General features: G+C 43.6%; 75 protein-coding genes, 8 tRNA genes and 2 pseudogenes. 30 read left to right on the top strand and 55 right to left on the bottom strand.

Going from position 1 to position 89,269, the window contains the following annotated elements:
- Nucleotides 1-141: 141 nt before the first annotated feature.
- From cysG to rplU, 6 genes are all read right to left on the bottom strand, one after another.
- Nucleotides 142-1,524, bottom strand: coding sequence for a siroheme synthase CysG (cysG, locus tag NI469_RS02885; RefSeq protein WP_213687559.1), 1,383 nt, complete (start codon nucleotides 1,522-1,524; stop codon nucleotides 142-144).
- Between the two features lie 73 nt (nucleotides 1,525-1,597).
- The gene (gene serS / locus NI469_RS02880) at nucleotides 1,598-2,869 is read right to left on the bottom strand and encodes a serine--tRNA ligase (protein ID WP_253174396.1); all 1,272 of its coding nucleotides are present in this window, start codon (nucleotides 2,867-2,869) and stop codon (nucleotides 1,598-1,600) included.
- 100 nt (nucleotides 2,870-2,969) lie between these two features.
- The gene (locus NI469_RS02875) at nucleotides 2,970-3,731 is read right to left on the bottom strand and encodes an RsiV family protein (protein ID WP_253174395.1); all 762 of its coding nucleotides are present in this window, start codon (nucleotides 3,729-3,731) and stop codon (nucleotides 2,970-2,972) included.
- 170 nt (nucleotides 3,732-3,901) lie between these two features.
- The gene (gene lolA / locus NI469_RS02870) at nucleotides 3,902-4,597 is read right to left on the bottom strand and encodes an outer membrane lipoprotein periplasmic chaperone LolA (RefSeq protein WP_004280638.1); all 696 of its coding nucleotides are present in this window, start codon (nucleotides 4,595-4,597) and stop codon (nucleotides 3,902-3,904) included.
- A gap of 246 nt (nucleotides 4,598-4,843) precedes the next feature.
- A complete protein-coding gene (rpmA, locus tag NI469_RS02865) occupies nucleotides 4,844-5,098 on the bottom strand; it encodes a 50S ribosomal protein L27 (protein WP_004280639.1) in 255 nt (84 codons plus the stop codon).
- 19 nt (nucleotides 5,099-5,117) lie between these two features.
- On the bottom strand, nucleotides 5,118-5,429 hold the full coding sequence (rplU, locus tag NI469_RS02860) for a 50S ribosomal protein L21 (protein WP_004280640.1): 312 nt from the start codon (nucleotides 5,427-5,429) through the stop codon (nucleotides 5,118-5,120).
- A gap of 445 nt (nucleotides 5,430-5,874) precedes the next feature.
- Between rplU and sdsA the strand changes: the two genes are divergently transcribed.
- From sdsA to NI469_RS02815, 9 genes are all read left to right on the top strand, one after another.
- Nucleotides 5,875-6,852, top strand: coding sequence for an All-trans-nonaprenyl-diphosphate synthase (gene sdsA, locus NI469_RS02855; RefSeq protein ID WP_004280641.1), 978 nt, complete (start codon nucleotides 5,875-5,877; stop codon nucleotides 6,850-6,852).
- Between the two features lie 15 nt (nucleotides 6,853-6,867).
- Nucleotides 6,868-8,916, top strand: a complete 2,049-nt coding sequence (locus tag NI469_RS02850; protein WP_253174394.1) for a site-specific recombinase — start codon at nucleotides 6,868-6,870, stop codon at nucleotides 8,914-8,916.
- Between the two features lie 151 nt (nucleotides 8,917-9,067).
- Complete coding sequence (locus NI469_RS02845; protein ID WP_004645802.1) at nucleotides 9,068-9,670, top strand: phosphatase PAP2 family protein; 603 nt, start codon at nucleotides 9,068-9,070, stop codon at nucleotides 9,668-9,670.
- A gap of 36 nt (nucleotides 9,671-9,706) precedes the next feature.
- Entirely contained in the window at nucleotides 9,707-10,954 is a 1,248-nt protein-coding gene (locus NI469_RS02840; protein WP_253174393.1) for an efflux RND transporter periplasmic adaptor subunit, read from the top strand.
- Nucleotides 10,955-10,967: 13 nt separating this feature from the next.
- Nucleotides 10,968-14,144 carry an efflux RND transporter permease subunit gene (locus NI469_RS02835; RefSeq protein ID WP_253174392.1) on the top strand — a complete coding sequence of 1,059 codons (3,177 nt, stop codon included), beginning with the start codon at nucleotides 10,968-10,970 and terminating at the stop codon, nucleotides 14,142-14,144.
- Entirely contained in the window at nucleotides 14,144-15,610 is a 1,467-nt protein-coding gene (gene adeK / locus NI469_RS02830; RefSeq protein WP_253174391.1) for a multidrug efflux RND transporter AdeIJK outer membrane channel subunit AdeK, read from the top strand. The genes NI469_RS02835 and adeK overlap by 1 nt, the downstream gene beginning before the upstream one ends.
- A 108-nt stretch (nucleotides 15,611-15,718) precedes the next feature.
- Nucleotides 15,719-16,075 (top strand): YbjQ family protein, encoded by a 357-nt coding sequence (locus NI469_RS02825; RefSeq protein WP_005104015.1) that lies wholly within the window; start codon nucleotides 15,719-15,721, stop codon nucleotides 16,073-16,075.
- A 3-nt stretch (nucleotides 16,076-16,078) separates the two neighbouring features.
- Nucleotides 16,079-16,528: a YbjQ family protein gene (locus tag NI469_RS02820; RefSeq protein ID WP_253174390.1), complete on the top strand. Its 450-nt coding sequence runs from the start codon at nucleotides 16,079-16,081 to the stop codon at nucleotides 16,526-16,528.
- 196 nt (nucleotides 16,529-16,724) lie between these two features.
- Nucleotides 16,725-17,399 (top strand): DUF1345 domain-containing protein, encoded by a 675-nt coding sequence (locus NI469_RS02815; RefSeq protein ID WP_138743321.1) that lies wholly within the window; start codon nucleotides 16,725-16,727, stop codon nucleotides 17,397-17,399.
- Nucleotides 17,400-17,519: 120 nt separating this feature from the next.
- On the opposite strand, the gene NI469_RS02810 is transcribed toward NI469_RS02815, so the two are convergent.
- The 3 genes from NI469_RS02810 to NI469_RS02800 all read right to left on the bottom strand — a co-directional run bounded on the left by NI469_RS02810 (nucleotide 17,520) and on the right by NI469_RS02800 (nucleotide 19,187).
- The gene (locus tag NI469_RS02810; RefSeq protein WP_004280652.1) at nucleotides 17,520-18,017 is read right to left on the bottom strand and encodes a DUF2505 family protein; all 498 of its coding nucleotides are present in this window, start codon (nucleotides 18,015-18,017) and stop codon (nucleotides 17,520-17,522) included.
- Between the two features lie 149 nt (nucleotides 18,018-18,166).
- Nucleotides 18,167-18,442, bottom strand: a complete 276-nt coding sequence (locus tag NI469_RS02805; protein ID WP_004280654.1) for a hypothetical protein — start codon at nucleotides 18,440-18,442, stop codon at nucleotides 18,167-18,169.
- A gap of 259 nt (nucleotides 18,443-18,701) precedes the next feature.
- Nucleotides 18,702-19,187, bottom strand: a complete 486-nt coding sequence (locus tag NI469_RS02800) for a hypothetical protein (RefSeq protein WP_219308713.1) — start codon at nucleotides 19,185-19,187, stop codon at nucleotides 18,702-18,704.
- 371 nt (nucleotides 19,188-19,558) lie between these two features.
- On the opposite strand from NI469_RS02800, the gene NI469_RS02795 reads away from it, so the two are divergent.
- Entirely contained in the window at nucleotides 19,559-20,026 is a 468-nt protein-coding gene (locus tag NI469_RS02795; protein ID WP_004280657.1) for a GNAT family N-acetyltransferase, read from the top strand.
- On the opposite strand, the gene NI469_RS02790 is transcribed toward NI469_RS02795, so the two are convergent.
- From NI469_RS02790 to NI469_RS02770, 5 genes are all read right to left on the bottom strand, one after another.
- Nucleotides 20,023-21,834, bottom strand: a complete 1,812-nt coding sequence (locus tag NI469_RS02790; RefSeq protein WP_253174389.1) for a sensor domain-containing diguanylate cyclase — start codon at nucleotides 21,832-21,834, stop codon at nucleotides 20,023-20,025. The genes NI469_RS02795 and NI469_RS02790 overlap by 4 nt on opposite strands.
- 241 nt (nucleotides 21,835-22,075) lie before the next feature.
- Nucleotides 22,076-22,414 (bottom strand): FKBP-type peptidyl-prolyl cis-trans isomerase, encoded by a 339-nt coding sequence (locus tag NI469_RS02785; protein ID WP_004731933.1) that lies wholly within the window; start codon nucleotides 22,412-22,414, stop codon nucleotides 22,076-22,078.
- Between the two features lie 85 nt (nucleotides 22,415-22,499).
- Nucleotides 22,500-23,123: an MgtC/SapB family protein gene (locus tag NI469_RS02780; RefSeq protein WP_224215651.1), complete on the bottom strand. Its 624-nt coding sequence runs from the start codon at nucleotides 23,121-23,123 to the stop codon at nucleotides 22,500-22,502.
- Between the two features lie 85 nt (nucleotides 23,124-23,208).
- Nucleotides 23,209-23,739 carry a YaeQ family protein gene (locus NI469_RS02775; protein ID WP_026055736.1) on the bottom strand — a complete coding sequence of 177 codons (531 nt, stop codon included), beginning with the start codon at nucleotides 23,737-23,739 and terminating at the stop codon, nucleotides 23,209-23,211.
- A 101-nt stretch (nucleotides 23,740-23,840) separates the two neighbouring features.
- A complete protein-coding gene (locus NI469_RS02770) occupies nucleotides 23,841-24,848 on the bottom strand; it encodes a CobW family GTP-binding protein (protein ID WP_253174388.1) in 1,008 nt (335 codons plus the stop codon).
- Nucleotides 24,849-25,244: 396 nt separating this feature from the next.
- Between NI469_RS02770 and NI469_RS02765 the strand changes: the two genes are divergently transcribed.
- Together NI469_RS02765 and NI469_RS02760 are read left to right on the top strand one after the other, a co-directional pair.
- The gene (locus NI469_RS02765; protein ID WP_219308707.1) at nucleotides 25,245-25,478 is read left to right on the top strand and encodes a hypothetical protein; all 234 of its coding nucleotides are present in this window, start codon (nucleotides 25,245-25,247) and stop codon (nucleotides 25,476-25,478) included.
- A gap of 353 nt (nucleotides 25,479-25,831) precedes the next feature.
- A complete protein-coding gene (locus tag NI469_RS02760; protein ID WP_253174387.1) occupies nucleotides 25,832-27,436 on the top strand; it encodes a bifunctional 3-(3-hydroxy-phenyl)propionate/3-hydroxycinnamic acid hydroxylase in 1,605 nt (534 codons plus the stop codon).
- Between the two features lie 81 nt (nucleotides 27,437-27,517).
- Here NI469_RS02760 and NI469_RS02755 read toward each other — a convergent pair whose 3' ends face one another.
- From NI469_RS02755 to NI469_RS02725, 7 genes are all read right to left on the bottom strand, one after another.
- A complete protein-coding gene (locus NI469_RS02755; RefSeq protein ID WP_253174386.1) occupies nucleotides 27,518-28,132 on the bottom strand; it encodes a glutathione S-transferase family protein in 615 nt (204 codons plus the stop codon).
- 131 nt (nucleotides 28,133-28,263) lie between these two features.
- Nucleotides 28,264-29,157 (bottom strand): LysR substrate-binding domain-containing protein, encoded by an 894-nt coding sequence (locus tag NI469_RS02750; RefSeq protein ID WP_191112525.1) that lies wholly within the window; start codon nucleotides 29,155-29,157, stop codon nucleotides 28,264-28,266.
- 26 nt (nucleotides 29,158-29,183) lie between these two features.
- Entirely contained in the window at nucleotides 29,184-30,359 is a 1,176-nt protein-coding gene (locus NI469_RS02745; RefSeq protein ID WP_253174385.1) for an MFS transporter, read from the bottom strand.
- Nucleotides 30,360-30,399: 40 nt separating this feature from the next.
- Entirely contained in the window at nucleotides 30,400-30,963 is a 564-nt protein-coding gene (locus NI469_RS02740) for a TetR/AcrR family transcriptional regulator (RefSeq protein WP_253174384.1), read from the bottom strand.
- 150 nt (nucleotides 30,964-31,113) lie between these two features.
- On the bottom strand, nucleotides 31,114-31,635 hold the full coding sequence (locus tag NI469_RS02735; RefSeq protein WP_004280680.1) for an acyl-CoA thioesterase: 522 nt from the start codon (nucleotides 31,633-31,635) through the stop codon (nucleotides 31,114-31,116).
- Nucleotides 31,636-31,922: 287 nt separating this feature from the next.
- Entirely contained in the window at nucleotides 31,923-32,099 is a 177-nt protein-coding gene (locus NI469_RS02730; RefSeq protein ID WP_005263564.1) for a hypothetical protein, read from the bottom strand.
- Between the two features lie 339 nt (nucleotides 32,100-32,438).
- A complete protein-coding gene (locus NI469_RS02725; RefSeq protein ID WP_005247818.1) occupies nucleotides 32,439-33,443 on the bottom strand; it encodes a patatin-like phospholipase family protein in 1,005 nt (334 codons plus the stop codon).
- 124 nt (nucleotides 33,444-33,567) lie between these two features.
- Between NI469_RS02725 and chrA the strand changes: the two genes are divergently transcribed.
- Nucleotides 33,568-34,773 carry a chromate efflux transporter gene (gene chrA, locus NI469_RS02720; RefSeq protein ID WP_253174383.1) on the top strand — a complete coding sequence of 402 codons (1,206 nt, stop codon included), beginning with the start codon at nucleotides 33,568-33,570 and terminating at the stop codon, nucleotides 34,771-34,773.
- Nucleotides 34,774-34,828: 55 nt separating this feature from the next.
- Here the strand turns inward: chrA and NI469_RS02715 are convergent, their stop codons facing one another.
- A complete protein-coding gene (locus tag NI469_RS02715) occupies nucleotides 34,829-36,304 on the bottom strand; it encodes an alanine/glycine:cation symporter family protein (protein ID WP_004731963.1) in 1,476 nt (491 codons plus the stop codon).
- A gap of 45 nt (nucleotides 36,305-36,349) precedes the next feature.
- Entirely contained in the window at nucleotides 36,350-37,588 is a 1,239-nt protein-coding gene (gene gltS, locus NI469_RS02710) for a sodium/glutamate symporter (RefSeq protein ID WP_253174382.1), read from the bottom strand.
- A 902-nt stretch (nucleotides 37,589-38,490) separates the two neighbouring features.
- Here gltS and NI469_RS02705 point away from each other — a divergent pair.
- On the top strand, nucleotides 38,491-39,198 hold the full coding sequence (locus tag NI469_RS02705) for a nitroreductase (RefSeq protein WP_253174381.1): 708 nt from the start codon (nucleotides 38,491-38,493) through the stop codon (nucleotides 39,196-39,198).
- 76 nt (nucleotides 39,199-39,274) lie between these two features.
- Here the strand turns inward: NI469_RS02705 and NI469_RS02700 are convergent, their stop codons facing one another.
- Nucleotides 39,275-40,492, bottom strand: a complete 1,218-nt coding sequence (locus NI469_RS02700) for a multidrug effflux MFS transporter (RefSeq protein WP_253174380.1) — start codon at nucleotides 40,490-40,492, stop codon at nucleotides 39,275-39,277.
- 138 nt (nucleotides 40,493-40,630) lie between these two features.
- On the opposite strand from NI469_RS02700, the gene yccS reads away from it, so the two are divergent.
- The 4 genes from yccS to NI469_RS02680 all read left to right on the top strand — a co-directional run bounded on the left by yccS (nucleotide 40,631) and on the right by NI469_RS02680 (nucleotide 47,151).
- Nucleotides 40,631-42,805: a YccS family putative transporter gene (yccS, locus tag NI469_RS02695; RefSeq protein WP_253174379.1), complete on the top strand. Its 2,175-nt coding sequence runs from the start codon at nucleotides 40,631-40,633 to the stop codon at nucleotides 42,803-42,805.
- 85 nt (nucleotides 42,806-42,890) lie between these two features.
- Nucleotides 42,891-43,451 (top strand): YcxB family protein, encoded by a 561-nt coding sequence (locus tag NI469_RS02690; protein WP_004280696.1) that lies wholly within the window; start codon nucleotides 42,891-42,893, stop codon nucleotides 43,449-43,451.
- 170 nt (nucleotides 43,452-43,621) lie between these two features.
- Nucleotides 43,622-46,252 (top strand): PepSY domain-containing protein, encoded by a 2,631-nt coding sequence (locus NI469_RS02685; RefSeq protein WP_253174378.1) that lies wholly within the window; start codon nucleotides 43,622-43,624, stop codon nucleotides 46,250-46,252.
- Between the two features lie 104 nt (nucleotides 46,253-46,356).
- On the top strand, nucleotides 46,357-47,151 hold the full coding sequence (locus tag NI469_RS02680) for a YdcF family protein (RefSeq protein WP_253174377.1): 795 nt from the start codon (nucleotides 46,357-46,359) through the stop codon (nucleotides 47,149-47,151).
- Nucleotides 47,152-47,174: 23 nt separating this feature from the next.
- Here NI469_RS02680 and NI469_RS02675 read toward each other — a convergent pair whose 3' ends face one another.
- From NI469_RS02675 to NI469_RS02625, 11 genes and pseudogenes are all read right to left on the bottom strand, one after another.
- A complete protein-coding gene (locus NI469_RS02675) occupies nucleotides 47,175-47,636 on the bottom strand; it encodes a DUF2750 domain-containing protein (RefSeq protein ID WP_195725681.1) in 462 nt (153 codons plus the stop codon).
- Nucleotides 47,637-47,708: 72 nt separating this feature from the next.
- Nucleotides 47,709-47,784, bottom strand: a tRNA-Val gene (locus NI469_RS02670).
- Between the two features lie 105 nt (nucleotides 47,785-47,889).
- Nucleotides 47,890-47,966, bottom strand: a tRNA-Asp gene (locus tag NI469_RS02665).
- Nucleotides 47,967-47,978: 12 nt separating this feature from the next.
- A tRNA-Val gene (locus NI469_RS02660) sits at nucleotides 47,979-48,054 on the bottom strand.
- A gap of 69 nt (nucleotides 48,055-48,123) precedes the next feature.
- Nucleotides 48,124-48,200: transfer RNA gene (locus NI469_RS02655), tRNA-Asp, on the bottom strand.
- A 14-nt stretch (nucleotides 48,201-48,214) separates the two neighbouring features.
- A tRNA-Val gene (locus NI469_RS02650) sits at nucleotides 48,215-48,290 on the bottom strand.
- A 21-nt stretch (nucleotides 48,291-48,311) separates the two neighbouring features.
- Nucleotides 48,312-48,388, bottom strand: a tRNA-Asp gene (locus tag NI469_RS02645).
- Nucleotides 48,389-48,436: 48 nt separating this feature from the next.
- Nucleotides 48,437-48,513, bottom strand: a tRNA-Asp gene (locus NI469_RS02640).
- A 28-nt stretch (nucleotides 48,514-48,541) separates the two neighbouring features.
- Nucleotides 48,542-48,617 (bottom strand) — tRNA-Val (locus NI469_RS02635).
- A 493-nt stretch (nucleotides 48,618-49,110) separates the two neighbouring features.
- Nucleotides 49,111-49,644, bottom strand: a complete 534-nt coding sequence (elsL, locus tag NI469_RS02630) for a cell wall-recycling L,D-carboxypeptidase ElsL (RefSeq protein WP_004731981.1) — start codon at nucleotides 49,642-49,644, stop codon at nucleotides 49,111-49,113.
- Between the two features lie 125 nt (nucleotides 49,645-49,769).
- Nucleotides 49,770-50,123 (bottom strand): annotated as a pseudogene (locus NI469_RS02625) (YbaN family protein); the annotation flags it as partial.
- 87 nt (nucleotides 50,124-50,210) lie between these two features.
- Between NI469_RS02625 and NI469_RS02620 the strand changes: the two are divergent.
- The 3 genes from NI469_RS02620 (at nucleotide 50,211) to dapE (ending at nucleotide 52,609) form a co-directional block, all read left to right on the top strand.
- Nucleotides 50,211-51,086 carry a DUF1853 family protein gene (locus NI469_RS02620; protein WP_044111493.1) on the top strand — a complete coding sequence of 292 codons (876 nt, stop codon included), beginning with the start codon at nucleotides 50,211-50,213 and terminating at the stop codon, nucleotides 51,084-51,086.
- A 112-nt stretch (nucleotides 51,087-51,198) separates the two neighbouring features.
- Nucleotides 51,199-51,351: an entericidin A/B family lipoprotein gene (locus NI469_RS02615; protein WP_004280704.1), complete on the top strand. Its 153-nt coding sequence runs from the start codon at nucleotides 51,199-51,201 to the stop codon at nucleotides 51,349-51,351.
- 121 nt (nucleotides 51,352-51,472) lie between these two features.
- A complete protein-coding gene (gene dapE / locus NI469_RS02610) occupies nucleotides 51,473-52,609 on the top strand; it encodes a succinyl-diaminopimelate desuccinylase (RefSeq protein ID WP_044111491.1) in 1,137 nt (378 codons plus the stop codon).
- A 65-nt stretch (nucleotides 52,610-52,674) separates the two neighbouring features.
- Here dapE and NI469_RS02605 read toward each other — a convergent pair whose 3' ends face one another.
- The 6 genes from NI469_RS02605 to pilG form a co-directional block, all read right to left on the bottom strand.
- Nucleotides 52,675-53,133, bottom strand: coding sequence for a hypothetical protein (locus NI469_RS02605; RefSeq protein ID WP_044111490.1), 459 nt, complete (start codon nucleotides 53,131-53,133; stop codon nucleotides 52,675-52,677).
- 3 nt (nucleotides 53,134-53,136) lie between these two features.
- Complete coding sequence (locus NI469_RS02600) at nucleotides 53,137-57,588, bottom strand: hybrid sensor histidine kinase/response regulator (RefSeq protein ID WP_253174376.1); 4,452 nt, start codon at nucleotides 57,586-57,588, stop codon at nucleotides 53,137-53,139.
- A 167-nt stretch (nucleotides 57,589-57,755) separates the two neighbouring features.
- On the bottom strand, nucleotides 57,756-59,828 hold the full coding sequence (locus NI469_RS02595) for a methyl-accepting chemotaxis protein (protein WP_005106253.1): 2,073 nt from the start codon (nucleotides 59,826-59,828) through the stop codon (nucleotides 57,756-57,758).
- A gap of 46 nt (nucleotides 59,829-59,874) precedes the next feature.
- Nucleotides 59,875-60,411: a chemotaxis protein CheW gene (locus NI469_RS02590; protein WP_004280709.1), complete on the bottom strand. Its 537-nt coding sequence runs from the start codon at nucleotides 60,409-60,411 to the stop codon at nucleotides 59,875-59,877.
- Between the two features lie 5 nt (nucleotides 60,412-60,416).
- The gene (locus NI469_RS02585) at nucleotides 60,417-60,785 is read right to left on the bottom strand and encodes a response regulator (protein WP_004280710.1); all 369 of its coding nucleotides are present in this window, start codon (nucleotides 60,783-60,785) and stop codon (nucleotides 60,417-60,419) included.
- 25 nt (nucleotides 60,786-60,810) lie between these two features.
- Nucleotides 60,811-61,194 carry a twitching motility response regulator PilG gene (pilG, locus tag NI469_RS02580; protein WP_004280711.1) on the bottom strand — a complete coding sequence of 128 codons (384 nt, stop codon included), beginning with the start codon at nucleotides 61,192-61,194 and terminating at the stop codon, nucleotides 60,811-60,813.
- A gap of 286 nt (nucleotides 61,195-61,480) precedes the next feature.
- On the opposite strand from pilG, the gene NI469_RS02575 reads away from it, so the two are divergent.
- The 4 genes from NI469_RS02575 to NI469_RS02560 all read left to right on the top strand — a co-directional run bounded on the left by NI469_RS02575 (nucleotide 61,481) and on the right by NI469_RS02560 (nucleotide 68,254).
- On the top strand, nucleotides 61,481-62,128 hold the full coding sequence (locus NI469_RS02575) for a hypothetical protein (protein ID WP_004645843.1): 648 nt from the start codon (nucleotides 61,481-61,483) through the stop codon (nucleotides 62,126-62,128).
- Nucleotides 62,129-62,179: 51 nt separating this feature from the next.
- The gene (locus tag NI469_RS02570) at nucleotides 62,180-63,307 is read left to right on the top strand and encodes an efflux RND transporter periplasmic adaptor subunit (RefSeq protein WP_253174375.1); all 1,128 of its coding nucleotides are present in this window, start codon (nucleotides 62,180-62,182) and stop codon (nucleotides 63,305-63,307) included.
- A gap of 24 nt (nucleotides 63,308-63,331) precedes the next feature.
- Nucleotides 63,332-66,439, top strand: coding sequence for an efflux RND transporter permease subunit (locus NI469_RS02565; RefSeq protein ID WP_253174374.1), 3,108 nt, complete (start codon nucleotides 63,332-63,334; stop codon nucleotides 66,437-66,439).
- Nucleotides 66,440-66,535: 96 nt separating this feature from the next.
- Nucleotides 66,536-68,254: a proline--tRNA ligase gene (locus NI469_RS02560; RefSeq protein WP_253148393.1), complete on the top strand. Its 1,719-nt coding sequence runs from the start codon at nucleotides 66,536-66,538 to the stop codon at nucleotides 68,252-68,254.
- Between the two features lie 54 nt (nucleotides 68,255-68,308).
- On the opposite strand, the gene NI469_RS02555 is transcribed toward NI469_RS02560, so the two are convergent.
- The 10 genes from NI469_RS02555 to NI469_RS02510 all read right to left on the bottom strand — a co-directional run bounded on the left by NI469_RS02555 (nucleotide 68,309) and on the right by NI469_RS02510 (nucleotide 81,072).
- The gene (locus NI469_RS02555) at nucleotides 68,309-69,712 is read right to left on the bottom strand and encodes a hypothetical protein (RefSeq protein ID WP_004645847.1); all 1,404 of its coding nucleotides are present in this window, start codon (nucleotides 69,710-69,712) and stop codon (nucleotides 68,309-68,311) included.
- A gap of 21 nt (nucleotides 69,713-69,733) precedes the next feature.
- Nucleotides 69,734-72,016, bottom strand: coding sequence for a hypothetical protein (locus NI469_RS02550; RefSeq protein WP_253174373.1), 2,283 nt, complete (start codon nucleotides 72,014-72,016; stop codon nucleotides 69,734-69,736).
- A gap of 33 nt (nucleotides 72,017-72,049) precedes the next feature.
- Entirely contained in the window at nucleotides 72,050-72,772 is a 723-nt protein-coding gene (locus NI469_RS02545; RefSeq protein ID WP_253174372.1) for a hypothetical protein, read from the bottom strand.
- A gap of 12 nt (nucleotides 72,773-72,784) precedes the next feature.
- On the bottom strand, nucleotides 72,785-75,064 hold the full coding sequence (locus NI469_RS02540; RefSeq protein ID WP_253174371.1) for a hypothetical protein: 2,280 nt from the start codon (nucleotides 75,062-75,064) through the stop codon (nucleotides 72,785-72,787).
- A 235-nt stretch (nucleotides 75,065-75,299) separates the two neighbouring features.
- Complete coding sequence (dcd, locus tag NI469_RS02535) at nucleotides 75,300-75,869, bottom strand: dCTP deaminase (protein ID WP_004280726.1); 570 nt, start codon at nucleotides 75,867-75,869, stop codon at nucleotides 75,300-75,302.
- A 123-nt stretch (nucleotides 75,870-75,992) separates the two neighbouring features.
- Nucleotides 75,993-76,586, bottom strand: coding sequence for a LysE family translocator (locus tag NI469_RS02530; RefSeq protein WP_004732019.1), 594 nt, complete (start codon nucleotides 76,584-76,586; stop codon nucleotides 75,993-75,995).
- A gap of 257 nt (nucleotides 76,587-76,843) precedes the next feature.
- Entirely contained in the window at nucleotides 76,844-78,100 is a 1,257-nt protein-coding gene (gene apbC / locus NI469_RS02525) for an iron-sulfur cluster carrier protein ApbC (protein WP_253174370.1), read from the bottom strand.
- A 289-nt stretch (nucleotides 78,101-78,389) separates the two neighbouring features.
- Nucleotides 78,390-79,187 (bottom strand): putative sodium/potassium/calcium exchanger, encoded by a 798-nt coding sequence (locus NI469_RS02520; RefSeq protein WP_253174369.1) that lies wholly within the window; start codon nucleotides 79,185-79,187, stop codon nucleotides 78,390-78,392.
- Between the two features lie 380 nt (nucleotides 79,188-79,567).
- Nucleotides 79,568-80,371, bottom strand: coding sequence for a hypothetical protein (locus NI469_RS02515; RefSeq protein ID WP_253174368.1), 804 nt, complete (start codon nucleotides 80,369-80,371; stop codon nucleotides 79,568-79,570).
- Between the two features lie 116 nt (nucleotides 80,372-80,487).
- Nucleotides 80,488-81,072: a hypothetical protein gene (locus NI469_RS02510; protein WP_253174367.1), complete on the bottom strand. Its 585-nt coding sequence runs from the start codon at nucleotides 81,070-81,072 to the stop codon at nucleotides 80,488-80,490.
- A 174-nt stretch (nucleotides 81,073-81,246) separates the two neighbouring features.
- Here NI469_RS02510 and metG point away from each other — a divergent pair, with 174 nt between their 5' ends.
- Both metG and NI469_RS02500 read left to right on the top strand, forming a co-directional pair.
- Complete coding sequence (gene metG, locus NI469_RS02505; RefSeq protein ID WP_253174366.1) at nucleotides 81,247-83,307, top strand: methionine--tRNA ligase; 2,061 nt, start codon at nucleotides 81,247-81,249, stop codon at nucleotides 83,305-83,307.
- A 142-nt stretch (nucleotides 83,308-83,449) separates the two neighbouring features.
- Complete coding sequence (locus NI469_RS02500) at nucleotides 83,450-83,806, top strand: hypothetical protein (protein ID WP_004280734.1); 357 nt, start codon at nucleotides 83,450-83,452, stop codon at nucleotides 83,804-83,806.
- A gap of 54 nt (nucleotides 83,807-83,860) precedes the next feature.
- Here NI469_RS02500 and NI469_RS02495 read toward each other — a convergent pair whose 3' ends face one another.
- Entirely contained in the window at nucleotides 83,861-83,977 is a 117-nt protein-coding gene (locus NI469_RS02495) for a hypothetical protein (RefSeq protein WP_086044934.1), read from the bottom strand.
- A gap of 269 nt (nucleotides 83,978-84,246) precedes the next feature.
- Between NI469_RS02495 and NI469_RS02490 the strand changes: the two are divergent.
- Nucleotides 84,247-85,227: pseudogene (locus tag NI469_RS02490) on the top strand (MBL fold metallo-hydrolase).
- 448 nt (nucleotides 85,228-85,675) lie between these two features.
- A complete protein-coding gene (locus tag NI469_RS02485; protein ID WP_253174365.1) occupies nucleotides 85,676-86,863 on the top strand; it encodes an ammonium transporter in 1,188 nt (395 codons plus the stop codon).
- A gap of 69 nt (nucleotides 86,864-86,932) precedes the next feature.
- On the opposite strand, the gene NI469_RS02480 is transcribed toward NI469_RS02485, so the two are convergent.
- Both NI469_RS02480 and NI469_RS02475 read right to left on the bottom strand, forming a co-directional pair.
- Nucleotides 86,933-87,556 carry a LysE family translocator gene (locus NI469_RS02480; RefSeq protein WP_004645862.1) on the bottom strand — a complete coding sequence of 208 codons (624 nt, stop codon included), beginning with the start codon at nucleotides 87,554-87,556 and terminating at the stop codon, nucleotides 86,933-86,935.
- A gap of 103 nt (nucleotides 87,557-87,659) precedes the next feature.
- Nucleotides 87,660-87,842, bottom strand: a complete 183-nt coding sequence (locus NI469_RS02475; protein WP_253174364.1) for an NF038215 family lipoprotein — start codon at nucleotides 87,840-87,842, stop codon at nucleotides 87,660-87,662.
- Between the two features lie 180 nt (nucleotides 87,843-88,022).
- Here NI469_RS02475 and NI469_RS02470 point away from each other — a divergent pair, with 180 nt between their 5' ends.
- On the top strand, nucleotides 88,023-88,904 hold the full coding sequence (locus NI469_RS02470) for a 1-aminocyclopropane-1-carboxylate deaminase/D-cysteine desulfhydrase (RefSeq protein WP_253174363.1): 882 nt from the start codon (nucleotides 88,023-88,025) through the stop codon (nucleotides 88,902-88,904).
- On the opposite strand, the gene NI469_RS02465 is transcribed toward NI469_RS02470, so the two are convergent.
- Entirely contained in the window at nucleotides 88,901-89,179 is a 279-nt protein-coding gene (locus NI469_RS02465; RefSeq protein WP_253174397.1) for a hypothetical protein, read from the bottom strand. The two genes, NI469_RS02470 and NI469_RS02465, sit on opposite strands and share 4 nt — an antisense overlap.
- Nucleotides 89,180-89,269: the final 90 nt, after the last annotated feature.

The raw sequence follows: 89,269 nt of genomic DNA, 5'->3' as shown, positions 1-89,269 counted from the left end.
GCGCTCGGGCAAAGCAGTGCTTTGCTTATCCTCTTACTTCAGGCACAGCCTTCGTCTTGCGCTCGGGCAAAGCAGTGCTTTGCTTATCCTCTTACTTCAGGCACAGCCTTCGTCTTGCGCTCGGGCAAAGCAGTGCTTTGCTTATCCTCGCTCATGCCATTGCAATTGTTCACGTAAGCGTACAACTTCACCAATAATGGTCAAAGTCGGGGCTTGAATCTGATGTTCGGACACTTTGGATGCAATATCAGCAAGCGTTCCTACTACAACTTTCTGTTCAGGCGTCGTACCTTTAGAAACCAAGGCCACTGGCATGTCGGCTCGTTGACCATGAGCGATTAATTCTGCACAGATTTTCTCCAGTCCCACCAACCCCATATAAAGCACTAAGGTCTGGTTTTCATAGACCAACTCACTCCAAGGCAATTCTGGCGAACCTTCTTTTAAGTGACCGGTCAGGAAACGCACACTTTGCGCATAATCACGATGGGTTAATGGAATACCGGCATAGGCTGAACATCCTGAAGCTGCGGTAATCCCTGGAACCACCTGGAAAGTAATCCCAGCAGCAAATAGCTCTTCAATCTCTTCACCGCCACGCCCGAAGATAAATGGATCTCCGCCTTTCAGACGACAAACCCGCTTTCCTTCACTGGCATATTTGACCAATAGAGCATTAATCCCATCTTGCGGAACCGCATGATTGGAACGTGCCTTACCCACATAGATCTTTTCCGCATCACGGCGGCATAGCTCCATAATTGGTGCAGATACCAGTCGGTCGTAAATCACCACATCGGCTTGCTGCATCAAACGTAAGGCTTTTAAGGTCAACAATTCTGGATCACCCGGACCCGCACCGACCAAGTAGACTTCACCTTTTGGCTTTTGCCACTCTTGTAATGCTTGCTCGATCAGGCGATCTGCTTCCGCGATATTGTCATTGAACACCTGTTCTTTTAGCGGACTGGCATATAAATCTTCCCAGAAAATACGGCGTTCATCCGGATTGACTATTTTAGCCTTAACCGCACTGCGCCATTTTCCTGAAAACTCAGCCAGCTTGCCCATTCCATGCGGAATAGTGGTTTCTAGCTGGGTACGAATCTGGCGGGATAGCACCGGTGAAGTACCGTTACTGGCTACAGAAATAACTAACGGTGAACGGTCGATAATCGCAGGAACCATAAAGCGGCAATGCGGTGGATCATCGACGCTATTGACCAGGACATTTTCCGCTTCACACAGTTCAAAGACCTGACGATTGGTCTCTGCATCGTCAGTTGCCGCAATTACCAGTCGATATGGACGTAATGCAACTTCAGGATGAAAAGCTGCCTGCACATAGTGTCCTTGGCTATTTTGCACAATTCGCAGCAGACTCTCTTCAATTTCAGGCGCAATGACATGAATAATCGCACCTGCTTTTTGAAGTAAAAGTGCTTTACGGTATGCAATATGTCCACCACCGACAATCAGACAAGGTTGCTGTTGCAACTTTAACGAGATTGGAAAAATATCCACGAACTACCTCAAAATTTTAAATCTGACTGTCTATGCAATTTTCATGCACATTTAGGGATGCTGAGATCGACAATTAGTCGATATAAGTCGCACCACCCATATATGGACGTAATACTTCAGGAATCTCAATCGAGCCATCGGCGCGCTGATAGTTTTCCATCACTGCAAGTAAAGTACGACCCACTGCCAGACCTGAACCATTCAAGGTATGTACAAATTCAGTTTTCTTCTGATCAGCACGGTAACGCGCTTTCATACGACGCGCCTGGAAATCACCCATGTTTGAACAAGATGAAATTTCACGGTAAGTATTTTGGCTTGGTACCCAAACTTCCAAGTCATAAGTCTTGGTCGCACCAAAGCCCATGTCACCACCACAAAGTAAAATTTTACGATATGGAAGTCCAAGTGCCTGCAAGATGCCTTCAGCATGGCCAGTCAATTCTTCAAGCACTTGCATCGAAGTTTCAGGCTTCACAATTTGAACCATTTCGACTTTGTCGAATTGGTGCTGACGGATCAAACCGCGGGTATCACGACCATAAGAACCTGCTTCGCTACGGAAACATGGCGTGTGCGCTGCATATTTCAGTGGCAGACGGTCTGCATCAATAATTTCATCACGTACGAAATTCGTCACTGGCACTTCAGCAGTTGGAATCAGATAAAACTCTTTTTCGCCCTGCAGCTTAAACAGATCTTCTTCAAATTTAGGCAGCTGACCTGTACCGCGCAATGAGTCTGCATTGACCAGATAAGGCACATAGGCTTCAGTATAACCATTTTGGTCTGTGTGCGTATTCAGCATGAACTGGGTAATGGCACGTTGTAAACGTGCTAATGGACCTTTTAGTACACTAAAACGTGAACCGGTTAATTTGGTCGCAGTTTCAAATTCCAGACCGCCCATCATTTCGCCCAGATCCGTATGGTCTTTGATTTCGAAATCAAATTCACGTGGTGTACCCCATTTCAGGATTTCCACGTTATCGCTTTCGTCTTTACCTTCAGGCACAGCTTCATCTGGCAAGTTTGGAATAGACAGTAATTTTTCTTCAAGCTCAGCTTGCAGTTCAGCCAGTGCTGCTTCAGCCGCTTTGATTTCATCACCAATCGCAGACATGCGCGTCATGATTTCAGATGCGTCGCCACCTGCTTTTTTAATTTGACCGACTTGTTTGGCACCGGCATTACGTTCAGCTTGCAAGGTTTCTGTCTTGGACTGAATCTCTTTACGGCGTACTTCTAGGGATGCCCACTCCTCAACATTGAGTTGAACACCACGTTTTGCCAAGGCTACATTTACAGCCTCAATATTATTTCTGAGTAATTTCGGGTCGATCATAATCAATCTTTGCAGAAGAAAAAAACTGGCTATAGTGTAAGCTCTTAACGTCAAAAAATACAGTGACCAAGACCACGGCTGCGTCCTATTAGCACAATATTTAGGAAGCTGTCTGCTGCAAAATGGCTAAATATTCAGGGCGAATCACTTCATTTAAATCCGCATAGGACACTTTTAATTCAGGCATTCCTGTTGCTGCGGGAGCTAGTTCGCCTGCCGGATACACCATCACCAGACCTGTTGTATCAAAATAATAGTTATCACTCAGTTTTAACTGCTGTTGTTGAATCCCTTGCGTATTCAGCCATTGAGTATTGGCCTGATACATTGCATTCAGCAGTTTCTGCTCACCGCCATTTAATAATAGTTGAGAGAGGGCCAAACGTTTTTTCTGTTTTAGATCAAAATTGATATATTCCACATGTTTCAGAGAAGCATTTTTATTCCTTGCCAGATTGGAACTTTTTAAGGCAAAAGTCGCCAGATAAGCACGCTGATCAACAAATTCCACCTTGATAAAGCGCTGATCCAGATAATGCGGCTCATCGGCTTTTTTAGGATTTTTCTGGGTGACTTTGGTGAATGCAACAGGTTCAGTATGCTTAATACGCTCAATAAAATATTGATTAATCCAGTCAATATTGCTGTCCACCGTCTGTAGATCAAAGCGCACACAACCCTCTATTTCACACACCACTTTGGCTGCCCCTTTAATTGGAACGGTTTTGGCTTCAATTTGCACAACCCGATCTGTTTGCGCAAGCTTTGCCACTGAGCTGGATTGAGGCTGACAACCCAACATACTTACAGTGAGTAATAAAACAGCGTAAATTTCAGTAGTTTTAAATAGATTAATCTTCATCCTGAGCTCCAAAATTTTTGCAATTTCATTGACTCGACTTTTATTTATTCTAAGATGCTCTCGTGTTTAGATATAGCTGAACCTTGTAGTCTGTCCAAAACAATCCTGATGATCGGCAATAAAAAAGCAACCTCGAAAGGTTGCTTTTTTTATCTGGTTCATATTGATGCTTATTGATCAATGATGTCCGTACCTTTTGGTGGGGTAAAGTTAAAGGTAGAGGCTGGAATACTGCTATTTACTTTTACATTGCTAAATTTGATATTGGTGGTTTGTCCCAATGAATCCTGCAAGATCATCAAGCTTGGTGCTTTGTTTGCGCCAAAGCTAATGGTTAGGCTTTCAAACACACCATCGGTATTTTTAGGATACAGCGTGTAATAGGTTTTGCCTTTATTTGGCTGAGTCACCCGGTAAGACTGCATAATCTGACTGGTGTTTCCTGACAGCAATAACGCCGGCGTATTGGCAACTTGCTCATCTAAGCTTTGACGAACGGCTTGCTGCAAGTCCGGATCATAAATCCATACGGTTTTACCCGTTGTTGCAATGACTTGCTTCGACGGTGCGGTCGTTTCCCAATAGAATTTACCCGGACGCGCGACTTTCATCACCCCTTTAAAGGTTTGGTTCATATGTTGTGCAGTCAAACCTTTTTTCTGGGTTGCTCTCGGATTGGTTACCTTGGTGCTTTGCTCGAAATTTGCAGTCATGCTACGCACATGATTGAGCTGTTTGACCAGACTGGCTGTTGCCTGTTGCTCCGAAGCTGCCACAGGTGCAGCAAACACGGTTGTACTCATCACCGGTGCTAAAGTCACTGCACCCAGAGCCATAGCACAGACGGTTTTACGAAGCATATTCATAATTTCACCTTTATATTTAGCGTGATCGCAATTTATTTGATAGCTCATCTTAAACGAAAATTAAAAGCTAAAATGATAGAAAATAAGAACTTTTGTATTGTTATTAATTCGAAATCGGTTTTTTTGTTCATCATCATGAAGATTTCAGGACAATTTTTACATGATTGAATGTCGATTAATCTAAACATTAATTTTCAGGCATAAAAAAACCCACAGTAACCGTGGGCTTTTTTCTATCTTAGCGGATTACGCGTCAACAGATACGTAGCGACGGCCAAATTGACCTTTCACTTCGAATTTTACTACGCCATCAGCAGTAGCAAATAATGTATGGTCACGACCCATACCAACGTTTTGACCAGCGTGGAATTCAGTACCACGTTGACGAACGATGATGTTACCTGCAGTTACAGTTTGACCACCGTAAACTTTAACACCTAACATCTTAGGATTCGAATCACGACCGTTCTTAGTCGAACCACCGGCTTTTTTAGTTGCCATGTCTATTTACTCCTCGTAATTAGCCTGAAATAGCTGTAATTTTCAACTCAGTGAACCATTGACGGTGACCTTGTTGTTTACGGTAGTGTTTACGACGACGCATTTTGATGATGCGGATTTTGTCGTGACGACCATGGCTAACTACTTCAGCAGTTACAGTAGCACCAGCAACAACTGGAGCACCGATTTGAATGCTTTCACCGTTAACAAGCATCAATACGTCATCAAACGTAATAGTCGCGCCAGTTTCAGCTTTCAATAATTCTACTTTAAGGGTTTCACCCTCAACTACACGGTGCTGTTTACCACCGCTTTGGATTACTGCGTACATAATGTACTCCAAACAAGCCCGTGTCGTCGTGCCGATAAAGGAATATATCGAACTTAAGACGTACGCCACTGGGGGGATATCTAAGGGCGAGGATTTTAAGGGATATTCAAAAAAACAACAAGCCATTTTACTGAAATAATAATGAGCAGGATGCGCTAATTATTTAACTATTAAATAATTTCTATCAAATCAAATACTCAAGATATATTCAGCAACAAAATAATACAGCAGAAATCCGGCCAGTTTGATTAATATACTCAGCCTGACGAATAGGGCGACGCCCCTGACCTTTCCTGATTTTTATGGCTCGAAATATGGATCGAATCTACATAAGATCTATAAAAAGCTGATTTTTAGTGGAGTTTATGCATTTCTTAGGTTTCACTCATGTTATAAATTGTTAAACTACGCCCAGCGATTTACCAGACTAGAGGTTTTCTTTCACATGACCATCGACTTTAAGCAAGATATTCTCGCTCCTGTTGCTAACGACTTTGCTGCGATGGACACATTCATTAATGAAGGAATTACCTCAAAAGTTGCATTAGTGATGGCCGTCAGCAAACATGTGGTAGAAGCGGGTGGCAAACGTATGCGCCCGATTATGTGCCTTTTGGCCGCCAAGGCGTGTGGTGCTGAAAATTTAGAACCGCACCGCAAACTGGCTGCAATCATTGAGATGCTGCATACCGCAACACTGGTGCATGATGATGTAGTAGATGAATCCGGTCTGCGTCGCGGCCGCCCGACGGCCAATGCGACCTGGAATAACCAGACTGCGGTTTTGGTGGGTGACTTTCTGATTTCACGTGCTTTTGATTTGCTGGTCGATCTGAACAACATGGTGTTGCTCAAAGATTTTTCGACCGGTACCTGTGAAATTGCTGAAGGTGAAGTGCTGCAACTGCAATCCCAGCATCAGCCGGAAACCACTGAAGCGACTTATTTGAATATTATTCATGGCAAAACCTCGCGCCTGTTTGAACTGGCCACCGAAGGTGCTGCTATTTTGTCGGATAAAGATGAATTCCGTCAGCCTTTAAAAACCTTTGCCGGACATTTCGGCAATGCTTTCCAGATTATTGATGACATTTTAGATTACACCTCCGATGCGGACACGCTCGGCAAAAATATTGGTGATGATCTCATGGAAGGTAAACCGACCCTGCCATTGATTGCGGCACTGAAAAACACCACCGGTGAGCAACATGAAATCATCCGTCGCAGTATTGCGACTGGCGGTACGGAACATCTGGAACAGGTCATTCAAATTGTCAATGAATCTGGTGCGCTGGATTATTGCCGTCAACGTGCTACAGAAGAAACTGAAATTGCAATTGATGCCTTACAGGCATTACCTGACTCCGAATATCGTCAGGCCCTGATTAATCTGGCCAAACTGGCCCTACACCGAATTCAGTAACTTTTAAACTCGCCTATGCATATTAATTTTCTAGATCTTTTTCAAAACATGCAACACCAGCTTGAACAACCTCGGGCGGTGCTGGATGAAAATCTTCTGATTGAACTGGTTGAAAGAATCAGACCTGAAGACAGCAGAAATACCGAAGAGATCAAAGCGAAATTCAATGCATTTATCCGGGCTTTATTACTCACCCCGAATGCGGTTGCCACGCTTCAAACCTTTACCCTGCGGATCATTAACCGCTATAAACAGACCGGTCTGTTTTCCGATACCGGCATTTTGTCTCTAGATGGATTCTGGAACCAGCTAAACCAGCGCCTTGGTGCACATGTCTTGCCGCTGATTCCCGACCATCAGCAACTCCAGGAATTATTCCGCAAGGTTTTTTATCAGCGTACCGATAAATACTGGCTGGATTATTTTGATGAAGATGACTGGCAACGTTTATTTTCAGTCCTGAATCAGGGACATTCCAATCAGCCTGAAAAAACCCGAATTAAAGACCAACTGATCAAGGCATTGACCATTTTGTCTTACCGGATCAGTGGTATTGGTCTGCACCCTGAATTTATTAATGCCCAGCCTGAACTGATGGAATATGAATCTCCTTTTCTGGTACAGAATCGTGAGATTAACGAGTTTATTCAGGAATATAAAAAACGTTACAACACAGTCACCCTAGTCGATTCGATTACCCCACCGGATGCCTCACAAGCACTGGTGATGCTGGAACAATGTCATGATGTCGTGGCCAAGATTCGCCGTTCTACCAAGCGGACTGGCGTCAGTGTCAGCCTGACCTATATGCTGGCACTGCTAGAACAGTGTCTGGAACGCGTTGAAATCCTGCTCAATATGGTCATGGATGACGATGATCTGCGTTATCAATCCATTGGCCTGTTTATGGCGGACATTACTGAAGCAATTTATAGCGAACGCAGTGTGCGGGCCCTGTTGGCCACCAATAGTGAACTTTTGGCTTTACAGGTAACTGAAAATGCCAGCAAGACCGGTGAGCATTATGTGAGTACCGACAAGCAAGGCTTTCTGGCCATGTATAAATCAGCTGCAGGTGCTGGTGCCATCATCGCAACGATGGCCACCTTAAAAGTTCTGATGACACGCCTCACCATGGCCCCTTTGATGCAGGCCTTTAGCTATAGCATGAACTATTCGCTAGGCTTTATGCTAATTCATGTGCTGCATTTTACCGTGGCAACCAAACAGCCGGCGATGACTGCTGCCGCACTGGCTGCTACCGTACAGCAGCGTAAAGGCTCGAAAATGGCTCAGATTGCCGAGCTGGCTGCGCTGATTGTAAATATCATCCGCACCCAGTTTGTCGCCATTCTGGGCAATATTTCGATTGCGATTCCAGTAGCAGCATTGATTACCCTGCTGTGGGATTTTGCGCTGCATGAACCTTTAATGAATCATGCCAAGGCTGCCAAAACCCTGCATGACCTGAATCCGTTTACTTCGTTGGCAATTCCGCATGCAGCGATTGCCGGGGTATGTCTGTTCCTGTCCGGATTATTGGCCGGTTATTTTGACAATATGGCCGTTTACCGCAAAGTTGGTCCGCGCCTGAAAGCCCATGTGCGGTTATCTCAGCTGATGGGGCAAGAACGTCTTTACCGTTTTGCTGATTATATCGAACGCAATCTGGGTGCACTGGCGGGTAATTTTATTTTCGGGATCATGCTCGGCAGTATGGGTACCCTTGGTTTTATTCTCGGTCTGCCACTGGATATTCGCCATATCGCCTTTGCCTCTGCCAACTTTATTCAGGGTCTAATTACGATCAATGGTCCCGATATCGGCTTGATCGTAGTGTCTTTTCTGGGTGTGTTACTCATTGGCCTGACCAACTTGTTTGTCAGTTTCACTCTGACGATTATTGTAGCCTTACGCGCACGCCGGGTGCGTTTTGAACAGTGGAAACCTTTGGCAAAACTGGTCATGACGCACTTCCTGACCCGACCTAGTGATTTCTTCTGGCCACCCAAGCAAAGCATTGAAATTGACGAAAATCATACATCGACAAAAACTCAAAACTGAGATAATTACACTATATTTAGCAACAAATTCCTTACGAAAAAAATGGAATTCGCATAAAATACGCACACTTGAAAAAAAGTGTACTGACAAGTACACTTTGGTCAGACAATTGACCGATCTGCGAACGGTTAAAAGGACAAGGATTTTTGGCATGCATTACTTGTTACTTTTTGTCGGTATTTTATTTTTAATTTTCAGTGTGTTCATCCTGAATATTCCCGCTTTAAACGAGCTCGACTTGCAAGCTGTGGAATGGATGAGTCTGTATCGCACCGAGTTTTGGAATCAAATTACTCAGTCCTTATCCTTAATAGGTGGCATGCCATTTGTATTATTTTTATCCACGCTATGGTGTATTGCATTGCTGTGGTATAAAAAGTATACAAACGCAATTTTTATATGTATCGGAATTATCGGAGGAATTCTCCTAGCTTGGCTGTTGAAATTTGCAATTGCCCGACCCCGACCACCAGAATCCTTGCATCTGGTTGAAAGCTTTGGAAGTTCCTTTCCAAGTGCCCATAGTCTATATGCGGCCTGTCTGGCTTGTCTGGCAATTTACATCCATCGGCAACATTCCCGTTATACCCTCATCGTGATCGGTGCAGTGGTATGGATGCTGATGATGGGGATCTCAAGAGTTTATCTGGGCGTACATTTTCCTTCAGATGTCATATCCGGCTGGAGTATCAGTTTTATTTGGATTTCGTTGTGGTATATGGTCTGGATCAGATATTGCGCGGCTCACAAATAAGAAAATTTAGATATAAATCTAATTAGAGGTGGAATAATGATGTCTGCAAAGCTTTGGGCACCTGCCCTGACTGCTTGCGCATTGGCAACAAGTCTTGCACTTGTTGGTTGTAGCAAAGATCCTAAAGAGGGCCAGCAAGCTGGTGCTCAACAACAAATGCCACCGACTGAAGTCGGTGTTCTTGTTGCACAACCGCAAAGTGTAGAGCAGTCTGTAGAGCTCTCAGGTCGTACAACAGCATTTGAAATTTCAGACGTACGTCCACAAGCCAGTGGCGTGGTGCTTAAACGCTTGTTCACGGAAGGCAGCTATGTGCGTGAAGGTCAGGCCTTGTATGAAATCGATTCAAGTACCAACCGCACTACAGTAGACAATGCCCGTGCAGCGATTGCCCGTGCTGAAGCCAATCTGGGCGTATTGCGTGTGAAGGAAGGCCGTTACCGTCAACTGGTCGGTACCAATGCCATTTCCAAACAGGAATATGATGACATCGCGGCACAGGTCAAACTGGCTGAAGCTGATTTGAATGCCAATCGCGCAACTTTGCGTAATGCAGAAATCAACCTAGGCTATTCGACTGTACGTGCTCCGATTTCGGGCCAGACCAACCGTTCGTCTGTGACGGCGGGTGCTTTGGTGACAGCAAATCAGCCAGAGCCATTGGTGACGATTCAACGTCTAGATCCAATCTATGTAGATATTAACCAGTCAAGTGCCGAGCTTTTACGTTTACGTCAACAGCTTAACCAAGGCAGCTTGAACAGCTCGAACAACACCAAAGTCAAGTTGAAGCTTGAAGATGGCAGTATCTACCCGGTTGAAGGCCGTCTTGCATTCTCTGATGTCAGCGTGAATCCTGAAACAGGTACTGTGACTTTACGTGCGGTATTCCCGAACAAAAATCACCTGCTTCTGCCAGGTATGTTTGCCACTGCGCAAATCGTACAGGGTGAAGTACCGAATGCTTTCCTGATTCCGCAAGCAGCTTTGACCCGTACCCCAACAGGTCAGGCAATGGCGATGCTGGTCGGTGCTGACAATAAAGTGACGCCACGTCCAGTGACCACCGTTGGTTCTCAAGGCAGCAACTGGATTGTGACTGAAGGTCTGAATCCAGGCGATAAAGTGATTGTAGACGGTATTGCGAAAGTAAAACCTGAACAGCAAGTTGTACCAAAACCTTATCAACCTCAAGGTGCTGCACCGCAACAGCCTGCAGCGAGCGAGAAAAAGGCAGATGATGCTAAAGAGAAACCTGAACAAAAACCTGCTGCAAATGCATAAGGAGTAATGGTTCATGGCTCAATTCTTTATTCATCGCCCGATTTTCGCTTGGGTGATTGCATTGGTGATTATGCTGGCGGGTATTTTAACCATCAGCAAAATGCCGATTGCACAATATCCGACCATCGCGCCACCAACTGTAACCATTTCTGCGACTTATCCTGGTGCATCTGCTGAAACTGTTGAAAATACAGTGACCCAGATCATCGAGCAGCAGATGAACGGTATGGATGGCTTACGCTATATCTCGTCTAACAGTGCGGGTAATGGTTCTTCGTCTATTTCCTTGAACTTTGACCAGGGTGTCGATCCTGATATCGCACAGGTTCAGGTTCAAAACAAATTACAGTCTGCGACTGCCCTGCTGCCTGAAGATGTACAGCGTCAGGGTGTGCGGGTGACTAAATCGGGTGCAAGCTTCTTGCAAGTTTTGGCATTCTATTCACCTGATAGCAGCCTGACCGCAGATGACATCAAAGACTATGTTAACTCGAATATTGCTGAACCTTTAAGCCGTGTGGCCGGGGTCGGTGAAGTTCAGGTCTTTGGTGGTTCTTATGCGATGCGTATCTGGCTGGATCCAGCCAAGATGGCCAGCCTGCAAGTAACGCCAAGTGATATTGCTACTGCAATCCGTACCCAGAATGCACAGGTTGCCGTAGGTCAGTTGGGTGGTGCGCCTGCAGTTCAAGGACAAGTGTTAAATGCGACGGTAACGGCTCAAAGTCTGTTACAAACGCCGGAGCAGTTCAGCAATATCTTCCTGAAAAATGCCACTTCTGGTGCGCAGGTTCGCTTAGGTGATGTTGCACGAGTTGAACTCGGTGCAGATAACTATCAGTTCGATTCTAAATTTAATGGCAAACCGGCTGGTGGTGTAGCAATTAAACTTGCGACTGGCGCCAATGCCCTAGATACCGCACAAGCAGTTGAAGAGCGTTTAAAACAGTTACGTCCGAACTATCCACAAGGCATGGTCGACCAACTGGCGTTTGACACCACACCATTTATTGAACTGTCGATTAAGAGTGTAGTTAAAACCCTGATCGAAGCGATTATTCTGGTGTTCCTGGTGATGTTCCTGTTCCTGCAGAACTGGCGTGCCACCATCATTCCAACCATGGCGGTTCCAGTCGTCGTATTGGGTACTTTTGCCGTCATTAACATCTTTGGCTTCTCGATTAATACCCTGACCATGTTTGCCATGGTGTTGGCGATTGGTCTTCTGGTCGATGACGCGATTGTTGTAGTCGAGAACGTCGAACGGGTCATGGTGGAAGAACATCTTGATCCGGTTGCTGCAACTGAAAAATCGATGAAACAGATTTCTGGCGCATTGATTGGTATTACCTCGGTGCTGTCGGCAGTATTCGTTCCAATGGCTTTCTTCGGTGGAACCACCGGGGTCATTTATCGCCAGTTCTCGATTACGCTGGTCACAGCGATGGTCTTGTCACTGGTGGTTGCCTTAACCTTTACCCCTGCCCTGTGTGCGACTCTGCTGAAACAGCATGATCCGAACAAGCCGGAAAGTAATGGTATTTTTGCACGTTTCTTCCGCTGGTTTAATAGCAGTTTTGACAAGGTTTCTGTGAAATATCAGGGCGGCGTCAACCGCATGACTCACAGCAAGATTTTCTCAGGCGTGGTGTATGCCGTGGTACTGGGTATTATTGTGCTGTTGTTCCAGAAACTGCCTTCTTCGTTCCTACCGGATGAAGACCAGGGCGTGGTCATGACGCTGGTTCAGTTACCGCCAAATGCAACCTTGGAACGTACCGACAAAGTGGTCAGCACCATGACCAACTATTTCCTGGAAAACGAGAAAGAGCATGTCGAATCCGTCTTTAGTGTGGCAGGTTTCTCCTTCACGGGTGTGGGACAAAATGCAGGTCTGGCTTTCATTAAGTTGAAAGACTGGTCAGAGCGTCACAGTCCGGAATCTCAAATCGGTGCCATTATTCAACGTGGTATGGCGCTGAACATGATTGTCAAAGATGCGTCTTACATCATGCCACTGCAATTACCTGCAATGCCTGAACTGGGTGTGTCGGCTGGCTTTAACTTACAGCTCAAAGCTGCAAGTGGTCAAAGTCATGATCAGCTCCTGGCAGCACGTAATACGATTCTCGGTCTAGCAGCACAAGACTCGCGTCTGGCTGGTGTACGTCCGAATGGTCAGGAAGATACTCCACAGTACCGTGTCATTGTCGATCATGCACAAGCCGGTGCATTGGGCGTGAGTGTTGCTGAAATTAACAGCACCATGGGTATTGCTTGGGGCGGTTCGTATATCAATGACTTCATTGATCGTGGTCGTGTCAAGAAAGTCTATGTTCAGGGTGAAGCTGGCTCGCGGATGATGCCGGAAGATCTGGACCAATGGTATGTGCGTAATAACCGCGGTGAAATGGTGCCATTCTCGGCATTTGCCACAGGCGAATGGACCTACGGTTCACCACGTCTTGAGCGTTATAACGGCGTATCGTCCATGAACATTCAGGGTACACCTGCTCCGGGTATCAGCTCGGGTGATGCAATGGTGGCCATGGAAGAAATTGTAGCGAAGCTACCAGAAATGGGCTTGCAAGGTTTCGACTTCGAATGGACAGGTCTGTCTTTAGAAGAGCGTGAATCTGGTGCACAGGCTCCGTTCCTGTATGCCTTGTCATTACTGATCGTCTTCCTGTGTCTGGCAGCCCTGTATGAAAGCTGGTCGATTCCGTTCTCGGTTCTACTGGTGGTGCCATTGGGTATTGTGGGTGCATTATTACTCACCTTTGGTGGAATGGTGCTGCTGCAAAACCCGAACCTGTCGAATAACATTTACTTCCAGGTGGCGATTATTGCCGTAATTGGTCTTTCTGCAAAAAACGCGATCTTGATTGTCGAGTTTGCGAAAGAATTGCAGGAACAAGGTGAAGAGTTATTTGAAGCGACCTTGCATGCGGCAAAAATGCGTTTACGTCCAATTATCATGACCACATTGGCCTTTGGTTTTGGTGTATTACCTCTTGCTCTGGCTTCAGGTGCGGGTGCAGGTAGCCAGCACTCAGTCGGTTATGGTGTACTCGGCGGCGTGATCAGCTCGACCTTGTTAGGTATCTTCTTTATCCCGGTATTCTACGTGTGGATTCGAAGTGTCTTTAAATACAAACCAAAACAACAAAATCAGGAGTATAAGTCGTAATGCAAAATGTATGGTCTATTACAGGTCGTAGCATTGCGGTATCTGCCCTTGCGCTTGCTTTGACAGCCTGTCAAAGTATGCGCAGTCCAGAGCCGGTTGCGCAGGCAGATATCCCGAGCAGCTATACCAATGCGTCTGGTACTTCTGTAGCAGAACAGGGTTATAAAAACTTTTTTGCCGATCAGCGCCTGTTACAGGTGCTGGATCTGGCATTAAACAATAACCGTGATTTGCGTATTGCTGCCCTCAATATTCAACGAGCTCAGCAACAGTATCAGATTACTGAAAACAACCAGTTACCGACGATTGGTGCCAGTGGTAGCGTATTGCGCCAGGACACCATGAATTCCCAGAATCGTGGTGCAGTGACGACTTATAATGTCGGACTGGGTGTAACTGCGTATGAACTGGATTTCTGGGGGCGTGTCCGCAGCTTGCGTGACAATGCGCTGGATAGTTTCCTGGCGACCCAAAGTGCGCGAGATGCGACGCAAATTGCCTTGATTGGTCAGGTGTCTCAGGCTTGGCTCAGCTACTCGTTTGCCAATGCCAATCTGGCTTTGGCTGAACAAACGCTGAAAGCCCAGCTTGAATCTTTCAATCTGAACAAAAAACGTTTTGATGTCGGGATTGATAGCGAGCTTCCAGTACGTCAGGCACAGATCTCGGTTGAAACCGCACGTAATGATGTTGCGAATTACCGCACTCAGGTAGCACAGGCACAAAACCTGTTAAACCTGCTGGTCGGTCAGCAAGTGCCTGCGAATTTATTACCAGCACAACGCGTGACCCGCATCACCTCAAATACTGCATTGGGTTCAGGCTTGCCAAGTGATCTGCTGATTAACCGTCCAGATGTTCGTGCAGCAGAATACCGCCTGTCTGCGGCAGGTGCCAATATTGCAGCAGCACGTGCACGTCTGTTCCCGACGATTAGTCTGACTGGTTCAGCAGGTTATGCCTCTACTGATTTAGGCGACCTGTTTAAATCAGGTAGTTTTGCCTGGTCATTTGGTCCAAGTCTGGATATTCCAATTTTTGATTGGGGTACCCGTCAGGCCAATATCCGTATTTCTGAAACCGATCAGCAAATTGCCTTGTCAGATTACGAAAAGTCGATTCAGACTGCTTTCCGTGAAGTGAATGATGCCTTGGCGGTACGTCAGAATATTGGTGATCGTCTTGCAGCTCAGCGCCGCCTGGTCGAAGCAACCAACACCACCTATCGCTTGTCGCAAGCACGTTTCCGTGCCGGGATTGATAGCTATCTGACGGTACTGGATGCACAGCGTGCGTCTTATGCAGCAGAACAAGGTTTGTTATTGCTTGAACAGGCCAATCTGAACAATCAGGTTGAAGTCTACAAAACCCTGGGGGGCGGCTTGAAAGTCAATACGACGGATACCTTGCCGAATACACCGCCTGTAACTGAACAGCGCCGTGCAGCAGAACAACCAGCGCAATAAATTCCAGACAGATCAGGAAAAGCTCACTTCGGTGGGCTTTTTTTTATTGCATTTTCGAGGCAGTTTTCCTATTGTCATAGACCAGCGATTTATTTAGAAAACATGCACATGTTACTTAGCAATCTGGAATCTGTACCGGGACATACCATTCGCCAGCAAATTGATGTGGTGTATGGCAGTACCGTACGCAGCAAACATGTCGGACGTGACTTATTGGCCGGCCTGAAAAATATTGTCGGTGGTGAGCTTACCGCCTATACCGAACTGCTGGAAGAATCCCGTCAGGAAGCCATGAACCGCATGATTGAAAAAGCCCGTAGTATGGGTGCCAATGCGATTGTCGGCATTCGTTTCTCGACCTCTAATATTGCCCAAGGTGCTTCTGAACTCTTTGTTTATGGGACAGCCGTAGTCGTTGATCCGATCATGCCAAAATTGCCCGATCCTTTTCCGCAGGCAGATTAAAGCATGGATGGTTTAATTCTCCAGATCATCATTTTTGCCATTCTGTTTAGTGTCGGTTTCGGCTTTGGTCGTTATAACGAACGTAAACATTTTCGTTATCTGGATGAACAGGAACAACGCCTGGCATATATCCGGATGAGCAATAGCCGCTTCGCTGTGTCTGAATATTCTGGACAGATGATCAGCAGCAATGTGGTCATTTCTCATGATTATTTTAAATATGCGATTGCCAATGTACAGAATATGCTGGGTGGCCGTCTGACCAGCTATGAAAGTGTAGTAGAACGCGCACGACGTGAAGCGATTGTACGTTTAAAACTGGAAGCCGAAAAAATCGGGGCGACTCAGATTATGGGCATTCGGCTCAGCACGACTGAACTCGGTATGCAAGGTGGCATGGTGGAAGTCTTTGCTTATGGCACTGCAATCCAACAACCGGCTCAATCCATCTAAACATCGGTTCAGAAAAAATTTATTAAGATGATAACGCCTGCTGCGCGATCCGCGCAGTCAAATTAGTTCGACACCTTTAGGAAGAAATGTCGTAGAGGAAATAACTGAGGCTGATACTCAGGCCGGTGCAATCTTCTTTATTGCAAACGGTTCTGTGCTAGGATCTTGAGAAGTCAGCAAAACAAATATAAATGGCATGATGCAGCTTCTTCAATCTATAAAAACGGCACTTCAATCCCGTCTGTATTTCTTTATTATTTTCCCAGCCATCATTGGATTTTATCTGGTTTTACAGACAGTCACCCCTTTGAGCTGGTCAAGCTGCCTCTTGATCAGCTGGAATATCGCGATTTACGCTTATTTATTATTGACCATAAAAAAACTCTGGCGTATTGATCATGCTCATATTCTGCAACGCGCCATGCAACAGGATGCCAGCAAATGGATCATTCTGTTTCTGGTGATCATCACCCTGATCATGTGTTTTATAGCGATTATTATTGAAATTAATCACTTACCCAAAGATACCACCATCCGAACCGGTCATTTAATCTTGTCAGTTCTGACCATTATTTCAGCCTGGTTCTTGATGCATACGATTTTTGCAATTCATTATGCACATGACTTTTATTTGGCGCTCGACAAACAGCAACAAGGTGGACTGGATTTCCCCAATACCACCAGACCGACTTATCCGGACTTTCTATATTTTAGTTATATTATCGGGACTTCTGCGCAAACTGCAGATGTATCCATTACTTGCCAATCCATGCGGGTTCTCAATACCCTACATTTGCTTTTGGCCTACGGATTCAATACCACCATTCTGGCCATCAGCATTAATGTGACGGCAAACTTTATCAGCACTTAAAAAAGTTTTTTGGATAGTGGTAGTGCCCTGAAAATGGTGATCTACCGCCCAATTAGCTACCACTACCCAGCGTCTACCTAATCAGTTTTTAAATTAGGTCGATCACACTATTTGATTGCTTCAAGCGGTGAGACCTTTACGCAATTCATCTTCGACGATGCTGAGTTCAATTTCACTAAATTTACGAATCTCACCTTCCGCATGCTTTTCTAGCATGCCACCGAGCAAAGGCACTTTGACTTTGACTGTCCAGTTTAATTGAAACTGGATCTGGTCTTCATCTCCGGTAACTGCACGCTGACAGATGGCTTCGATCGGCAAGTTCGCACCGAGTTGTACCGTTGACGTCATTTCATTCAGATCGCTGACATCGGTACGCTGCAAACGGAAGGCATCTTTGAGTAATTTTTTTGCGATATCCGGAATATTAACATCTAGATTATAAGCGCGTTTCAGGGTATACATATGCCCCTGCTTTTCCGAAACCAGGATTTCCAAGTTTTGCGCAGGAATTCGATGGCAAACTGCCTCATGCAAACGAATATCATTGGCCAAACGCTTAAATTCATCAATAGACACGCCATTGATAATTGCTTTCACGGTGAACTGATGTGCCATGCTATTTTTTCCTTATTTTTATTACGATATTCGCCTATGCCACTCTCGGCTGATGCGAATAAAAATCAGATACAGAGATGACTCTGCAATTTATATCAACTTTATAGCGGATGTCATTATTCTTTTATCGGGAAATTCCGGCAGCCCGGTCAATGTTTGCAACATAGTTTTACTGAAAGCTGTGCCTGTCCACAGCTGATCTGTAGCTGCGCTTCGCCATAATAAATCACGGCATGAAACTCATCGGCACCATCATCTAGACCGGAAACATAGTATTCAGTTCCAGCTGGGAAAGCCTGCAGCCAGTCAGCCTTATAAAAATCAGACACAGAATCAAACTGCAAATACAGTTCAGGCTCAGCTTCGATCTTCATCGCCAGTGCAATAAACTTCTGTAATTGTGCTTGATGAAAATCAATGATCATAGTATTTCTGCCTTTTTAGTCCGGATCATTGCTCGCCAGACTTCGTACATTTTAAATGACTATTTCAAGGATACGACTCTCGAGTTTTGAGGTTTTTCTAGCACAAGATTATGGCTTAAAGGAGATAAATTATATGGGCTATTTCCGCCAAGTGGCAGAAAAAATCTGAGCTAAGGCATGAGATACCTTTTCTGAATTGCAATGGCTTAAGTACGTAGTCTGAGATCTTCAATCGTACAGAATGACTGAAAGTGGTGTTCTAAGCACAGTCAGAATGCAAAAGCTCCCTACGAATTTCATGCCGGTGCTCTTCTCCAAAACGGTCGACATGTGCATAGAATACGCCATAGCGACCGACATAATATTCCAGTGACTGATCATAAAAATTCCAGAAAATAGACCATTCGCCTAAATCCATCTGACGAATCTGGGTACCACTGTGCATCGGCATTTTTTGTAATAGTTCTTGCTGTAACTGTTCGGCCTGTGCCCGACTCTCAATATGCACCTGCCGTTGAAAGAATAGCTGTGCCACATCGTCAAACAATTCCAGTTCATAAGCATCCACCAGATGTACTTGCTGCTCTTGCTCGATGACCTCTTGCTCTGTCATGCTAGAAATCTGTGCCGGTTTTTCTGGACGCTGACACACCAGATGGCGCTGAGCTTTATAGATCTTTCTGCCGACGATCCAGGCAGCATTCAACATGAATAAAACACATAACAACAGCAGTAATTTCAGCATGGTTGATGATCTCATGTGACTAATTTTATTTTTATGGTTATAGGATCAAGATTCATTTGAATAGTCCCTTTTGACTCAGCATACGTCTATTTTTTATACAGTGCAAACTTGAGGCTTATTTTTACTATTTATCTTCTCTGCTTGCTCATTTGTGCCCAGATTCGAACTTCGATTTATTTAAAAATTGATTTACTTTGATTTTTTATTTTTAACTCCCTAATGAGATTCAAGAACTTGAGATAAACAAACAGGACAAATCAGCAACAGAACAGATCTTCACATGGATAAATCACGGAAAATATTCTCAAAAAACTACAATATTGTTCTGTTTTTTACCCTCTTCTTTTTTATCAAATAAACCTTCCCTATAAATGTTCGAGAAAATGAATAATATTATGATTCGTGAAGGGAGGGTCGAAGATATACCTCAAATTATTCAGGTCATTCATGACAGCATTCAGTCCTGTGTACTGGATCATCAGCGTGAAGAAAGCAAAATTCAAACCTGGCTAGAAAAGTTTGATCATGCCAGCCTGATTGTCGATATGCTGTATAACGATTGCTGGGTTTATCTCATATATGACAAGGTCGTCGGATTCTTATTGGTCAGTGATGCTGGAGAAATCCGGATGCATTATGTGGCCCAACACTGCCAAAGACTGGGGTTCGGCACCGAGTTATTTCAACAAATGCATCGCACTTTATTAAAGAAAAAAATTCATCAGATTGAAATACAATCTACCCAAACTGCCTTAAGTTATTATCAGCACTGCGGCTTTCATCCACATTCTGCCGAGTCAGAAGATGAATCGCGCTATCTGTATAAATATGTTTTTTAATCGACCTCTTTTTCAATTTTTAACTGATCACGTCCTGCCTGTTTAGCGGCGTAGAGCTGCACATCTGCCGCTTTCATCAATTCATGAATATCTGCATAGCCATGGTTTTGTTCAACCCAGGCCGCGCCCATACTGACCGTAACATAATCTTTTGCATCTGGCCGATTCAGATGTTCCATACGCTGTTCCCGAATCTGGTTTAATACATTTTCCAGATTTTTTAGGGCAGTTTGAACTGGCATTCCAGTGAGCAGAATCGCAAACTCTTCACCACCATAACGTGCCAGATAGCCAGACGGTGGTAAAGCAGCTTGAATAATCCTAACCAGATTTTTCAGGATTTCATCCCCTTTTAAGTGGCCATAATAGTCATTATAGTTTTTAAAAAAATCGACATCGAGCATGGCAAAAATCAAGGTATGTTGCGGCTGCTGTTGGGTCTGCAAAAACTGCTGCTGGATTTCATGATTTAAGGCACGCCGGTTAAAAGCTCCAGTCAGCGCATCAATATTCATTTGCTGTTCCAGTTTGGCATTCACTTCACGCAGTTGCTGGGTCCGTTCTTTAACTTTTTGATCGAGCGAATTATTGAGGGCGATCAGGTTCAGGTTTAGCTGTTCAGTCTCATAAGTTTGATGTGCATAATGTCTGGACTGCTGAAACATAATTAATAAGGCATAAACACTGGTAGAGATAAAAAACAGATACGTGGTTTTAATTGCATTGATCAGCAACAGATAATCATTCAAAAAGGTGACACAAAGAAAAATAATCGCAATCAGATTTAAACGCGAATAATGCTCTTTATAACGTAAGGTCTGATAAAAGCCGTAAATAAAATTAACGATGATGACCAAGGCAAAAATCGCACTAAATAGGGCCAGACGTTCAAATATCTCAGGAGGTGAAAATAGGGTGAAAGTAATGTTAAAGACCAGTAAGGCCACTGCGATATAATAAATCACCGGATTTAGATAGCGCCGGTTAAACAGATGCATATAGCTGAGAAAAAAGAAGGCAGCAATAAAAGTAAACAGATACTCTAAGCGGGTTCCCCACAGCCAGTTGATATTGCTAAATAACGTATAGGCATAAGGTGCAGAAAACAGGTTATGCAGGGCTAAAAAGACAATAAACCAGCCAAAAACAAAGATACTTTTACTGTTACGTTCTCGTGATCCCCTGAATACCGAAAATAGAATGGTAAACACCCCCACCCCAAGTACCGCGCCGCACACCATGGCAATACTCATCATGAGCTGCTGGAATTGGCGATTGATGGTACCTGCAACGCCAATCTGCATCGGTCGCTCGAGACCGCCATGCAAGTGGGTATAATTTGAGGCCTGAATGCTTAAGGTAATATATTCAGTATCTGGAACAAAATAGCCAATACGCGGTGCTTTTTCAGTCACCTGTTTTTCAGGTGTAGTACTGATTTCCCCGAGCCGGACAATAAACTGTCCGTTGACATATACCCGATAGGCGCCGTATTGGGTCGGAATCCGAATTGCGATGCGTCGCCCGAGAAATTCTTTCGGAATTTTAAAATAGCCAATAAAGGTACCATAGCCAGAATTTGAACCCGCCAGAGTTTTAAAAGAGGCTGGCAATTCAACTGTTTTTGACTGCAGTACAGGACTGGGCTGAATAATAAACTGGCTCGGATAAAACAGCCATTTTCCCTGCAAAGGACTCGTACTATGTTCGGTAAAATGGACTTCAGTAATATGGTCGTGAGATTGCTGCTGAAATGACGGCGAAGGGAGTTCATCCTGAGCGATTGCTGAACTTACGATGCAAGTCATCCAGCTCAAGACACAGACAAATACGAAAAAACAGACATTCCTTATCAAGTTATGCAAATACGTTATATCTCAAAATAATTCTTTATTATTCTTATAATCTACAAGGAATATTTTTGATTTCAAATCTTTTTAGATGTTTTTTGTAGCGTCTCCGGCACAGTCTATTTTGAAGCGACTGTACCAGAACCATCATACATTTTTGAATAAAAAGTATATTTTATATTCAGCCAGTTAAATCATTTTAATCACGTGTTTTTACGTCAAACAATTCAATTTCAAAAATCAGGTTGGAATTGGCCGGAATGACTTTACCCATTTTGCGTTCGCCATAGGCCAAATGTGCAGGCACCATCAGTTTACGCTTACCGCCAATTTTCATTCCTAGAATACCCTGATCCCAACCTTTGATCACACGACCGGTACCAATGACAGTTTCAAAATAATTACCACGGTCAATAGAAGAATCAAACTTGGTTCCATCTTCCAGCCAGCCGGTATAGTGCGTGGTAATTAAGGCACCTTTTACCGCTTCTTTACCTTCGCCTACTTTTAAATCAATAATTTCAAGTTCGTTGATCATGGTTATTTACCTGAGAGGAGCATAAAATTCAAAGCTCAGTATAAACTGGAATGCTCTATATTTTTAAGTCTGGGCCATTGATGGGTTAAAAGCTGAGTTCCTGAATATTCTTATCATTGAGTAAATACTGGGTTAATTCTTGATGATTCTTGGCCGATCCCATCAGAATCCAGCGTCCGACAATCTGTTGATCAATTTTTTTTTGTGAGGAATGCACCACTTTTAACTGATAACGTTTAAATAACATTTCGTAGTGATCAGAATCATTCTGATCGAATGGGCAGACGATTTCATAGCTGCGTTCCTGATTCAGAGATTCAATGCCGCGCTGGACATACATCAATAGAACCAGCACCGCCATGACAATAAAAGTAGCCCAAATACTTAAGAGTTCATAGCCTGCACCGACCGCCATGCCGAGTGCTGCCGTCATCCAGATCGTGGTTGCGGTGGTAATTCCAGAAATACGGTTATCATCTTTCAGGATAACACCGGCACCCAGAAAACCCAGTCCAGTCAAGACATTGGCGGCCAGCCGGTCAGGATTGGCCACGCCTATTTTCAGGGAGATAATGGTAAATAAACAGGAACTCAGACTGACCATAATCATGGTACGCAATCCAGCAGATTTACTATGATACTCACGCTCTGCACCAATAATTGCGCCAATCGCGACAGCCAGCAGTAAATCATAAAGTTCATGGTACATGGTGCAACCCTGCGTATTCTTATTCCTCAGATATACGCAATTTGAGCTACAGGATACAAGTCCAGACTTGCATCCTTATTTGGCCTTATTGTAACTGTTCCCACTCCACCAGCACCTGGCCCTGATCGCCAATCAAGGTCCATTCACCATCCATCACATTGAGCTGTAACTGCATGGTGCGTTCGCATAACTGTGGCAATGCGTCGGTGGTTGCGGTAGATAACTTCCACACTTCCACATTTTTTAAGATTTTTAATTTGCTGCTGCGCTTATACCATTCATCCACCGCAGAACCATAGGTGACGACTGCGACCTGCTTGCAACGCGCACTCGCCTTTTTGACTTTATCTTCGTCCGGGCTACCGACTTCAATCCATTTGACCAGTTGCCCGGTCAGATCCTTTTCCCAGAGTGCCGGTTCATCGGTTTCAAACAGATCCTTGGTAAATTCCAGTGCTTCATCGGCATAGCGTGCATAGGCCAGAATACGCACCATCAAGCGTTCAATGGTTTCTGAAGGATGCAGCGCCATCGTCAGCTGATAATCCTCATAACGATGCGTATCCATGTCCGCAATATTCAAATCAACCTTATAAATCGTCGCTTTTAACGCCATCACATAATCCTCAAATTTGGCGCCTAGCATATAAGATTTAGCGCTATTTTGCTGAACAGATTTAGGCCAATAATTCATTCAGCGCACTAGAAACAGTACCATTATTTCTCTGGATCCATACGACATTGCATCAGGGCAGTTTCAAAGGCCAGCCAATCCCGTGACTGTTGATAAATCACTTCTACCCGGTTATCAATGCCTTCATCTGCCGACTGATAATTAAACTGCTCAGGATTAAAATTAAAGCTTTTCCAGCCTTGATCCGTATTAAAAATTCCCTTGATTCTGAGCCAGTCTTTTTGTTCACAGAGCAGATCCAGCAGATCATAAAAATTGAATTGCCAGCGTTTTGGCAATTTCCAGCCCGCAACCTGATAACCCTGCGCGCTTTCTACATAATGATAAGGCATTTGCTGAATCACTAAGGGCGTATCTGCTGAACGGGTGATCTGTTGCTGTTTTAACAAAGGCTGAATCTGACGGGCGGAACCCCGATAGCCCTGCTTGATCAGTTCGATATCGAGTTGTCCATGCTCGGTGAACAACCACTGTTGGGCATAAGGTTGATATTCTGTCTGAAGTTGCGTGAGTGCTGCGTGGTCTGCGGTTGTCATCAAGTCAGTATGTGAAATCACCACAATATGCGCTGCCTTGAGTTGGTCTGCGTACAGGTTTTGCTGAGTCCAGTCTCGATCATGCAAACGTGAACCATCTACCACTGTGACCAATGCCTGCATGTTTAAATGACTCTGCCAGTGCGGTTCGGTCAGCTGTTCCAGTAATTGGCCAGGATGCCCCAGTCCGGTAGGTTCGATAAACAGACGATCCGGTTTCACTTCTGACAGCAGGCGTGACAAGGCAATCTGCATCGGCAATTGGCTACTGCAACATAGACAACCACCCAACAGCTCTTTGACCGCATAACCCTGATCTTGCGGCAATAACTGCTGGTCTACCCCAATCTGGCCGAATTCATTCATTAGCACAGCCCAGATTTCCTGTTCCGGTTTTTGCTGTAGTAAATGTTTGAGTAGTGTGGTTTTACCTGCCCCCAAAAATCCGGAAATGATATGGACAGGAATAGCCTGCGACGCTGACAGAATTTTCAAAATCGACTCTCAAGAGATTGAATAGAAATAGCAATGCCCTGCATTATAAAGCACAGTGTGACTTTAAAATGCGTGTTCTTCGCAAACACAGCGTGAAAATCACAGAGATAAAAATTAATAGAATGATCCAAAATTATCAGTTTTCTATGTTAACTTTTATTTCGAATTTGATTTTTGAAATATTCATACACACTTTCATTAAATAAAACTCTGCATAATTAACAGAAATAAAACAACTTTCTCAGTTTTGTATCTACAAGGTTATTCCCTGCGTGTCGCTTTTGTTAATTGATTTGCTCAGTAAATTTTCAGTGCTTAGGATGGGCATCTGTCGAATTGATGTGATGGTCAGTTCGGCAGATTACATTACATGACATGAATAAAAGGATGCCAAAAATGAAATATGCACAAATCTTACTTGCCACTACGCTTACTGCTGCTGCAGCCACCAGTTTTGCTGACAGCAAAACCACAGATGCGAAAACCACCACTGCAGAAGAAAAAGTGATTGTGACTACACAAGAATTACCTGAATCGAATGCTCCTGTTGCAGGTGCATCTGCAGAGCAGCCTGCTGCCTCTGAAGCTGCTATAGAAAGCACGCCCCCTGCAAAACCTGCTGCACGTTAATTAATTGAACGACTCGTTTAATCCTTCAATGAAAATATCAGGGACAGTAATTCTCCAGTAGGCTTTGTCCTATACTGCCCCCGATATTATTCGATGCTGAATCATGCTTGATGCTGGTTCAGCATTTTTATTGCACAAAATCTATTTATCACCATAGTCAAAACTGATCATAGAATTAATACGGGCTATCAAATTTTTATTATTTTTATAATTAAAATCAATTGTTTATTTAAAAACCACCTATTTCATTCCAATATTATCCATATACTTAAGCTACTATCGCCTAACTTGTTTCTAGCTTCTAACTGTCCCTTAATAGCATCAAATGCAAGTCGATTGAATGGACATTCGCTATGAGCAATACTAATTACACTACTGAAGTGGCAATCCTTGGCGCCGGCCCTGTCGGCTTAACCATTGCCAACTATCTGAGCAAGCAAGGCATAGCTGTCACGATTGTCGAGCAACTGGATAGTTTGATTGATTATCCACGTGCGATTGGAATCGATGATGAATCCTTGCGTACCATTCAATCTTTGGGTTTAGTCGATCAAGTCTTACCGCATACCACTCCGAATCATGCGATGCGCTTCTTGACGCCTAAAGGTCGCTGTTTTGCTGATATTCAACCTTTAACACGTGAGTTCGGTTTCTCGCGCCGTAATGCCTTTATTCAGCCACAAGTTGATAACGTCCTACTGCAAGGCTTAAAGCAATATAAAAACACCCAAGTGCTGTTTTCTCGTCAATTGACTCAGTTTAGTCAAGATGCTGACGGCGTAATACTCAATCTGCAAAATAAAGAGGGCGATGCAGAAACCATCCGCGCTCAATATCTGATTGCCTGTGATGGCGGTAATTCTTATGTGCGCCGCAACCTGGGCATTGCCTTTGAAGGTGAAACCGCACCGAATCAATGGATCGTGATCGATCTTGAGAATGACCCGCTTGCTACACCGCATATTTACTTATGTTGTGATCCGGTTCGTCCTTATGTATCAGCTGCTTTGCCACATGGTATTCGACGCTTTGAATTTATGGTCATGCCGGGTGAAACGCAGGAAGAACTGAGCAAACCGGAAAATATTGCCAAACTTCTGTCCAAGGTCTTACCAAGCACGGATGGTATCGAAGTGATCCGTCAGCGTGTTTATACCCATAATGCCCGTATTGCCGACAAGTTCCGTGTCGACCGTATTTTGCTGGCCGGTGATGCTGCGCACATCATGCCGGTATGGCAAGGTCAGGGTTATAACAGCGGTATGCGTGATGCCTTTAACCTGGCCTGGAAAATGGCACTGGTTGTTCAAGGTAAAGCTGGCCCAGCACTTTTAGATTCGTATCAGATCGAACGTAAAGACCATGCCAAGGCGATGATTGACCTGTCGGTGATGGCAGGTCACGTACTGGCACCACCGAAAAAATGGCAAGGATTTGTTCGTGACAGCATTGCCTATGCCCTGAACTATATCAAGCCGATCAAACAATATCTGCTGGAAATGCGCTTTAAACCGATGCCGAAATATCATGACGGCGCACTTTTGAGTAACGGAGCCAAGAACTCTCCGGTCGGTAAGATGTTTATCCAGCCTCAGGTTCAGCTGGCTTCGGGTGAAACCGTATTACTGGATGAAGTGATCGGCAATGATTTTGCGATTATTGCTTGGGGTGTCGATCCGAAATGGGGTCTGAGCCCAGATACGTTGCAACAGTGGAAAACGCTCCGCGTGAAATTCATTCAGGTAATTCCTGCGGTGCAATTGCAAAATAGCCAGCGTAAACAGTATGAAGATGTCATCACCATTGGTGATATCGGCACAGATATCCGCTCGTGGTTTGGCAACACGTCTGATTCAGTTGTGATCTTGCGTCCTGACCGTTTCGTAGCTGCCCTGGCCATTCCTCAATCGATGGAAAGCACCAGCCAGCAACTGTTTAAAAAGCTTTACCTGAAATAATATTAGGGTCACTTTTCACCACGCTTCGGCGTGGTTTTTTTTATTGTTTTAGATCTCCCGGACAATATATAGACAGAGGAATTAGACTCGGTACTCTTGAAACCACGGGATATCTTTCAGGGAATCACGGCGAGCCATCTGCTGCAGGAAGAGCCTAAACTCGTCAAATGGCGGTAAAATTTTCGCAGATATGGCGAAGATCAAACAGTAAGCCACATAGAGATCCGCCGCCGAGACTTTTTCACCCAACAGATAAGGACTAGCCTGCCCGATGCCCTGTTGCAGAAAATCAAATACGGCTGCTTCATTCCCAAAACTTAAACTTCTCCGGTTCTTTTCAATATTTTCTGGCGACACCTGCAAATTTTTTATATCGATATATTCGGTGAAGGGTCCATGACAGAAAAACATCCATTTTAAATACGCCCCACGCTTCGGATCATCCAAAGCAGGTGCCAATCCTTTGTCACGATATTTATCTGCCAGATAGATAAAAATAGCGGCCATTTCTGAAATAATGACACCTTGATCCACCAGACAGGGAACTTTTCCCATCGGATTGATCTGTGTATACGCCTGCTGATGCATATGCTCATAGGCGACTTCCACCTGTTCAATCTGGTCTTCAATCTGCAATTCTTTCAGTAAAGGCAACAAGGTCAGGCCACGTGATTGCGGGTTGTTATAGAGCTTCATCATCCTGCTTCAACCGGTTTTTATTGTTAGAGGTTCAGTATAAAGTGATTTGCAGTCCCGATTTAAAAGGATGTGCTACAGATCATTTCTGTCGCACGGCTTTTTAGATGGGCAGATTGAAGGTTTAAATATTAAAAAAGATCCACACAAAACTTTTCTTTTAATACTTTCAAAATCAGATCAATCACCACATGTTTTTGATCCTTGCGATAATTGGCATACAGTCCAATCATCGGTAACGGTTCTAGGGTCTTTTTCACCACAATATTATCGCCGAGCAATGGAATCACATAGGCTGGCACCAGACTCCAGCCCACGCCCATTCCCACCAGATTGACATTGAGCAGAATATTGGTGGAATACTGCACCACATTCACTTTTAATTTGGACTGTTTAAAAAAATCCTGAATCAGCTTATGCAGTTGCGGTGAGGACTGCTCATCACTAATTACAAAGTCCTGATTTTCAAAACTCTTGATACTGACATAGGGCAAGGCCGCAGCCGGGGAATCTTTCGGCACAATCAAGGTTAAAGGCTCATCAAAAATGCGGATCGAATCAAATTCACTCAACTGCCCCGGATAACGGGTAAAGGCAATATCGATCTGTCCATTTCTTAAGGCACTAAACTGCTCTGCATCGGTCAGACTGTGAAACTGTGCTTTCAGTTCAGGAAAATGCGCGCGGATATTCGGCATGATATAAGGAAAGACTTTCATTTCCGCGACCGGGACAAAACCGATATTCAGCTGGTCCTGCTGTGCATTGGCGATCTGTCTGGCAGTCTGAATGGCGCGCTCTGCATGCTCAAGACTCAATAAAGCTTCTTTTAAAAATGCCTGACCGGCTTCAGTGAGCCCGACCTTACGGTTATTCCGCTCCAGCAACTGTACGCCAACCTCACGTTCCAGATCCTTGATTTGCTGGCTCAGTGATGGCTGTACCGTATTTAATTTTTCCGCGGCACGGGTAAAGTTCAGTTCCTGCGCCACTGTAACGAAATAACGTAAATGTCTTAATTCCATTTTATAACTCCAAACTTGCCGGGCGCTTATTTTTGCTTTTTGGCAACATACTGACGATAAACCAGTATCGTCACAATGACGAGTACAGCACTCAAAACATAGGTGGTTTCAAAGCCCCAATAGGCAATCAATATTCCCATGGCTACGGAACCGATCGCTAAACCCAGATCAAACAGGGTAAAGAAGGTTGAAATCGCATGTCCCATACGCTGTTTGTCGACCGACTGAATGGCCAAGGTCTGCAAACATGGGAATAGTGAACCATAACCGATCCCAATAAACACCGCCGACAACCATAATATCCATTGATTGGAAATCAGGCTGACAATCACCAGACCAATGGCAAAGAAAATAAATGAAGGATAAATAACTGCACTGGGTCCCTTACGGTCATAAATCTTTCCAACCCAAGGTCTGACCAGCAACATGGACGCTGCAAAGACAATAAAGAATACGCTGGTATAGGCTAAAAGCTGCTTGGTTTCACTAAATGCAGTAATAAAGCTCATGATGCCCGAGTAGGCAAAAGCGGTTAATAAAGCCACGAAACTTACCGCCAGAACTTTGACTTCCAGAATATCCTGCAAGCTCAAGCTGGTTTTCTCTTTGCTTATGGCTTCAGGTTTTGGTAACTCTGTGATTTTGAGCATCCAGCAAAAGATTAATCCCAAAGAAATAATAACGGCAAGAATGCCAAATAAGACCTTGAAGCTGGTGAACTGAATCACGGTCAATGCCAGCAAGGGCCCAAATACCACACCCAGATTGGTTGACATGACAAAATAACCCATGCCCTCACCTTTGCGCTGTTCAGGAATAAATTCATTGGCGACGGGTACTGCCACCGTGGTCAAAATACTGAACCAGATGCCATGTAAAAAACGCACCAGCAACAGCGACCACATGCTATCTACCAGCAAATAACTAAAGGCAAATAAGGCAAAAATCACACCTGCGCCGCGCATCGAGATTTTCTTGCCGAGCTTTTCGATGATCATGCCGGAAAATGGCCGAATCGCAATCGAAGAGGCCAAAAATAGCGTCAGCGCCAACCCAGCTTCTTTTACCGAACCGCCCAGATCTTTCATGATGTAAATCGGCAAGATGGTCAGTAAGGCAAAGTAATAAACGAACAGGAAAAAATTATTGAATAAGCACAAGATAAATGAGCGATTCCATAACCGCTCAGCGCTAACTGACATAATCACCAACTTTTAAAATTTGTAGGGAAATAGCACAAACTCAGGCTTGAATAGCGACAGGATACAAGGCCAACTCGACCAGATTCTGGATATAGTGTTCATCTGGAATCCGGTTGAAAAAAATGATCTGGTAATGAATCGGGCCGTATAAGGTATCCAGCATCAAATCAAAAGGATAATCCGCGCGGATTTCTCCCCGTTCAATCGCTTGCTGAATCAGTTGATGAGTCTGTTGCCGACGTGGCAAGAGATATTGCTGAAAGAACTCACCTGCCAGTTCACGGTGATTGGCAATCACCACCAGCAAAGCCCGCCCCACCGGATGATTCAGTGCCTGAGATAAAGAACCAAGTTGTTGAATAAGATTACTTTTCAGGCTTTTAGAGGCATCCAGCTCAAATACCGAAGCTGTATGCTGTTTGAAAGTGTCCAGCACCAGTTCCGATTTATGTTTCCACCATCGATAAATCGTGGACTTGCCTACGCCGGCACGTGCCGCCACATCTTCAATCGTCAGCTGATGATATTCACATTCTGCCAGCGCATCTGCGACTGCCTGTAAAATGCACTGCTGTCGCCGGGAACTTTTTTCGTCACTGCTCATATTTTTCTACTTAACTTTTAATATTTAAAAATCGAAACGATACGTATCGTTTTATATTAGAGTAAAAAATGGCAAAGCTCCAGCAAAAAACTGAAATTGAATCAAAAAAAAGACCTTCTAAGGAAGGTCTTTTCTCAATCACGATCTAACTTAACTTTGTGCAGTCTTTTTATAAATGCTGCAAGAAGGATGATGATTTTCTTGCAAACGCGCGACTTTACGCTGTTCTGCTGCTTCAAAACGGCAACGTTTCCAGTCATTGTCCAGGTTCAAAGCTGGAATCTGTTTTGGTTTACCATTTTCATCCACCGCAACCATGGTGAAATAGCAGCTATTGGTATGACGTACCGTTCTCTTTTGAATATTCTGGGCTTCTACACGAATCCCGATTTCCATCGAGGTACGGCCAACATGATTCACACTGGCCAGGAATGTAACCAGCTCACCGACGTGAATCGGCTCTTTAAAATTCACCTTGTCTACAGATAAGGTCACGACATAACTACCCGAATAGCGACTTGCACACGCATACGCCACCTGATCCAATAATTTCAGAATGGTTCCACCATGAACATTTCCTGAAAAATTTGCCATATCTGGCGTCATGAGAACTGACATCGTTAACTCTGACTGGTCATCCGACACTGCTGCAATTTGATCTAAAGGGGCCATCGTTTTCTTTGAACTCTTTGAATGACAAGGTTATCGTTTATTATTATAGCGTTTTTAACATGAATAAAATGTTCAATTCGGCAAATGAAGCATCACAATTATTGATATAGAAAATGTATTCATACAGAAAAAAATATATTTAATTGCTTAAAATCTCAGTTAGAAAGTTAAGTGCCAATAAATCAACACTTATTTATCTGGGGTTGATCACACAGCAACTGAGAATTTTTCACTGTTTTAAGCGCTGAACAAAAATAATTCAGGAAAATAAAAAGGCTCTGCGTGATTTAAAGCATCACTGGCCTGAGCATTTCCTGCGCCAGGTTCTGATAACTTAAAATTTGTTGACCATCCAAGGTCGTTTCAACGGTAAAAGAACCATCCTGATGGGTCGCGGTCACTGTAAAAATATAGTGTTCGAATTGTGCCAGTTTGACCTGCTGTCCAATTTTAATATGCATCATGATGTCTACATCTGTGTAGTGATCTTTTCAAACTGCATTCTGGCATGAACATCGATGCTTTTGAATATTTGATCAACTTAAGTATACGAATAATAATATTAAAATTTTAATTTAAGACGAATAAGGCTTATTATTTAAAACAATATACTTATAATTCAATTTGTTATATTTAAAATTAATTTTATCTTTTGCGATAATTCCGACTGACTGATACACATAGGCAATCATCTTATCTTTTATAACAATCAGTTAAGCGTTACAGCCGATGATCCGTTATCCTTTTGAGTGAATATCCCTATACTTCGATATAGGGATAAACAGAAATTTCAAAAAAAAGATTTATTGAGCTTGATGTTCATGTACCACAAACTGTGGAATGCGATGTCCTTGAGCATAATCATGTTTTTGGTAGGCTTGTGAAATTTCCATCAACTTTAACTGGGTCGCCTCGGCACCAGCCTGCATGGTGAGTTCCCTGCCACGGACATCAAAGATATGGCCTTTTTCGCGTAAATCCGGCTGAATCACCACATCTGCATGCTTTAATTCTTCATGCGCCAGATGTTGCTGCATAATATTGATGTTCTGGTTAAACAGTCCCCAGACATTGCTGGTTTCCGTGTGAATGGGTTGTGCCAGAATATCCACCGCAATTACAATGTCGGCCCCTAGCTCACGTGCCACATCAACCGGCACCGGACTGACCAGACCACCATCTACATATTCTTTACCTTGAATGATGGTCGGAATGAACATACTCGGAATCGAGACTGAAGCACGTACCGCCTGTCCGGTATTGCCATGGTTAAAGACGACTTTCTTGCCTTCTTTCAGCGCGGTTGCTACCACAAACATCGGGATTTTCATGGCTTCAAGCGGGGTTTGATCGACTTGCAAGTTGACATAGTCCTCAACTTTCTTGCCATCAAAAAAACCTTTTCTGGCCAGCTTGATATCACGGACATCATTCGGTCGCATGTTGAGAGCAATATTGCGCAGTTCAATCGCCGGTTTGCCACTTGCATAAATGGATCCCACAATACTGCCCGCACTGGTTCCGACAATAAAATCTGGTTGAATACCCGCCTGTTCCAGTACTTCCAACGCACCAATATGCGCATAGCCACGCGCACCGCCACTGCCCAGAACTAAAGCAACTACCGGACGTTGCTGGGTTTGCTTGATCTTTTGAAAATCAATTTGATTCGGACGTGCCTGAGCTTCTCCGCGTTGTGCAGCAGGTTGTAGATGACTAGTCGCCGCTTGGGCTGTCATTGGGGTCGTTTGGCAAGCACTTAGGCCAAATGTACCCAGTATCACCATACTCAACACATATTTCTGCATGCAGAGAATGTCCTCATTAATCTAAAGCAGCATAGTGTATAAACACATGCATAAATAGTCTGTAGAATTTCGTAAAACTGTCATACAGTTCAGCTACTTTATCTTCATTTTTCCCCATAACTGTATGTCTTCAATCTCACTGTATCGGATTTTCCTGATTTTCCTGCAACTGGGCTGCATTTCATTTGGTGGTCCAGCGGCGCATCTGGTGTTTTTTCACCGAAAATTTGTGACCCAACTGCAATGGTTGAATGACACCCAGTACAGTCAACTGGTCGCTTTGGCGCAACTTTTACCCGGGCCGAGCAGCAGTCAGGTGGGGCTGTCGATCGGTTATCTGCAACGGGGCTATACTGGTGCCGTGATCGCATGGTTGGGTTTTACCCTGCCCTCAATGATTCTGATGACCTTGGTGGCGCTCTTGGGTCAAAGCTATTTCCATATTTTAAACTCAAACAGCTTTCATACCATCCAGTTAATTGTATTTTCTGTCATCGCCTGGGCATTCTGGCAAATGCTGAGAAGCTTCTGTAAATCAGCTTGGCAATATGCTGTCTTAATCCTCTCTGTCGCATTACTGATAGTCGTTTCAGTGAGTTTTAATCAGATTCTTGTGATTATGCTGGGCGCAATCTGTGGACTCTTGGCTGGATATTTTTCCCCATCAGATTCAAAACCTAAAGAAATTAACAAAACGGCAATCAGCTCGCCGTATATTCGATCTGCCGCTGCACCCTATTGGTTACTGGCATTTATCTTGCCGTTTGTTCTGCTCCCCTTAGCTGGAAAATTATGGGGTGAATCGGAGCTGCAATTTTTTTCCAATTTTTATCAGACTGGCTCGCTGGTGTTTGGTGGCGGTCATGTGATTCTGCCTTTGTTACATCAGGACTTTGTCACGACTGGTTTAGTGAGTGCACAATCTTTTGATCTTGGCTATGCATTTTCCCAGCTTATGCCGGGGCCTTTATTCAGTTTTGCCAGTTATATTGGTGCTTTGCTGCCTTGGACGCCCTATGTCTGGCTGAATGCAGTACTAGCGACCTGCGCAATCTTTTTACCTTCATTTTTCCTGATTTTTGCCACCTTGCCCTACTGGTCATGGTTGATGCAGCAGCGCCATATTCATCAGGCGGTGATGGGCATCAATGCTGCGGTGGTGGGGCTATTGCTGTATTTATTGCTGGATCTTTCACAACGTTATTTTAGTTATGGCTCCGACCTGGTCTTTGTCGCGGTGATGATTGCCCTGCTACGCTCAAAACTACCAGTCTGGTTCAGCCTGATTTTGGGCTTCGTGCTTTATCAAAGTTATTTAAATTTCTTCTAAAGAAAACTTTGGCACAAAAAAAGCCCCGAATGATCGGGGCTTTTTGCTTCAAGTCTTACCAGATATCTGATTTAACCTTATCTTTAAATTTAGGATGGTTATCCAGTTTAAATTCAGGTTCTTTCACACCACGCTTCAGCTGACCGGTATAGTCTTTGAGTAGCATCAGCAGGAATGGCATCAGCAACAGGATCGCAATCAAGTTGATACTTGCCATGACACCCATGAACAGATCTGCCATATTCCAGATCAACGGCACACTGGCGATAGAACCGAAATACACCATGACCAATACAAATAAGCGGAAAATCAACATCACCCGGCTATTGTTATTGATGAACTGGACGTTTCCTTCGGCATAGGCATAGTTACCAATAATCGAAGAATAGGCAAACAGGAACAGAATCAAAGCCAGGAAGTCATCGCCCCAAGCACCAATCTGGCTTTCAAGCGCCATCTGGGTCAAGGTCACGCCTTCAAAGCCTGCATTTTCATACAGTCCTGAGACCAGAATAATAATCGCGGTACATGAACACACCACAAAGGTATCTACAAATACCCCGAGCATCTGTACCAGACCCTGGTTGACTGGATGTTTGACATCCGAGGCTGCAGCGGCGTTCGGTGCCGACCCCATCCCTGCCTCGTTAGAGAACAGACCACGCTTGATGCCCATCATCATGGCCATAGATACCATGGCACCAAAGAAACCACCAGCAGCAGCTTCAAATTCAAAGGCTTTACTGAAAATGAGCTGGAAGATGGATGGGAGCAGATCGTAATTGATGACCGCAATATACAAAGCCACAGCCAGATAAAGCACAGCCATAAACGGCACAAAGCTTTCCGCAACTTTCGCAATCCGTTTAATCCCGCCAAAAATGATCACCGCAGTCATCAAGACCAGAAACAATCCGACCCAGGAAATTTCCAGATTCAGGCCGCCTAATGGCAGAATCAGGTTCGCCTGATCCCAGCCCCAGGCATGAGAGGTTGCTCCGGTAATGGCATTGGCCTGAACTGCATTGAAGACAAAACCATAAGTCGTGATCAATGCAATCGCAAAGACAATCCCGAGCCATTTCTGTTTCAGGCCTTGAGTAATGTAATAAGCTGGACCACCACGGAATTGCTGGTTTTTGTTATCTCGCACCTTAAACAACTGTGCCAAAGAGGATTCAACAAAAGCAGAACTCATGCCCAAAAAGGCAGTAAACCACATCCAGAACACGGCACCGGGGCCACCAATCGCAATCGCAATGGCGACACCCGCGACATTGCCCACACCGACCCGGCTTGCCAGTCCAGTGACAAAGGCCTGAAACGGGGTAATGCCGTGCGTATCCTGAACCTTGCCACGGCTATTTTTCATGACTTTCATGCTGTGCCAGAACAAACGAATTTGTACTGCACCCGTCATGATCGTGTAGAAAATACCGACTGCGACCAGAAACACCACCAGAAAATCCCATAAAGGGCCATTCAGGGCATTAATCCAGCCGAGTAAGGTTTCATTTAACTGATCATTCATGTCACATCCTTATGAGCCTATGACTCATCGTATCAGGCATAAAAATTATGCAAAAAACTTCAAAATCATCTGAATAACAGTAGCATTGATTAAGTCAACGAAGAACGCACCACATAATGGAACAATCAGGAAGGCCTTATGCGACGCACCATACATATTGGTAATCGCCTGCATATTGGCAACCGCTGTTGGCGTTGCACCCATACCAAAACCACAATGACCTGCTGCAAGTACCGCAGCATCATAGTTCTTGCCCATCAGGCGGAAAGTTACAAAACCGGCATACAAAGCCATGGTGATAGTTTGCGCACCCAGAATCACCATCAGTGGTCCTGCAAGGTCAGCCAATTGCCATAATTTCAATGACAACAATGCCATCGCCAAGTACAGCGACAATGAAGCATTACCGAACACATCAATCGCACGATCGAAAATCTGAACTTTGAAAATACCTTCCAGTACATTACGCAGGATGACACCACCCGCCAATGCCCACACGAATGTTGGCAGTTCAAATGCAGTACCTTTACTGAAACCCGTCATAAACTCTGCAAAAGCCAAACAGCCTGCAAACAGGCCCAAGGTCGTGATTGCATTATCAGCGGTAATTAAACGCACCTGATGCGGATATTCAAACGGTACATATTCGCTGGTGGTACTGTCCATTGGCGTATTGTCACGCGTTTCGATCTGCTGATCGGTACGTGCAGTAGCCAGGTTATAACGGTTGATCAGCAACTTGGCCAAAGGTCCGCCAATAATACCGCCGATAATCAATCCAAAAGTCGCACTGGCCATACCTAGTGCCAGCGCACCTTGAATACCATGTTCAACTTCAAAAATTTCCCCCCATGCCCCCGCAGTACCATGACCACCGGTTAAGGTAACTGAGCCTGCAATCAAGCCAATCAACGGGTCAATACCCAATAATGTTGCCAGACTCATGCCGACCGCATTTTGCAAAATAATGAAAGCCGAAACAGCAAACAGGAAAATAACCAGACCGATCCCGCCTTCACGCAACTTGGAAAAGTTGGCACTCAGACCAATCGAAGCAAAGAAAATCAGCATAAAGCTGGTTTGTAATTCTGCACTGGTGGTGATGCTATATCCCCACAATGAATGCACCAGCAATGAGATGATCGCCGCAACCAAACCGCCCGCAACCGGCTCAGGAATATTGTAACGTCTTAAAAAATCGATTTTATTAACCAGGAATCGGCCGAGTAACAGAACAATGACTGCGGCAATCAAGGTATAAAATGCGTTAAAAGTAAAATCCATAATTTTTTGCCCAAGATGATTTTGAATTTTTTATTGTTCTAAAAGTGATGAAGTGCGCTAGATCTCTAGCTCGCTCATTAGATCTTCATCTGGAAATATCCTGATTTGATCTATCACCATTAGAAAAACAAACCGATTTATCATCTCTTTTAAACTTATGAATATCATCATCACGATCATATTCAACAAATGAGAGATTTATAAAAGCAACACCTTTTCTATTCAGATACTCAGTCTGTTGGAAAATTGCAGACAATTTTCCAACAGACGCGCATGCTGGTAAAAAAACTGTGTTTTAAGCTCAAAAAAACATTCAGTGCTTGATGAGTGCTTTCAACCTAAAGACTTCATTCAAGCCATCTGGAATCGCGTTATTTAAAACAGATCTTAATCACAAAATGCATGAATTAAGATGAAAAGTCGTACATTATGCTGTTTCTTTGTATCAAGTTTTATTTCTTTTTATTAGCAATAGTTAATTTACCTATAAAAAATAATTATAAATTCTTATTTTTATATGAAGATTAATCTATATTTTAATTCAAAAAAAATATTAATCTTTTACTCAACACGTAATAAAACAGGCATCTTGAAATTAAATTATCTTGATTTTCAGTCAAAATAAACCAGTTCTCTGTGTGAAATTGTTATTGTTGAATGGTTCAAGCACTTGGGATTTAAGCTATTTTTTTCACTTAAAGACAATTTTCATAACAATATTTATTCTGATCATTTAGAGGACTAAACTCGTATTTTAGAAGGCCAAATAAGTACTCTTTGGCCATTTTTTGGATAAATCATTTTTATCATCCGGTAAACAATGAAATTTTCCTATCCTCCCTTCTGTTTGTTTAGTTTATAGTCATTGCAAACTCAATAAGGATATTCGACTGGACCCCATAATGGATCAAAATCTTGTTCATGCTATAGATCACACCATCACCTCTCGCCATTCAGTGCGTGCTTTTTTAAATACCCCCGTTAGTACAGATATCTTAAAAGAGATTTTGACGGTGGCCAGCCGCGCACCCTCAGGAACCAATACCCAACCCTGGAGGATATATGTGGTAACAGGCAAAAAGCGCGATGAACTCGTGCAACGTGTCTGTCAGGCACAAATGCAAATCTATGCAAATCCAGAATTGTCACAGCAGTATCAGGAAACTTTTGCCTATTATCCTGAACAATGGATCTCGCCATTTATTGAACGTCGTCGTGAAAATGGCTGGGGTTTATATGGCTTGCTGAATATTCAAAAAGGTGAAAAGGAAAAAATGGCGCGTCAGCAACTGCGTAATTTTGAATTATTTGATGCACCTGTCGGCCTGTTCTTTACCGTACATCGTTCTTTGGCGATCGGTTCCAAAATGGATGTTTCTATGATGATCCAGAATGTCATGCTGGCCGCAAAAGCCCGTGGTCTGGATACCTGCCCGCAGGCAGCCTGGAATCACTTTCACCCGATCGTGCTTGATCTGGTCGGCGCACCCGATGATGAAGAGCTGGTCTGCGGTATAGCACTGGGTTATGCCGACCCAGAGCAAATTATTAACAGCTTTATTACCCCGCGCGTTCCCGTAGAAGAATTTGCCGTGTTTATCGATGAGTGATGCAAGCAGGGCTAAGCCAACTTGCTTAGCCCTCTGTCCAGACCAGTATTTTTATTATCTGAGAGGCAGCCAGCATCTATGCATTTTTTAGGCTGGGCATGTTGATTTTAAAAATCGCCCAAGCAGAAATACCGACAAAAACCAGCATGATCAATGCCATATTCAGTAAAGCATGCCAGATCAGAAAATTCAGTAATACACCGCCCAATAAACCACAGACAAATTGCATACTGCCCATAATGGCACTTGCAGTTCCTGCCCGCTCGCCCTGTTTAGCCATTGCTAAAGCCATGGCATTCGGACCAGTAAACCCAAGGGCTGCCACCACAATAAACATGCCTAACAACACCCAGAGCACAGAATCGACATCCAGACAGCCGAGCAAGATTAACCCTAATACACCGGCAAACTGCAGACAGGTGCCAATTTTCAGACGCTGCAATATCGAGAAACGCCCAGCCAGACGTTTATTCAAGGTCGAAAACAGCATGATCCCGAAGGCATTCGCACCAAAGGCATACGCAAACTGCTGCTCGGTCAGTTGATAACGATCCATCAGAATGGCCGAAGAAGCGCTGATATAACAGAACATCACCGCACCGGAAAAACAGCCGGCATAGAGCGGACGTCGAAAGCTTGGATCCTGAAAAATGCACCGGTACAAACTTATAACCTGTTGAAAGTTCAGCTTGAGACGGCGTTCTGGCTCCAGGGTTTCTTTAAAAAGAAAGTGTACACAGGCCAGACTCAACAGACCGCAGCCCATCAACACCAAGAAGATCACGTTCCATTCATAAAACATCAATACCCAAGCCCCCAAGCTTGGAGCAATGATTGGCGCAATTGCGGTCACAATCATCATGCTGGCAAAGGCCTGAGCTGCTGAATGCATATCCAGACGATCACGAATTGCAGCGCGTGCCATGACCACCCCGACACAGCCACCGAGAGCTTGCAGAATCCGTGCAGCGATCAGGCTCCATTCATCCTGCGCAAAGACACACAGCAAACTTGCCACAATGTATAAGCATAGCCCAAAATATAGTGGTGGTTTACGCCCAATCCGGTCACTGATCGGACCATAAATCAGTTGTCCGATCGCCAGACCGAAGAAATAAGCTGGCAGGCTATTGGAAACCATTTGAGTACTGACACCAAAATCTGCTGCCATGGCCGGTAAGGCCGAAAGATACATATCAATGGACAAAGGCCCGAGTGCACTTAAGGTCGCCAGCAACACAATCCAGGACATGGCATAAGGTTGTTGTACTATTTTATTTGATGTCATAAGCATGAAGATTTAAAGCGCTAATATGCAGACAAATTAACACACTGCATAGTATGATTTAGCCTGAAATGAAGATTTATAAATATACTATTTTCATTAGCCTATTCAGATTCAGCTCTAAGACTGCAGTATAAAGGACGACCTTTGAAATCTTGGCTCACTCGTCTCAAGCAAACCACCTATAATACGACCTTGATGTATAACCTGCGCATGATGACGGCATTTGCAGGTACCGCCTTTGTTCCCTATTTTATGGGACAACAATTGATGACAATTCCACTGACTTTAGGCGTGGTCGCAGCCGGTTTAAGTGATATTGATGACCGCTTTTCGGTGCGGATTTTAAATCTGCTGTATACCTACATTGGCTTCTTTATTACCGCAGTGGGCGTATATCTGCTCTTTCCTTATCCCCTGCTATTTGCCTTGGCCTTAATTGTGTCCTGTATTGCCCTGATTTTGCTGGGTTCACTAGGGCGACGCTATGCCACGATTTCTTACGGCTGTCTGGTGATTTCCGTTTATTCCATGCTCGGGGTAGAGCTGTTTGATGAATGGTATAAACAGGCTGGTTTATTGGTCATCGGCGCGATGTGGTACGGTCTGCTGTCGACCCTCAGTTTCCTGATCTTCCCTGCCCGGTTGGCGCAAGACAAGCTTGCCATTTCCTATTCTGCGCTCGGTGACTTTTTATATGCCAAGTCCAATCTGTTTGATGTGGACATGACCCCGAAAAGCTATCAACAAAGCATGATTGAACTCTCGCTGGAAAATGGCAAACTGATTGCGATTTTTAATGAAATGAAAACTGCCCTTTTGACTCGCCTGAAAGGCGACCGTGGGCAAAAAGATACCCGTCGCAGCCTGCAATATTATTTTGTCGCGCAGGATATTCATGAACGTGCCGATTCAGCGCATATTGATTATCAGAAACTGGCCAAGATTTTCCAGCATAGCGATATCCTGTTCCGCTTCCAGCGCATCATGTCAATTCAGGGCAAAGCCTGTAAGGACCTGAGTGAAAGTTTACTGATGCGCAAACCCTATGTGCATAACCAGCGCTTCAAGCATGCGTTTGACAACCTGAGACAGTCTCTGGATAAGTTACGTCAGGAGCAGCATTATGATCAGGTCTGGATCAGTGCCCTGTTTGCGCTGTTTCAAAACCTGAAATCGATTGATGCCCAGTTACGCAATCTGGAAACCGAGCAAAGTATCAAGTCCGAGCGTTTCAAACATATCGAAAACCAGCTCAGAGATGATGACCTGAAAGGCTGGGATGACATCAAGATTCGGATTAAACAGCATTTGACACCCGAGTCGGTGCTGTTCCGGCATGCCATTCGCCTGTCGATTGTGCTGCTGATCAGCTATATCTTCGTACAGGTCAGCAATATTGAATATGGTTACTGGATTTTATTGACCGCACTCTTTGTCAGCCAGCCCAACTTTAACGCCACCAAACGCCGTTTACGTCTGCGTATTGTCGGTACGTTGGTCGGTATTATTCTAGGTTATGCCATTTTGTATTTTGTGCCTTCCATCGAAGGACAATTATTGCTTCTGGTATTCAGCGGAATTCTGTTCTTTGAATTGCGCAGTAAACAGTATGCACAGGCCACCGCCTTTATCACGATTTTAGCCTTGATCAACTTCAATCTGGACGGTATGGGCTATGCTGCGGCCATCCCGCGTATGATTGACACCTTGATTGGCTGTGCCATTGCCTGGTTCGGTGTCAGCTTTATTTTTCCAGATTGGAAATTCCGACGTTTGCCGCGCAGTATCAAACGCAGCTTGCAGGCAGAAGCGGATTATTTGAGTGAAGTGATCGAGCAGTATAAATCGGGACGTAATAATGGCTTGAAATATCGGATTGTGCGCCGTACGGCCCACAATACCGATGCAGAGGTGGCTTCACTGATTTCAACACTGGCCACTGAACCGGATATTGATCCGGTACAAAAATCGCTGGCCTTTGAGTTCCTGTGTCTGAATCATACTTTTATCAGTTATATTGCCGCACTGGGCGCACACCGGGAAAAAATTGAAGATCAGGACATTCTGAATTTACTAGACAAAGCACTTGAGAACATTCGTGGTGCATTGCTAAGAGATGAAATGCCCGATTTAAGTGCGCAAAATATGATTGCTCATATTCGACAGCGCCTGGCTCAAGATCAGGAGCAAGATCAGAAATCCCTGATCATTTTGCAGCAGCTGTCTTTAATGTTCAGCATTTTAAAGCAGTTGAGTCAACTGAAACAAAGTTTGAGTCATGAGCGTGATGAACAGGCAACTGAATTAGGTTCATTATAATTTGGCTGATTTTGGAACAATATACTCACTGAATTGGTACAATTAGTGCTAAACTTTTTACAGTTTAAAATCTGCTAATTTCACTATGACCGCGAAAAATTTATACGCTTATACCCTCCAGCCTGTGAACTATGAAATTTCAGAAGCCGAGCAGCGTCATGCTCAGCTGGTGATCTGGCGTAGTACCAATAAAATTGGTATGAAAGCATGGCTGATCATGGGTGCTGTTGTTGCACTTTCTATTCTGGGCATTCTGCTCCTGAAGAACTATTCTACCGTGTTCTGCTGGGTGGCCATTGTCTGTGTGGTGTTGTATTACCTGATCCGTACCTTTGGTCTGGAATGGTATGTTAAACGCAAGATGAATGAATTTCCGGTACAGGAAATCAAAGGTGTTCGCCTGGGCGTACAACCACATGGCATCGTGATGCGTCAGAAAATGGGCATGCAAGAAGGTGTTGGCGCGATTAGCTGGAAAGACATCTATGAATGGTACAACACACCAGAATTTATGTTGGTCAATTTCAAGGTAAAAGGCCAGCAAGGTGCGTATATCCTGCCGAAACGTCTGGACAGCAAAAACTTCTCTTTCGCCACGATTCGCAAGCATCTGGAAGCAGAAGTCGGCGCAGCAAAACAAATCTAAACTGTTCTTTCTTCAGTGAAAAACCTCCTGCCCCGGCATGGAGGTTTTTTTTAATCTCAAAACAATAAATGATAATGAGAATAAATATTATCCTCAACACCTATAATTCAGGCTCAAACTTCAGTTATAATTTTGCCACTTCTATAGATCTCACCCTTAATCTGACGACCATGTTTAAAAAGACATTTTTCCAAATCCACTGGTTTCTGGGGATTACAGCAGGTTTAATCCTCTCGATAATGGGGGTCACTGGCGCAATCTATTCCTATGAACAACAAATATTAAAATGGATGAATAGCGACAGTTATACGGTTCAGGTCCAGCAACGTGACAAACTCACGCCTGCCGAGCTGTATCAGCACTTTAACCGTACTGCGCCTGACATGAAGATCAACAGTATTACCGTGGCACAAGATCCGAGTGCTTCGAGTACTGTGAATGTTGCCAAAGAAGGCGCACGGCGTGGTCAGAACATCATGATCAACCCCTATACTGCGGAAGTCTTGCCAGAGATTAAGGGTCGGGAATTTTTCCAGTTTGTTCAGCAACTGCATCGTAATTTGACGGTGGGTCCGGTGGGTAAGCAGATTACCGGTGCCTGTACCCTGATGCTGATCTTTTTTGTCTTGTCAGGTCTGTACCTGCGCTGGCCGAAACGTCATTCGATCAAGCAATGGTTTTTTGTAAAACCTCAACTGAAAGGCCGTAATTTTATCTGGGATCTGCATGCTGTTGTGGGAACCTGGGTGGTAATTTTCTACTTGATTCTGGCCTGTACCGGTCTGTACTGGTCTTATGACTGGTGGCGCAATGGCATGTTTAAAGTGCTGGGTGTGGAACGCCCGCAACCGGAAATGCAGGCCAATGCCGGCAATAACCGTGGTGAAGGACGTCCAGGCGGCGAACGTGGCCCACGTGCTGAAGGTGAAGCACGAGGTGAAGGCCGTCAGGGTGGCGAACTCGGTGCTGGTCGTGAAGGCCGCGAAGGTCTCAGCCCTGAAGCTACTGTCCGTGCATTGGACCAGAGCTGGATTGGCTTTAACACTGAATTTTCAGATAAGTATTCTACTGTAACGTTTAACCTTCCGAAAAAACCGGATGGTGAAATGCAACTGAGCTTTGTCGATCCAATCGTTCAGCATGAACGTGCACGAAACAGTGCCACTTATAATTACCAGACAGCTGAATTTACCAAAGTTGAGCTGTATGAAGATAAAAAGCTCAATGAAAAGATCATGAGCAGCATGTTACCGGTGCATCGTGGCAGCTTCTTCGGCCCGATCTACCAGTTCTTTGCCATGGTCGCAGCCTTGTTGATGCCGTTGTTCTTCGTGACCGGCTGGATGCTTTATCTGAAACGTCGCAAACAGAAACGCTTAACACTGGCAGCACGTCAGGGTGCGACTGCAGTAAACCTGGATGAAAATGCAAAACCGTGGCTCATCGCCTATGCCTCACAAACAGGGGTTTCTGAGCAACTGGCTTGGCGTACAGCAACTGCCCTGCAGGAAGCACGTCAACCGGTAACAGTGAAGCCGGTACAACAACTGACGCTTGCCGATTTACTGCAAACCGAACAGGTATTATTTGTTGCCAGTACCTATGGCACGGGCGAAGCACCAGATCTGGCTTCTTCTTTTGAGAAAAAAATCCTGTCTGCTCAAGCTGATCTCAGCCATTTAAGTTATGCGGTATTGGCTTTAGGTTCTCAGGAATATCCAGACAGTTATTGCAGTTTTGGCCACCGTATCGATCAGTGGTTAAAACAGAATGGTGCCCAGCAGCTATTCAATACGATTGAAGTCGACAATGCCAATAACAAGCATATCCAGCAATGGAATAATGCACTCGCACAAGTCACTCGACTTGAGTTACAAGCGATGAGTATCGATAAGACCTTTGATCACTGGAGTTTGAGTAAACGTGAAGTCCTCAATCCGGGTAGTCTGGGTGCGCCTGCCTTCAATATCGAACTGACCCCTGAGCATGAAGCCGTCTGGCAAGCAGGTGATATTGCCGAGGTTCAACCAGGGAATAGCCCAGAACGTATTCATGCATTTATGCAAAAGCACCAGATTACAGCGGGTACACAAGTACCTTCTATGCAACAGAATATTGAACAGGCACTCTGGGATCGTGATCTGACTCAGGCTGAACCTTTTGATTCTCTGGATCAGCTCCTCACGCAATTACCGGCTTTGGCAACACGTGAATACTCGATTGCCAGTATTCCAAGCCAGCAAGTTTTACGCTTGGTGGTACGTCAGCAAACCGATGCTAGTGGTAATCTCGGTCTGGGTTCAGGCTGGCTGACCCAGCATGCGGCGCTGAATGCGCCAATTGCCCTACGTATTCGCAGCAATGACTCTTTCCACCTGATTGATGACAACCGCCCGATTATCTGTATTGGTAATGGTACCGGTATTGCGGGACTATTAAGTCTGCTCAGTGCGCGTAACCGTCAGGACTATAGCCAGAACTGGCTGATTTTCGGTGAACGTCAGCGTGAACACGACTTCTTCTTTGAAGAAACCATTCAGGCCTGGCTGCAAATGGGAACCCTGAAACGTCTCGATCTTGCATTCTCGCGCGACCAGCAGGAAAAAGTCTATGTACACCATAAACTGCGCAAACAGGCTGAAGAGCTAAAAGCCTGGATTGCTCAAGGTGCAGTGATTTATGTCTGCGGTAGCATTAATGGTATGGCCAGCGATGTGGATCAGGCCTTGACTGATATACTCGGTGAAACAATGCTAGATCAATTACGTCTGGATGGCCGTTATCGTCGTGATGTATATTAAGATAACCTGATATGCTAAAAACCGGGCTCAATGGCCCGGTTTTTATTGAAGATACAAAAGCAATAATAAGAATATGAATATGAATAAGAAAAAAGGAACCCTGGATGCTCAATCAACTTAAACGAAGTCTCAGCCTGATCTTTGGCTTGATCCTATGTATCAATAGCATCTGGTTACTGAGCCAAGGTCAGAGGCATTTTGCTATTGCTCTGTCGATCTTCATTGGGGTGGCACTCATCCTGTATACCTTGTTTTTTTCATCTATTCAGCGCTGGAAACAGAATTCCCGATTCAGAACCTTGTTCTGGAACAGTCTCTGGGGCGGATTTTTATTCTGGATCATCAGTGTCGCGGCTTTCTTCGCTTATATCCAGATATCAATCAACCCAAATATTCCGGCACGACCTGCTGCAGCGATTTTAGTATTAGGTAGTGGTATTAATCAGGGCCAGCCCTCACCCATCTTAAAAAATCGTCTGGATACCGCAGCAAAATATGCAGAACGATATCCGAATACTTTAATCATTATGACCGGTGGACGAAATTTCTGGGAAAGACAGAGCGAAGCTGAAGTCATGCAAAGTTATATCCACACGAACTATCCGCAGCTCAATAACCCCATTAGCTTAGAAGATCAAAGCAGAAGTACTCAACAGAACCTGCAATATTCTCAGGCAATCTTAAAACAGCAGCATATTGATCGAAATAAGCCCATCGCGATTGTCACCAGCGATTTTCATAGCCCTCGTGCCCGTGCCATTGCCAGACATCAGGGCTATCAGCAAGTGATCAGCCTGAGTGCCAGCACACCTCAGAATGTTCGCTATAATTCGTGGTTACGCGAATACTTTGCTTTGATTAGTGGCTGGCTACTGAATGAATATTCGTTGTTCCAATAAACACACTGTTTAAAACAAGATAATTAATTTAACCGGATCTGCCTAGGCAAAGGCATATCCGGATTTTTAAACAGTTCCGGCTTTTGCACATAAATCTGATACAGATAATTTTTGATATCGAGTAATAATTTTTCGGGTGCTACCAGAATATTCTGCCCTTCTGGGGTCAGATCAAGCGAAACAATGGTACTTTCCTGACGTAAAAAGGGAATGACTTTCTCTACAAAATCCTTGAGGCTAATTTCCTGAATCTCGTAATTTGCCCAATTGTCTTTAATCAGCAGTCGAGCCAGACCTTTACTTTGCCAGCAGGCAAATGCGCGCTGTCCAGTCGGTGTGGCACATAAGGCCCAGCCATCTTGGTAGAGTGCAAAAATGCCAGCATTGGAAACAATGGCTTCAATATATTGCTTATAAAGCTGTTGAGGATCGAAAGCAGTTTTTTGGGATTTGGTCGCGGCTTTGCGCTTATAGGGATTTCTCATGGTCGTGAAATCTTAATATTATTATAATAAAATTAGATTCTAAGGAATAAATAGAGTTGAAGCAAGAAGATATGGTGGGCGCTGACGGGATCGAACCGCCGACATTCTGCTTGTAAGGCAGACGCTCTACCAACTGAGCTAAGCGCCCTGAGAAAACAACAGTGTTGTTTTAAATGACGCAAGACCAACAAGGAATGTAGTCTTGGTATCTTGAAAACTCAGATCTCAGAAATCCAAGCTTCTCATCTTAGGATGGCGCAGCGGACGGGGCTCGAACCCGCGACCCCCGGCGTGACAGGCCGGTATTCTAACCAACTGAACTACCGCTGCATCGTAAGAATCTGGTGGGCGCTGACGGGATCGAACCGCCGACATTCTGCTTGTAAGGCAGACGCTCTACCAACTGAGCTAAGCGCCCTGATAAAGAGTGTCAATCTTTAGTTTATTAAATTCAGGCTCAGGGACCTCAATTTAATTTCTTTTGAAATGGCGCAGCGGACGGGGCTCGAACCCGCGACCCCCGGCGTGACAGGCCGGTATTCTAACCAACTGAACTACCGCTGCATCGCAAAAGAATCTGGTGGGCGCTGACGGGATCGAACCGCCGACATTCTGCTTGTAAGGCAGACGCTCTACCAACTGAGCTAAGCGCCCTCAAAAGGTCTATCGTATAAATGGCGCAGCGGACGGGACTCGAACCCGCGACCCTCGGCGTGACAGGCCGATATTCTAACCAACTGAACTACCGCTGCATTTATACAATGTCGCTATTGTGGCAAACGAAAATCAAGATCTTAAAGTGGCGCAGCGGACGGGGCTCGAACCCGCGACCCCCGGCGTGACAGGCCGGTATTCTAACCAACTGAACTACCGCTGCAACTATAAGGTCTCAACATGAAAGAGCTTGGTGGGCGCTGACGGGATCGAACCGCCGACATTCTGCTTGTAAGGCAGACGCTCTACCAACTGAGCTAAGCGCCCTTTCTAAACGTCTATCATCGTTTGATGGGTGCATTATAGAGAATCTGCACAGCCTGTCAAACGCTTTTCGGAATGTTTTCCACTTTTTAGGTGTGAGTGATTAAAAAATAGGTTGTTTGTTAAAAAAAACAACACTTTTTGTTTATTTTTTAAGTCTCTACCGAAATTTTTTAATTTTCAAAATGAAAATTGAAGCGAAATTTTGTGTTTTACCCTGCGAAGTTTCAGTCTAACCACACGACATATTGCAATTCTGATTAAGGATTATACAAAGCTTTAAAATACTCGACGTTGTGTTCATGTAATCTTTCAACTGTCATTTATTTTTATTCAGAAAATGCCAGTAAATCTAAGCTTCAAATAATCATTTAACCCATTCCATGCGATAAAAATACCATCTGGATCAGATTAATCAATCTTTTATGCTGTCTCCACCAAGCAGATTCAGTCCATAAAAACAAAACCATTTTCACATAATCTTAAAATCTAACTTTTATTCGCTTTTCGAAACATTCAGCCTGCCCAGATCTAATGCCTGTTCTGAAATATAGACCAGTGCATCTTCACTGATCAGGTCAAATAATTCAGCGACCTCCGGATTACGCATACGGATACAGCCGTGCGACAGCGGCTCTCCCATCTTTTCGGTTTCTGGGGTGCCATGAATATAGATATAACGCTGATAGGTATCGCAGCCCTCGCCTTGATTAAAACCCGCTTCAAGGCCACTCAGCCATAAAATGCGCGTCAGGATCCAGTCCCGCTGCGGGAATTCTGCCGCCAATTGAGGATTATAAATTTCACCCGTCGCCTGACGTGCGACAAATACACTATTTAAGGGAGCATTCTGACCAAACTTTTCAGCAATCTTGTGCCAGCCACGAGGAGTCTTGCCACTATTTTCAGTTTCACCAATGCCATTTTTGCCACTGGAAATCAGATATTGCTTGTTTAGACGGGGCAGATACAGTTTTTGTTGGGCAAGATCAATCAGGATATCGGCTTGATCCAGATGCAAGGTATTCATGACTTGTTATTCTCAGACTTTATTTTATTTGGCTTTATAGGGTTTAACTGATTATCTTCAGATGGCGCTGTTGGTAGATCTGTCTTTTCTGGGTCAACTGTATTTTGCTGAATAATGATCTGATTCGGTTCAGGGCGTCGCCATAACCAGATCGCGACGATCAGCATCGTAATATTGGTAAAGGCTTTTACGGCCAAGGGTGCAGTAGTAAACAGCATGATGATCCCGCTGATCAGCATCATGATACTGGCCAGCCATTTGGCCTTACGCGGTACAGTACCGTGGGCACGCCAATCTCTTAAGGTCGGACCATATTTGGGATGATTCAATAACCACTCATCCATTTGTGGCCAGCCTTTGGATGAGGCCCAGGCGGCCAGAATCAAAAAGACCGTTGTTGGCATACCCGGCAGGATTGCACCGATAAAGCCCAGGATCACAAACAGCACCACCAGACTTCGCCAAAACAACACTTTCATACATCAACCCTAACCGCAGAATTCAGGTAGTATAAAGCGTTTTCCGATACTGTCCGTTGTATTTCTGCACTTTTCACAGGTTGTACTATGCCCTTTTCCAGTTTAAACCAAAATCTTGTAGAGGCATGGCAACGTTATCAACATCCTCTGGTGCGTCAACTGGCATTCGCTGTCGGCAGTCCGAATATCCTGTCCGGCATTCCGGATGAACTTGAGCTTATACATCACTTTGAACTGCATGAAAGCCAGGCCTGGCAGCACTATCTGAGCCGTTACCATCCACGTTTAGAGTTTCTTGATCAGCATCCAGAAGAATTAATCGAATTTGTGCAGCAACTGAAAAGTACGCGTTTAGGGCTGCGCTTTGAAATGCTGATCTGGTTCTGGTTACTCGATGATGCCTATCATCCGTATCAGCTGCTTGCTCATAGTCTGCAAAAGATTGAAGGCGCCAAAACCCTGGGGGAGCTAGATTTTCTGTTATTAAATACTGATACAGGACAGATTGAACATTGGGAAGTGGCATTGAAATATTATCTGGCCGAAGCAGATTTTAGCCTGCCGCATTGGTATGGCCTAAACCGCACCGATACTTTAATCAGAAAAATGAAACATTTCACACAAAAACAATTCCAGTTTGATGAGGCTTTGCAGCATCCCATTCAAAGACGGTTTTGCGTCCTCAAGGGACAGCTGTATTTGCCTACACATCATGCCGATCAGCCAATTCCCTCATGGATCAATACCGAGCGTCGTCTGGGCTTATGGGGACAGCATATTCCTGCTGCACAGCACGGTTTCTATCGTCTGCAACGACATGAATGGATTTATCCGCAAGCCCGGCCGAGCAGTTCAGCTGCGATCTGGTGGACGGATGGACTTTATAAAAAACTCGATAGTGATGACTTTTATATGTATCGCAATCCGGTGCTGATCCAGCATCCATCGCATAAGCCCCTATAAAGCATTACATTTATTAACCGAAGCACTATGAAAACCACATATTTTTTAGAGCGTATATTTTCTACTCTAAGTCCCACATCATAATAATTTTATTATTGATTATACGGAGATGATGATGAAAAAAATTCTTGCTGCTTCATTAATGATGGCTTTTGTATTGACTGGCTGTAACACCGTAAAAGGCATGGGCAAAGATGTGTCTAAGGCTGGCGATGCGGTAACCAATACTGCTGAAAAAACCTCTGACGAAATCCGTCAAAACTAGTTTTTTCCTAAACGCTCACAGAACCCTATCTCAGATAGGGTTTTTTTATATCAGTCGTTCACATTCACGTCTATATTCGCCTATTATAGAACCGAAAAAATTATCGACTGTTGAATACCGTATGAGCTCTTCCGCTACCCTCGATTTAAGCCTGCAACTATTACGTCAGCCTTCTGTCACACCGATTGATCATGACTGCCAGAACATCATGGCTGAACGTTTAAAGAAGATTGGTTTCAACATTGAATCCATGCGCTTTGAAGATGTAGATAATATCTGGGCACGCAAAGGCACAGAAGGTCCGGTCTTCTGTTTTGCTGGCCATACCGATGTCGTGCCAACCGGTAATCTGGATGCCTGGAACTCAGATCCTTTTTTACCTGAAATCCGTGAAGGCAAACTTTATGGTCGTGGCAGTGCCGACATGAAGACCGCTTTAGCAGCTATGGTAGTTGCCACAGAACGTTTTGTAGAAAAATATCCAGACCATAAAGGCTCGATTGCCTACCTGATCACTTCAGATGAAGAAGGCCCGTCGATTAATGGCACGGTGAAAGTGATTGAAACACTGGAAGCGCGTAATGAGAAAATCACCTGGTGTCTGGTCGGTGAACCGTCTAGTACCAATACATTGGGTGATATTGTCAAAAATGGCCGTCGTGGTTCAATAAATGCCAACCTGACTGTAAAAGGCAAACAGGGTCATGTGGCTTATCCGCATCTGGCCGTCAATCCGATTCATACCGCTTCCAAAGCCATTGCTGAACTGTGCGACACAGTCTGGGATCATGGCAACGAATATTTCCCGGCGACGACCTTCCAGATTTCCAATATCAATTCGGGTACAGGCGCAACTAACGTAGTTCCCGGCACCATGAACCTATTGTGCAACTGGCGTTATTCAACTGAAGTGACCGCTGAAGAACTTAAAGCACGTACTTTAGAAATTCTGGATCGTCATGGTGTGGATTATGACATTTCTTGGACTTTATCTGGCCTGCCTTTCCTGACGCCAGTTGGTGAACTAGTAAATGCAGCTAAAACCGCCATTCTGAATGTGACGGGGACTGAAACTGAACTATCGACTTCGGGCGGTACCTCAGATGGCCGCTTTATTGCCCCTACCGGCGCACAGGTACTGGAACTTGGCGTATTGAATGCCACGATTCATCAGATCAATGAACATGTCGATATTGCAGACTTAGAGCCATTGGCTGAAATCTATGAGCAGATTCTCGTGAATTTACTTGCCAATTAAGTAAATTCATAACGCAATAAAAAAGGAACTCCATGGAGTTCCTTTTTTATATTTTATAGCCTGGATTACAGCCCGATTGTAGCCTGAATATTGGTCATATTCGGAATATGGAACAGCTGTTCGTTCATGCGCACATATTGAAAGATGGCAGGATCATTCACCGGCTGATCGACATCGACCACTTCGGAAATACGAATCCGGATGGTTTTCGGCATTTCATTACACATCAGGGCAAAGCGCTGAGTAATTTCATCCCCCTCAATCACCAGTGCCACCCCATTTTGACGTGACGGATCATTCACTGCATAGACCGGTAACTGTGCCTCATGCCATTCTACAGTTTTGACCTGAGTATTGCTATCCAGTGCTGACAGGACAATGTTTTGTGGCAATAACATCGGATCTTTGCCATGACAGTCAATAATATAGGCATCAATAAATCCGGTCGATACCGTAATCAGATGCTGAAGTTCCTGCTGGCTAATCTGATCAGCCATTTTATTGCTTGAATTGGTCTGACTCATATATTACCTCTGTTTTTCAGCAATCAGTTGCTGGATATTGGCCAACAGTTCCGCTTCCTGGAACGGTTTACCCATATAGTGCGTTACGCCCAAGCTGAATGCACGTTCACGATGCTTCTCACCGGTACGTGAGGTAATCATAATAATCGGCAAGTCACGGTGAATATCATGGTGACGAACCAGATTGGTCACTTCGAAACCGTCCATGCGCGGCATTTCGATATCCAGCAACATCAGATCCGGTCTGACGTTTTCAAGCTGCTCGATCGCATCTACGCCATCTTTGGCAGTGACAATATCATAGCCTTGACGTTCAAGCAGACGCGACGTCACTTTACGTACAGTCACCGAGTCATCGACAATCATCACCAGACGACGTGCATTTGAATTACGCGAACCATCACGCTGATCATTCAGCTGTTTGACACGCTGTGTCGCCTGAATCTGGCGGGCAACATTCTGTCCATCGAGAATCAGACAGACCTGACCATCACCCAGAATCGTGGCACCGGCCACTACCCCGACGTTGGCAAACTGCTGTCCAATCGGTTTTACTACAATCTGCGCTCGTGAACCGACCAACTGATCGACCAGCAAGGCAATGGTTTGACCACTATTACCTTTAATCAACAGCACCGGCAATGAATGACCAACATTATTCAGACGTGGAATCGGCTGGTTGCCAACAAACTCAGACAGATAACGCAGCTTATAGTTTGCGCCATCGATCTTGAAATAGTCATCTTTACTGTTGAAATAGCTTTCCAATGTGGTCGGTGCAATACGCACAATTCGGTCAATCTGCGCCAGAGAAATCGCATATTGCTGATCGCCCACTTTCACCATCAAGGCATCGCTGACCGCTACGGTCGTCGGTACGCGAATCGTAAAGACCGTACCCTTGCCCAGTTCCGAGCTCACTGACACATGGCCGCCCAGTGATTTGATCTCGCTTTGTACCACATCCAGACCGACACCACGACCAGAAATCTGGGTCACTGCTTTCGCGGTACTGAAACCAGGATGGAAGATAAATTGCAGGATTTCTTCCTGATCAATGACTTGATCCGCTTTGATTAGATCCAGACTCAGCGCTTTTTCACGAATCTTCTCCGCATCGATCCCCTTACCATCATCACTAAAGGACACGATTACATCGGTTCCCTGACGGCTGATGTTCAAGACAATAGAACCGACTTCCGGCTTGTTCAGTGCGATACGATCTGCAGTATCTTCCAGACCATGGTCAATCGCGTTACGCAGCATATGCTCAAATGGGGTGACCAGTCGCTCGAGAATGTTACGATCCAGTTCACCTTCGGTATTCTGTACGATCAGTTCTGCAGGACGGTTCAAGGTGGTCGAGGTTTGACGCACGATACGCTGTAAACGCGGCAACATCCGATCAAATGGAACCAGACGGGTACGCATCAGGCTTTCCTGAATCTCGGCCTGAATACGGGATTGTTGCAATAACAGACCTTCAGTTTCGCGAATCTTGTCGGCCAGTGTACTCTTGAAGTCGACCAAATCCGATGCAGATTCTGCCAGTGATTTGGACAGCTGGTTTAGAGAGGAATATTGGTCCATTTCTAGCGGGTCAAAGTCGGCATAACGCGAATTCTCTGAACCATGTTTGGCAATAATCTGTGATTCCAGCTCGCCTTCCATTCGACGTAACTGATCGGCAAGACGCTTGATCGCCAGTTCCATCTCGTTCAAGGTATTGCCCAACTGACCCAGGTCCATCTCGATACGCGAACGGTTAATCGAGTTCTCACCGGACAGGTCAATCATCTTCTCGACCAGATCAGCAGAGATACGGATCATCTCGTTATTACTATCGCTGGTACCGCTATTCGCCCATTCACCCATCATCCGTGGCGGTTCAGTACCATCACCTTCAACAAAGCCGAAGTCGGTGCTGACTACAAGATTATCTGTTTTCGCCAGACGCTCAGGCAACTGTGCAGTAACGTCCACATAAGCAATCTTTTTCAGACTACTGTGCAGCGGCTCAAAACCGCTATAGTCGCGTTGGAAAATCGCCTGTCTTAACCAGACCAGCGTTTTCTGCAGTAAGCCATCATAGGCATTTGAGTTAAATTGATAGACCGCAAACTGTTCGAAAGTCGTTTCCAGCTCATAGGCAATACTGGCCACTTCTTCAACATCTACCATACGTGCGCCACCCTTGATACTGTGGGCAGCACGCTGTAATTGCAGCAATAAACTACGGTCACTACGCTGGTCAAACCATTGACTGAGGAGCTTCTCGGCATTCGCCAGAATCTCTTCGGATTCTTCGAGGAAAGATTCTTCAACAATCGATTTCAGCTCGTCTTCTTCAGAACGTTCTACTGGTGTGTCTTCAATAGGCTTAGGAGATTCCAAGATTTCCAGTAATTCTTCAGCTTCAGCCAGATCAGTCGCAGGCTGTTGAGTCGCTGTGGATTCTTCAAGTTGCGGCTCAGAAATTGATGTCGCTTCGACCTCTGCAACTTCAACTACAGCGCCCATGCTTTGAACAGCAGCAACAGCTTGTCCAAACACCAGCGCCTGAATATTTTGCAAAATCGCAATCGCTTCTGGTGCAGGATAATCAATACCGTCTTCCCGAATCGATTGAATACGATCGGAAATGTTGTCCTGTACTAGGCGAATAATTTGGATTAAAGCAGGTGTCACGGCAATTTGCTGACGGATCACACGCTCATAAATACTTTCCAGTTCATGCGCAATCAAACCGATATGCGAAGCTGCAATCATGTTTGCACCACCTTTTAAGGTATGCAAATGACGCATCAGATTGTTCAGTGAAGTCGTATCATCCTGTTTTTTGCTCCAGGTATTCAGATCTTCATCAATGCCTGCGAGCAATTCATCCGCTTCTTCCAGGAAGATACTTAATAATTCTTCATCAAAATCACGGTTGGTTTCAGTACTTTGCTGCTGCTGACGATCCGCAGCGATGCGTTGGCTCAAGCCAGCAAAATCGACACTGCCAGTCGCAACAGTTTCAGCCACCTGTGTGGCCTCTGAGCTTAGCTCAACATTCTGATTGGTATTATCTTCAGCAAATATTTCCAGATCCTGCTGCACAAATGCAGACAGTTCACTGAGTATTTTTTGAATTTCATCATTCAGAATGACGCGCTGTCCTGCGGCCAAGGTATCAAATAAATGAATAAATTCCTGGTGCGCCTGTGCGAACAATTCATAGGCATAATCGCTATTTAGCAGTACTGGCTTTTCAAGCAGCGCATCATAAGCCGATTTCAGATCGGCAGTGAATTCATGAATTCCCTGCGCTGCCCGGCTTTCTGTATGTGCTAGCAATTCTGCAGCCTGCTGGCTAAGTGCCTGAATATATTCCGGATAATCGACTTGGGCGCGTTTATCAAATTCAAACTCGGCATCCAATAACAGATCAATATCCAGCTCAACCAGTTTGGACACCAAGCCTTGCGTCTGAATGCTATTGGTTTCAGTAACTGCAAAGCCATAATCATGCCAGACACGCTCAAAGGTGGCGTATACCGCATCCAGTTTTGCAGTATTGCCCTGACGTAGCAGGTGCAGATAGTCACTCACGAACTCCGCATACTGAATCAGCAAAGCAGTTTCTTTTGAAGTAGAAGCAATTTCATCCTGTAGCAAAGTTTTGAACAGATGTTCCACCTTGGAACTGGCTTCAAAAATCTGGTCAATCTGCGCCATGGATGAACTGCCGCGCAAAGTATGAATCGCACGAATCAGCGCATTATAATCTTGTGATTTTTCATCTTCAGTGCGAAGGAAGGTAGCAATCGTATCCAGATGCTCTTCTGCTTCTTCAATAAAGATCGCCACAGTTTCTTCGATATCACTGCGAACCGGTACTTCTACTGGCGCTATTGTTAGCTCAACTTCACTTGGCTCATTGTCTGCAAGCTCAAGACCTGTCATCTGACCTTCAGCGGTCAAATGATCTGCCAATGCCAGTAATTCTTCCAATGCAGGTTCAGGCGAAATTTGTTGTTGTAATTGTTGTCCCAACAGCACCATTGGACGCAGATCGAGATCCAATTGCTGTACATGTTTGAATTTTGGATATAAAGCATATTGATAGACATTCAGTACCGCTTGGGCAAATTTCTGTACCGTCGGTGTTAGCTGAATCGAACCGGACAAAACCCGGTTTAAGGTATCTTCAACCGCCCAGGCCATTTCCCCTGCCGATTTTGCCCCGACCATGCGGCCTGAACCTTTCAGGGTGTGAAAATGGCGGCGAATGGTCTTCAGATTTTCTTGATGATCTGGATTGCTCAACCATTCTGGAAATAAAGCATTTAACTCAACGAAGATCTCTTCGATTTCCTCAACAAAAATTTCAAGAATTTCTGCATCTTGGTCAAGATAACTATCTTCAGGAAGCGTTGTCGTTTCAACTAAATTTTTTAATATTTCTTTCATAGCTCATGCTTCTTACGTTATGCCGCCAAGAAGGGCGCTCAAACTTAATTGTGACCGTCACGCGATACCTAACGTATGAAGTTAAGTACATCTTGTCGAGGCTTTATCTGTATTTTCTGAATGTGTCTCAACCGCGGTCAAGACACATTTCCCCATCATGTCTGACTTTATTCTGGTAGTTTAAAGTCAGATACAGATTCACGTAATGCATCGGCCATGTTTGCCAGTTCAGATACTGAACGTGCTGTATCGAAGGTTGCACTGGTGGTTTGCGAGGTAATTTCCTGTACGACATTCATCGTGGTCGCAATATGACCTGCAGATGCTGACTGCAGTTTCGCAGCATCAGAAATGTTCGCAATCAGTTTCGCAAGGTTGTTCGATACTGTTTGAATCTCATCTAGTGCTACACCGGCATCTTTAGACAAGTTCGCACCACGTACAACTTCCGATGTAGTTTGTTCCATCGAAATAACGGCTTCGTTCGTATCCGTTTGAATGGTTTTTACCAGGCCTTCAATCTGCTTGGTTGCAGAAGCTGAACGTTCCGCAAGACGCTGTACTTCATCGGCTACGACCGCGAAACCACGACCTGCTTCACCGGCCATCGATGCCTGAATTGCTGCGTTTAATGCCAGGATGTTCGTCTGGTCAGCAATATCGTTAATCAAGGCTACGATGTTACCAATTTCCTGAGAAGATTCACCCAAACGTTTAATACGTTTTGAAGTTTCCTGAATCTGTTCACGAATCGTGTCCATACCCTCAATCGAGCGATGTACGACATCCGCACCGTTTGCAGCAATTTGTACTGAACGCTCTGCTACCACCGCTGATTCATCGGCGTTGGCAGATACCTGGTCAATCGACAGTGCCATTTCGTTAATCGCTGCAGAAGCACCAGCAATTTCTTGTGCCTGATGCTCAGATGCTTCAGCTAACTGGTTGGTAATGCTTTGTGTAGTTGCAGTATATTGCGCAACTTCTTGTGAAGTTTCAGTAATACGCGATACCAGGTCACGTAACTGGTCAATCGCAAAGTTAATCGAGTCGGCAATTGCACCAGTAAAGTCTTCAGATACTGTTGCATATGAACGCAAGTCACCGTCTGCAAGATCGGCGATCTCATCCAGTAAACGTAAAATCGCATTCTGGTTACGGTCATATTCTTCTTGTAAACGGCCTACACGCTGCTTATCCGACAAGCCACGCAGAGAAAGTAACTTGAATACACACAGCAAGAAACCGACTAATAATGCGATCAGAAGGACTGCCGGAACAACCGTTTTAAGACCTGAGTTACCCGATAATTTATTCAGGTTGTCCAAAAGCACATCAGATTGAGAAAAAATAGATGCGGCTGCCTGACGAACTTTTACGATCTGTGTAGAGTTTTTCAGAATAATCGCTGATGCAGATTCCAGTACGTCATCATATTCAGCCTTGATGCCTTCCAGAGATTCACGCAGGGTTGGATCAGCAATACGCTGTACACCCAGTTCAGCAGAACCATTTAACTGTGCATTCAGATAAGAACCAAAAGTTTCGGTATCGGCACTGAAGTCATCCGCAGATTCACGTGAACCATCATTACCTGTCAGTACCAAACTGATTGAACGTAAGATACGTTCTGCAATGAATACCTGGTTTTTGGCAATAACCACCTGGTTCGATGGCATATCTTGACGTGCCATCTGGTCGACCATCAAGTTATATTCCGCCTGAATCCCCGGAATCGCTTCACCAATCGCGATGTTGGTGTCGTATAACTGGTTAATAATCTTTTGTTGCGAGGTAATCAGATCAATACTGCTGGATACTTCTGTCCACTGTTTATCAACAGCTTGCAAAGCATCATTGTTAGAGTGAATACTTTTAACTGTCTCAAGATTTTCAGCAAAAGCTTTTTGCGAGTCAGTGAGGTTCTTCATGGCCTCAGGCGTACCCGAAGCTGTCGCTTCAGTCGCTTGGCGCGAAATCGTTTGCGAGAGGAGACGCAAATCACCCAGACTTTGAGTGAGTTCGTTGGTGCGTGGAACACTATAAAAAAGATACAATAAAGTGATCAGTGCGGCTAAAAGACAGCCTGCTGCTCCATAGATCAGCGGTTTTGATTTTTCACTATCACCAAATACACGTGATAACTGATCTACTTGCGTTTGAATCTTAGCTAAAAAAGCATTACCGCCTTTGCGGCCAGTGCTCTCACCTGTATTTTTCTTTTTAAGTTTAAAGCCCATGCAGCCTCTCCCCGGTTGACGCCTTGCTTACTTTCGAGCGCGACATTTAATTTATAAATTTTATAGATGCGTTCATAAATTTTGGATTTTGCAACAGACGACTGAATAAAAACACATGCCACTGCTGGTTGTGCTGATGGAAAAACCCCTGACAATATTCTTGTAAGTTTTTATCCAATTCAGATTTCTTCGAAAAGAAACTTTTCTTATTGAAATGTTGTATACCCAAAACTTGATCTACGACCAAACCCACATACTGGTCATTATGGTTGATGCATAATACTTTTTGAGTCGGTGAAAATTGACTGCTCTGCCCTGATACGTACTGCGTCAGATCAGAAACCGATAACAGTCTTCCCCGGATATTCGCCAGACCCAACACCCATGCTTGCGTCTTGGGTACCGGCGTATATTCTGGGGGATAAATCACTTCTGATACTTCCCCCAGCGGGGCAACAAAATATTGCCCCATCATCTCAAAAGCAATGCCCGACCATCGGTTAACTTCATTGCCATTGGAAACGTAGTTTTTATTTCCACGTTTCGCAATGCGAAGCAATTCGATAAATCCATTTGCTGCCATAGAGCTTATCCTGCATTGAGGTGCTGCTTAATTACATCTATTAATTGTTTTTCATCGACTGGTTTTGTTAGATAATCCGCTGCGCCTTGACGCTTGCCCCATACACGGTCAGTGGCCTGATCCTTAGTACTGACAATCACGATTGGAATATGTTTGGTCGTTGCACCACGTGCAATCTGGCGGGTCGCCTGAAAACCATTCACGCCCGGCATAACCACATCCATCAGGACTAGGTCCGGCAATTCTGCCTGTGCCATGGTGACGCCATCTGCGCCATTGGCTGCTTCAATCACCTCAAAGCCGTGTTTAGAAAGAATCTCTCTAAAGCGAAAAGTTTCTGTCGGTGAGTCATCCACAATTAGGATACGTGCCATGCCAATTCCCCAAAAAAATCAAATATTAAGCACTAATATGGTTACGGATTGCATTGAGCAATTCATCTTTACTAAAAGGTTTAGTCAGGTATTCATCTGAACCCACGACACGACCTTTGGCCTGATCAAATAAGCCATCTTTACTCGATAGCATAATCACAGGAATATTCTGGTAATTCTGAGAGTTTTTGATTAAGGCGCAGGTTTGATAACCATCCAGGCGCGGCATCATAATATCTACAAAAACGATATCTGGATTTGCTTCGGCAATTTTTGACAAAGCCTCAAAACCGTCTACTGCAGTAATGACCTCATAACCTTCGCGTTGAAGAAGAGTTTCCGCAGTACGACGAATGGTCTTTGAGTCATCAATAACCATAATTTTTAGATTTTGGAATTTATCGTCCATTTGTTTAACCCTTCCCATTTTAGAAACTATATGCCATAAGGCTCATAGGATTATTTTATTACGATCGATAAACATTTTTAACATAAAGTCACTTGTATTATCAATGAACATTTTCTACACAAGTAGACAAAATCATTTATTTTTAATAACAGCTTCACATTTTCTTATCGTTATTGGTTTTTTTTTGACTAACGGTAGTTTTTTATTGATAAATTTAAGTCTAATATAACAAGATTATTACTTTAAAATAAGTAATTTAGTCAACTTTAAATTCGGGGAGCCAATGATGAGTCAGTTTTTAAGAAAACTTGCTGTCATTGATAAAAATAAAATGACTGGTCAATTCATTGTTGTTGTGCTGCTACTGTTACAGGTGAGCTTAACGTGTGCGAGTAGTAACCAACTCCCGCAAAAAGCCACTTGGTATCGTTATTATGACAGCAAGGGTGTGGCCAATATCAGTACTAATGTCACGCCAAATCATATCCGTTATGGCTATGAAGCACTTGACCAGAATATGCAGGTGATTAAGCGTGCCCGTCCTTATAATGCCGAAGCGGATATCAGGCAAGCGCCACAACGTGCCCAACAGGCGCAGCGAATTGCCGAAGATCATAAACTCAAGCGTGCTTATAACAATAGCCAGACCGCTTTACAGAAAAAGAATGACAGCCTGGTCCAGTTAAAAAAACAGATTGATTTTCAGCAAGAACAAATGAAGCAACTGCAAAAAGATCGGGTCATGTTTGTGCGTCAGGAACGTGAATATTTACGTAAAGGTAAAACCCCACCGGCACAGCTGAAAACAACATTAGACAATAACCAGAAAAATCTCGCTTCCCAGAAAGAAAATATTCAATCTTTACAAAGTCGCTATCGAAATCTGGAAGCAGAATACGACAAAATTATCGCCCGTTTAAAAGCACTTGAATAAATACAAATAGCTAGCCGTGGTTTTGATCCATAGCCAGCTAAAAGGACTCATATGCAAACTGCACCGCATTCTCATGATTTAAATATGCCTTCCCCGCGCTCTATCCTGATCATGAGTGCACTTTGCTTAAATATGTTTTTAGTGGCTTGTGATAAAAATGAACCCGTACAGCAAACCGAAACAGCCAAATCCATTGAAGTCATTCCTCAAGATCTAGTTGCAGTTCAATCTGGCAATTCAGTTCAAAAAACCGCATTCACCGGCACCATTCGTGCAGTCAATCAAAGCAGCATACAGTCACAGGTCTCTGCTACTGCCACCAGCGTAAACGCACAGGTAGGTCAAACAGTTGCCAAGGGACAAGTGCTGGTACGCCTGAATAATCAGGACAATGCAGCTCGTCTGGCACAGGCGCGTGCGAATCTGGCCTCAACTCAAGCGCAAGCCAATCAGGCGCACAACATGATGCAGCGTAAAAAGCGTCTGCTCGATCAGGGGTTTATTTCAAAAGTAGAATATGAACAAAGTCAGGTCGATTATCAGGCCCAGCTTGAAAATGTCCGCGCCCAGCAAGCCAATGTCGATATTGCCCAGAAAGCAGATCGCGATGGCACCATGACCAGCCCGATCAGTGGCGTGATTACCCAGCGTCAGGTTGAACCCGGCCAAACCGTGGCGATTGGACAAACCCTGTTTGAAATCGTTGATCCAAAACGACTGGAAATTCAGGCACGCGTACCCAGTGATCTGCAATCAGGTTTAAAACTGGGCAGTCAGGTCGAATACACTATTCAAGGGAACCCAAATCGGCTCACTGCCGTAATTAGCCGGATTTCCCCGATCGCAGATCAGGCCAGTCGCCAGATCGAATTCTTTGCCACGCCAAATGAAACAATTCCCTCACTTAGCATTGGCTCCTTTGTCGAAGGCAACATTCTGAGTTCACAACAGATCTCTGGCCAGCTGATTCCATTAGATACTGTCCAGGATATCCAGAGCAAACCCTATGTCTGGGTGATTCGCCAGAATAAAATTATCAAGGTCAATGTTCAGGTTCTAGAACAGCGTTATAGCGACAACATTGCCGTGGTTCAAGGACTGGAAAATGGCGATCAGGTCAGCCGGGTTAAGTTTAGCGAAGCCGATCTGCAAAAAACTGTCACCCTTCGCGCCAACTAAAACCATTCATACAGGATCATTGACATGTGGTTTACCCGAATTAGTGTGAAGTATCCGGTTTTCACCATCATGATGATGTTCTGTTTGATGGTACTGGGACTGGCTTCCTGGCAGCGGATGGGCGTTGAAGAATTTCCTGATGTCGATTTCCCTTTTGTGGTGATCTATACCAACTATCCGGGCGCTTCTCCGGAAACGGTTGAATCGGAAATTACCAAAAAACTTGAAGATCAGATCAATACCATTTCCGGTTTAAAACAGGTGATTTCCCAATCCAGTGAAGGCCTGTCCATCATCACCACCGAATTTAATCTGGATGTCACGTCGACCACTGCAGCTCAAGATGTGCGGGATAAAATCGCCTCTGTGACTGCTGAATTCCGTGATGAAATTCAGGAGCCGATTGTCGAACGTTATGACCCGACGGCGAATGCGGTAATGTCGATCGTATTTGAATCCGACAATATGGATGTGAAAGCGCTCAGTTCCTATCTGGACCAGCGGATTGTGCCACAATTGCGCACAGTCCCGGGAGTCGGAACGGTCAACCTGCTTGGTGATGCGCAGCGCCAGATCCGGATTCAGGTGGAACCGCAAAAACTACAAGCTTTTGGCATCGGTGTGGACAGTGTGATTAACACCTTAAAGGCCGAGAATATTGAAGTCCCGGGGGGGACGCTTAAATCGGGTAATTCGGAACTGGTCATTGAAATCAATTCCAAAGTGCTGCATCCCCTTGCCTTCGGCGATCTGGTCATTGCCAATAAAAATGGCATACCGATTTTTCTCAGACAAGTGGCTAATATTCAAGACAGTCAGGCTGAGCTGGAATCCGCAGCTTTTCTGAATGGTAAAACCGCAGTGGCGATTGACATTTTGCGTAGTTCAGATGCAAACGTCATTGAAGTAGTAGACAAGAGCTACGCAGCTTTAGAAAGTATTGAGGCGCAGCTTCCTCAAGGCACTACTTTACAAGTAGTGGTAGATTCCTCTAAAAGTATCCGCGGCACCATTGGCGATGTAGCCCGAACCATTATTGAAGGTGCGGTACTGGCTGTGCTGATTGTCCTACTTTTTCTGGGTTCTTTCCGTTCAACCGTGATTACCGGCTTAACCCTGCCCATTGCACTTTTGGGTACGCTGACCTTTATCTGGGCCTTTGGTTTTAGCATCAATATGATGACTTTGTTGGCGCTGTCCCTAAGTATTGGTCTGCTGATCGATGATGCGATTGTGGTGCGTGAAAATATTGTCCGGCATACCGACATGGGCAAAGATCACGTGACTGCTGCACTCGATGGCACCAAAGAAATTGGCTTAGCCGTGCTGGCCACGACACTGACCATTGTCGCCGTATTTCTGCCTGTGGCCTTTATGGGCGGAATTATTGGTCGTTTCTTCTACCAGTTCGGGGTCACGGTGAGTATGGCCGTTCTGATCTCGATGTTTGTCAGCTTTACCCTGGACCCGATGCTTTCTGCGCACTGGGCAGAAAAGAAAAAAGATCCAAACAAAAAACCAGGTCGGGTGAAACGTTTCTTTAGCTGGATCTCTGGCAAGCTAGATAACTTAAGCCATGTCTATGAAAAATTATTAAAACTGGCATTGCGCTTCAGATTAATTACCTTAATGATTGCTGTGGCTTCATTATTTGGTGCTCTGGGTTTATCCAAACTGATCGGCACCGAATTTGTACCGGTTCCCGATAAAGGCGAAATCCGGATCAAGTTTGAAACACCGGTCGATTCATCGCTTGAATATTCTCAGGCCAAACTGCAACAGGTGGATCAGATTATTCGTCAACATCCGGAGGTCAAAGCCACCTATGGAGTGATTAATGGCGCAACTGACCGCGGTAAAAACCATGTCAGTTTACGGGTGACTGTAACGCCGCGTACCGAACGCGAAAAGACCCTGAATGACCTGAATAATGAATTCCGTCAGCGTCTACAATCGGTTGCAGGAATCAGCATTACCTCGGTGGCATCCGCCGATGAAACCGTTTCAGGTGGCCAGAAGCCGATCATGATCTCGATCAAAGGCCCAGATCTGGATCAACTACAAAAAATTTCTGATCGCTTTATGACGGAAATGGCGAAGATTAATGGCATTGTCGATCTGGAAACTTCATTAAAAGAACCCAAGCCGACCCTCGATGTACAGATCAATCGTGTCTTGGCCAGTGATTTAGGTTTATCGGTCAATCAGATTGCCAATGTGGTGCGTCCGCTGATTGCCGGTGATGATGTTACCACCTGGCAGGATGAAAAAGGTGAAACCTATGATGTGAATCTGCGCCTGACCGAAGACCAGCGCAGCTTGCCTAGCGATTTACAGAATATGTTTATCACCTCGAATAAAACGGATACCAATAATCAACCTATTTTGATTCCGCTTTCGAGCGTGGCCAAATTTGAAGAAAAGCTCGGCGCTTCACAAATTAACCGACGTGATCTGGCTCGTGAAGTTCTGGTCGAGGCCAATACTTCAGGACGTCCTGCAGGCGACATCGGGACGGATATCAGCCGCTTGCAAGAAAATTTCGATATGCCACCGGGTTATAGTTTCGACACTCAAGGCTCCAATGCCGACATGGCAGAATCCGCAGGTTATGCACTGACTGCGATTACCCTGTCGATTGTCTTTATCTATATTGTGCTCGGTTCACAGTTCAATAGCTTTATCCATCCTGCAGCAATTATGGCCTCACTGCCATTGTCACTGATTGGCGTGTTTCTGGCCTTGTTCCTGTTTAACTCAACCATGAACCTGTTCTCGATTATCGGCATTATTATGCTGATGGGATTGGTAACCAAGAATGCGATTCTGCTGATCGACTTTATCAAGAAAGCCATGGATCGCGGTGAAAACCGCTATGATGCGATTATTGCCGCTGGTAAAACCCGTTTGCGTCCTATTCTGATGACTACCAGCGCGATGGTCATGGGCATGGTGCCACTTTCCCTAGGGCTAGGTGAAGGTGGCGAACAAAGTGCACCGATGGCGCATGCGGTGATTGGTGGCGTGATTACCTCTACCCTGCTGACCTTGGTGGTGGTGCCGGTGATCTTTACCTACCTGGATGACTTTAAGAATTTTATGCTGCGTCAGGCACGTAAAATCATGGCATAATTTAATGCAACACAATGAGGTGACATTCCCAAATGCTCACCTCATTTTTTATTGTATAATCCCTGCTTTAACGCTTAATTTTTTAGGACAGTTTCCATGCGCGCGAGTCGCTTTTTATTTGCAACGTTAAGAGAAACCCCGAACGATGCTGAGGTTATTTCCCATCAGCTGATGCTTCGTGCCGGTATGATTCGTAAGTTGGCTTCAGGTCTATACACCTGGTTGCCGATGGGCGTTCGCGTATTAAATAAAGTTGAAGCGATCGTTCGCGAAGAAATGGACAAAGTCGGTTCACTTCAAGTCTATATGCCGGTGACTCAACCTGCATCTTTGTGGGAAGAATCAGGTCGTTATGTACAATACGGCCCTGAACTTTTACGCTTCAACGACCGCCATGGCAACCCATTTGTTCTGGGTCCGACGCATGAAGAAGTGATCACTGACCTTGCACGTAACGAATTAAAAAGCTACAAGCAATTGCCTGCAAACTTCTACCAGGTACAAACCAAATTCCGTGACGAAATTCGTCCCCGTTTTGGCGTAATGCGTTCACGTGAATTCATCATGAAAGATGCCTACTCTTTCCATGCCAACCAGGAATCACTGCAACAAACCTACGACGACATGTATGCAGCCTATTGCAAAATCTTCAACCGTCTTGGTTTAGATTTCCGTCCGGTTCAAGCAGATACCGGTTCAATCGGTGGTTCAGGTTCTCACGAATTCCACGTGCTGGCTTCAAGCGGTGAAGATGATATCGCCTTCTCGACTGAATCTGACTATGCAGCCAATATTGAAATGGCAGAAGCAGTACTTGTCGGTGAACGTGCGGCACCTACACAAGAACTCAAACTGGTAGATACACCAAATCAAAAAACCATTGCAGATGTATCAGCATTCTTGGGTACGAACCCTGCTCATTCAGTAAAAGCCTTATTGGTTCAAGGTGTTGCGACTGAAGAAGGTCAAGATGCACCTGTGGTTGCTTTATTCCTTCGTGGCGATCACGAACTGAATGAAATTAAAGCTGAAAAACATCCTTTAATTGCTGCACCTTTAACATTTGCTACTGAAGAACAACTGCAAGCCCTTGGCTTAAATGCTGGCTTTGTCGGTCCTCAAGGTCTGGTCGAAAAAGGTGTAAGCGTTATTGTTGATCTTGCAGCATCTGTATTGTCTGACTTTGTTGCAGGTGCAAATGCAGCAGATCAACACGCAACAGGTGTAAACTGGGAACGTGATGCGCAGTTCACTGAAGTTTATGACCTACGTAACGTGGTTGAAGGCGATCCATCTCCAGATGGTAAAGGTACGCTTCAAATCAAACGTGGTATCGAAGTCGGTCATATCTTCCAGTTAGGTCAAAAATACTCTGAAGCGTTGGGTTGTAAAGTTTTGGGGGAAGATGGCAAACCATTCACTGTAACCATGGGTTGTTATGGTATTGGCGTGACGCGTGTGGTGGCTTCTGCAATCGAGCAGAACTTTGATGAGAAGGGCATTATCTGGCCAACTGCCATTGCACCGTTTGAAGTTGCTATTGTGCCGATGAATGCACACAAATCTCCACGAACTATGGAAGCTGCGGAAGCACTCTATGCTGAATTACAAGCTGCAGGTTTTGACGTGTTACTCGATGACCGTAATGAACGTCCGGGCGTGAAATTTTCTGATCTTGAGCTTACAGGCATTCCACATCGTATTGTAATTGGCGAAAAAGGCTTGGATGCAGGTACGTTTGAATATAAAGGCCGCCGTGATGCTGAATCAGTAAATATCTCGAAAGAAGAATTATTGGCGAAGATTGCTAAATAATTTCGCTCTCTTATAAAAAATCCCGCGTAATGCGGGATTTTTTATGGCTATAAACTAGCAGAACTTATGCCCACCAAAGCAGTTTGAAGTCACATTCTGGTTTTGTAGCAACTTATCCATTAAGGTTAAGGTTGCGGGAGTTCCACCATTGTAGTTAGTAAATTGACCGACATCAATATTTAATTTACGTACGACTGGCACATTTGCAAGCGAACCTACAGCTTCACCTACATTTACATTAATCAAATTTTCAGGACGTAACAGGAATTCTGAAATAGCTGTGGCAACTTGAGGTAATACAAATGAAATATCCACTTCATCTGTGGTTTTTAATACCCCTAGTTGGATCGGATCTTTAAAAGACATCCACCAACCTGGTTTGGCAATATCAGCTGCATCTGCTCCTTGCCAATGTACATTTTGACTTTGTAAAGATAAATAGCCGCCTGTACCATTTAAAGGAATATTATGAATCATGTTCAAAGCCTGGACAAAGGTAATGTCCATATTCAGATTATCCAGACTTGAACCGGCCCCCATTTGAAAGAAAGAATGAGTTCCCAAATTAAGAAAGTCAATTAATGGGTCAAACTCCACGTATAGTTTATCATTTGAGAAATTTGGTGTACCAATTACATCGTTTGGCAAAGTTGCGCCAGATATAGGCGCTGCCAAAGGAATCGAGGTAATACTGGAACGAATATTCGTCACAGTTGCCGACTTTAGTCGTTGTCCGGTTACAATAGTCTCAGGCATGGTAAAGTCCACCCGCATGGAAGGCACAGTAATTCCAGTATGGCCCTCAGCACCAGGCTTACTAATAAATTCACGTGTTTGCCCCAAGGCCTTTAAATTCCCTTGAATTTTTTGATCACTTGCATTACCGAAAGTTCCGGCCTTTGTTACAGACTCGCCCGTAGTCTGCGCCATTTTCATATAGCCACTAAAACTTTTGAGACCATCATTCGGATTCTCAACGTTATCAGTTCCCATGGTCAAAAGCCCGACAATTTTATCTGCACCTAAGCGAAAACCCACTACTTCTCGGGTAGAGGCACTTCCGCCATTTTTAATCGCAAATTCAATAAAAGGATTATTTATACTGGCACTAGTATTAGCCCGATCACCGGAAAAGACAGGATTCCCTTCAGCATCAAAGCTGGGATTCAATCCACTTAATGCTAAGTTGGAAATATCAATATCACAGCCTGTTCCACCGTTACTTCCACCACAACCGAGCTGTAAAGTTTTAATATTAACGTTCAACTCCATCAAAGCCTCAACGCTCAGCTTATGAAAGTTAATCCCTTGAGATGAATCATAAGCATTTTCTAGATTTAATAATGCTTGCGCATCAACTGCAGATAAAGCGTCATCATCTAAAGCTGTCATTGCAAAACTTTGCTGTGTAATCACACACATTGCCAAAGCCAGACTATTCAAAAATATTTTTTTCATTTTAACGTCCTTATATTCTTATTAACGTGGTGTGATTCCCATCGTGCTACGTATGGTTCCACCCGTCAGTGCAATACTTGCCATGTTTTGCATATTGCCATTGGTCGCCATGGCAAAATTGGTCTTAAATGGTGTTGCAATATTATTTTCATAATTGAGTTTGACCTGATTATCCAAAGTCACTGTATCTGCACTGAAACGAACTTTTGCTTTGACACCTAAATGACCTTCCATCCGGTTAAAATTAATCGAAGAAGTTTTTAATACCCCGGTTGAATCAATATCTTCATTGGCAATACTGAAATAGCTACCTAAATTATCTTTATCTGTATTTTCTTCTGATGTGAGTGGCCTAAATTTAAAGTTTGCCTCAAGTGACAAGAAGTTGGTATCTGGAGAACTGGCGGTTGGATCTACCCCAGGAATAATCAGCAGTTCACCATTTCCATCAAGTTTAAAAGCGATATTAGTCAGAACATCGTCACGTTTGGAAAAATTATCGTGAGGCACATAGGCCCCGCATTTAGTGACCGATGCACTGGTACAGTTATATTTAGACCCTGGTAACTGACCAATCGCAAGCTCAGCTTTGGCTCCAATCAGTAGTTTATCAGCACGAATATAAATACCTTCATCTTCATAGCCAATAATACCTTCCGACTTGATCAGAGCATCGATATTCCTAAAGCCGGCATAATAATTAACTGCCTCACCATGATCGCCATTCTTGCCATCAATCAATATTATTGAGGTAGTGCTTGGCAAACCGGTTTTTTTGTCAATTCCGTAACCTTCAGTCGATGCCATGATGTTATAGGCAATGGCCTGTTTATTGTCTAGCCCATAGGTCGTCCCAGATAATGCAACATTGGCATTTAAATTATAGATAGGAATACCAATCCCCCATGAGCCCCCATCCCCACCCAGCTCGTTGAGCGAATTATCTGAAATAAACCGTGCCTTCGCAGCAATGGCCTGAAAGTCCATGCCTCGTATAGCAATAAGTGCAAAGTCATCCCCAGCCGCTGAAGTGCTGAGCGTCTGTTTAAGCACCTCACTCCCACCTAAAGTCTTTCGCATATTTTCATTAATGATAAAATCAAGACTTTTAGCAGTAATGGTATTGATATAAATATCACCGAAGTCAATATAGGCATTTTTACCATGCAAGATGTCATCGACATTACGTGTAGTCAATGGTCTAATATTGGAAAATTGGACGGCATGACTCCCTTTCCCAGTATGACCAATTTCAAGCGTAGTAGGTGCCATATTTGCTGGAAGCCCAGTACTATTAGCACCTGTGAAATCTGCAGACAAGCCCAGATTCAACCCGCCTTCTCCGGCCAGGCCACTGTAACCTGTTGCAGTTTTGTCCTGACGTTCTAGTACACCATTCACCTTCTTACTAACATCAAAAGTACCGATCTGAGTTTGATCTGCACTCATGGATAATCTTGCGTTAGTGACTGCACCCGAAGCTCCTAAACGCATAATATTTTTGCGTTCGTTATTTGGCGTGTTATAACGCAAGTCAATATTAACCCCAGGATTCGTCGGATTAACCCGGTCAGCCGCGATATCGGTAATATCTTCAGCACGCTTTAGATCCACATAATGATCTTGGTTGCCATTTCGTGTGGTCAGTACCACGCCTTCATCCGGGTCAATGTACATATACCCTTGACCCGCGAAGTTAAAGTTAAAGTCATTCAAAATCAGACTATTTTCGCCTAATTTATGACTAATCGTGGCATTTTTAAGCTGAAAATCGATACTGGCAATTGAATCTTTATTAAATAGACCTGCACTGGTTTGTAATAGCACACTAAGCGGTGTAGAGGTACTAATCCCTAATGCCCCCAAACTTTGATTAGATTGAGTACCCGCAGTCCGAATACTATTCGCAGATTGACTACATGGATTAGTCGTACAGGCGATCTTTACCAACTTTAAATCTGCAGTGGCTTGAAATGGTGAAACACTTGCAGCAAGCCGAAGTCCTGCCCCTTGTGAAGTCGCTCCTACATCTATTTCAAGTTGACTAATGATTGGTTTATTATCTTTGCCAATAATCTCAACATTATGTAGACCTAAACCCATTTTAGTATTGGTAGTTGGATTTGGATCATACCAATTGGCTTGAGCAATACTGGCTTTAGAAATTTCATGAGTAATCACCATACCATCTTGTCCAGTAACTTCACTCAATTCTTGCTCTTCAATAGTTTCAAGTGCATAACCTTGTTGTATAAGACACATGCATACTGTTAGCAATTTCAACTTTATTGTTGTTTTTTTCATTTTTATATCCTTATGCTGTACTTGACGTTGTTACTAACAACGACTTTGTGCTCCACCTGTACAGTTATAACCAAATATTTTCAAATTGCCTGACATATGCAGATTTCCATGAACGTTCAACCCCATAAATCCTTTTTCAGCACCTTGATCAAACGAAGGAACATCTTGGGGCGCGGTTGTATAAGTTCCATCGGCATTATAGGTACGCCCTGTATACGTACTATAAACGCCTGTATTGGCATAACCTTCTAAGGCGCCAGCACCTGTGCCCGTTTCAATCGAAACCGTATTAAAACCTAAGTTACGGATTTTCAAAGGTTGATCATCATAAAATCTAATGTTCATTGCCGTTTGTGGTTCATTACGGTGATTAATGATGGTTGTTCCATCAATTGAAAACTTATCAATCTGAATTGTGCCCTGAATGCCTTTAAACACTAACCACTTTTTATTTCCATTAGCATCAATATGATTATTCGGTGCAATTGCTAAACGGCAAAACTGTTTACTTGCCCCACAAGTGGTCGGATCGAGCACATAAAATACTTCTAAAGGATTGCCATCGCTTCCCAGTTTGGAAATGGTATCTTTCGTCAGATCGGTAGCATAAATATGGTTTAAGGATAAAGTCCAGTTCAGGTCCGCTCCACCCTGCCCCACTGTATCGGTTAATTCTTGCTGATTAAGGGTTTCCAAGCCGGCAAAACTGGTCATAGAAGTGCATAATAATGCACAGAGAGTGACTAATTTGGACATTTTAATACTTCCTTATAGACCAGTTGTTTTAATTTTCAGATGCTGAATCAGGACACCATCGATGACAGCAGATCCAAAATTCTTACTTGAGCCATCAACACTTTTAAATACAACTCCGGTTGAATTGACACCATCCTTGGCGCGCAGCAAATTTGTTCCTGAGATACGCTCTGTAGTCCCTATTGAGATGCTGCTGTGAGTCGCATTACGCCCTTGATAAAGTGCGGTAGTATCTGACGAATTATTTTTAATCGGTGTGCCACAACTATAGACATTACAGGTAGAACCCTTTAAATCGGTTGTTCCGAGTCCACCACCGTAATTTTGATAGATTTGATTATAAATAGAAGCAATATTGGGAATACGTGTCACTTCTAAAATAATGTTATTGCCTTCCGAACCCACCACGAAAGGCTGGTACATATTTCCGAGCACCAAGTTAATATTTGGACTATATAAATATAGACCCTCAAAATCATGAAAGACTGGAGCAATACTTCCATTCAAGGCTGGGGTTGGGCCATCACCATCAAGCCCCTCTGTTTTTGCTGCAGTACTTAAACGAATACCTTTCCTGTTTAGAGCATTATTACGAGTATTGATTGAATCTGTATTTCCAGCATATGTTCTGGCTAAAGTTACACTTTCAGCCGAGATCATCTCCCGATCAAAACCTTCTGCTTCTAATTGCTTATCTGTAAGGGTTCGTAATACCGCAATTTCTGCATCAGTTTTATTTTTTACTTTATCAAGCCTTGATAACAATCGAGTATCAAGATAACCAGTTGCCGAAGGATTATCATCAGTATTTAAGCGAATAATACTTGCCAAACCTAATGTTTGATTATAATCCTTATTGTCAGATTCTAAAGTTTGAAACAGCCGAATTTGTGAGCCATTAAGGCTAAGACCATTGGCAACAAATTGGGTTCTCAAACGGTGTTCTTTATCAAGCCCCGAAGTCGGCCCACCTGTTATAGGATCTACCACATTAGAAGAATTAAGCTCACGCGCAAAAATATCACTCCAGAAACCCAACTTGATATTATTATCACTTTCCACACCTGCAATCGGGCTTAATGGAGCCTCCAAAGCAATATAGCCTACATCTTTCGCAGCATCCTTGAACTGTTTAACATTTTCAGTTCCCGCACGAAACAACCAGGGATTCTCGGCTGATCCCCAGCTAAAACCCTGATTACTGTATCGCGTGCTTAGAGAGCCATCGCTTTTTGACAATGCCAGACCATAAATAAATACATCGGCTTTGGTTCTTAAAGAACCGACTGTGGTATTTTTTGCTTCTAACAAAGCGTCAGTTTTCGCATCACTAAGAATGCCTGCATACAGTTCTTCTGTCTGTTTTTTCGCTTCTGCTTCTGCAATTTGCCCTGCTTGAAATTTAGCTCGAATATCTGCTGCCGCATATGAGGCATCACTTAGTCGCTGCACTAAGCTATTAATTTCTGATCCAATAACATTGTTACGCGTGAAACCAGTCAAACTTTTGTAAAAAGTAGAATTGGCTAAATTCGCATTCGCTTCACTCGCACGACCACCATATAACAGCTGAATCATTTCATAGGTATTTGTAGTGGCATGTTCCAATGCTTTTTCAGCATAATTCAAAAGCCCTGTGGGATCTTCACTGACTGGTCTCGTCGTATAAACAGTCGTACCATCATTGACAGCCCTACCATCCGGGTCAAACAATCCTCTATTTGTTCCATTTCGATAGTAATTATGCCGTTCATTAAAATAGCGTTGAATAATTGCATCTGAATTAAAATAACGATCAGGAATTTCAGACTCTAATTTGGTCCTTTCAGCAGTCAGTTTATCCGGAATAGGCTGGGTATAGGTGCTGTATAAACTCGTATAACTCGTGTCATAAGTGGAATTGTAGGTAGAGGTATATAAAATGTTATAGCCGCTATCGATTTTTCCTTGAAGAACATTATTATCATAAGATGTTTTATAAATTTTATCATATACATTCTCCCCTAACTTCTCATAGTTTTCACCAGTCGGGATAATCCGAATAAAGCCTGTATCTGCCTGTCCCGGATTTTCAATTCCTCTCGCGTAACTGGAACCAGAAGAAAGATCTTTGGGTCCCTGAAACACCATTTTAAAATCATCAAGTACCAGTGCAACACCCTCACCTGTGGTGTCAGAAAGAGAAGAGTCTGATAATTCCTGCATCGCATGTGCAGAAGGCAACAGGCTGAAACCGATTGTCATCGCCAAATAACTTTTGCGAAATTTAAATATATCTTTTATCTGAGCCATCTCACTCTTTCCTTTTTATTCGATGCTCCGCACCTTTATGCTTCAGCTTCCCAGCCGCCAATCTTTGATTTTTTATGATGTATTGCATCTTTTTTATGGTTATGCGAAATCTATTATGCTGATTTTTAATACAGATGCCAAAGCCAATTAGGCGAAAAATAGTAGTTTCCGATGAATGAAAATCTCAAAAAAATAAACGGGACATAAAGTCCCGTCATTCAATATCTTAAAACAATTAGGTCTTCGGCAAAGTAACGCCTGTCTGACCTTGATATTTACCGCCACGATCTTTATATGAGGTTTCACAGACTTCATCAGATTCAAAAAATAGCATTTGCGCTACACCTTCACCTGCATAAATACGCGCAGGAAGATTGGTAGTATTTGAAAACTCTAAAGTGACATGTCCTTCCCACTCTGGCTCAAGCGGCGTCACGTTGACAATGATTCCACAACGCGCATAAGTCGACTTACCCAAGCACACGGTCAAGACATTACGTGGAATGCGGAAATATTCGATGGTACGCGCCAAAGCAAACGAGTTCGGCGGAATGATACAAACATCCGACTCGATATCAATAAAGCTGCGTTCATCAAAGTTCTTTGGATCAACAATTGCAGAATGCACATTGGTGAATACTTTAAATTCACGTGCACAACGCACGTCATAACCATAGCTGGATACGCCATACGAAATCAGCTTTTGACCATTTTCATCCAAACGTACCTGGTTTTCTGCATACGGTTCAATCATGCCGTGTTTTTCGCTCATTTCGCGAATCCAACGATCAGACTTAATTGCCATTGATATAATCCAAAAATCTTAAAAACAAGTTATTGCGACGTACTTTAACTGAAATTGACACTAATGAAAATAAGTGAAAGGCTTAGAGCTCAAGTTACCAAAAAACTGCTGATCGAGATCAGCTTATAAACTTAAAAGTGCAGAATAGCTTAAAGGAATGGAAAAGCTCATTAATACCAGCGAAGCCGTTTTCTGCAGGTTTTTCTGATTGAGCCAGCGACTGTTTTTTCTGGCCAGGATTGAACCCAGAAAAGTCCAGAAGAATGCAATCGGGATCAACAGCAGCAAGAAAACCAGCATATGAGTCACATAATGTTGGCCGCTTTTCCAGACAATGACAGGAAAGATCGCTGAGGCAAATAAAAGTGCTTTAGGATTAAGCAAGGTTGCCAAAAATAATTCTCGTGCGCGAATCGAGACATTTTCAAGATTTTCGCTTATTTCTGCAGTCCGCCATAATTTCACAGCGAGAAATAGAATATAGCCAGCACTAAAAAGTTTGAGAATGGTCGGTAAAAGCGGAAGATGAACGGAAATTTTTCCGATCAGAATGCCCCATAAGCTAATGGCAATCAGATAACCAAAGGCTTCCGCAGGAATTAAACGAAATGTTTTTTTAAATCCGACCTGAATGCCTGAAGATGCCAATAAGGTATTGGTTGGGCCTGGTGTTAAAAGAATGGTTGCCACTAAACCAATAAAAAACCATGAAATCATAGTTTGACCTCGCTCTAATCCGAGTAGCATAGAAGAATTCGGTCAGTGCTGCAAAAAAATAATTGTAAGAGAACATATGATCTAAAATTTAAATTTATTTATTTTAATTAATTCAAATGTTTATATAAGCTTTCAGGATAAACACCCGATAGTCATTTCAGTCAATTTCGATCATTTAAATCGAGCTAATTTTAAAAATAAGAAATAAAAAGCCCTAGCGTTTGGCTAAGGCTTAAATACCTGAATTTTCTATAGAATTAGAAAATTCGGCTATGGTCTTTTTCTGCTTTGGGTAGCTGTGCGGCAATTTTCTCTGCAATCAGCATATAGCTTTCTGCAGCAGCATCTTCGGCAATTACAGAAGGTGTACCGGCATCCGCATTTTCACGAATTTTAGCATCCAAAGGTAAACGGCCCAATAATGGGATTTGATATTGCTCAGACAGTTTATCGCCACCACCTGTACCAAAAATCTGTTCCTCAAAACCACAATTTGAGCAGATATGGGTCGACATGTTTTCAATCACGCCCATGATCGGAATCTGCACCCGATTAAACAATTCAATGCCTTTGGTCGCATCCAGCAATGCCACGTTTTGTGGTGTCGTCACAATCACTGCACCCGTCACCGGAATACGCTGCGCAAGAGTTAACTGGATATCGCCTGTGCCAGGTGGCATATCAATCATCAGCACATCGAGGTCTGGCCATAGGGTCTGATTGAATAACTGCATTAATGCACCCGTGGCTTTTGGACCACGCCAGGCGACTGGAGTATTGTGGTCTCCAGTTAAATGGCCAATTGATAATACTGCCATTCCATAGGCTTCGATAGGGACAAACTGCTCTGCTTCGATCATTGGCGTTTTGCCGGCATTGCCGAGCATAGTCGGGATACTCGGACCGTAAATATCGGCATCCAGTACGCCTACGCGCAGGCCTAATTTCTGTAGAGCCAAAGCCAGATTTACAGTCGTGGTCGATTTACCTACGCCACCTTTTCCAGATGACACCAGAATCACATTTTGAATGCGTGGGTGTTTTGGAACATCACGCTGTTGCGGCGCAGCTTTTTGAATCGGTGGATTATTTGGATCAGCTTCTTCTGTTTTTGCAGGCTGTGACGCATCAACCACAGACGGAAGATTAGGTTTTGCTTCCGCTTTAGGCTCGCTTGAACAGTTTTCACCTTCAGCATGGTTATGCCCACAACCACCTTCTTTCTTATGTCCAGTTTTCTGCTGAATCACATGCATATTCAGCTCTTGAATACCACATTTTTGCAAAGCTTCCGCCAGTTCATCATGAATCTGTTGCAGCTGCACTTTTTCTTCGGGATAGGTATTCAAAGTAATTTGCAGAATTTCACCCTGTACATTGACCTGCGTAATACGATCTTTCAAGGCATTGCTGGAATTTGGCAAGATATAGTTTTGCAGTACGTTCTGCACAGCTTCTTCGTTCACCTCCTTGGAAGGCGAAAAAACCGATTTAAGCGAAGAAAGCCAGGACATAGGTTACTCCAAAAATGTAGATCGACATCTGAATCGCTTAGTTTAACGGTGTTTTAGGCGAAGGTTAAGCACTGTATTGGAGAAGATGAAACAGATATCTTCAATTTCCAACTATTTTACTTGGTTTTGTGAAATATTTTATGAAATCTTGGTGAATAGAAATAATGAAAAATGAATGATTGAGAGTAAAGAAAGGCAGATTATTTTGATGTAATAAATTTTTTTTATTGATCTTATGTGATCAAGCCACTTTAACCCTCTGTAATTAAAGTGGCTCTATGATCACAGACTATTTATGATTTTTATTGTTTTCAGATTTGTCTTGTTGATCCTTGGTGTTTTTATCCTGATCTTGTTTCGATTCATCCTTTTTGGACTGAGATTTGCTTTCTGAATCTGTATCTTTGGCATCTTGCTGCTGATCCGAATCACTTTCCTTCGATTGATTATCTTTCATTTTATTCATCGTATCAGTCGCCATCTGTTTCAGATCAGCGAACTTAACCGAGGCTTCGCTGAATAAGTCTGTGATTTTCTGTCTAGTATCTTCAAACTTATGCATGGCTTCATCTTTTAAATTTGCCATACTTGCCTGCTGATCGGTCTGACCATCTTTAGCATTTTGTTTATCTGACTTGTTAGATGATTTATCTTGAGATGTATGATCTGCTTTGGCCTTTTTCACATCATCCGAACCTTGCTCAGCATGTTGCTGGCCGTCAGATTTACCATGTTTCAGCTCATTCAGAAGCTTTTCACCTTTTTGCAATAGCTCCTCACCGATCGCAATCGCCTTGGCTTTTAGATCATCCATCTTAAAGCTTTCAGTTTTTTTATCGGACTGATTCTCTTGAGAACTGTCTTTTTGCGCTGATTGCTCAGCATTTGCATCTTTGCCGTTGTGCTGGGTATCAGACTTCTGATTAGCATGGGTCTGGGCACTTTGCCCGTTCTTATGTTCCTGATTATGCTGTTTATCTATCTCGTTTTGCTTTTGCTCTTTAGCAAGCTGATCATTCAATTCGCGTGCATGTTGTTCTTTATCTTGATTTTGCTTCGACATATTGTTTTGGTTCTGCTGAGTCATGAGGTACCCTCCTTAGGCATATCATATAAACAATCAGCCATTTTTTAGCACAAAGCATCACGCGAATCGGGCGAAGTAAGCAAACTGCAACAAAGCCTGTACATGTTGTTGCTATTGTTTGCAGGATGTAGCATGAGATGAGTCAAATCCGTATTGAAAAGCTCTATGCTAAAGATAATGCGGGCTTTTGTATTCGGGCTGTCCAAGTCCATCTATTCGCAGGGTTTCAGCAAAGTATTTCTTTGCAATTCTGTCAGCACACTTCTACCCTGCTAATTCAAATTCCGTCATGGCGTAATTTTCAAAGCTAAAGGGCGCATGTTGCCAATCCACATCAGCTGTTTATAGAATGCAAATTTATCATGAGACATTGCTTCACGTTAGGCACGCAAAGTACTCATAAAGCTGACCGCAGAGAACAACCATATAAACAGAATGAAGCTGCGTGCTTGATTGAAATTGTCTACATCTGTGCCATGTAGCATGTTGTGACGGGTCATGGTCACATTCGAGCTTGAATCCATTTTATAGGCAGCAAGTTCAGCAAAATACGGATTCAGTTCAATCGCGATTTTGGACTTATGCCACAGGCTTTTAATTTCATTGCCTTTTAAACCCGGTACGATTTTATAAACATCGACAAACTTGGTGCTATTTTGCTTTAAAAAACCTGTTTTGATCAGAATATCCGTCAAAATGCCTTCAAGCTGTGCATAGACATTGGGAATACAACCGCTGTAAAAACCAAGCTTGTACATTTTCAAGCTTTCAAGCAGCACCAAACGGCGCTTGGCTTTAATATTTTCTTCAATCTCTAGCGCATCAAAGGCTTTGAGCATTTCAGTTTGGAAATATTCGCTATTGATCATATCGAGTAAATTAAATTGCTCAACATCTTCAAACTGGTGAATGGTTGGCCAAAAATGCATGAGGTTTAAAGCATCATTGGCAAACTTTGCCCCAATCGGTTGATCCAGCTGATCTACAAGCACTTGGAAGTAAGCATCTTGCTCTGCCAAGCCCGATAAGGTTTTAATTAAAAGTGTATGTTCATCTGCCGAGATGCCTTCAAGATAAGCTTTTGCATCTTTTAAAATCTGACTGCCCAATTGTTTTTGACTCGCAGCATTTTGCTTAATGCGTGTCACTGGTTGGTCATCTTCATAGTCGTCGTATTCGATCATGGACGGCTTACTCTTTTAATAAATGCAATAGCGCACTATTATCCACGATTCTTGCTTGGCTCGTAGTGCTAAGTCGGATGTTTTAACGATTTAACTAAACTCAATCATTCCTGATTTTAATAAAAACCATTTACGCTCAACAATAACTTTTGTTTTTCAGCGATTGCCCAATAATTATTATAGTAAGGTTTGGCTTTCTCAATCTTTTTAAACATGGGTTCCTGACATGCCTGTTCAACGGTTTTAATCTGTTTTTCTAAACCAAAAACAATGAATGAATCTCGAACTCTTTCTTGTCTAGGCAACTTAAACCACGGATCCGAAACAACATAATGAATATTAGAATGCCATGTTTTCCAACGTTTCTTTACCGTCGATTGAATACATTCAATATGCTCAACGGTCTTGGCTTCACCATACTTCCATTGCTTTAGAAATGCTTGTTTGGTTTTATCATTGAGTAGATAAACCCTTACCCACACACCCCAATCACCACCATGATGGCGACTAAAATAAAAAATGGGATCAGGTAAATTCGGAAATTGTTCACGATCCGCTAAAACAGAATCATCTAACCTTTTTTGATGTTGCTGATCATCTACGATTTTTAAATTGATAATGAAACAAATCGCAAATAAAGTGCATGGCAAAAGTACAAGATACAGAAAAATTTTTAACGCATTTTTAAAAAAATTAATCATTCTTTAATCTGTTATTATTTTTCATTGAAATATAAAAAGATTATCTGATTAAACCGAGTTAATGACAACGCTATCAGCAATTTTGAATAATTCACTAAAAGCCTTATGCAACTTTTGCTTATCTCAGGTAAAATCATCCACCTTGCATAATATACGAATGAGAGAGTCATATCCGTGCGTAATATCTTAGTCACTAACGCCCTTCCATACGCCAACGGCCCGATTCATATGGGTCACCTACTCGGTTATATCCAAGCTGATATTTGGGTACGTGCGATGCGTGCGATGGGTCATGATGTGACTTATGTCTGTGCGGATGATGCTCACGGAACTGCGATCATGCTGCGTGCCGAAGCGAATGGCATTTCACCTGAAGCGCAAATTGCCAATGTGCAAAAAGAACACATTCGTGACTTTGACGGTTTCGGTGTGCATTTCGATCATTATGATTCTACGCATAGCGATACCAACCGTGCCCGTGCGTCTGAAATCTATGTGAAAAACCGCGATGCTGGCAATATTGCTGTTCGCCCGGTGACCCAGCTTTTTGATCCTGAAAAAGGCATGTTCCTGTCAGACCGTTTCATTAAAGGCACCTGCCCGAAATGTAAGGCGGAAGATCAGTACGGCGACTCATGTGAAGTCTGCGGTGCAACTTATAATGCGACAGAATTGTTGAATCCGCATTCAACTCTAAGTGGTGCAACTCCAGTCGAAAAATCATCTGATCATTATTTCTTTAAATTACCAAATTTTGGTGAATACCTGCAAAAATGGACCCGTGATGAAGGTCGCCTGCCGGTATCCATTGCCAACAAACTGGACGAATGGTTTGAAAATGGCTTGAACGATTGGGACATCTCACGTGATGCGCCATACTTCGGTTTTGAAATTCCGGATGCCCCAAACAAATATTTCTATGTTTGGGTTGATGCACCGATTGGTTATATGTCGAGTTTTGAAAACTACATCAAAACCAAACGTCCTGAATTGAATTTTGACGATTTCTGGAAAAAAGACTCTGAAAATGAGGTCTATCACTTCATTGGTAAAGACATTGTCTATTTCCATGCCTTGTTCTGGCCGGCAATGCTTGAAGGTGCAAATTACCGTACGCCATCAGGTTTATTCGTAAATGGGTTCTTGACTGTAAATGGTCAGAAAATGTCGAAATCTCGTGGTACCTTCATTAAAGCTGAAACCTATTTAGAGCATTTAAACCCAGAATATTTACGTTATTACTTTGCTTCTAAACTTTCTGACAAAGTTGAAGATTCTGACTTGAACCTGGATGACTTTGTACAAAAAGTGAATTCAGACCTAGTCGGTAAAGTCGTGAATATTGCCAGCCGTTGTGCAAAATTCATCAACACCAAATTTGATAACAAGTTAAGCACTACATGTGCTGAACCTGAATTGGTACAAAGCTTTATTGATGCCGGGAGCTCAATTGCTCAGGCTTATGAAGCACGTGAATTCTCTGCGGCAATTCGTGAAATCATGGCGCTGGCAGACAAAGCCAACCAGTACATCGATGAGAAAAAGCCTTGGGCACTTGCGAAACAGGAAGGTCAGGAACAACAGGTTCATGATGTATGTTCTGTGGGAATCAACCTGTTCCGTCAATTGGCAGTGTATTTAGCGCCTGTATTGCCAACTTTGGCTCAACAGGTTCAAGATTTCTTGCAACTTGAAAGCTTCGATTTTGCTTCTCGCGAAACCATTCTAGTGGGTCATGAAATTGCATTGTTCCAACCATTGATGCAACGTGTAGATCCAAAAGCGGTTGCTGCCATGGTCGATGCATCTAAAGATTCTTTAGCTGCCTCTGCTGCTGAACCTGCTAAAGCTGAAAAGAAAAAAGAGAAGAAGGTAGAAAAGAAAGCTGAACCTAAAGTCGGCGAAGCCGAAATCATTAATATTGATGATTTTATGAAAGTTGACCTGCGTGTCGCTGAAGTTTTGGAAGCAGCTACAGTTGAAGGTTCTGACAAACTGCTTCAACTCACTTTAAACGTTGGTGAGGCTGAGCCACGTAATGTGTTCAGCGGTATTCGTGAGTTCTACCAACCTGAAGACTTAAAAGGCAAATTGGTAGTGATGGTGGCGAACCTCGCACCACGTAAGATGCGTTTTGGTATTTCAAACGGTATGGTGCTAGCTGCGGGTAATGGCGACGGTGTTTGGGTGATTTCACCTGAATCTGGTGCTAAACCGGGTGATAAAGTGTCTTAAGTTTAGGTTTTGAGAAAAGAAAAGCCTCTACGTATGTAGGGGCTTTTTTATATCATCAGTTAAATTTACTTTCTTGATTTTTAATATTTTCAATATAAAATCAATGCGCTTTTTTATTCTTTTATAATTATTCGGGGTAAGCATGAAAAAATTATTAGTTTCAGTTCTAGCGATGTCTACAATTGCATTTACAGGTTGTTCGGTACGTATGGCTGACATGACAGTTGCATCTACTAAAAACTACAACCTAAACTCAAACCAGTTTGTGAAAGGTGAACGTGTTAAAGGTGAAGATAAAGTTCCTGTGATTTTATTCCCACTTGGTATTCCTAACTTCAAAACAGCAGTAGATCGCGCAATTGAAAAAGACCGTTGTGCTGTTGCACTTTCTGATGTGGTAATTACTCAACTTAATCAAGCATTTATTATTGGTCAGATTGGCTATCGTGTAGAAGGCACTCAAGTGATTGACCGTTCTCAGCCTGAATGTGCTAAATAAGTTATAAATATAAAAAAACCTCTATCTCTAGAGGCTTTTTTATTGCTGGGTCACTTAGCCTTGCAACACAAATTCCCAAATCACATAGCCCAGTCCAAAACCAAGTAGTGAATATAAGGTAATAATGAAAAATACAAAGCTGGCATTGTTTTTTCTTTTCCAAAAACTCATCGCGACACCCAAAGCTTGTTCGTAATACCCCATGTTAACGAGCTTTTCATAAAAAGTGAAATATATCTAAGCATTTTATTTATAATAATATTTTAATGAAAAACAGGTTCTTAACTTTCAAAAAATCAATATACAGATTCAGACTGAATTTTTAGTACAGATGCCAAATCAGCACTTCTATTTTTAAAAATGGTAAATATATTCATATTCTTTTTTTGCTAACATCCGTGCTAATACATGGAATTGACTTTAATTACATAAGAATAGCCATGAAATACTTCACCTCTTCTCTCATCATTTCACTGCTTGCTATAGGTTCAATGGCGGGTATCTTTCAAACACATGCACAAACCGTTTCTAGCACCCAACAACAAAAACAGGTTCCCGGTTATTATCAACATAACTTCGGGGATTACCAGATTACTGCCCTACTGGATGGTAGCAATTATCTGTCCAAAGCCTTATTTAAAGATATTCCAGCAGCCCAAGCCGATCAGATCTTGAAAAAATACTACGTTGATCAGGCCAAAGGCATCCAGACATCTGTGAATGCCTTTCTGGTCAATACAGCCAAAGAACTGGTTCTGGTCGATAGCGGAACTTCAAGCTGTAATGGTCCACACCTAGGTTCAGTGTATTCCAATTTACAGGCTTCAGGGCATAAACCTGAACAGGTGAATGCCATCCTGCTCACGCATTTACATCCTGACCATGTATGCGGTATCAGTAATAACGGTATTGCCAATTTCCCTAATGCCAACATTTATGTATCTCAAGCTGAACTGGATTTCTGGATGAATCCCAAAACGGTAGAAAAATTATCAAAAGCCAAGCAGGCAGGTTTTTTGGGCACAGTCGATAAAATCAAGAAAGCCATTGCACCCTATCAGGCCAAGAATCAGCTCAAAACCTTTAAAACTGGCAATAAAATCCATGCTTTCGATGTCATCAGTTCGGCTGGACATACACCGGGGCATTTTGGTTTTAGCTTAAAATCACAAGGTCAGCAGATGGTATTTATTGGGGATATTGTGCATTCACATACGCTTCAGTTTGATCGCTAACAGACCGGCGTTGACTTCGATGTCGATCCACAAAAGGCGATCGAAACCCGCTTAAAATATTTTGCTGAATATGCGAAAAACGGTCAGACGATAGCGGCACCACATTTGCCATTTCCGGGAATTGGACATATTTATTCTAAAGACAATAAAAGCTATCAATGGATTCCGGTACATTTTAAAGATTAATTGAATACTTCAATAATTTTATCTAAGCATGAAACCCTAATTTTTTAGGGTTTTATTTATTTTAAATATCCTTCAGCCAGATTCCCTATGACTTGGTAAATTTAAAACTTGAATGACGCGTTGAGATTTAAAAGCTATGATTTCGTTTATCTTTAAATTTTTTCTTAAAAATCTTTCATTTTTCACGTGCACCTTTAGCATGCTTTTTTAGCACCGTTTTTCTTACGATAAATATAAACGCCTAAAAATATAATATAAATTTGAATTTTATGAACTCTTGCTATGTCTTAGTTTGGTGCAAAAAAATAGCAACGTGCTTTATATCGAGTCTTATCAATTTCAAGAAATTCTTCATCAAAATTTCCCTTGCTTAGCCCTCTTCTACAATCAATTTGCCTCTATATACTGATTTTCTTTTGTGATCCCGCGCACTAAATTGGAACGCACCATGCAAAATATAGACTTATTATTTCTTCTTCTCGGTGCAGTTCTAGTGCTTGCCATGCATGCTGGATTTGCTTTTTTAGAGCTTGGAACAGTTCGACATAAAAACCAGGTCAATGCCCTAAGTAAAATTCTAACCGACTTTGCCATCTCCGCCATCGCCTATTTTTTAGTGGGCTACTATATTGCCTACGGTCAGCACTTTTTCCATGATGCTGCAACCTTGTCTGCCGATCATGGCTACAATCTGATGCGCTGTTTTTTCCTGTTGACTTTTGCTGCAGCAATTCCAGCGATTATCTCTGGAGGGATTGCAGAGCGTGCCAAAATGCGTTCACAGGCTTTAGCGACATTATTTCTGGTTGCGCTGATCTATCCGTTTTTTGAGGGTATGATCTGGAATGGCAACCTTGGTTTTCAGGATTGGCTGACCCATGCATTTGGTGCAAGTTTTCATGATTTTGCCGGCTCAGTTGTCGTTCATGCAATGGGCGGCTGGATCGCACTGGCCGCAATAATCCTACTTGGTGCGCGTCATGGCCGTTACAAAAAAGATGGCCGGATCACCGCGCATCCTCCTTCATCAATTCCTTTTTTGGCTTTAGGCTCCTGGATTCTGATTGTTGGATGGTTCGGTTTCAATGTCATGAGCGCGCAGCGGCTGGATGCCATTTCTGGGCTGATCGCTATTAACTCTTTGATGGCCATGGTCGGTGGAACAATAGCAGCCAAAGTTGCGGGGAAAGATGACCCGGGCTTCCTGCATAATGGTCCTTTAGCAGGTCTGGTGGCGATTTGTGCCGGATCAGATGTCGTTCATCCCTTGGGTGCTTTTTTTATCGGGATCAGCGCCGGTATTATTTTTGTGAAATTCTTTACCTATACCCAAAATAAACTCAAAGTGGATGACGTATTGGGAGTCTGGCCTTTACATGGCGTTTGTGGTGCTTTTGGTGGATTAGCTGTGGGTATTTTCGGTCAGCAATGGCTCGGAGGAATGGGAGGAGTGTCTTTAATTTCACAACTCACAGGTACGGTGCTGGCGATTGTCATTGCTTTGGCGGGTGGTTTTTTGGTGTATGGCCTGCTTAAGGTTTTGATGGGTATTCGCCTGACTGAGGAAGAAGAGTTCAACGGTGCAGACCTGTCGATTCATCGTATTTCTGCTAATTCGGAAGAAAATACTTTTTAATGGATATAAAAAAAGCCTCTAGGGCTAGCGGCTTTTTTTATTTATAAGCAGCACGTCTATACGAGATAATTACTTCATACCAAAGATCAGTTTTAAACCAAGTACCGTCATAACTGCGCCTGCGGCGCGGTCAAACAAAGCTTTAAACTTCAAATAAACACGACGTGGCTTTTCCGCAGATAATGCAACTGCGACCAGTGAACACCAGCCCGCATCAATAAAGAAACATAAGACAGGTAAAACAAAATAAAAATACGTTGGAATTTCTTTGGGCAATAACGCGGTAAAAATACTGGCAAGCACAATCGCAATTTTAGGATTGGACAACTGTGTAATTAAACCTGTGGTAAAGGCACGGCGTAAAGACATCTGTTTGGCAATGGCGACATCCGCTTCGATCGGATCTTTGGCATGTTTAATAATTTTAAACGCCAGCCAAAGCAAATATAAACCACCACAAATTTTTAAGGCCAGATAAGCCGAAGGTACAGCCAGCAAAAATGCCTGCAAACCCAGTACTGCCAGCAGACCAAAAATCGCTGCACCGAGACCAGTACCCAATGCAGTAAATAAACCATGTTTACGTGAAATGGCAATTGAATTTTTTGCCACATAAATAGAAGTCGGCCCGGGACTCATTGCACCTAACATCAGGGCAAAAGCAATCGAACCTAAAATCCAGAATGATTCCACGAGATAACCTGACTTAAAAATTGAAGGGCTATTTTAAGCACAAACCTGACAATTTGCTGTAAAAATTTCTGGATTTGTCATGAATTTTAACTATTGCAATTACTTAAGGTTTCAACTGATCCTGAGCACTCAAATGCTTGTCTAGCAGTTGATAATCCTGCTCATGTACAGGTACACCGCCAATAATCATGGTGCGGGTTTCTGTTTTAGGTTTGTTCATCGCATCATCACAGCCCGACACACTGATTAGCATGCCGACCAACACAGCATAGGATAATATTTTCATTATTCTACCCTCCTCAGGGTTTCCTCTGTTTAGATTAGCATTATTGTTTAAATAATCAGCGGAATATTTGTGACAATCTACAACCAACTCCATAGCTCTCAGCGAATAATGGCTTATTGAAAAGCTCTGATTTTTAGCACTTCCGCTATAATGTTTTAATAACCTACTATCTTAATATCTATGTTTGAAACCATTGCTCAAAATATTCCAGATCAACAAATTAATTTTCACGATATTACTTTAACAATACGTCGTCTGGATCTGGTGCATCCGCAAATTTCGGGCAACAAGTTTTTTAAACTGAAATACAATTTTCTTGAGGCCAAAAGACAAGGTTATCAGCATATTCTGAGTTTTGGAGGCGCTTACTCCAATCATATTGCCGCCACTGCATTTGCCGCACAACAGTTTGGTTTTCAGAGTGTTGGAGTGATTCGGGGTGAGGAGCTGGCTGATCGACCATTGAATCTAACATTAGCCACCGCCCAGCAATTCGGGATGCAGTTGCATTTCGTCAGTCGTGATGAATATCGGCGCAAGCAACAGCCTGAGTATTTGGCCGAACTCGCTCGACAATTTCCTGAACATTATGTGATTCCTGAAGGTGGAACCAATGCTTTAGCGATTCGAGGTTGTCAGGAAATATTAAAAGATAGCGATGCGCAATTTGATGTCATTTGTTGTGCAGTAGGCACTGGCGGCACCATCAGCGGATTGATCGAAGCTAGTCACACGCATCAACAGCTTTTGGGATTTTCTGCGCTGAAAGGTTCATTTTTAAAAGATGAAGTCGCCCAACTCACCAGCAAAACCAACTGGAACATTCTCGATGATTACTGCTGTGGTGGCTATGCCAAAACCAGTGCAGCCCTGATGCAGTTTATCCGGGATTTTGAAGCCGAATTTGCAATTCCACTGGAGCAGATCTACACGGCTAAAATGCTGATGGGGATTTTTGATCTGATCGAGAAAAATTATTTTCCGGTTGGATCAAAACTGTTGGTGATTCATAGTGGTGGTCTGCAAGGCCGTAATATTCCCTTTGGTTTTACAGCAACCTAAGCTTGAATTGGTTGATTGTTATTTAAGGCAATTAACCCTTTAACCAAGCGGTAGATATGCCAGATAAAGACCAGAAACACGATCAGGAAGCCAATCAAGATCACGGTCAATAAGCCACCGACGATATAGCCCAGCAAACTGATCCAGAAGGTTTTAATTTGCCAGTCGACATGACTTTCCAGCCAGGTACCGCGCATTTCATCACGCTTGATATAATTCATCACAATCGCAATAAATGGGGTAAGACCAAGAAAAAATCCTAAAATATAAAGAATAGACTTCCGTCATAAATCAAAAAACGTACAATTTATTTGATCTTAAATTAATCAGCAAAATTATTTAATTCAAGAGATAATCCTTGGATG

This window comes from Acinetobacter lwoffii (genome assembly GCF_024129735.1).
Lineage (GTDB): Bacteria > Pseudomonadota > Gammaproteobacteria > Pseudomonadales > Moraxellaceae > Acinetobacter > Acinetobacter lwoffii_H.
Note: the sequence above shows the minus strand (reverse complement) of the source record. Positions and strands in the feature narration are given on the sequence as shown.

Bases quoted from the DNA above. Each gene is read 5' to 3' on its own strand.
- serS (WP_253174396.1), bottom strand. From the start codon at position 2,869: ATGATCGACCCGAAATTACTCAGAAATAATATTGAGGCTGTAAATGTA.
- NI469_RS02875 (WP_253174395.1), bottom strand. From the start codon at position 3,731: ATGAAGATTAATCTATTTAAAACTACTGAAATTTACGCTGTTTTATTA.
- lolA (WP_004280638.1), bottom strand. From the start codon at position 4,597: ATGAATATGCTTCGTAAAACCGTCTGTGCTATGGCTCTGGGTGCAGTG.
- rpmA (WP_004280639.1), bottom strand. From the start codon at position 5,098: ATGGCAACTAAAAAAGCCGGTGGTTCGACTAAGAACGGTCGTGATTCG.
- rplU (WP_004280640.1), bottom strand. From the start codon at position 5,429: ATGTACGCAGTAATCCAAAGCGGTGGTAAACAGCACCGTGTAGTTGAG.
- sdsA (WP_004280641.1), top strand. From the start codon at position 5,875: ATGACCATCGACTTTAAGCAAGATATTCTCGCTCCTGTTGCTAACGAC.
- NI469_RS02850 (WP_253174394.1), top strand. From the start codon at position 6,868: ATGCATATTAATTTTCTAGATCTTTTTCAAAACATGCAACACCAGCTT.
- NI469_RS02845 (WP_004645802.1), top strand. From the start codon at position 9,068: ATGCATTACTTGTTACTTTTTGTCGGTATTTTATTTTTAATTTTCAGT.
- NI469_RS02840 (WP_253174393.1), top strand. From the start codon at position 9,707: ATGATGTCTGCAAAGCTTTGGGCACCTGCCCTGACTGCTTGCGCATTG.
- NI469_RS02835 (WP_253174392.1), top strand. From the start codon at position 10,968: ATGGCTCAATTCTTTATTCATCGCCCGATTTTCGCTTGGGTGATTGCA.
- adeK (WP_253174391.1), top strand. From the start codon at position 14,144: ATGCAAAATGTATGGTCTATTACAGGTCGTAGCATTGCGGTATCTGCC.
- NI469_RS02825 (WP_005104015.1), top strand. From the start codon at position 15,719: ATGTTACTTAGCAATCTGGAATCTGTACCGGGACATACCATTCGCCAG.
- NI469_RS02820 (WP_253174390.1), top strand. From the start codon at position 16,079: ATGGATGGTTTAATTCTCCAGATCATCATTTTTGCCATTCTGTTTAGT.
- NI469_RS02815 (WP_138743321.1), top strand. From the start codon at position 16,725: ATGATGCAGCTTCTTCAATCTATAAAAACGGCACTTCAATCCCGTCTG.
- NI469_RS02810 (WP_004280652.1), bottom strand. From the start codon at position 18,017: ATGGCACATCAGTTCACCGTGAAAGCAATTATCAATGGCGTGTCTATT.
- NI469_RS02805 (WP_004280654.1), bottom strand. From the start codon at position 18,442: ATGATCATTGATTTTCATCAAGCACAATTACAGAAGTTTATTGCACTG.
- NI469_RS02800 (WP_219308713.1), bottom strand. From the start codon at position 19,187: ATGCTGAAATTACTGCTGTTGTTATGTGTTTTATTCATGTTGAATGCT.
- NI469_RS02795 (WP_004280657.1), top strand. From the start codon at position 19,559: ATGTTCGAGAAAATGAATAATATTATGATTCGTGAAGGGAGGGTCGAA.
- NI469_RS02790 (WP_253174389.1), bottom strand. From the start codon at position 21,834: ATGACTTGCATCGTAAGTTCAGCAATCGCTCAGGATGAACTCCCTTCG.
- NI469_RS02785 (WP_004731933.1), bottom strand. From the start codon at position 22,414: ATGATCAACGAACTTGAAATTATTGATTTAAAAGTAGGCGAAGGTAAA.
- NI469_RS02780 (WP_224215651.1), bottom strand. From the start codon at position 23,123: ATGTACCATGAACTTTATGATTTACTGCTGGCTGTCGCGATTGGCGCA.
- NI469_RS02775 (WP_026055736.1), bottom strand. From the start codon at position 23,739: ATGGCGTTAAAAGCGACGATTTATAAGGTTGATTTGAATATTGCGGAC.
- NI469_RS02765 (WP_219308707.1), top strand. From the start codon at position 25,245: ATGAAATATGCACAAATCTTACTTGCCACTACGCTTACTGCTGCTGCA.
- NI469_RS02760 (WP_253174387.1), top strand. From the start codon at position 25,832: ATGAGCAATACTAATTACACTACTGAAGTGGCAATCCTTGGCGCCGGC.
- NI469_RS02755 (WP_253174386.1), bottom strand. From the start codon at position 28,132: ATGAAGCTCTATAACAACCCGCAATCACGTGGCCTGACCTTGTTGCCT.
- NI469_RS02750 (WP_191112525.1), bottom strand. From the start codon at position 29,157: ATGGAATTAAGACATTTACGTTATTTCGTTACAGTGGCGCAGGAACTG.
- NI469_RS02745 (WP_253174385.1), bottom strand. From the start codon at position 30,359: ATGTCAGTTAGCGCTGAGCGGTTATGGAATCGCTCATTTATCTTGTGC.
- NI469_RS02740 (WP_253174384.1), bottom strand. From the start codon at position 30,963: ATGAGCAGTGACGAAAAAAGTTCCCGGCGACAGCAGTGCATTTTACAG.
- NI469_RS02735 (WP_004280680.1), bottom strand. From the start codon at position 31,635: ATGGCCCCTTTAGATCAAATTGCAGCAGTGTCGGATGACCAGTCAGAG.
- NI469_RS02730 (WP_005263564.1), bottom strand. From the start codon at position 32,099: ATGATGCATATTAAAATTGGACAGCAGGTCAAACTGGCACAATTCGAA.
- NI469_RS02725 (WP_005247818.1), bottom strand. From the start codon at position 33,443: ATGCAGAAATATGTGTTGAGTATGGTGATACTGGGTACATTTGGCCTA.
- chrA (WP_253174383.1), top strand. From the start codon at position 33,568: ATGTCTTCAATCTCACTGTATCGGATTTTCCTGATTTTCCTGCAACTG.
- NI469_RS02715 (WP_004731963.1), bottom strand. From the start codon at position 36,304: ATGAATGATCAGTTAAATGAAACCTTACTCGGCTGGATTAATGCCCTG.
- gltS (WP_253174382.1), bottom strand. From the start codon at position 37,588: ATGGATTTTACTTTTAACGCATTTTATACCTTGATTGCCGCAGTCATT.
- NI469_RS02705 (WP_253174381.1), top strand. From the start codon at position 38,491: ATGGATCAAAATCTTGTTCATGCTATAGATCACACCATCACCTCTCGC.
- NI469_RS02700 (WP_253174380.1), bottom strand. From the start codon at position 40,492: ATGCTTATGACATCAAATAAAATAGTACAACAACCTTATGCCATGTCC.
- NI469_RS02690 (WP_004280696.1), top strand. From the start codon at position 42,891: ATGACCGCGAAAAATTTATACGCTTATACCCTCCAGCCTGTGAACTAT.
- NI469_RS02685 (WP_253174378.1), top strand. From the start codon at position 43,622: ATGTTTAAAAAGACATTTTTCCAAATCCACTGGTTTCTGGGGATTACA.
- NI469_RS02680 (WP_253174377.1), top strand. From the start codon at position 46,357: ATGCTCAATCAACTTAAACGAAGTCTCAGCCTGATCTTTGGCTTGATC.
- NI469_RS02675 (WP_195725681.1), bottom strand. From the start codon at position 47,636: ATGAGAAATCCCTATAAGCGCAAAGCCGCGACCAAATCCCAAAAAACT.
- elsL (WP_004731981.1), bottom strand. From the start codon at position 49,644: ATGAATACCTTGCATCTGGATCAAGCCGATATCCTGATTGATCTTGCC.
- NI469_RS02620 (WP_044111493.1), top strand. From the start codon at position 50,211: ATGCCCTTTTCCAGTTTAAACCAAAATCTTGTAGAGGCATGGCAACGT.
- NI469_RS02615 (WP_004280704.1), top strand. From the start codon at position 51,199: ATGATGAAAAAAATTCTTGCTGCTTCATTAATGATGGCTTTTGTATTG.
- dapE (WP_044111491.1), top strand. From the start codon at position 51,473: ATGAGCTCTTCCGCTACCCTCGATTTAAGCCTGCAACTATTACGTCAG.
- NI469_RS02605 (WP_044111490.1), bottom strand. From the start codon at position 53,133: ATGAGTCAGACCAATTCAAGCAATAAAATGGCTGATCAGATTAGCCAG.
- NI469_RS02600 (WP_253174376.1), bottom strand. From the start codon at position 57,588: ATGAAAGAAATATTAAAAAATTTAGTTGAAACGACAACGCTTCCTGAA.
- NI469_RS02595 (WP_005106253.1), bottom strand. From the start codon at position 59,828: ATGGGCTTTAAACTTAAAAAGAAAAATACAGGTGAGAGCACTGGCCGC.
- NI469_RS02590 (WP_004280709.1), bottom strand. From the start codon at position 60,411: ATGGCAGCAAATGGATTTATCGAATTGCTTCGCATTGCGAAACGTGGA.
- NI469_RS02585 (WP_004280710.1), bottom strand. From the start codon at position 60,785: ATGGCACGTATCCTAATTGTGGATGACTCACCGACAGAAACTTTTCGC.
- pilG (WP_004280711.1), bottom strand. From the start codon at position 61,194: ATGGACGATAAATTCCAAAATCTAAAAATTATGGTTATTGATGACTCA.
- NI469_RS02575 (WP_004645843.1), top strand. From the start codon at position 61,481: ATGAGTCAGTTTTTAAGAAAACTTGCTGTCATTGATAAAAATAAAATG.
- NI469_RS02570 (WP_253174375.1), top strand. From the start codon at position 62,180: ATGCAAACTGCACCGCATTCTCATGATTTAAATATGCCTTCCCCGCGC.
- NI469_RS02565 (WP_253174374.1), top strand. From the start codon at position 63,332: ATGTGGTTTACCCGAATTAGTGTGAAGTATCCGGTTTTCACCATCATG.
- NI469_RS02560 (WP_253148393.1), top strand. From the start codon at position 66,536: ATGCGCGCGAGTCGCTTTTTATTTGCAACGTTAAGAGAAACCCCGAAC.
- NI469_RS02555 (WP_004645847.1), bottom strand. From the start codon at position 69,712: ATGAAAAAAATATTTTTGAATAGTCTGGCTTTGGCAATGTGTGTGATT.
- NI469_RS02550 (WP_253174373.1), bottom strand. From the start codon at position 72,016: ATGAAAAAAACAACAATAAAGTTGAAATTGCTAACAGTATGCATGTGT.
- NI469_RS02545 (WP_253174372.1), bottom strand. From the start codon at position 72,772: ATGTCCAAATTAGTCACTCTCTGTGCATTATTATGCACTTCTATGACC.
- NI469_RS02540 (WP_253174371.1), bottom strand. From the start codon at position 75,064: ATGGCTCAGATAAAAGATATATTTAAATTTCGCAAAAGTTATTTGGCG.
- dcd (WP_004280726.1), bottom strand. From the start codon at position 75,869: ATGGCAATTAAGTCTGATCGTTGGATTCGCGAAATGAGCGAAAAACAC.
- NI469_RS02530 (WP_004732019.1), bottom strand. From the start codon at position 76,586: ATGATTTCATGGTTTTTTATTGGTTTAGTGGCAACCATTCTTTTAACA.
- apbC (WP_253174370.1), bottom strand. From the start codon at position 78,100: ATGTCCTGGCTTTCTTCGCTTAAATCGGTTTTTTCGCCTTCCAAGGAG.
- NI469_RS02520 (WP_253174369.1), bottom strand. From the start codon at position 79,187: ATGACTCAGCAGAACCAAAACAATATGTCGAAGCAAAATCAAGATAAA.
- NI469_RS02515 (WP_253174368.1), bottom strand. From the start codon at position 80,371: ATGATCGAATACGACGACTATGAAGATGACCAACCAGTGACACGCATT.
- NI469_RS02510 (WP_253174367.1), bottom strand. From the start codon at position 81,072: ATGATTAATTTTTTTAAAAATGCGTTAAAAATTTTTCTGTATCTTGTA.
- NI469_RS02500 (WP_004280734.1), top strand. From the start codon at position 83,450: ATGAAAAAATTATTAGTTTCAGTTCTAGCGATGTCTACAATTGCATTT.
- NI469_RS02495 (WP_086044934.1), bottom strand. From the start codon at position 83,977: ATGAGTTTTTGGAAAAGAAAAAACAATGCCAGCTTTGTATTTTTCATT.
- NI469_RS02485 (WP_253174365.1), top strand. From the start codon at position 85,676: ATGCAAAATATAGACTTATTATTTCTTCTTCTCGGTGCAGTTCTAGTG.
- NI469_RS02475 (WP_253174364.1), bottom strand. From the start codon at position 87,842: ATGAAAATATTATCCTATGCTGTGTTGGTCGGCATGCTAATCAGTGTG.
- NI469_RS02470 (WP_253174363.1), top strand. From the start codon at position 88,023: ATGTTTGAAACCATTGCTCAAAATATTCCAGATCAACAAATTAATTTT.